Origin of the sequence: Streptomyces sp. NPDC002935 (assembly GCF_040611295.1) — a bacterium.
Classification (GTDB): Bacteria; Actinomycetota; Actinomycetes; order Streptomycetales; family Streptomycetaceae; genus Streptomyces.
In genome coordinates this window covers 54,672-170,014 of record NZ_JBEXNW010000002.1, presented here as the reverse complement: position 1 = coordinate 170,014, position 115,343 = coordinate 54,672, and the positions used below count along the sequence as shown (strand labels likewise).

Annotated in this window: 88 protein-coding genes (1 of these 88 only partly in view); 33 read left to right on the top strand and 55 right to left on the bottom strand. The window is 71.3% G+C overall.

The features are described from left to right. Positions 1 to 840: the 3' portion of an alpha/beta fold hydrolase gene (locus tag ABZX90_RS02915; protein WP_355201071.1), read on the top strand. 99 nt of this gene lie to the left of the window's left edge; only the last 840 of its 939 coding nucleotides appear in the window; its start codon lies beyond the left edge, outside the window; it ends in the stop codon at positions 838 to 840. Positions 841 to 900: 60 nt separating this feature from the next. Here ABZX90_RS02915 and fxsT read toward each other — a convergent pair whose 3' ends face one another. The 9 genes from fxsT to ABZX90_RS02870 form a co-directional block, all read right to left on the bottom strand. Further along, a complete protein-coding gene (gene fxsT, locus ABZX90_RS02910) occupies positions 901 to 4,836 on the bottom strand; it encodes an FxSxx-COOH system tetratricopeptide repeat protein (protein ID WP_355201069.1) in 3,936 nt (1,311 codons plus the stop codon). Beyond that, complete coding sequence (locus ABZX90_RS02905) at positions 4,833 to 6,146, bottom strand: TIR-like protein FxsC (RefSeq protein WP_355201067.1); 1,314 nt, start codon at positions 6,144 to 6,146, stop codon at positions 4,833 to 4,835. The genes fxsT and ABZX90_RS02905 overlap by 4 nt, the downstream gene beginning before the upstream one ends. A gap of 183 nt (positions 6,147 to 6,329) precedes the next feature. Further along, positions 6,330 to 8,483 (bottom strand): radical SAM/SPASM protein FxsB, inactivated metallohydrolase extension form, encoded by a 2,154-nt coding sequence (fxsB, locus tag ABZX90_RS02900; protein ID WP_351119428.1) that lies wholly within the window; start codon positions 8,481 to 8,483, stop codon positions 6,330 to 6,332. 605 nt (positions 8,484 to 9,088) lie between these two features. Next, entirely contained in the window at positions 9,089 to 10,669 is a 1,581-nt protein-coding gene (locus ABZX90_RS02895; RefSeq protein ID WP_355201065.1) for a GAF domain-containing protein, read from the bottom strand. A gap of 24 nt (positions 10,670 to 10,693) precedes the next feature. After that, the gene (locus tag ABZX90_RS02890) at positions 10,694 to 11,731 is read right to left on the bottom strand and encodes a rod shape-determining protein (RefSeq protein WP_351119424.1); all 1,038 of its coding nucleotides are present in this window, start codon (positions 11,729 to 11,731) and stop codon (positions 10,694 to 10,696) included. Between the two features lie 193 nt (positions 11,732 to 11,924). Continuing rightward, positions 11,925 to 14,936, bottom strand: a complete 3,012-nt coding sequence (locus ABZX90_RS02885; protein ID WP_355201062.1) for an SAV_2336 N-terminal domain-related protein — start codon at positions 14,934 to 14,936, stop codon at positions 11,925 to 11,927. Between the two features lie 37 nt (positions 14,937 to 14,973). Next, the gene (locus tag ABZX90_RS02880) at positions 14,974 to 16,005 is read right to left on the bottom strand and encodes a MoxR family ATPase (protein WP_355201060.1); all 1,032 of its coding nucleotides are present in this window, start codon (positions 16,003 to 16,005) and stop codon (positions 14,974 to 14,976) included. A gap of 75 nt (positions 16,006 to 16,080) precedes the next feature. Further along, the gene (locus tag ABZX90_RS02875) at positions 16,081 to 17,844 is read right to left on the bottom strand and encodes a trypsin-like peptidase domain-containing protein (protein ID WP_355201058.1); all 1,764 of its coding nucleotides are present in this window, start codon (positions 17,842 to 17,844) and stop codon (positions 16,081 to 16,083) included. After that, complete coding sequence (locus tag ABZX90_RS02870) at positions 17,841 to 18,296, bottom strand: CU044_2847 family protein (protein ID WP_351119418.1); 456 nt, start codon at positions 18,294 to 18,296, stop codon at positions 17,841 to 17,843. Before ABZX90_RS02870 ends, ABZX90_RS02875 begins: the two co-directional genes overlap by 4 nt. A 231-nt stretch (positions 18,297 to 18,527) precedes the next feature. Between ABZX90_RS02870 and ABZX90_RS02865 the strand changes: the two genes are divergently transcribed. Beyond that, positions 18,528 to 22,166, top strand: coding sequence for a S8 family serine peptidase (locus ABZX90_RS02865; protein ID WP_355201056.1), 3,639 nt, complete (start codon positions 18,528 to 18,530; stop codon positions 22,164 to 22,166). Between the two features lie 160 nt (positions 22,167 to 22,326). On the opposite strand, the gene ABZX90_RS02860 is transcribed toward ABZX90_RS02865, so the two are convergent. Further along, entirely contained in the window at positions 22,327 to 23,727 is a 1,401-nt protein-coding gene (locus ABZX90_RS02860) for a carboxyl transferase domain-containing protein (RefSeq protein ID WP_355201054.1), read from the bottom strand. Further along, positions 23,720 to 25,291: an acyl-CoA synthetase gene (locus tag ABZX90_RS02855; protein WP_355201052.1), complete on the bottom strand. Its 1,572-nt coding sequence runs from the start codon at positions 25,289 to 25,291 to the stop codon at positions 23,720 to 23,722. The genes ABZX90_RS02860 and ABZX90_RS02855 overlap by 8 nt, the downstream gene beginning before the upstream one ends. 239 nt (positions 25,292 to 25,530) lie before the next feature. On the opposite strand from ABZX90_RS02855, the gene ABZX90_RS02850 reads away from it, so the two are divergent. The 3 genes from ABZX90_RS02850 to ABZX90_RS02840 all read left to right on the top strand — a co-directional run bounded on the left by ABZX90_RS02850 (position 25,531) and on the right by ABZX90_RS02840 (position 27,497). Continuing rightward, positions 25,531 to 25,824, top strand: a complete 294-nt coding sequence (locus tag ABZX90_RS02850) for a hypothetical protein (protein WP_355201050.1) — start codon at positions 25,531 to 25,533, stop codon at positions 25,822 to 25,824. Then, positions 25,821 to 26,462 (top strand): toxin-antitoxin system, toxin component family protein, encoded by a 642-nt coding sequence (locus tag ABZX90_RS02845; protein WP_355201049.1) that lies wholly within the window; start codon positions 25,821 to 25,823, stop codon positions 26,460 to 26,462. Before ABZX90_RS02850 ends, ABZX90_RS02845 begins: the two co-directional genes overlap by 4 nt. Positions 26,463 to 26,618: 156 nt before the next feature. Then, complete coding sequence (locus ABZX90_RS02840) at positions 26,619 to 27,497, top strand: hypothetical protein (protein WP_355201047.1); 879 nt, start codon at positions 26,619 to 26,621, stop codon at positions 27,495 to 27,497. A 78-nt stretch (positions 27,498 to 27,575) separates the two neighbouring features. Here the strand turns inward: ABZX90_RS02840 and ABZX90_RS02835 are convergent, their stop codons facing one another. From ABZX90_RS02835 to ABZX90_RS02790, 10 genes are all read right to left on the bottom strand, one after another. Further along, positions 27,576 to 28,202, bottom strand: coding sequence for a hypothetical protein (locus ABZX90_RS02835; RefSeq protein WP_355201045.1), 627 nt, complete (start codon positions 28,200 to 28,202; stop codon positions 27,576 to 27,578). Beyond that, positions 28,108 to 29,043 carry an FkbM family methyltransferase gene (locus tag ABZX90_RS02830; protein WP_355201043.1) on the bottom strand — a complete coding sequence of 312 codons (936 nt, stop codon included), beginning with the start codon at positions 29,041 to 29,043 and terminating at the stop codon, positions 28,108 to 28,110. Before ABZX90_RS02830 ends, ABZX90_RS02835 begins: the two co-directional genes overlap by 95 nt. Further along, on the bottom strand, positions 29,040 to 29,267 hold the full coding sequence (locus ABZX90_RS02825) for a Trm112 family protein (protein WP_355201042.1): 228 nt from the start codon (positions 29,265 to 29,267) through the stop codon (positions 29,040 to 29,042). Before ABZX90_RS02825 ends, ABZX90_RS02830 begins: the two co-directional genes overlap by 4 nt. After that, on the bottom strand, positions 29,264 to 30,169 hold the full coding sequence (locus tag ABZX90_RS02820) for a hypothetical protein (RefSeq protein ID WP_351119777.1): 906 nt from the start codon (positions 30,167 to 30,169) through the stop codon (positions 29,264 to 29,266). The genes ABZX90_RS02825 and ABZX90_RS02820 overlap by 4 nt, the downstream gene beginning before the upstream one ends. A 15-nt stretch (positions 30,170 to 30,184) precedes the next feature. Further along, on the bottom strand, positions 30,185 to 31,018 hold the full coding sequence (locus tag ABZX90_RS02815) for a methyltransferase domain-containing protein (RefSeq protein WP_355201040.1): 834 nt from the start codon (positions 31,016 to 31,018) through the stop codon (positions 30,185 to 30,187). Beyond that, positions 31,015 to 32,595, bottom strand: a complete 1,581-nt coding sequence (locus ABZX90_RS02810) for a condensation protein (protein ID WP_355201038.1) — start codon at positions 32,593 to 32,595, stop codon at positions 31,015 to 31,017. The genes ABZX90_RS02815 and ABZX90_RS02810 overlap by 4 nt, the downstream gene beginning before the upstream one ends. Beyond that, entirely contained in the window at positions 32,592 to 37,418 is a 4,827-nt protein-coding gene (locus ABZX90_RS02805; protein WP_355201303.1) for an alpha-(1->3)-arabinofuranosyltransferase family protein, read from the bottom strand. Before ABZX90_RS02805 ends, ABZX90_RS02810 begins: the two co-directional genes overlap by 4 nt. Beyond that, positions 37,415 to 38,311, bottom strand: coding sequence for a class I SAM-dependent methyltransferase (locus ABZX90_RS02800; protein ID WP_355201036.1), 897 nt, complete (start codon positions 38,309 to 38,311; stop codon positions 37,415 to 37,417). Before ABZX90_RS02800 ends, ABZX90_RS02805 begins: the two co-directional genes overlap by 4 nt. Then, the gene (locus ABZX90_RS02795) at positions 38,308 to 39,459 is read right to left on the bottom strand and encodes a glycosyltransferase family 4 protein (protein WP_351119400.1); all 1,152 of its coding nucleotides are present in this window, start codon (positions 39,457 to 39,459) and stop codon (positions 38,308 to 38,310) included. Before ABZX90_RS02795 ends, ABZX90_RS02800 begins: the two co-directional genes overlap by 4 nt. 260 nt (positions 39,460 to 39,719) lie before the next feature. Then, positions 39,720 to 40,697 (bottom strand): DUF3068 domain-containing protein, encoded by a 978-nt coding sequence (locus tag ABZX90_RS02790; protein ID WP_351119399.1) that lies wholly within the window; start codon positions 40,695 to 40,697, stop codon positions 39,720 to 39,722. A 267-nt stretch (positions 40,698 to 40,964) separates the two neighbouring features. Between ABZX90_RS02790 and ABZX90_RS02785 the strand changes: the two genes are divergently transcribed. From ABZX90_RS02785 to ABZX90_RS02765, 5 genes are all read left to right on the top strand, one after another. Then, the gene (locus ABZX90_RS02785) at positions 40,965 to 41,117 is read left to right on the top strand and encodes a hypothetical protein (RefSeq protein ID WP_351119397.1); all 153 of its coding nucleotides are present in this window, start codon (positions 40,965 to 40,967) and stop codon (positions 41,115 to 41,117) included. A 281-nt stretch (positions 41,118 to 41,398) separates the two neighbouring features. Further along, positions 41,399 to 42,580 (top strand): helix-turn-helix domain-containing protein, encoded by a 1,182-nt coding sequence (locus tag ABZX90_RS02780; protein WP_351119772.1) that lies wholly within the window; start codon positions 41,399 to 41,401, stop codon positions 42,578 to 42,580. 253 nt (positions 42,581 to 42,833) lie between these two features. Next, a complete protein-coding gene (locus ABZX90_RS02775) occupies positions 42,834 to 43,607 on the top strand; it encodes an IclR family transcriptional regulator (RefSeq protein WP_351119396.1) in 774 nt (257 codons plus the stop codon). After that, a complete protein-coding gene (locus ABZX90_RS02770; protein WP_355201032.1) occupies positions 43,604 to 44,533 on the top strand; it encodes an SMP-30/gluconolactonase/LRE family protein in 930 nt (309 codons plus the stop codon). The genes ABZX90_RS02775 and ABZX90_RS02770 overlap by 4 nt, the downstream gene beginning before the upstream one ends. Positions 44,534 to 44,735: 202 nt before the next feature. Continuing rightward, the gene (locus ABZX90_RS02765; protein ID WP_355201030.1) at positions 44,736 to 46,238 is read left to right on the top strand and encodes an alpha-N-arabinofuranosidase; all 1,503 of its coding nucleotides are present in this window, start codon (positions 44,736 to 44,738) and stop codon (positions 46,236 to 46,238) included. On the opposite strand, the gene ABZX90_RS02760 is transcribed toward ABZX90_RS02765, so the two are convergent. From ABZX90_RS02760 to ABZX90_RS02710, 11 genes are all read right to left on the bottom strand, one after another. Beyond that, positions 46,235 to 49,228: a beta-galactosidase gene (locus tag ABZX90_RS02760; RefSeq protein ID WP_355201029.1), complete on the bottom strand. Its 2,994-nt coding sequence runs from the start codon at positions 49,226 to 49,228 to the stop codon at positions 46,235 to 46,237. The genes ABZX90_RS02765 and ABZX90_RS02760 overlap by 4 nt on opposite strands. A 270-nt stretch (positions 49,229 to 49,498) precedes the next feature. After that, on the bottom strand, positions 49,499 to 50,287 hold the full coding sequence (locus tag ABZX90_RS02755; protein WP_355201027.1) for an intradiol ring-cleavage dioxygenase: 789 nt from the start codon (positions 50,285 to 50,287) through the stop codon (positions 49,499 to 49,501). A gap of 103 nt (positions 50,288 to 50,390) precedes the next feature. After that, positions 50,391 to 51,659 (bottom strand): extracellular solute-binding protein, encoded by a 1,269-nt coding sequence (locus ABZX90_RS02750; RefSeq protein ID WP_355201300.1) that lies wholly within the window; start codon positions 51,657 to 51,659, stop codon positions 50,391 to 50,393. A 436-nt stretch (positions 51,660 to 52,095) separates the two neighbouring features. Continuing rightward, the gene (locus tag ABZX90_RS02745) at positions 52,096 to 53,790 is read right to left on the bottom strand and encodes a histidinol-phosphate transaminase (RefSeq protein WP_355201025.1); all 1,695 of its coding nucleotides are present in this window, start codon (positions 53,788 to 53,790) and stop codon (positions 52,096 to 52,098) included. Positions 53,791 to 53,950: 160 nt separating this feature from the next. Next, positions 53,951 to 55,096 carry an aldose epimerase family protein gene (locus tag ABZX90_RS02740; RefSeq protein WP_355201023.1) on the bottom strand — a complete coding sequence of 382 codons (1,146 nt, stop codon included), beginning with the start codon at positions 55,094 to 55,096 and terminating at the stop codon, positions 53,951 to 53,953. A gap of 54 nt (positions 55,097 to 55,150) precedes the next feature. After that, positions 55,151 to 56,395 carry a multiple monosaccharide ABC transporter permease gene (mmsB, locus tag ABZX90_RS02735; protein ID WP_351134518.1) on the bottom strand — a complete coding sequence of 415 codons (1,245 nt, stop codon included), beginning with the start codon at positions 56,393 to 56,395 and terminating at the stop codon, positions 55,151 to 55,153. After that, positions 56,392 to 57,942, bottom strand: a complete 1,551-nt coding sequence (gene mmsA / locus ABZX90_RS02730; protein ID WP_355201021.1) for a multiple monosaccharide ABC transporter ATP-binding protein — start codon at positions 57,940 to 57,942, stop codon at positions 56,392 to 56,394. Before mmsA ends, mmsB begins: the two co-directional genes overlap by 4 nt. A 32-nt stretch (positions 57,943 to 57,974) precedes the next feature. After that, a complete protein-coding gene (gene chvE, locus ABZX90_RS02725; protein WP_351134547.1) occupies positions 57,975 to 59,093 on the bottom strand; it encodes a multiple monosaccharide ABC transporter substrate-binding protein in 1,119 nt (372 codons plus the stop codon). A gap of 137 nt (positions 59,094 to 59,230) precedes the next feature. Next, positions 59,231 to 60,199, bottom strand: a complete 969-nt coding sequence (locus ABZX90_RS02720) for a hypothetical protein (RefSeq protein ID WP_351134521.1) — start codon at positions 60,197 to 60,199, stop codon at positions 59,231 to 59,233. 117 nt (positions 60,200 to 60,316) lie between these two features. Further along, a complete protein-coding gene (locus ABZX90_RS02715; RefSeq protein WP_351134523.1) occupies positions 60,317 to 61,321 on the bottom strand; it encodes an alcohol dehydrogenase catalytic domain-containing protein in 1,005 nt (334 codons plus the stop codon). Further along, entirely contained in the window at positions 61,318 to 62,475 is a 1,158-nt protein-coding gene (locus ABZX90_RS02710) for a mandelate racemase/muconate lactonizing enzyme family protein (RefSeq protein WP_351134525.1), read from the bottom strand. Before ABZX90_RS02710 ends, ABZX90_RS02715 begins: the two co-directional genes overlap by 4 nt. A 252-nt stretch (positions 62,476 to 62,727) precedes the next feature. Here ABZX90_RS02710 and ABZX90_RS02705 point away from each other — a divergent pair, with 252 nt between their 5' ends. Continuing rightward, a complete protein-coding gene (locus ABZX90_RS02705) occupies positions 62,728 to 63,483 on the top strand; it encodes a hypothetical protein (RefSeq protein ID WP_351134527.1) in 756 nt (251 codons plus the stop codon). A gap of 92 nt (positions 63,484 to 63,575) precedes the next feature. Here the strand turns inward: ABZX90_RS02705 and ABZX90_RS02700 are convergent, their stop codons facing one another. Then, complete coding sequence (locus tag ABZX90_RS02700) at positions 63,576 to 64,025, bottom strand: MarR family transcriptional regulator (protein WP_351134529.1); 450 nt, start codon at positions 64,023 to 64,025, stop codon at positions 63,576 to 63,578. A 110-nt stretch (positions 64,026 to 64,135) separates the two neighbouring features. Between ABZX90_RS02700 and ABZX90_RS02695 the strand changes: the two genes are divergently transcribed. After that, positions 64,136 to 65,158, top strand: a complete 1,023-nt coding sequence (locus ABZX90_RS02695; protein ID WP_351134531.1) for an NADP-dependent oxidoreductase — start codon at positions 64,136 to 64,138, stop codon at positions 65,156 to 65,158. A gap of 105 nt (positions 65,159 to 65,263) precedes the next feature. Here the strand turns inward: ABZX90_RS02695 and ABZX90_RS02690 are convergent, their stop codons facing one another. Beyond that, positions 65,264 to 67,810, bottom strand: a complete 2,547-nt coding sequence (locus ABZX90_RS02690; RefSeq protein WP_355201017.1) for a M14 family zinc carboxypeptidase — start codon at positions 67,808 to 67,810, stop codon at positions 65,264 to 65,266. Between the two features lie 309 nt (positions 67,811 to 68,119). Here ABZX90_RS02690 and ABZX90_RS02685 point away from each other — a divergent pair, with 309 nt between their 5' ends. After that, positions 68,120 to 68,983 carry a hypothetical protein gene (locus ABZX90_RS02685; RefSeq protein ID WP_351134534.1) on the top strand — a complete coding sequence of 288 codons (864 nt, stop codon included), beginning with the start codon at positions 68,120 to 68,122 and terminating at the stop codon, positions 68,981 to 68,983. Positions 68,984 to 69,149: 166 nt separating this feature from the next. Continuing rightward, positions 69,150 to 69,968 (top strand): EI24 domain-containing protein, encoded by an 819-nt coding sequence (locus ABZX90_RS02680; RefSeq protein WP_355201015.1) that lies wholly within the window; start codon positions 69,150 to 69,152, stop codon positions 69,966 to 69,968. Positions 69,969 to 70,019: 51 nt separating this feature from the next. On the opposite strand, the gene ABZX90_RS02675 is transcribed toward ABZX90_RS02680, so the two are convergent. Continuing rightward, on the bottom strand, positions 70,020 to 71,327 hold the full coding sequence (locus ABZX90_RS02675; RefSeq protein ID WP_355201013.1) for a pyroglutamyl peptidase: 1,308 nt from the start codon (positions 71,325 to 71,327) through the stop codon (positions 70,020 to 70,022). 207 nt (positions 71,328 to 71,534) lie between these two features. After that, positions 71,535 to 72,110, bottom strand: a complete 576-nt coding sequence (locus ABZX90_RS02670; RefSeq protein ID WP_351134540.1) for a TetR/AcrR family transcriptional regulator — start codon at positions 72,108 to 72,110, stop codon at positions 71,535 to 71,537. A 104-nt stretch (positions 72,111 to 72,214) separates the two neighbouring features. On the opposite strand from ABZX90_RS02670, the gene ABZX90_RS02665 reads away from it, so the two are divergent. Continuing rightward, positions 72,215 to 74,671, top strand: coding sequence for a glycoside hydrolase family 3 C-terminal domain-containing protein (locus ABZX90_RS02665; protein ID WP_355201011.1), 2,457 nt, complete (start codon positions 72,215 to 72,217; stop codon positions 74,669 to 74,671). Positions 74,672 to 74,788: 117 nt separating this feature from the next. Here the strand turns inward: ABZX90_RS02665 and ABZX90_RS02660 are convergent, their stop codons facing one another. Continuing rightward, a complete protein-coding gene (locus ABZX90_RS02660) occupies positions 74,789 to 75,763 on the bottom strand; it encodes an aldose epimerase family protein (RefSeq protein ID WP_351134543.1) in 975 nt (324 codons plus the stop codon). Positions 75,764 to 75,773: 10 nt separating this feature from the next. Next, positions 75,774 to 76,676, bottom strand: a complete 903-nt coding sequence (locus tag ABZX90_RS02655) for an SGNH/GDSL hydrolase family protein (RefSeq protein ID WP_355201009.1) — start codon at positions 76,674 to 76,676, stop codon at positions 75,774 to 75,776. Positions 76,677 to 76,985: 309 nt separating this feature from the next. Here ABZX90_RS02655 and ABZX90_RS02650 point away from each other — a divergent pair, with 309 nt between their 5' ends. Then, on the top strand, positions 76,986 to 77,480 hold the full coding sequence (locus ABZX90_RS02650; RefSeq protein ID WP_261702513.1) for a DUF3145 domain-containing protein: 495 nt from the start codon (positions 76,986 to 76,988) through the stop codon (positions 77,478 to 77,480). Positions 77,481 to 77,645: 165 nt separating this feature from the next. On the opposite strand, the gene fabF is transcribed toward ABZX90_RS02650, so the two are convergent. The 5 genes from fabF to ABZX90_RS02625 form a co-directional block, all read right to left on the bottom strand. Beyond that, entirely contained in the window at positions 77,646 to 78,917 is a 1,272-nt protein-coding gene (fabF, locus tag ABZX90_RS02645; RefSeq protein ID WP_351133053.1) for a beta-ketoacyl-ACP synthase II, read from the bottom strand. A 127-nt stretch (positions 78,918 to 79,044) separates the two neighbouring features. Next, positions 79,045 to 79,293 (bottom strand): acyl carrier protein, encoded by a 249-nt coding sequence (locus ABZX90_RS02640; protein ID WP_148013808.1) that lies wholly within the window; start codon positions 79,291 to 79,293, stop codon positions 79,045 to 79,047. A gap of 74 nt (positions 79,294 to 79,367) precedes the next feature. Beyond that, the gene (locus ABZX90_RS02635) at positions 79,368 to 80,399 is read right to left on the bottom strand and encodes a ketoacyl-ACP synthase III (RefSeq protein WP_351133055.1); all 1,032 of its coding nucleotides are present in this window, start codon (positions 80,397 to 80,399) and stop codon (positions 79,368 to 79,370) included. A gap of 13 nt (positions 80,400 to 80,412) precedes the next feature. Then, positions 80,413 to 81,330, bottom strand: a complete 918-nt coding sequence (locus ABZX90_RS02630; protein ID WP_351133057.1) for an ACP S-malonyltransferase — start codon at positions 81,328 to 81,330, stop codon at positions 80,413 to 80,415. Between the two features lie 89 nt (positions 81,331 to 81,419). Then, positions 81,420 to 82,625 carry a helix-turn-helix domain-containing protein gene (locus ABZX90_RS02625; protein ID WP_351133059.1) on the bottom strand — a complete coding sequence of 402 codons (1,206 nt, stop codon included), beginning with the start codon at positions 82,623 to 82,625 and terminating at the stop codon, positions 81,420 to 81,422. Positions 82,626 to 82,720: 95 nt separating this feature from the next. On the opposite strand from ABZX90_RS02625, the gene ABZX90_RS02620 reads away from it, so the two are divergent. Next, a complete protein-coding gene (locus ABZX90_RS02620) occupies positions 82,721 to 83,377 on the top strand; it encodes a pirin family protein (protein WP_351133140.1) in 657 nt (218 codons plus the stop codon). 185 nt (positions 83,378 to 83,562) lie between these two features. Here the strand turns inward: ABZX90_RS02620 and ABZX90_RS02615 are convergent, their stop codons facing one another. Continuing rightward, positions 83,563 to 84,156 carry a TetR/AcrR family transcriptional regulator gene (locus ABZX90_RS02615; RefSeq protein ID WP_355201005.1) on the bottom strand — a complete coding sequence of 198 codons (594 nt, stop codon included), beginning with the start codon at positions 84,154 to 84,156 and terminating at the stop codon, positions 83,563 to 83,565. A gap of 97 nt (positions 84,157 to 84,253) precedes the next feature. On the opposite strand from ABZX90_RS02615, the gene ABZX90_RS02610 reads away from it, so the two are divergent. Then, positions 84,254 to 85,075: an NAD(P)H-binding protein gene (locus ABZX90_RS02610; RefSeq protein WP_351133063.1), complete on the top strand. Its 822-nt coding sequence runs from the start codon at positions 84,254 to 84,256 to the stop codon at positions 85,073 to 85,075. 26 nt (positions 85,076 to 85,101) lie between these two features. Here the strand turns inward: ABZX90_RS02610 and ABZX90_RS02605 are convergent, their stop codons facing one another. Both ABZX90_RS02605 and ABZX90_RS02600 read right to left on the bottom strand, forming a co-directional pair. After that, on the bottom strand, positions 85,102 to 85,923 hold the full coding sequence (locus tag ABZX90_RS02605) for a serine hydrolase domain-containing protein (RefSeq protein WP_351133065.1): 822 nt from the start codon (positions 85,921 to 85,923) through the stop codon (positions 85,102 to 85,104). A 19-nt stretch (positions 85,924 to 85,942) separates the two neighbouring features. Continuing rightward, positions 85,943 to 86,413: a GNAT family N-acetyltransferase gene (locus ABZX90_RS02600; protein WP_351133067.1), complete on the bottom strand. Its 471-nt coding sequence runs from the start codon at positions 86,411 to 86,413 to the stop codon at positions 85,943 to 85,945. Between the two features lie 97 nt (positions 86,414 to 86,510). Here ABZX90_RS02600 and ABZX90_RS02595 point away from each other — a divergent pair, with 97 nt between their 5' ends. Both ABZX90_RS02595 and ABZX90_RS02590 read left to right on the top strand, forming a co-directional pair. Further along, on the top strand, positions 86,511 to 86,993 hold the full coding sequence (locus ABZX90_RS02595) for a MerR family transcriptional regulator (protein ID WP_355201002.1): 483 nt from the start codon (positions 86,511 to 86,513) through the stop codon (positions 86,991 to 86,993). After that, positions 86,990 to 88,006, top strand: a complete 1,017-nt coding sequence (locus ABZX90_RS02590; protein WP_355201001.1) for an aldo/keto reductase — start codon at positions 86,990 to 86,992, stop codon at positions 88,004 to 88,006. Before ABZX90_RS02595 ends, ABZX90_RS02590 begins: the two co-directional genes overlap by 4 nt. A 42-nt stretch (positions 88,007 to 88,048) precedes the next feature. Here the strand turns inward: ABZX90_RS02590 and ABZX90_RS02585 are convergent, their stop codons facing one another. The 3 genes from ABZX90_RS02585 to ABZX90_RS02575 form a co-directional block, all read right to left on the bottom strand. Continuing rightward, positions 88,049 to 88,912, bottom strand: a complete 864-nt coding sequence (locus ABZX90_RS02585; RefSeq protein ID WP_351133142.1) for a DUF4429 domain-containing protein — start codon at positions 88,910 to 88,912, stop codon at positions 88,049 to 88,051. A 66-nt stretch (positions 88,913 to 88,978) separates the two neighbouring features. After that, positions 88,979 to 90,187: an alpha/beta hydrolase gene (locus ABZX90_RS02580; protein ID WP_355201000.1), complete on the bottom strand. Its 1,209-nt coding sequence runs from the start codon at positions 90,185 to 90,187 to the stop codon at positions 88,979 to 88,981. Between the two features lie 316 nt (positions 90,188 to 90,503). Beyond that, complete coding sequence (locus ABZX90_RS02575) at positions 90,504 to 91,178, bottom strand: TetR family transcriptional regulator (protein WP_351133075.1); 675 nt, start codon at positions 91,176 to 91,178, stop codon at positions 90,504 to 90,506. 120 nt (positions 91,179 to 91,298) lie between these two features. On the opposite strand from ABZX90_RS02575, the gene ABZX90_RS02570 reads away from it, so the two are divergent. After that, positions 91,299 to 92,921, top strand: a complete 1,623-nt coding sequence (locus tag ABZX90_RS02570; RefSeq protein ID WP_355200998.1) for an MFS transporter — start codon at positions 91,299 to 91,301, stop codon at positions 92,919 to 92,921. A gap of 184 nt (positions 92,922 to 93,105) precedes the next feature. Here ABZX90_RS02570 and ABZX90_RS02565 read toward each other — a convergent pair whose 3' ends face one another. Then, positions 93,106 to 93,885, bottom strand: coding sequence for an ion channel (locus ABZX90_RS02565; protein ID WP_351133079.1), 780 nt, complete (start codon positions 93,883 to 93,885; stop codon positions 93,106 to 93,108). A 76-nt stretch (positions 93,886 to 93,961) separates the two neighbouring features. After that, positions 93,962 to 96,709 (bottom strand): pyruvate dehydrogenase (acetyl-transferring), homodimeric type, encoded by a 2,748-nt coding sequence (gene aceE, locus ABZX90_RS02560; RefSeq protein WP_355200996.1) that lies wholly within the window; start codon positions 96,707 to 96,709, stop codon positions 93,962 to 93,964. A gap of 466 nt (positions 96,710 to 97,175) precedes the next feature. Here aceE and ABZX90_RS02555 point away from each other — a divergent pair, with 466 nt between their 5' ends. The 6 genes from ABZX90_RS02555 (at position 97,176) to ABZX90_RS02530 (ending at position 101,723) form a co-directional block, all read left to right on the top strand. Further along, complete coding sequence (locus ABZX90_RS02555; protein ID WP_081217087.1) at positions 97,176 to 97,604, top strand: DUF3052 domain-containing protein; 429 nt, start codon at positions 97,176 to 97,178, stop codon at positions 97,602 to 97,604. 173 nt (positions 97,605 to 97,777) lie between these two features. Further along, complete coding sequence (locus ABZX90_RS02550; protein ID WP_261702496.1) at positions 97,778 to 98,236, top strand: peroxiredoxin; 459 nt, start codon at positions 97,778 to 97,780, stop codon at positions 98,234 to 98,236. A gap of 114 nt (positions 98,237 to 98,350) precedes the next feature. Continuing rightward, positions 98,351 to 98,926 carry a TerD family protein gene (locus ABZX90_RS02545; RefSeq protein ID WP_351133083.1) on the top strand — a complete coding sequence of 192 codons (576 nt, stop codon included), beginning with the start codon at positions 98,351 to 98,353 and terminating at the stop codon, positions 98,924 to 98,926. A 103-nt stretch (positions 98,927 to 99,029) separates the two neighbouring features. Beyond that, complete coding sequence (locus ABZX90_RS02540; RefSeq protein ID WP_351133085.1) at positions 99,030 to 99,605, top strand: TerD family protein; 576 nt, start codon at positions 99,030 to 99,032, stop codon at positions 99,603 to 99,605. 135 nt (positions 99,606 to 99,740) lie between these two features. Further along, positions 99,741 to 100,889, top strand: a complete 1,149-nt coding sequence (locus ABZX90_RS02535; RefSeq protein ID WP_351133087.1) for a DUF475 domain-containing protein — start codon at positions 99,741 to 99,743, stop codon at positions 100,887 to 100,889. A gap of 96 nt (positions 100,890 to 100,985) precedes the next feature. Beyond that, entirely contained in the window at positions 100,986 to 101,723 is a 738-nt protein-coding gene (locus tag ABZX90_RS02530; protein WP_351133089.1) for a Tellurium resistance, read from the top strand. A gap of 37 nt (positions 101,724 to 101,760) precedes the next feature. Here ABZX90_RS02530 and ABZX90_RS02525 read toward each other — a convergent pair whose 3' ends face one another. Beyond that, positions 101,761 to 102,645 carry a TerD family protein gene (locus ABZX90_RS02525; RefSeq protein WP_355200993.1) on the bottom strand — a complete coding sequence of 295 codons (885 nt, stop codon included), beginning with the start codon at positions 102,643 to 102,645 and terminating at the stop codon, positions 101,761 to 101,763. A 180-nt stretch (positions 102,646 to 102,825) separates the two neighbouring features. Here ABZX90_RS02525 and ABZX90_RS02520 point away from each other — a divergent pair, with 180 nt between their 5' ends. From ABZX90_RS02520 to ABZX90_RS02510, 3 genes are read left to right on the top strand one after another with little or no spacing between them, the layout of a single operon-like run. Beyond that, on the top strand, positions 102,826 to 103,995 hold the full coding sequence (locus tag ABZX90_RS02520) for an HpcH/HpaI aldolase/citrate lyase family protein (protein WP_351133093.1): 1,170 nt from the start codon (positions 102,826 to 102,828) through the stop codon (positions 103,993 to 103,995). A 44-nt stretch (positions 103,996 to 104,039) separates the two neighbouring features. After that, complete coding sequence (locus tag ABZX90_RS02515) at positions 104,040 to 106,541, top strand: phosphoribosyltransferase (RefSeq protein ID WP_355200991.1); 2,502 nt, start codon at positions 104,040 to 104,042, stop codon at positions 106,539 to 106,541. Continuing rightward, on the top strand, positions 106,541 to 107,368 hold the full coding sequence (locus ABZX90_RS02510; RefSeq protein ID WP_355200989.1) for an HAD family hydrolase: 828 nt from the start codon (positions 106,541 to 106,543) through the stop codon (positions 107,366 to 107,368). Before ABZX90_RS02515 ends, ABZX90_RS02510 begins: the two co-directional genes overlap by 1 nt. A 117-nt stretch (positions 107,369 to 107,485) precedes the next feature. On the opposite strand, the gene ABZX90_RS02505 is transcribed toward ABZX90_RS02510, so the two are convergent. After that, positions 107,486 to 107,713: a zinc ribbon domain-containing protein gene (locus tag ABZX90_RS02505; protein WP_351133099.1), complete on the bottom strand. Its 228-nt coding sequence runs from the start codon at positions 107,711 to 107,713 to the stop codon at positions 107,486 to 107,488. 435 nt (positions 107,714 to 108,148) lie between these two features. Here ABZX90_RS02505 and ABZX90_RS02500 point away from each other — a divergent pair, with 435 nt between their 5' ends. From ABZX90_RS02500 to ABZX90_RS02490, 3 genes are all read left to right on the top strand, one after another. After that, the gene (locus ABZX90_RS02500; protein WP_355201297.1) at positions 108,149 to 110,116 is read left to right on the top strand and encodes a transglycosylase domain-containing protein; all 1,968 of its coding nucleotides are present in this window, start codon (positions 108,149 to 108,151) and stop codon (positions 110,114 to 110,116) included. Between the two features lie 177 nt (positions 110,117 to 110,293). Further along, positions 110,294 to 111,508: a hypothetical protein gene (locus ABZX90_RS02495; RefSeq protein ID WP_355201295.1), complete on the top strand. Its 1,215-nt coding sequence runs from the start codon at positions 110,294 to 110,296 to the stop codon at positions 111,506 to 111,508. Between the two features lie 172 nt (positions 111,509 to 111,680). Further along, positions 111,681 to 112,814, top strand: coding sequence for an amidase domain-containing protein (locus ABZX90_RS02490; protein ID WP_355200987.1), 1,134 nt, complete (start codon positions 111,681 to 111,683; stop codon positions 112,812 to 112,814). 103 nt (positions 112,815 to 112,917) lie between these two features. Here the strand turns inward: ABZX90_RS02490 and ABZX90_RS02485 are convergent, their stop codons facing one another. Continuing rightward, positions 112,918 to 114,351: a hypothetical protein gene (locus tag ABZX90_RS02485; protein ID WP_355200985.1), complete on the bottom strand. Its 1,434-nt coding sequence runs from the start codon at positions 114,349 to 114,351 to the stop codon at positions 112,918 to 112,920. A gap of 75 nt (positions 114,352 to 114,426) precedes the next feature. Then, positions 114,427 to 115,281 carry a DUF4097 family beta strand repeat-containing protein gene (locus ABZX90_RS02480; protein ID WP_355200983.1) on the bottom strand — a complete coding sequence of 285 codons (855 nt, stop codon included), beginning with the start codon at positions 115,279 to 115,281 and terminating at the stop codon, positions 114,427 to 114,429. Positions 115,282 to 115,343: the final 62 nt, after the last annotated feature.

The window sequence follows — 115,343 nt, the reverse complement described above, 5'->3', positions numbered from 1 at the left end:
GGCAGCAGGGTGGGACCTCGGCCCCGTGCCATGTTCCTCTACCAGCGAGGCACCCGTCTCATCAGCTACGACAGGCCCGGTTACGGGGGGTCGGACCGGCACCCGGGGCGTCGGGTCGCCGATGTCGCGCGTGACGTGGCCGACGTCGCCGACGCACTGGGAATCGACCGGTTCGCGGTGGCCGGACGGTCCGGAGGCGCCCCGCACGCACTGGCCTGCGCCGCGCTGATGCCCGATCGGGTGAGCCGGGCCGCCGCGCTCGTCGGTCTCGCGCCGCGCGACGCGGAGGGGCTCGACTGGTTCAAGGGGATGACACCGTCGAACGTCGACGAGTTCCGGACGGCGTTCACCGATCAGGAGCGGTTCGAGGCACGGCTGATCCTGAGGGCCGCCGCGATCCGGAGCGACCCCGTGCGGCTGCTCAAGGAGCTGCTGCCGGAACTCAGCGACGACGACCGGCAGATTGTCTCCGACAACACGATTCGCTCGATGCTGCTCCGCAACTACCGCGAGGCGCTGCGGACGTCTCCGTACGGCTGGATCGACGACGCGCTGGCGCTGACCGGAGACTGGGGTTTCGATCCGGCGGACATCCAGGTGCCGGTGCTGCTGTGGCACGGAGCGGAGGACGCGTTCTCCCCCGCGTCGCACTCCTCGTGGCTCGCCGCGCGGATCTCCCGGGCGACGGCCGTGCTCGAACCGGGCGCCGGGCATTTCGCCGCGCTGCGGGCCCTGCCGCGTGTGCTGGGCTGGCTGCTCGCCGACAAGCCGTCCTGGCCGGGAGCCCGGCGGGGGCCCGCGTCCGGCGGTCCGCCCTCGCCGAGCTTGTCGGTGCGATAGATCGAGGCGCGGACGTTTCCCGCCTCCGCCGGCCGCCCCGGCCAGGGCATGGCGCGCTGGTCACACCGCCAGCGGTTCCAGGTCCCGGTATATGCGGCGGTCGTCCGCGGCGAGGCGGGTCATCTCGTTCTCGTCGCCGGGGAGCGAGCGCAGCTCAGAGAGGGCCTCGGTGCGCACGCGGCGGGCTTCGTCCTTGCGGCCCAGCGCGGACAGGGTCAGTCCGGTGTTCGCCACTATGGCGAGGGTTTCCGGATGATGGGGTCCGAGTACCCCGCGGAGGATCTGGACGGCGTTGTCCTCCAGTTCGCGGGCCTCGGTGAGACGGCCCTGGTCGGCGAGGACGTTGGCGTAGTTGATGCCGGTGAACAGAGTGTGGGGGTGCTTCTCGCCCAGTACCTCGCCCATCCGGCGCAACACCCTGCGGAACACCTTCTCCGCCTCCTCGGTGTCCCCGCAGCCCCAGTGGAAGATAGCCAGGTTGTTGAGCGCGGCCTGGGTGTACGGATGGGCCTCGCCCGGCACCTTCATGTACTCCACCAGGGTCTCCCGTGCGACCTCGCGCGCCGCCTCCCGCTCGTCCGCGGCGAACAGGTCGGCGGCCATGTTGAGGTCACAGGCGAGCGAGTCGGGCGTAGGTGCCGCGTACTGCTGCCGGTACTGGCCGCGCGTCGCCGTCGTGAGCCGCCGGGCGTCCTCGAACTGGCCCGCCCGCCGCAGTGACACCGCGAGGGACTTGGCGCAGCTCAGCGTGCCCGGGAAGCTCTTGCCGAGGATGCGTTTGTGGGCGTCGTAGGCGCGGGAGAGGAGGGCGACCGACTCGGCGTATCGGCCGACCTCGCGCAGATCGCGGCCGAGGCGGGCCGCCGAGGCGAGCGTGTACGGGTGGTCGGGACCGAGGACCTCGGTACGGCGATCGAACGTGTCCTGGTCGATCACCCGGGCCTCGCCGTAGCGGCCGACCATCCGAAGCGCCAGGGCGAGGTTGTTGGCGGCGCTGAGAGTGCGCCGGTGCGACTCGTGGAAAATCTGGCTGAATCCGTTGTGTGCCTCCCGCGCGAGATCCACCGCCGACTCGTACACACCGAGCGCGGCGAGATCGCTGGCCAGGCTGGACATGGTGACGTACGTGTGGGGGTGCGAGTCCCCGAGGACCCGCTTCTGGCGTTCCAGGAGCTCGGTGTTGATCTCGCGGGCGTGCACGTACAGCCCCTGGGAGCGCAGGACGTTGCCGAGCTGGGCCCGCAGGTACAGATACTGGACGTCGTCCTCGCCGAGGATCGGCTTCCAATGGTCGAGGAGATCCTCGGCGAACTCCTGGGCGCCGGGGAAGTCACCGCGCTTCCACAGATAGCGGACGCGGTCGATGAGCAGCCTGCGGGTGCCGGCCTCGGTGCAGTTGCGGGCGTCGCAGGCCGACAGGTGCGGCCAGATGACGTCGAAGCGCGGCCAGGTCTCCGGGTCGTCGATCGGCTCGTCGCCGTCGGGCCGGCAGCCCGCGAGGACCGTGTGCACCACGTGCCGGGCCTGCCGCTGCTCCTCCTCGCTGAGCTGCGCGCGGATCACGGCCTGCACCAGCCGGTGGACCTGGATGCTGTTGCTGACCTGGTCGACCTTGGCGAGCGCGAACCGGCCGATCTCGCGGATCACCCGGCCGAGCAGCAGACTCTCCTGGAGAGCGGGATCGTAGGGCCGCAGAGCGTCGATCATCTCCTTGCTGTAGAGCAGGTGCGAGGAGATCGGCTCGGCCGCCATGAACGCGCACAGTTGCAGCAGCCGTACAGAAGCCGGGGAGCGCTCGCGCAGCCGGGCTATGGAGATGTTCCAGGTCGCGGCCACCGTCTTCGGGTAGTCGACGGCCTGGTTCAGGTCCAGCACCTCGGTGGTCTGTTCGGCGAGCAGACGCAGATAGTCCTCGATCGGGGTGGCCGTCTCCGCGAGCCAGGCCGCCGCCTGTTCCACCGCGAGCGGCAGATCGCCGACCGCGGTCGCCACCCGCTCCGCCTCCGTCACACTCAGCCCCGAGGCCCGCCGGGTCAGGTGCTCGACGCTCTCCTCGCGCAGGAACACGTCGATGGGCAGCGAGGCGCCCTGCTGTGCCCAGGCCTGGTTGCGGGAGGTGACCAGGATGTGCCCGCCGCCCCCCTCCGGGAAGAAGCGTTTGAGCTGCGCCGGGTCGTCGGCGTTGTCGAAGACCAGGATCCAGCGCCTGGTCGGCGCCCCGCGGGCCAGCATCCGCACGGCTTCCTGGCTGGCCAGGTTGATGTCCTCCGCGCTGGACGCGCCGATGCGGGCGGCGAGTTCGGCGAGCGAGAAGACGACGTTGTCGAGGTCCTCGGCGGAGATCCACCACACCAGGTCGTAGTCGGCCATGAAGCGGTGCACGTACTCCAGTGCCACCTGGGTCTTGCCGACGCCCCCCAGTCCGTACAGCGCCTGCGGCTGCGGCAGGACGACCGAGATGCCGCTGCCGAGCTGGTCGCGGACATGGTCGAGGATGACATCGCGCCCGGTGAACATGCTGTTGCGCTGGGGCGCGCTCCAGATCGCCGGGGTGCTGCCGGGGAAGCGGGGCCCGGACGCGCTGCCCTCGACGGGCTGGCCCGGCAGCTCCAGGGCGCCCAGCAGGGAGCTGACGCACTGCCTCTCGTCGAGCCGGTGCAGATCGACCGGGTTGCGGTCGAGGTAGTACTGCGGCAGATGGACCTCGTCGACCCGCACCGGGACGACGGTGCCGTGCGCGGCCTCGCCGTCCGCGTCGGCCAGGGCGCGCCAGACGGGCTCCGCGTGCCGCGACTTGCGGAACGCCTTCGACAGCAGCACGAGGGTGCGGGTCGCCGGGTCGGGATGCTCGACGGGGCCGCTCGCGATGTCGTGCGGGGTGACGTTGCAGCCGGCCCGCGTGAGAAGTGACTCGATCCAGTCGGCCCAGACACGGTTCTCCGCCGCGTACGCGATCACCACGTCGACTGCGGTCGCCAGCGGCCGACGCCTCAGGAACGCGTCCCGGCACCGCAGCCGCACCGGCTCCGGTACCGGCGGCAGGGCGGTGACCTCGCCGTCCGAGACGACTGCGGTGAGCCGCTCGAACGCGGACAGCAGCGAGTTCGCGATGCCGCTCTCGTCGCCGACCGTGGCGAGCGTCTCCTCGTACGCGTAGTACGGGCGGTACGGGATCTCGACGGCGCCCCAGTACGCGCTCAGCTCCTCTCCGGCCAGTTCCTCCCCGCCCAGCCCCTTGGGCAGCCCTTGGAACTTCAGCCGGGCCAACGCCCGGCCGGCGTCCACCTTCTCCTTCTCGCCCTCGTCGATGCGCATCGGCACCGGCAGCACCCGGATCCGGCGCTTGCGGTAGCCGTCCTCGACGCTGCGGGCGACGGCCGCCGCGCCGTCCAGCGACTGATCGCTGAGCGTGAAGCAGTCCACGAGGACGTCGGGCATCTGGACGGTGCAGATGTCGGCGTTGTCGGCCAGGCCGGTCCGGCTGTCGATCAGGACGTAGTCGTAGGAGGCCTTCATGTCGTCGCGCAGCGCGTCGAGGAAGAGCCCGCCGCCGAGGCGTTCGTAGAAGTTGTCCCACTCGAAGGACGACACGGCCGCCGAGTACGAGCGGTCCTGGCGTCCTGCGGAGAGGAAGTCGAGTGAACCGCCCTCCTGGAAACGCAGCCCGAGCCGTTCGGGCGTCAGCGAGAGAGCGTGCTGCTCGACGCGCGCGTAGTCGAGGTGCCACTGACCGGAGCGCTGCCCTCCGGTGGTCGCCGCCCACGCGTACTCGTTGATGATGTCGATGATGCCGGTGGTGGCCCCGAGCGCGTTCGGGTCGAGGAAGGGATGGTAGAAGCGGTGCAGACCAGGGGCTTCCAGGTCCCAGTCGACGGCCAGGACCCGTTTGCCGTTGGCGGCGATGATCCACGCTGTGTTGGCCAGGGCCATGGTGCGGCCCGTTCCGCCCTTGTACGAGTAGAAGGTGATGATCCGTCCGTCCCGCGTCGCCGTCATGCCTCTTCTCCTCCGTGGTCGGATCCGCCTTCGGGGCGCGACGGTCGGGTGGGGCCCATCAGACGGGGCCTGGGGACAGGCGGGCCCGCGGGCGGATGTGCCTCGGCGTGCTTGAGGTACTGCCGGGTCGCGTGCGCGACGACGACGGGGAGTACGTCGGTGAACGCCTTCAGGGTGGGTACGCCGTTGACGGCGGACCGGCAGTCGGCGCGGCGCCCGCGGTCCAGGATCATCGGCAGCGTCCGCTCCAGATCCGCCGCCAGTTTGCGGCCCTCCTCGCCCTGGCACTGGATGTCGGCCCGGTTCCAGGGCACGATCGCGCTCACCCAGGGGCGGGCGTCGGCGTCGAACGCCTCGAGCCTGCGCGCCCGTTCCGCGTCGGTGAGCGCCCACCGGTCGATGAGCAGAATGCCAGGGTGACCCGGCCCCGCTTTCCCGGAGTCGTCCGTCACCGGGTCGCCATCGGTGGGGTCGTCGTCGAACGAGGACACCGTGATCCGGTAGTCCAGCGACCGGATCAGCTCCTCGGCGAGGGAGGGCAACGACCGGGTCGACTCCGAGTGGTAGGGGTTCCAGTCCCGCGCGTCCTCGCCGTACGGACGGACGTCACGGTGCTCGGGGATGGTGTGCCGCGTGGGCGCCGCCACCGTCAGATGGATCCGCCGGGGGCCCTCACCGCGTGGCTTGAACGCGCTCGGTGTGCTCTCGTACGGGCGAGGCATGCCGGCCGGCAGCGGTGCCTCGTGAGCGGCCTGCACGATCCGCTGCGCCAGCCCGAGAACCGCCTCCTCGTACTCGTCGCGCAGCCGGTTGAGCTTGATCAGTCCGTAGATCCCCTTGGTCGCGTACTGGTCTCCGAACTGTGCGAGATCGATATGAACATGCCGTACCGAATCAGGCAGTTGAGCGTAGTCGAGACGAGTCCACAGAGCGGGGACGATGGCGGGCGGGGCGCTGTAACCGACGGCTCGCGCCCGCAGGACCCGCTCGCTGAACGCGAACCATTCCCGGCCGCAGCTCTCACTGGTGAAGTACCGCGGCGAGAACAGTGGTACGAACACACGGCACGTCGCGAGATTCTCGCTGAGCCGTTCCGGCCAGCCGTCGCCCGAACGCATCTCCCGGTCCATGAACCCCACCGGCGCGCCCGGGGGGAGGCTCGTCACTGCCCTGATGTGGTCGCACAGGTCCGTGAACAGGACACGCACCCAGTGGTCGGGGTCAAGGCCATGGGCGCCCCAGGCCGGTGTATGGGCGTAACTCAAGAAGAAATACGGCCGGTTGTCGGATGCCCGTTCAGGAATGTCCATGCGTCCCCCTGTCCATGGAGAGCCTCTACGGGATGTCTGCCTGGCCGGAGCCCACAATCTTCCGGATCGCGGCCCGAACCAGTCACCTCTTTCACGTCATTCCCTGGCGATATCCGGACATCTGGACTCCGGCCCGGTCGACGGCTTCCCGCATCAAGAAGTCGGTCGGTTGCGCGCGGTCGGTCATCTCAGGCCCGCCCATTCGGTCCGCAGTTGGTCGGCGAACACCGCGCCGGTCTCGGTGAGTTCGCCCTCCGGGTGGCCGGCCAGCCGCTCGAGTGCGCGCCCGGCGCGCTCCAGGGCCCCGGCCCGCCGGGCCGCGTCGCCGGTGAAGTAGACGGCGTCGCCCAGTGCCAGAGCGGCCTCGTCGAGCAGTCGCCCGGCCGGGTTGCCGGGCACGTTCAGGTCGGTGGTGGCGCGCAGTGCGCCGAGCCGTGCCCGGCGCCCGGCGCGCGGCAGTTCCCGTACGAACTCCTCCGGATCGACATCGACGGCCACCCCGAGCGCGCCGAGGCCGTGGGCCCCGAGACGCAGGCCCGAGCCCGCCTGAAGCGGTGTGACCGTGGTGACGGGCGAGGCGTTCGGGCGGGTGTGCCGGTCCGGCGCCCGCTCGTCCATCAGGCGGAAGGCCGTGCGCAGTCGCCGCGTGAACGCGTCGAGGCCGGCGGGGTCGAGCGGCGGGGTGACGGGCGTGGAGTAGCAGTCGCGGAACGGGTCGGCGTCGTCGAGGAGCAGGGGGGTGCCGTCGGCGAGAACCACGGTGGTCAGCGGGCGCCACATGGCGGGACCGTCCATGGTGCGCTCCTCGCCGGTCTGTGTACGCACCCGGAGCCGCCCGGCGGTCACGGTGGCCTCCACGCGGCCCGGTTCGGGGAGGGCGAGAGTGCCCAGGGTCGGCAGATGGAGCTCGGGGGTGGGCTGGTCCCAGCTGAGCTTGAGATCGGCGCGGGCACGGACGGCGGCGGCGGTGACCGCGGAGGCGAGCCGCGCCGGGTCGGCCGAGCTGTCGTGCGGCTGTCTCCTCAGCAGGGTGAACAGATAGGGGTGGGCGAGGATCTCGTCGACGTGGCCCACGGTCTCCGGGCCGCCGTCCAGGTCCAGCAGGGCCCGCCACACTCCGTCCCAGTCGGCCTCCCCGAGGTGGCGAGACGCGGTGCCGGAAAGGAGGTGACGGGTCAACTCGACCTCGGCGAACAAGAGTTCGTCGGTAGTGTGGACGGCCGGGTTGAGCGCGAAATCGGTTGTCCGCTCCGCGATACCGTCGACGAGCGCGCGCAGGTCCGCGCAGAAGACGGACGGATTGTCGAAGCCGCGTGAGGTGCTGTAGCGGTGGGCGTACAGCCCGCCGCCGCACGACTCGACCACGTCACAGCTCCGGCAGGTCGAGCTGACCCCGTCGAGCCCCAGCTGACGTGCGACGACGCCGGGATGCCGGGCGAACTCCGCGAAGCTGTGTCCGGAGATGTCGTAGCCGGTTTCCGGGGCCCCGGCGTATGCCGTCTTGAGGGAGTCCGCCAGCTCGAAACTGCCGTCGGTCTCGATCACCGCCATGTCGGTCGGCGCGAGCCCCAGCGTCTCCTTCAGGCTGGGGCCGCCCCGCAGTGTGCTGAGGATCGACTCGAAGGTCCGCACCGGCACGACACGCCCCTGTGCCTCCCACCGGTCGAACACCGCCAGCAGCCATCGCGCGTACGCGGTGGGCGAGCCGGCCGGCCTCGGCGGTGGACTGTCCCAGGTCGAATGCGGCAGCAGGTAGTCGATGCGGGGCGGGTCCAGCGCGACGAGGGCGTCGTGCACCGCGACGGGATCGTTGGTCACGTCCACCGTGCACAGCAGTCCGCTGTAGAGGTGTCGGTACTCGGGCCCGCGCAAGAGATCGAGCGCCCGCAGGACCCGGTCGTACGTGCTCCGCCCCTGCCGGTCGAGCCGGTGCCGGTCGTTCGCCGCGCGATCTCCGTCGAGCGAGACACTGATCTGTACGCCGAATTCGTTGAACACGTCGAGATATCGGGTGTTCAGCCGGACGGCATTCGAATGGATGCGCAGATCGAGCCCGGTGACCGGCGTGATGGTGCGGGTGATCTCCGCGCAGATACCGCGCATACGGGCGGGTCCCACGAGTAGGGGTTCGCCGCCATGGAGAATGACGGAAACGGAAGAGAGCCGCTGTTCTTCGGCGTATTCCGCGAATTTCCGGGCGACCTTCCGGACCGTCTCGTCGGAGATGAAGGTCGGTCGGTTCTGCCAGCTCTGGTCCGCGTGCTCGTACACATAGCAGTGATCGCAGGAGAGATCGCATCGACTGTGGATCTTCAGGACGAGCTGCCCAAGCTTCACCCGGTGAAGGGTAGCGGCGGAAGCGTGTCGGCCGAAGCGCGAACTCCCTTATTTTTTGGGCATGGTCGACGAATTCGGCAGTCGTGTGGAGGTGGACCGGTCCGCCCTGGCGCAGCGCGGATCGGTCAGGGGGTTCCCGGCGGCCTCAGAGGGCCGAGTCGAAGGTGATCGGCTTCCCGGGGCGCTGTCCGGGAAGGTGGGCCACTCGCCCTACGGATCGTTCCGCCGCTCGCGTAGCGGCCGCCCCGTGCGGGTCGATGGCCGAAAGGGGAGTGTGCGGCCGACGGACGGCGAAGCGGCGCTTCTTCGGCATCACCGAATCATCCATTTGAGGAATGTCTATTCTGTCCGCGATGGTGACACCTGTGGGAAATGTCGAGTTTGACCTGTGCGGGGGTAGTGGACCTCGCGACGGACTGTACCGGAGATCGCGGGCCCGATAACGAGGACCTTCGGCACTTGTCCGGAACTGCAGCGGACTCGTCCTGAATCGACCTGGCTGTCGAGCGAGAGGTGAACCGCGGCGGCGACGAACTGCCCTGTTGGTGCGAGCGGGTGCCCGAGGTGACGGTGGTCCGAGGGCCGGCCCGGCGCGGGCGTGGACGCTACAACGGGGACTGCCAGTTGACGCTCGTGCCGCCGCCCGAGTCGGAGTCGGAGGCGGAGTCGCCGCTCGTGTCACCGTCGTCATGGACGGTCAGCCGGACGCCGGGGCGACCGTCCGGCAGTGTCACCGTCACGTCGACAGCGACCTCGATCCGCGACACCCGGGGACGTCGAGAGGCGGCGGCGAGCGCGCGCCGCAGCACGGCGAGCAGGTGACCGGCCACCGGCTCCGTGAGCCTGTTCTCCACCGGCCCCGCGAACCGCGTGGACGGCTGGACGCCGAGTGCCGCCGCCGCACCGGCTGTCTCGCGCAGCACCTTGCCGCGGAACGTCCTGGGGGCGTCGGCGGGCGGCTGTTGCAGCGCGAAGATCGCTGTGCGCACTTCCTGGACCGTGGACCGCAGCTCCTCCACCGCCCGGCCGAGGGTCGCGGACACCTCCTCGGCCTCGCTGTCACCGGCATCGCGCGCGGCGCTCCTGCGCTGTGTGGACTCCAGCATCATGCCGGTCGCGAACAGGCGCTGGATGACCAGATCGTGCAGGTCCCGGGCGATGCGGTCCCGGTCCTCGTACACCGCGAGGCGCTCACGGCTGTGCCGGGCGTCGGCGAGGACCAGGGCGAGCGCGGCATGCGAGGCGAACTGGGTCGCCAGCAGGCGTTCGACCCGCGTGTACGGGCGGTCGCCCCGCCCGCGCGGAAGGGCCAGCGTGCCGATGAGACGGCCCTCGGTCTGCAGGGGCAGCATCATGCTCGGCCCGAACCGGGACCGTACCTGGGTCGTCATCCGTGGGTCGGTCGCCGAGTCGTCGATGAACACCGGTTCCCCGCCGAGGAGTTGTTCGAGGACGGGGCTGCCGGGCGCGATGGTCGTGCCCACCATCCCGGCGGGGCCCTCGTGGGTGGAGGCGACCACGATCTCCATACCGCCCTCCTCGGTGGGCTGGAGGATGACGGCCGCAGAGGCGTCAGCGAGAATCCGGGCGCGTTCGGCGACCGTCAGCAGCGCGTCGGTGTCGCTCTCACCACTGAGCAGGGCGGTGGTGACGGCGGCGGCGCCCTCGATCCAGCGCTCCCGCTGCCGGGCCGTCTCGTACAGGCGGGCGTTGGCGATCGCGATACCGGCCTGGGCGGCGAGCAGGCGCACCAGTTGTTCGTCCTCGCCGGTGAAGGGTCCGGTGGACTTGTCCGCGAGGTAGAGGTTTCCGAACACCTCGTCGTTGATCCGGAGGGGGACGTCCAGACAGATGTCGGACTCTGAGGGTTCTGGGGGTTCGGGAGGTTCGGAGGGTTCGGGTTCGGGGGACTTGGGGGACTCAGGGGACTTGGGGGACTCAGGGGACTTGGAGGACCCGGGGGAGTCGGGTTGGAGGTCGGTCTCCGTCGCGCGCGGCGCCGCCGCGGAGATCCGTACCAGTCCGTCCCGTCCCGGGTCCGTCGTCCCCAGCGCCGCGTAGCGGGCTCCCGTCAGCTCGGCGGCGGCGTCCACGATCCGCTGGAGCGTGGCGCGCAGTTCGAGTTCGGTGCCGACGCTGAGGACCGCTTCGAGGAGGGGTGGGAGTCCGGGCACGGGTTCGGTCATGCGAGGCCCTCGGCCGCGGGGGCGTCAGCGCGCCAGCGGGTCCAGGATCAGCGGCTCGATCTTGCCCTCCAGCATGTAGCCGAGGCCCTGGACGGCACAGACGTCGGGCCGCTCGGCGATGTGGACGGGCATACCGGTCGCGTGCCGGAGCATCTGGTCGAGCCCGGGGAGCAGCGCGCTGCCGCCGACCATCATGATCCCGCGGTCGGCGAGGTCGGCCACCAGATCGGGCGGGCAGGAGCGCAGCACCTTGCCGATGCCGTCGAGCACGGCGGTCAGCGGCGTTTCGATGGCCATGCGCACGGCGGCGGTGTCCACCTGCACGGAGCGGGCCAGGCCGGTCGCCACGTCCCGCCCGTGGATCTCGGTCAGGGCCGGGCCGTGCGGGGTGAGCCCGTTCCCGGAGAGCGCGACCTGCAGGGGTCGTACGGCCTGACTCGGCAGCATCAGCTCGTGCTGGTGGCGCAGGTGCTGCACGATCGCGTGGTCGACGGCCTCACCGCCGACCGGGATGCGCTCGGCGGTGACGATCGAGCCCAGCGACAGCACGGCGAGCTGGGTCGCGGCGGCACCGCACACCATGACCATGGTGGCTTCGGGCCGCTCGACGGGCAGGCCGCAGCCGACCGCGGCCGCGATCAGCGTGTCGACGAGTTCGACCCGACGCGCCCCCAGCCCGACCAGCGTCTCGATCGTGGCGCGCTGCGCCAGCGGGTCCGCGTCGTGCGGCGTGCAGGCCGCCGCCCGCAGCCGGGGCTTGCGGCGCAGGGTGCGGCGGACCTTGTCACCGAGCAGTTGCCGCAGCATCCGCTGTGCCATGTCGATGTCGACGACGGTGCCTCCGGACACCGGACGTACCACCCGGATGTAGTCGGGCGTGCGGCCCGTCATCTTCTCCGCGAACTCCCCGACCGCGATCAGCGCGCCCGTCTTCGTGTTGATCGCGGCGACGCTCGGCTGGTCGACGACCAGACCCGCACCCCTCACCCACACACGGGTCCGCGCCGCCCCCAGGTCGACGGCGAAGTGACAGCGGCGCAGCTGCTCCAGACTGGCAGTCATGGCAGGTCCTCCCGAGAGCGCAGACCATGGGGCTCCGCCGGGCGGCGGTCCTCTCTCGTATCCTGCGGGCGCCCGGCGACCCGCGCCCTTTCTGGAGGGCCGGGCGGGGTGCCGCTGGACGGGTGGTTCTGCGGCGCTCGGAGGGCGGGGCACGGTGGCGGCCGGCGCGGCGAAGGCGCCCGGCCGGGCATCGTCACAGGGCGCGGCGCAGCTCGCGGTACAGCGCCAGCATCACCGGGTCGGACTCCTCGTGCCGCCCTTTCCTGAACTCCTCGTACAGCTGGTAAGCGGCGATGGCCTCGGTGATCTGTCCCTGGCCCTTGAGCGCGAGGATGTGCAGCCGCCGGAGGTCCTGGCTCCCGGGGTGGGAGCGGAGGAGTTCGGCCAGCTGGGCCGCGGCCGTCTCGAAGCCGCCGCGATCCAGTTCGAGTTCGGTCCGGGTGATGCTCAGCGCCAGGTGCTGAGCGCGCAGCCGGTCGCGGGCCGCCTCGGCCGCGGGACCGGGCACCCCGTCGAGGGGCCGGCCGTGCCACAGACCGAGCGCTTCCTGGACGGCGGCGCGCGCACCTGCCGTGTCTCCCTCGTCCCGGCGGGCCTTCGAGACGGCGATCAGATCCTCGAAGCGGTCCACGTCGACATCCCCATGGCCCGCGAGCAGCGCGTAGCCGTCCGTGGTGGTGGCCAGGACACCGGGGCCGAGCGCGGCCCGCAGACCTGCCGCGTAGCTGGACAGCAGCCGTCGGGGGTGCTGCGGGATCTCTGTCCCCCACAGGCCCCGGGCCAGTTCGTCGAAGGTCACCGCCTCGGCGCGGCGCAGGAGCAGCATGCAGAGCAGGGCCTGCTTCTCTCGGGCTCCGACGGCCCGCGGCCTGTCTCCCTGCCTGACCTGGACGCGGCCGAGCAACCGGTACCGGAACCGGGACGCCTGACCGGCTTCCAGGACCTCCGCGAAGGCGGGGGAGAGGAAGACGTCCCGGCCGCGGCGCTGGGCCTGCAGGTCCGCGGAGGTGAGCGCGACGAGGGCGTCGTCGAAGAGGCTCCTGAACGCGGCCGGGACGCGGCTCGGTCCGCCCTCGTCACCGCCCTCGTCACCCCCTCCGGAGAGTTCCCTCAGCAGGCGGCCGAATCGGTGCAGATCGTCCCCCTTGACCCGGCCCACCACGCGGTCCAGCGCGAAATGGGTGATCTTCACGGTGCCGTCCGGGAGAACGAGCAGGGCGTTCGGAGCGAGCCTGCCGTGCGCCACGCCCCGTTCGTGTGCGGCCTTCAGGCCCGCCGCGACCTGCTGGGCGAGGGGTGCGAGAAGGGAGAACGGCAGCCCGAAGCCGCCCACGGCCGTCAACTCCGAGACGGACACCGCCGCGACGAACTGGGTGACGAGGTAGGCCGTCCCGGTATCGACGCCGTAGTCGTGCACGGTGATCACATTGGCGTGGTCGACCGAGCGGAGAGCGTGCGCGCCGCTCAGGAAGACCTGGTGGGCCACGGGGCCGACGGGGAACTGCTGCACGGTCACCGTCCGGTCCGAGCGGCTGTCCTTCGCGAGCCACAGTGTGCGGTCCCGGCCCGACCCCAGTCGCCGTACGAGGCGATAGCGGCCGAGCACGACCTTGCCGGACCGTGGCGAGGGCGTGCCACCGAGGCGCCGCAGACTCTCCTCCCGTACCGTCGCGAACGGTGTGCCGCCGGCAGCCCTCTCGTCCCCGTACCCGGGGGCGACCACAGGGAACTCCCCCGCAACCATCCCGGCGCGCTCGTCGATCAACGCGCCCACCCGGGAGAGGAGTTGGGTCGTGCGCTTGTGTGAGGTGCGCGGCAGCGTGCCGAGCAGGAGGTCGCGGACGCCGGAACGGAAGGTGTACGACCCCGGTGCCCCCGGGCCGCTGCTGAGCAACCCGCTGAGAATCACCTCCGCGAGGTGCTGCGGCTGGGGGTTCGGGTCGATCGCGGCCTGGACCAGCCGCATGACCGGCAGTTCGGGGCGTCCGACGGCGAGATGCCCGGCGAGGCGGAAGGCTTCGGGGGAGGCGATGGAACGGAACCGCAGGACCAGTTCCTCGGCCGAGAGACGTTCGACGTCGCCGCGGCCCTGCTGGTCCAGCGGGGCTGGTGGGGGAGCGGGGCCCAGCAACGCCACCGAACCCGTGAGCGGGCCCTGGCTTCCGGCCACCAGGGACGACCAGTTCGCCAGCCAGCGTGCGGAGGGCTCCAGGACGGGCAGCGGGAGCAGGGCGGAACCCTGCGGTCCCCCGGCGGCGTAGGCGTCCACGATGTACGAGGGGTTGGGTGCGGCCGGACAGGGCGAGGCCAACCGAGCGGTCGTCGCCGGAAGGGCCGTGGTCCGCCACAGGCGTTCGGGGAGCGGCTGGAGCACGGCCACCGGCATCCGGGACGCCCGGCGGCGCAGGGCGTGGTACCAGCGGTCGCCGGGCGGGCCACCCCGCCACTGCGGGCCCATGCAGTCGCTCACGAGCAGGGTGATCGTGCGCCCGTCCGTGGCCAACTCCGGAGAACCGGACCGCTGTACCGCTCCGACGGCGGTGAGCCGGTGCAGTTCCACCGTCCGGAACACGCCCGACTGCGCGAGCGCGGTGTGCAGTTCACGGACCAGCGGGCGCCAGATGGGCATTGTCGGCCCGGTGTCGTGCACGAGATGCAGGGTCAGCCAGCGTTCCCTCGTCGGTCGGAGTACGGGCATCCACCAGCGCGGCGTCGCTCCGAGCCGGGCTATGCGGCGCGCGGTCGCCTCCTCGTCGAGTTCCTGGCCGACGGGCGCGGGCACGCGGCGCTTGAGGGGCCGCAGCGTCCGCTGAAGCGCGAGCGGGTGAGGCAGCATCGGGGGCGCCGGGGCCAGGAACGTGGTGTGGGGGTCGCGGCCATCTTCGTCGTCCGGACCACCGAGTCCGACGTCCCCTCGGCCGCCGCCGGGGAGCAGAAGAGGGACGCGGCCGTCGGCACGGTCCGGGGCCAGGGACGACGTGCCGTCGGCAGGCGGCACGGCCGGCGACGCGTCCGGCCGCGCGGGCTTGTCTGCCGCCGCCTCGGACGGGGCCTCTCCAGCGGACGGCGCCCCCGTCCCCACAGGCCGCGCGGCAGTTGCCGCATGCTTGGCGAGCCACAGCAGTTCGGCCAGCTCGACGGAGCTGGGCACGGCACCGCCGGATGCCCTTCCCAGCAGCCGGGCCAGCACGGCGGGTCCCGCCACGACCGGCCTCCTCCTCGGCGCGGCGCCGTCGGCCGCGTCAGAACTCATCGTCGTCCTGTGTGCGGCTCAGGTACGGCATCAGCTGATCCGCCAGGTCGTCCCGTGACGTCGCGTCCAGCCCCGCGGCTCCCGTCAGGTAGACGGCGTTCAGGAGCTGGTCCGTGGCGAGTTCGCCGCCGGTCCCGCGCGAGAGGAAACGGGCGATCAGTTCGCGGGCATAGGTGTCGGGTTCGCCGAGATGGGCGCTGACGATGGCCTCCAGATGCGCGTCGCGCGGTTGGTGGAGTTCGAGGCGGACGCAGCGCCGCAGGAAGGCGGGCGGGAACTCGCGTTCGCCGTTGCTGGTCAGCACGACGAACGGGAACGCCCGGCAGCGGACGCGTCCGCGGGTGACGGCGACGCGATCGTCCGTGCCCGCGATCATCACCTCTGCGTCCGGCGTGTGCCAGGCGGCACGGACCAGCTCGGGGATCTCGTACTCGCCCTCTTCCAGGATGTTCAGCAGGTCGTTCGGCAGGTCGAGGTCGCTCTTGTCGATCTCGTCGATGAGCAGGGCGCGGGGCCGGCCGTAGGGCAGCAGGGCGGTACCCAGGGGGCCGAGACGCAGATGGTCCTGGAGCTCGCTGTCCGCGACCGTCTCGCTGGCCGAGGAGGCTCCACGGTTCGCCGCCCGGCCGGCCGCGTACAGCCGGGACAGCGGGTCGTACTGGTAGAGACCGTCGTGCAGGGTGGTGCGGCTCGTGATGTTCCAGCGCAGTACCGGCCCGAGCCGCAGCTCGCGCGCCACCGCGTACGCCAGACTCGACTTGCCGCTGCCCGGCGGGCCCGTCACCAGCAGGGGCCGACGCAAGTACAGCGCCGCGTTGACCAGTTGGACGGCGCGATCGGTGGCCTGGTAGGTGCGAGCCCGGTGCCGGCGGTCCGGCGAGGCCGCCGAGGCGTCGTCGCCCTCGGCGGGAGTCGCCAGTTCGGGGCCGCCGTCGAAATCCCGCCAGGGCGGCGGGGCGGGCAGGTCCGCGATGCCGTCGTGGGGCTCGCTCTCACCTGTGTAGACGGGCCACAGCGGCATACTCACTCTCCTCATGAGGGGCGGGTGCGGCGGCTGACATCGGTGCTCGACCGGCCTCGGACCTGGCTCCTGTCATCAGCCGACCGGCGAGTGCGCATAGCCCGTGGGGTCGGGCAGGTATCTGGGGTCCTCCCACAGCAGTACCAGGTCGTACGCCCAGTGCGGGTCGGGATCCTCGGAGGCATAGGCCAACTCGCGCAACTCGTGGATATGGAAAGGCAGTTCCGACGGTGGCAGGTCGGCGAGGTGCCAGGCGAGGCGGTCCAGGAACGCCTCGCCCGCGCAGCCCTCGCGCACCCCGTCCCGGTGCTCGCCGCGGCAGCCGCTGCGCGGCCAGAGCATCACCGGGACCGCCGCGTTCAGGCTCGCCTGGAACAGCCTGCGGGTGCCCCGGGCGCGCGGCGGAGAGGCGAAGCCCACCATGTCGGCGCCGCGCCGCAGCCCGATGGTCAGCCGTACCGGATCCTGTCCGAGGGACCCGCAGCCGATCCGGTGCAGCCGCGCCGCGGACTGCCCGTCGAGCCGCAGCCACTTCTGCAGCAGCTTGTGCTGGAGGCCGCCGCTGCGCCGCCGCTCCAGGTCCATCACCACGAGCGGTGCGAAGGAGCCGAGCGGACTGTCGTCGTCGGCGCTGCGCTGCCAGTGCGCCACATCGGTGTTGAGCCAGCGGCGCGGCAACACGAAGGCGATCAACTCGCGGGCTCCGGGTTCCAGTTCGTGGTAGGCCTCGTCGATGCGCTCCAGTGCGTAGCCGCGCACCCGGTCGGCGGGCAGGGCGCGTGAGCCGACGACGCGGCGGTGCCGGCCGTTGTACGCGGAGACCTCGACCAGGAACTGGTGGTCGCCCGAGCCGCTGGGCTCGATCTCGACGAGGATCGGCGACCAGGGCTGTGTTCCCGCGGCGGCGGCCCGTCCCGGCGCCTTCAGCGGCGGCCGGGCGCGGTCGTCGGGCACACGGGAGGGCCACGCCCGCAGCGCGCTCCGCGTCGGCGCGTCCTCGGTGAAGTCGGCGAGCCGTGCCGCGAACCGGGCGACGGCCTCGGCGTCCGGCACCTCGGAGAGCAGATACCAGGTCGCGTTCCACAGCGACCCGAACCCCCCGGCGGGCAGGGGCGGCCCGAAGGCGCCCACGGCGTCGCTGTACAGCCGCTCAGGGCTGCACTCCGGCCGCCCGTCGAACTCCGGACCGCGGGCCAGCACCAGCTCCCGCAGCCGCTTCTTATCCGCCGGTCCGTACCCCGGCGTCGGTATCAGCTCGCCGAGCCGGGGCCAGTAGCGGGCGATGACCTGCGCGGGCAGCATCCGTCCGTTGCGGATCCCGGGGTCCCGTGCGGCGGAGGACACCATGCCCACCACCCGCCCGGAGTCGGCGAGGGTGACCGCCGCGCCGCTGAAGCCGGGTGCGAGCGGCTGCCCGTGTCCCGCCCACGCCTCCAGCTGGACCCACTCGCCGTCGATCAACTGGTCGGCGGTGGCCCGGTATTCGGCCAGGGTCCCCTCCTCGAAGCGCTTGGGGAAGCCGTACGCCACCAGCCTGCGCGGCGGATCACCGTAGGCGTCCGAGGGCGCCGCGAACTCCGCGGGCTCCAGCGCCACGGAACGGTCGAGTTCGAGGACGGCGACATCACCGGGGGCGGTGTCGTGCCCGTCCCAGCCGCCGTGTGCCACCACCTTCGCGGGCAGGGCGTCCTCCGCCCGCGCGAAAGAGACGCTCACCTCCTCGGTCCCGCTGCGCGCCACCACGTGCGCGCAGGTCAGTACATGTCGCTCGGTGACGAGGAAGCCCGCGCCGGTCTCCCGTCCACAGGTGATCCTGGCGTGCCAGGAGGCGCTGTTCATGACCGTGCGGCGGTCCCCGTTGCACCGGACGCGGGCTCCGGCCCGGGCTCCGGCCCGGACGTGGAGCGCGTCCCGGCTCCTGTCCCGGGGGTGTCGGCTCCAGGCGTGCCCCCGGCCCCGGAGGCGTTCCGCTCCGACTCTCCCGGTGACCAGGAGAGCTTGACCACCAGATGTCCCTCGACCGCGCTCTTGGCGATCAGCGCACCCGCCTCCGCGGTGAGTTTGACCCCGAACTCGATCTCGACGGAGTCGGGCCGCAGGCTCCCGTCGCGGAACACCCGCAGCGCCGACTGGGCGGCGGCCCGCACGCCCTCCAGCGCACCCTCGAACGTGCGCGTGGCCCGAACCGTACCGTCGTCGCGGGCGACGAGCCGGGAACCGGACTCGTCCTCCACGCCCTCCACGACGACCAACGCCCCGTCGTCGGTCGTGAACTCCACCAAACCGTCCATGGCCCGCCCCCGTTGTCCGTGACTCCCGGCCACCGACATTGTTACGGACGGTACTTGGGGTTGTCCCGGTTTCTGCGGCTCGTACCCGCCTGTCCTGGCGGGAAGCCGCCAGGGCGCCTTCCCGCCAGGTTCCGTCAACGCCCCCGCAACACAAGCCCCCCGACACTCTTCGCAAGCCCCGGGGCGCCACCCCTGCCCGGCGCGGGTACGGCCGACGAAGAGAGGGCACGAATGACCAGAGGACCAGTGAGACGTCCGGCGGCGCTGCTGTCGGCCGGGCTCGTGCTCGCCCTGTTGCCCATGGGCCGGGCGGGCGCGCTCGCCGCCGGGAGCGCCGGGGAGACCGGCGACACCGGCACCCCGGCGTCGACGCGAGCCGCCTCCGCGGCCCGGACCGTCACCCTCGTGACCGGCGACAAGGTGACCGTGACCGATGTCGGCGGCGGCAAGAAGACCGTCTCCGTCGTACGTCCCCGGGGGGCCACCGGAGCCGTGCGCACCCAGGTGGCAGGGGGCGCCGTCACCGTCGTACCGGACGAGGCGCTGCCGTATCTGCGGGCGGGCACCCTCGACCGGCGGCTGTTCGACGTGAGCGAGCTGATACGCCAGGGGCTCACCGACCAGAAGACCGGCGAGCTGCCGCTGATCGTGACGTACGACCCGAAGGCGCGCGCCACGGTCCCGGGCGGGGCCGAGCGGACGCGTTCGCTGACGAGCATCCGCGGCGCCGCCGTCGACGCGGACAAGGGCCGGACCTTCTGGCGGGCGATGACCCGTCAGGAGGGGGTCGCCAAGGTCTGGCTCGACGGTCGCGTCGAGGCGGACATGGCCGAGAGCAACGCGCAGATCGGCACGCCGAAGGCCTGGGAGGCCGGGCTCACCGGCAAGGGCGTGACCGTCGCCGTCCTCGACACCGGCGTCGACACCGGCCACCCCGATCTGGCCGGCCGGGTCGCGCAGACCAAGAGCTTCATCGACGGGCAGGAGGTCGCCGACCGCAACGGGCACGGCACGCACGTCACCTCCACCGTGGGCGGCAGCGGTGCCGCTTCCGACGGCGCGGAGAAGGGGGTCGCGCCCGAGGCCACGCTCGCCGTCGGCAAGGTGCTCAGCGACCAGGGTTCGGGCAGTGAGTCGCAGATCATCGCCGGCATGGAGTGGGCCGCGCGCGACGTGCACGCCAAGGTGATCTCCATGAGCCTCGGCTCGACCGAGGCCAGCGACGGCACCGACCCCATGGCCGCGGCCGTCGACACCCTCTCGAAGGAGACCGGCGCCCTCTTCGTCATCGCCGCCGGCAATACCGGCGCCCCCTCCTCCATCGGCTCGCCCGGCGCCGCCGACTCCGCCCTGACCATCGGCGCGGTGGACTCCGCCGACGAGGCCGCGTACTTCACCAGCGCCGGACCGCGCTACGGCGACAACGCGCTCAAGCCCGACCTCTCCGCCCCCGGCGTCGACATCCTCGCCGCCCGCTCCGGGCTCGTGGACGGCAGCGGCTACTACACCTCCATGAGCGGTACGTCGATGGCGACACCGCACGTCGCGGGCGTGGCCGCGCTGCTCGCCGAGGAACACCCCGACTGGACCGGCGCCCGGCTCAAGGACGCGCTGATGTCGACGTCCAAACAACTCGATGCCTCCGCCTATGAGTTGGGCTCCGGCCGGGTGAGTGTTCCGGACGCGATCGCGGCGAAGGTCACCGCCACCGGCAGTGCCGACCTCGGCTTCCACGACTGGCCGTACGACGACAACGAGCCCGTCACCAGGACAGTGACCTACACCAACTCCTCCGACGCGGCGGTGGAGTTGACGCTCGCCGCGGAGGGGGCCGGCGAGGGTGTCGCCACCCTCGCCGACACCACGCTGACGGTGCCCGCGCACGGCACCGCGTCCACCACGGTCACCGGCGACGGCTCGAAGGCGCCGGTGGGCAACACCTCCGGGCGGATCGTGGCGTCGGTGGGCGGAACGCCGGTCGCGCACACCGCGTTCGGGCTGGTCAAGGAGGCGGAGCGGTACACGCTCACGGTGCACGTCAAGGACCGGGACGGCGACCCGACCGCCGCCGACCTCGCCGTGCAGCAGCTCGCACGGGACGTCGACCCGTACTCCGCGTCCGTCGGCGACTCCGGCACCCTGAGACTGCGGCTCCGGCCCGGCACGTACAGCCTCACGTCCTTCCTCGACGTGCGCGGCAGCCACGGCGCCGACTCGCTCGGCCTCGGCTTCCTCGCCGCACCCCAGATCACGCTCGACCAGGACCGCGAAGTCACCCTGGACGGACGGATGTTGCGAGAGATCAGCGCGAAGGTCGCCCGGCGCACCGAGACCCGCCAACTGCTCATGGAGTACGACCGGAACGCGGGCGGCTCCGACCTGTTCGGCGCGGTCCAGGTGCCCGTCAAGTACGACAGCATCTTCGCCACGCCGACCCGGAAGGTCACCGAGGGCACCTTCGACTACCGGACCGTGTGGCGGCTCGGTAAGCCGCTCCTCGACGTCCAGGGCGTCCATGAGGCGCTCGCCCAGCCGGGCGGCACCCTGATCGAGGGCCGCAGCAGGCTGCCGCTGGTCGACGTCGGGGACGGGCCGTTCACCGGAGTGAGCGGCAAGGCCGTCCTCGCCCGGCTCACCGACGGCGCCGAACCGGCCGCACTCGCCCAGGCGGCCCAGGACGCGGGCGCCAAGGCGCTGTTCGTCACTGACGACACGGCAGGACGCCTCAACGCCTGGTTCGGGACGGACGACAACGAGAACCGGCCGCTGCAGATCGCCACCGTCGACGCGGCCGACGCGGCACGACTGCGCGCGACCCGGACCGTCGACATGACCGGGACGCGCAACACGCCCTACGTGTACGACCTTTCGCAGGGCCACAAGAACGCCGTCCCGGACCGGAACCTGACCTACCGGCCCACCGACCGTGAACTGGCCGTGCTCGACACCAGGTTCCACGCCGTGAAGCCCGTCCAGGGCAGCGAGTTCCGATACTCGATGACCGACCCCTTCCCCATCGGCCTCGGGTTCCAGGAGAGGATCGACTACCCGGCCGAGCGGACCGACTACGTCTCCACCGGCACCGGACAGACCTGGACGGAATCCGTGTACGTCGGTGAGGGCACGCTGGAGGAGCGCAGCGGACTGGTTCCCTACCGGGGCGGCACCCATGAAACCCTGAACTGGTTCAAGCCCGTCTGGCACCCCTGGCTCGGCACCGGACTCGGCTGGGGCCAGCAACGCGCGGGCAACCAGATCCAGTTCAACACCCCCGGCTGGGGCGACTCCGGCCCCGACCACACCGGCTTCGGCGATGTGTGGAGCGACGACACCGGGATGACCCAGTTCACCGAGGTCTACCAGGACGGTGTCCTCGTGGACCGGGGGGAGAGCTCCGCCGGATACGTGTGGGACGCGCCCGCCGACGAGCACACCTACAAGGTCGTCACGGACACCACCCTCGACCCCGAACGCTGGAAGCTCTCCACCAAGGGCCACACCGAGTGGACCGTCCGCTCGGCGGCCACCCCCGAGGACCACTACACCTTCCTCCCGCTCCTCAACCTCGGCTTCGACCTCGACACCGACCTCGCCGGCGATGTGCGCGGCGGCCGGGTGCAGGTGAGCCTCTACGCCGAGTACGTGAAGGGCGCGCCGGACACCGGCACCATCGCCGGCGGAAGGCTGGAGGTGTCCTACGACGACGGGAAGAGCTGGAAGACGGTCCCGCTCACGGGCGCGAAAGCGCACTGGAAGGGCACGCTGAGCGTGCCGCACGGCGCCGCCTTCGTGTCCCTGCGCGCCTCCGCCCGTGACGACCAGGGCGGCACGGTCGGCCAGGAGATCATCCGGGCGGTGGGCGTGCGGTGACCGGCCACCGGGCGGCGGCTCCCTCCACACGGAGGCCCGCCGCCCGGGGAGGCCGCCGTGCGGTCCGCCGCCCGGAACAGGCGGCCACCGCAGGGGCTGTCCCTGAAGTGGGCGGCCGTCGGTTCCTCTTGGGAGGGAGGAGCCGACGGCCGCCGTCCGTTCACGCTCCGCCGCGCTCCGAGATGCCCCGGATCACTCCCAGGTCCAGCAGGTCCTGCGGCCGGATCCGGAGCTGGGCGGCGGTCGCCCGGACCTCGTCGGCGGGCCGCTTGAGGATCGCGGCCGCCGACTCCGGCGCGATGACGGAGAAGTAACTGTCCGGTGTGGCCCAGGTGCTGCCGGGCGCGGCCAGCGCCAGCGCGCCGCCCGAGCCGCCCTCGCCGATCACCAGCGTGGTGACCGGCGTACGGGCGGTGGCCACCGCCGCGAACAGGTCGGCGATCGCCGCACCGGCCCCCTGCCGCTCGGCGTCGGCGTCGTTCGCGGCGCCCGGGGTGTCCACCAGCGTCAGGACCGGGATGCCGAGCCGGCCCGCCAGCCGGAGCAGCCGGGCGGCGGTGCGGTAACCGGCCGGGCGGGTCGGGGTGCCGCGCTGGGCGGCGTACGCGATGGTTCGCCCGTCGTGCGCGCGACCGAAGCCGCACAGCACGCCGTCGTCGGTGCCGCCCGAGCGGTCCCCGCCGATCGCCACCCGGCGGCTGAAACAGGCGTCCAAGTAGGCGTCCGCGCGAGGCCGTTCGGGAGCGCGGGCACGCTGCACCGCGTCCCAGCCGGTCGCGGGCAGGTCGGTCGCGCCCAGCGCGGGCGGAACGGGCGCGGGCAGGACCGGCGCGGCCCCGGCGGAGGGCTGGGTGAGCAGATCCAGCCACAGGGCGAGCGTCTCCCGCATCCCGTCCTGCGGCACGAGGGCATCGACCGACCCCGCCGCCACCTGCGCCTCGGCCGTGTACGCGGCCGGGTCCGCGTCGGGCGGGCGGACCCGGGAGCCCGCGAAGGCGACCTGGGCGCCGGGCAGCGCCAGGGTCACATCGGCGCCCGCGCCGAGCGTGGCCCAGCCGCCGCCGGTCGTCGGGTCCCGCAGGACGGCGATCTGGGCCAGCCCCGCCTCCCGGGTCAACGCCGACTGTCGTGCCACCCGCTGGAGTTGGGTCAGTGCGAGCATGCCCTCCTGCATCCGGCTGCCGCCCGTGGCGACGAGCGAGACGACGGGCAGCCGGTGTGTGCGGGCGTAGTCGTAGGCCGCCTCCAGATGGTCACCGGTGCGTTCACCGAGGGAACCGCCGAGGAAGCCGAACTCGAAGGCGATGAGGACGGCGGTGACCGGTCCGAGCGGAGCCCTGCCGTCGATCGTCGTGCCGAAACTCGCCGTCCCGAAGGTCGCGGTCCCGCAGACGACGGACTCCTGCTCGCCGGTGCGGGCGGCGGCTCGCGCCCGTGCGTCGTCGTAGCCCTTCCAGGAGAGCGGACCGTCAGGACCGGAATCCCCTTTTGTGGGAGGGAGTTCGGCGAAGCTGTCGGTGACCAGTGCGATGGCCTCGCGGGCCGAGATCCGTTCAGTCACGGGGCAGCGCCCGCTTCAGGATCTTGCCCATGTCGTTGCGGGGCAGCGTGTCCAGGAAACGCACGGTGCGTGGCCGCTTGTGCGGGGCGAGGCGGCGGGCCACGTGGTCGGCCAACTCGTCGGCGGGCGGCGGCGCCTGTGGATCGAGCGGGACGATCCAGGCCACGACGCGCTCTCCGAGGTCGGGGTCGGGCTCCGCGGCGACGGCCGCCTCGCGCACGCCGGGGTGTTCGAGGAGCGCGTTCTCGATCTCACCCGCGCCGATCTTGTAACCGCCGCTCTTGATCAGGTCGGTGGCCTTGCGGCCGACGATACGGACCGAGCCGTCGGGGTCGAGGACCGCCATGTCCCCCGTGCGGAACCAGCCGTCCGCGGTGTACGCGGCCGCGGTGGCGTCGGGCCGGTTCAGGTACTCGGTGAAGAGGTTCGGTCCCCGCACCTGGATCTCGCCGACGCTCTCGCCGTCGTGCGCCCCGGTCGGGGTGCCGTCGGCCTCGTACCCGGCGATCGTGGTCCCGTCCTCCTCGACGAGCCGCAGGCCGACGCCGGGCAGCGGCACGCCGACGGTGCCGGGCCGGCCCTCCGCGTCCGCCCGCACGCTCGTGTTCATCAGGGTCTCCGTCATGCCGTACCGCTCGACGACCCTGCGTCCGGTCGCGGCCGTGATCCGCTCGTGGTCGTGCAGGGGCAGCGCGGCGGAACCCGACACGAGCAGCCGCGCCCGGCCCAGCGCCTCGGCGAGCCCGGGGTCCTCGGTGAGTGCCTCGGCGAGCCGGTGGTACATCGTCGGCACCCCGAACAGCATCGTCGCCCCGTCGTTCAGCTCCCGCGCCACGCCCTCCGCGCTGAACCGGCCCAGGTGCCGTACGGACCCGCCGCGCCGCAGCGGGCCCAGGATGCCGAGGATCAGCCCGTGCACATGGAAGAGGGGCAGGCCGTGCACCAGCACGTCGTCGCCGGTCCACTGCCAGGCGTCGGCCAGCGCGTCCAGGGTCGAGGCGATCGCCCGGCGCGGGATGACCGCGCCCTTGGGCGGACCGGTCGTGCCGGAGGTGTAGACGACGAGGGCGGGGGCGGCGGGGTCGGTGACCCCGCCGGGGGAGCCGACCGGCCCCGAGGGCGTGGCGTCCGTTCCGGTGCCGGTTCCGGAGGACGTGGTGTCCGTTCCGGTGCCGGTTCCGGAGGGCGCGGTGTCAGCTCCGGTGCCGGACATCTCGACGTCGATACGGTCCAACGCGTCGAGCGGTGCGGGAAGGTGGTCCCCGCCGGCCGCGAGCACCAGGGACGGTGTGCTGTCGCCGAGGATGTGGCCGAGTTCCGCCTCCCCCGACTTCGGGTTCAGCGGCACGGCGGGCACCCCGGCGAGCAGGGCGGCGACGACGCCGACGGCCGTCTCCAGGGTCGGCGTCGCCCATACGGCGACTCTTCCGGCTCCGTCGAGGCGTGCGGCCAGCGCTCCCGCCGAGGCGGCCAGCTCCGCGTACGTCAGGGACCGATCACCGAAGCGCAGCGCGGACCGGTCCGCGACCGAACCGCTCACCAGGGCCGGGAAGAGGGAGAACACGGGGACTCCTTGCCGAGAGGACTTCATCGGGAGGGACAGGCTCTTCCTACACGATGAGACTCCTGGAGCGGGTGGTCGGCCGTTCGTCCGCGCCGAGCACGTGGAGGGGGAGCGCAGGCGTCGTAAGGATCGTTCCGAAAGCGGGAGCGATCGCTCGGGAACCGTGGCGTGGACGGACCCGGCCACGTAGTGTCGGCGACGCGCGACAACTTGATGAGTCAACTGCCGGGAGCCCTTTGGTGAGTGAGTCCCCGCCGTCCCTTTCCGAGACCCTCGAACGCCTCGACGCGCGGATCGCCGAGCAGGGCCTCGACCGGGGCGACGTCCTCGACCCCCGCGCCCTGCCGTACCGGACGGCCCTGCCCGAGCAGCGGGTCCGGGTACTGCCGGCGGGCGGGGCGTCGTGCGACGGCCGGGTCGACGAAGGCGTCCGGGGGCGTGGGCGGGCGCCGTACGAGGTGTACCTCGCGAAGAGCGGGAGGCGCCCCTCCCTCCAGCACGTCGTGCTGGGCGGCGAGGAGGGCGATCGATGACGACGAAGCCGGCCGCCGCCGTCGGAAGGCTCCTGGCGGCACTGCGTCCGCGCGGCGCCGGTTCCGAGATGCGGGCCTTCGCGGTGGAGCTCGGCAAGGTGCTCCGGCGAAGGATCGACACACCCGTCGACATACGGGAGTTGGCGCAGGCCCTCTGCGAGGAGATGAGCCGACGGCGGGCCGGCCGTCCCGTCCAGCTCCGTTTCGAGCGCTTCCCCGACGAGATCGAAGTCACCGGCCTGTGGATGGAGTTCCAGGACTTCGACCTCGTCATCGTCGAGGAGCGTGCCGAAACGGTGCAGCAACTCGTCATCCTGGGCCATGAGTTGTGGCACATGAGGGAAGGGCATCGCGACCACCACGTGGACGGCGCGACGGCCGTCGCACGTGCCGCCCTCTCGGACCGTTCCGACTGGCGCGATCCCGGAGCCCCGGTGCCGTTCCGGCGGGAGGTCGCCCTGACCGTCGCCGCCCGCAACGGATCACGCCAGGCGGACGAGGCCCAGGCCGAGGCCTTCGGCCTGCACCTGGCGAGCGTCTTCCGTTCCTGGATCACCGGCCCCGCCACCAACGGCCCCGTGGACCCGGTCAGCCGCGCCATCCAGACCTCCCTCGGCTACCGCGGCCCACGGGACTGACCACCGATGCTGGGCCCTGCCCTTTGGTGAAGGTCAATATTGGCTTGGCCCGGAGTCGTGGGTGGTTGTTAGCCTGCGGCGGGATTGTCCCGGGTGGCGTGCCGGTGGGGTGCGTCCGTGGTCGTACGCGGGTGTCGTACGAGGTTGGAGGCCGTCGTGGCCCGTATCGCGCTCGTCACGTACGACCCGGGCGAGGAGCCCGGCGCGGACCGGGATCTGCCCGTGCTGAAGGGGGCTCTGAAGGATGCCGGGGCGGTGGCGGAGATCGTGCACTGGGACGATCCCGGGGCGGACTGGGCGGGGTACGACCTGGCGCTGATCCGGTCGACCTGGGACTACAGCCGGCGGGTGGCGGAGTTCGTGGGGTGGGCCGAGCGGTGCGCGGGGCTCACGCGGCTCCTGAATCCGGCGCCGGTCGTGCGGTGGAACACGGACAAGCGGTACCTCGGGGACCTGGCGGACGCGGGGGTGCCGGTCATCCCGACCCGGTATCTCGCGCCGGGCGATCCCGTCGAGCTGCCCGGCGATCACGAGTTCGTCGTGAAGCCCACCGCGGGGGCGGGGGCGCGCTACGCCGCCCGGTACACGCCGGAGGAGCGGGAGACGGCCCGGCGGCAGCTCGCGCGGATGCACGCCGAGGGGCTGACCGCGATGGTCCAGCCGTACGTGAGGAGCATCGACGCCGGGGGTGAGCGGGCGCTCCAGTTCTTCGGAGGACGGCTTCTGCACGCCAGCCGCAAGGGTGCCGTACTGGAGCCCGGGACGCCCTACGACGGGGACAAGACACCCCACCCGCGACTGGAGGTCTGGGAACCCACCGTGGCGGAACAGGCCGTTGCCGAACGGGCGTTGGCCGTCGTGCCGGGAGGCGCGGACAGCGTGCTCTACGCCCGTGTCGACCTCGTCGACGGCGACGACGGCGAGCCCTGCGTGATGGAGCTGGAGCTCGTGGAGCCGAACCTCTTCCTGTGGCTGCACCCGGAGTCGCTGCCCGTCGTCGTGGACGAGATCCTCAAGGCCGCCGTCGGCCTCTGAGTGTCTCGTCGGCGGACTCCTCCGCGGGCTTTCGGTCGACTTTTCGGTGGACGCCTAGCCGGACTCGTACCCGGACTCCTACCCGGACTTCTCGGGGGGTGTCGGGACGGGTCCCTTGACGGCCACCCGTTGCAGCAGCCCCCAGGTGAACTCCGCCGCGCACGCGTGAGGCACGCCCGACGCGTCCGGCGCCGTGAACGCCAGCCCCCAGCGGGTCGGGGCCGTGCCCTCCAGGGGCCGGGCGGGGGCGAAGGCGCGGGCCGCCTCGTCGACCGTGCAGCACCAGGGCGCCAGGTCTTCCAGGGTCTCCAGCGTCGGGACGGGGGCGCCCGGGGCCCGTACCAGCCATTCGTTCCAGGCGACGCCGTTCGGGACGAGAAGGACCTCGAAACGCAGATCGGGCCAGAGGGGTACGGGCCATTGCAGGGCCTCGCAGGTCAGATCGCCGATCCGGCGCTCCCGCGCGGACTCGGGGGCACCGAGGACCGAGCGGTAGCGGGAGGCGGCCGACCGTGAACGCGGAGCGTGCAGCATCGCCTGCCAGCGCCGGTTGGCCTCGCGCATGTCGGCGATGGACACGCCCAGTTCGTGACGGGCGTCCTCGACCAGGTCAGGGTTGTGGTCGGCCATGCGGCGCAGCAGGACCATCTGGAAGTCGATCGGGGTGAAGGGGGTGGCGGGGCGTTTGGCCGGCATGGGGTCCATGGTCGCGCACCCGGCTCTCGTGCACCGGGTTCTCGCGCACCCGGCTCTCGCCCGGACGGCGGCCGTCCGGCAGGAACAGCACCGAGTTGACGTACCGGGGGCCGCGCGGCGGCAGCACCCGGCGCAACAGTCCCTGCGAGACGACGTACGACCTCTGCGCCTGGTGCGCCTCCAGGGGGAAGGAGGCGAGCGGCACCCAGCCGGAGTGGGGCAGTACCCAGCCCGTGTACCCCTGGTCGGCGAGTTGCGCGACGACCGGGGCGACCGGCTGGATCCGGGACTCCAGCTCGATGAAGAGGGCGGGGCGGTCGCGGGCCAGCAGGTCCCGGGCACCGCGCAGCACCGCCGGCTCGTTGCCGTCCACGTCGATCTTGATGAAGTCGACGTCACGCAGGCCCAGACTGTCCAGGGTGAGGCAAGGCACCTCCAGTGCGCGGGCGTGGATGTCCCGGCGGACGAGCGAGGACACACCCCGGTCGCCCGAGTCGTCCACGGGCAGCCACAGCCGGGCCGTGCCCCGGTGGTCGGAGGCGGCGGCCCTGATCACGCGCACGTTGCCCGGAGCGGCCGAGGACAGCAGACGGGCCAGATGCGGTACCGGTTCCACGGTCACCACCCGGCGGGCCCGCGGGGCGAGGCGGCATGTCCAGGGGCCGTACCAGCCGCCCACGTCCACCGCCGTGCCGCAGTCCGGCGGACAGAGGTCGGCGAGCCGGGCCAGCTCGGGCTCGAAGCGCGGATAGACGAACCGGGCGGCGGCCGCGACCACGCGGGTGGGGAGGAAGGGGGCGAGGCGGGCGGCGAAGGTCCTGGAGGCACGGCCTTCGGCGGATCCGGTCATGGGGCCATCCGCTTGAGGAGTTCCTGGTGTTCGTCCTCCGTCACCTGCTCCCCGGAGGACGGCAACAACTGCGGGATGCCGTCCACGACGGGGTATCGGCGGCGCAGGCGGGGGTTGTAGAGCGCTTCCCCGGAGGACAGTGCCTCGTCCGGGACCAGCAGATGCAGCGGACCCTTGTCGAGCGGGCAGGCCAGGATCTTCAGCAGGGGGTCGTCGGGATTCATGGTGGGGTCAACTCCTTGGCGCCGATGGGGGGTTGAGGCGCCTCGTCATGCTTGGGCATGGCGAGCAGCACGGCCACCGCGAGAACGGTGCCGGACAGCCGCAGCGCGAGCCGGACCGGTTCGTGCGGCAGCGCCTCGCCGAACGTGAGCGTGCCGAGCACCGCCGTGAACAGACAGGTCACGGTCGTACAGACCGGCACGATCAGCGAGGCCCGGCAGCGCTGCAACGCGGCCTGCGACATGACCAGACCGAACGCGCCGGTGAAGAGCAGGAGATAGGGGTACGGGGAGCGCAGCAGGCCGACGAGCGCGGCGCCCGGGTCACGGGTCGTCAGATGGCTCGACACCCCCTTGATGGCGAGTGAGCTCACCCCGTACAGCAGGCCCACCGCCACGCCGTACTCGACGCCGGTGGTGGGCATGCGGTGCCGGTGCCGGGAGCGGCGCTCGGCGGCCCCGTACAGCCATACGCCCAGCGAGAGCGAGGGCAGGCAGACCGTGAGGACCAGCGGCGCCGGAGCGCTGCGGCTGACCGTGTCGGAGCCCTCGCGCAGGGACAGCACGACCATCAGCAGGGCGAGGAGGATCGCGCCGAGCGCGTACCGTTCGCGGCCCGTCGTCTCCTCGCCGAGCAGCCGGGAGGACAGGAGCACAAGGAGGACGAGCCCGGACACGAAGATCCCCTGGGCGGCGGCGATCGGCAGGGTGCGGTACACGGCCAGTTGCGCGCCGAACCCGGAGGCCAGCGCGAGGGAGCCGCCGATCCACAGCGGGCTGCCGAGGACCAGGCGCAGCAGCCGGGCGGGACGGCGGATGTCCACCTCGGGCAGGGCCGCCAACGCGCGCTTCTCCAGGACGAATCCGGTGCTGTACAGGACATTCGCCAGCAGGGCCGCGGCCACTCCCCACCACATGGGCTACGTCCTTCGGGCGTGCAGGAGCAGGATCGAGGACAGGGACGGCACGGCGCAGGCCAGCCGGTCCAGCGGACGCAGTGGACGCGGTACGCCGTGGAAGGGCGCGCCCGCCAGCCGGACGACCTCGAAGCCCGAGGCGGCCACGAACTCCCTGAGGGCGCGGGCGGTGTAGAGCCGCAGATGGCCGACGACCTCCCGCCCCGGACGGCCGTGGACGGCGCGCAGGCTCACCTCGGAGAAGACGGGCTGGACGCCGGCGAGCAGCAGGCCACGGTTGTACCAGGCGGCGAGATTCGGGGTGGACAGCATCAAGTGGCCGCCGGGGCGCAGGACTCGGCGGATCTCGTCGAGGGCGCCGTCCGGGTCCACGAGGTGCTCGACGACCTCGCTGAAGAGCACCGCGTCCGCCGTGGCCGTCGCGAACGGCAGTCCCCCGTCGGCGAGTTCGCCGCGAATCGCGTACGGGAGCCGGGTGCGGGCACGGCTGAGGGCGTCCTGCGACCAGTCGACGCCGACCACGCGGTGCCCGGTCAGGAAGGGGGCGGCGGTCGCGGCGGCGGTGCCGTCGCCACAGCCGATGTCGAGGACGGTCCGGGCGCCCGCCGTGGCGGGGCCGAGCGCCGCGGCCAGCATCCGCGCCTGACGCAGGCTGCGCGGGGTGCCGGAGGCGACGGGGACGGCCGGGTCCTCGTAGAAGTCCCGAAGTCCCCGACGGACACCCGGTGTCGGGGTGGCCGACGTGATCGGGGTGGACGGGCTGGACGGGGTGGGCGGCGTGGACTGAGTGGGCTGGGATTGCCGAGTGGTTCTCGTCGATTTCGCGCCGGTCGTCATCCGCCGGTCGCCTCCCTCTCCTCGGTCGCGTGCAGGTAGTGCTCGAAGAGGTCGCGGAGGTGGGCTCCGTCGCCGTGCCCGAGCAGGCTGCGCGACCAGCGCAGGGCGACGTGCAGACGGCCCGCGGTGGACGCGGTCGTGACGGTCAGTCCGCGCGGCGTGCGGGCCGGGGCCGAGAACCAGACCGCGTGGGCGCGGCCCGCCTCCTCGCCGAAGTCGAGCGAGTACGGGATCCGGCCGATGTTGCTCAGCAGGACGGTCGACGTCCAGGATCCGGCCGCCCTGCGCAGGCCCCGGGTGACCGCGGCGCGCCAGGCCACCGGCACCACCGGTGCGGTCAACAGGGCGGCGCCGTGACCCAGTTGGGGTCGCTCGGCGGCCTTCAGGGCGCGGGTGCGGATGGCCGTACGGCGCAGCAGCTCGGCCATCCGGGACGCGTCCACCTCCTCGGGGGCGAACGTCACCTCGACCAGCCGCGTTCCGTTGCCGATCGGCATGTCCGCGCCGCGCGGCCGGTCGTCGACCGGCATCGTGATGCGCAGCGGCCGGGGGCGCGCGCCGTGCTCCCTGTTCCAGTGGGCGACCGTCAGCGCGGTGGCGGCCATGAGCTGGTCGTTCACCGTGTAGGGGGAGCCCTTGGGACGGCGGGGCACGCCGAGCTCGGTGACGATCAGGCCGTTGCCGGGGGAGGCCTCGGGACGGCCGGGGGCGACTCGGGCGGGCGGTATCCAGGTGGAAGGGGCGTTGCCGTGCCCCGGTTCCGGGGCGTCCGGGGTGCGCACGGGCGGGGCGGAGGGGGTGTTGTCCCGGCCCCCGTACAGCTCCGCCGCGGTGGCGAGGACACGGAGGCAGGCGGGGCCGTCCAGGGCGGTGTGGTTGATGGTGAGGAACAGGACGGTGCCAGTGCCCTCGCGGGCAGGCGCGCGGTCCCCTTCGGGGGCGACCGCACGGGCGGGCGCGCGCGTGCTCTCGGGGGTGACCGTGCGGGCCGGGCCGCCTGCCCTTTCGGCCGCCGCGCCTTCGGGAGTGGCCGTGCGGGCGGGCCCGAGTATGCCGTCCGGGGTGTGCTCGTGGCTGCCGTCAAGGGTGCCGCGGCTGTCGTCCCGGGTGCGTTCGGGGCCGGGTTCGCCGGCCGCGTCCGTCGCCTCGCTCCCCAGCGCTGGGCCCGCCCCCTCCACGACCTCCAGGCGGATCGGTGGGGACGCCGACAGGGGCGGGGCCTCCTGGAGGGCCCTGGTCCGCGCGGTCCGCAGGGCGTCCCGGCTCGGGGGCGGGAAGGACACCACCCGCACGTCCGGCTCCGGAGTCAGTTCCCACTCGTAGCGGCGGCGGTACCAGGGCCCGGGGGCCTCGCGCATCAGGATGCGCGGATGGCGGCGGAGGGCCTGCGTGAACGCGGCCGTCAGGCGGGCCGGGTCCAGCCGGCCCGGCAGGTGGACCTCGATGTGGACGGTCTCCGGTTCCTCCTCCTGGAGGCAGTGCCGGGCGACCTCGTCCACCACCGGGAACGGAACGCGTACCGGGGGTCCCGCGGGAGGGCCGGTGCCGTCCCGTGCCGGATGCTCCACCGTGGTCATGCCGTCGTGTCCTTCCCCGCGTCGTCCCGGGGCTCCTCGGGCGGCGTCGCCCGGAACCTCGGCTTGCGGAAAGCGATCCGCGCGGTCGGCGGATCGGGTTCGGTCCGGGCCGACCCCGGCCCGCGAGCGGAGATGGTGGGCCCGGAGGCGACCCCGGCACCGGGCACGGCATCCCGGGGCCCGTCCCCGGCCGCACCGGCACCCCGCTCCGTGGCACCCGCCCCGCCTCGCGCCGCACTACCCCCCGGCTCCTCGGCGCGGGCTTCACCCTCCGTCGGAAGGGCCCCGGGTTCCGTCGGCCGACCGCCACGTCCCGGCGCACCGGCCCCCTGCCCTTCCGGAGGGGCCTCGTGGTCCGCCGCCCCGGCCCCGGGATCGGCCGAGCGCGCCTTTTTCTCCGCCGTCCGGCCCCCGGGCTCGGCCGCCCCCGCTTCCCGCTCCGTCGGCCGGACACCAGGTTCCGGCGCACCGGCCCCCCGCCCGGCCGGAGGGACCTCGTGGCCCGCCGCACCGGCCTCCGGATCCGCCGAGCGTGCCGAGCGTGCCTCCCCCTTCGCCGGTCCGGCGCCCCGCCGTGCCCGGAAACCGGCCGGCAGGGTTCCCGGTCCGCGGGTCTCGCCGCGTACCCGGTGCGGCAGCGGTGCCGTGGGTGTCTGTGACGCGTCGGGCGGCGGCGACCAGCCCGGCGAGGCGGTCACCCCCGGACCGCCGGGTTCCCGCACACTCACCAGACCCGCGAACAGGCCGATCAGCGCGAGGAGTTGAGCGGCCGGGCCGAAGGCCCCCGTGTCCGCCGAGACCGGCGATGCGGCGCCCGTCGCGGCGGCGATCCCGGCCCCGGCGAGCGCCAGGAACGCGATCGGCACGAGCAGCGTGTGACGGCGCCGGGCGAGCAGGGCCAGGGCCGGGACGAGCAGGGCGAGGAAGCCGGCGACGAGGATGCCGACCAGGGTGAGGGCGACCAGACCCAGCCAGATCCCGGGTAGCGGCGGCACCGGCTGCGGCTCGTCGGGGTTGGGCGACCGGCGGCGCCACACGACGAGGCCCACGAGGACGGCGACGGCGACCCCGCCGCCGATCAGCCCGGCCTCGTACGTCGTCGAGGGCTCGTACGACAGCTTGACCGTGCCGCCCGCGCCGGACGGGATCCGCCAGCCCTGCTGCCAGCCGTCGAGCCGGACCGGCGTGAGTTCTCTGTCGCCCAGGGTGGCCTTCCAGCCGTCGTTGAAGTTCTCGTACGTCGTCAGGTACGAGGCCGCGCCCGCGCCGACCGTCACCTCGCGGCGGTCGCCCAGCCAGTCCCGTATCTTCAGGGCCCGGCCCGAGTCGGTGGCCTCGGCCGGTGTGCCGCGGGTCAGCGTCACGTCCGTGACGGCCAGCGGTCCGCCGTCGCCCGCCTCGACCCGGTGGGATCCCTCGGGAAGCTGCAAGTCGGGTGCTGAGCGCCCTTCCTGGCAGAGTGTCAGCTCGACGGCCCGGCGCTCCACCAGGTCCCGCACCGTGCCCTTCGCGCTCGTTTCGTACAGCTTCCCGTCGACCGCGACGACCGGACCCTTCCCGCAGGGGAGCGAGAAGGGGCGGGTGCCGGCCGGCTGCGGGGTGCGGTACTGGTCGAGGGCGGGGATGTACGCCTCCGTGAGGCCGACCGGCAGTTGCAGGTCGGCTCCGGCGACGGGGTTGTGGACGGTCAGCGGCGCTGTCTCGGTGACGGTGATGTCGAGGTGGTCGGTGGTGATGGGGTCGAAGCGGGCCCAGCCGAACTCGTCGACCCCGACGATCGCCGCGCCGTCCGGGGAACTGATGTCGATCTTCGTCGGGCGGGTCGACAGACCCCCCGCCGGGGCCAGCACGATGGACGAGACGGGCTGCTTGCCGGGCCAGCTCAGATGGATCGTCGGGTTGCCGCCCGCGATCCACGCCGTCGTCAGGTCGCCGTCGGTGAGGTTGCGCGCGGACAGGCCCGCGCCCAGCTTCGCCGTCGAGTCCGCGGTCGCCGTGATCCGGTTCTGCTGCTCGGGCGCGACCTCGTACAGCAGCTTGTCGAGTTCCTCGCCGGGCACGGGGACGGCGTTCGCCCTCACCGTGTACGTCCCCGACGTCGTGGTGGAGAAGATACGGTGCAGGCCCGCCTCGGTCCCGGTCGGGGAGAGGCCGGTCGGGTCGGTGGAGCGGTGCAGGGAGACGATCTCGGAGGAGGCGTCCGAACCCGAGGCGTCCGTGGGGAGCTTCAGCAGACGGGTCACGCGCACGTCGGGCAGGTCGATCTCGGAGAAGCCCGCGCCGGTCAGACCGGCGTGCCGCGCGGTGGAGCCGATGATCGTGATCTTCAGCCAACTCGTCGACCCGGGGCGGGCCTTGACGGACTGCTTCATGCCGTTCGGCCGGAGGTAGCTGGTGGCCGAACCCTTCTCCGTCTCGATCCGGACCCGGGTCGCGGCCGAGCGCACACCGTCCTGCGGCAGCGGGATCACGTCGAAGGAGGTGGGCATGTCCACGGAGCCGTCGAAGCGGATCCGCAGCCACTGGCCGTTCGCCGAGCCCGCCGCGCCCTCGGCCCACGCCGTGTCGGGGTTGCCGTCGAAGGCGTTCACCGGGTCGTACTGCGGGAGATGGAACAGCCAGTTGCCGGTGGACGACGCCGTGACGGAGCGGGCGCCGCGCAGCTCCGCGACGGTCTGGTGCGTGACCCCCTCGGCCGGAAGGATCTGGCGCGGCCTCCCGCCGGGGTCCTGCACACTGCCGCTGTCGTTGCGCTGGTCGCGCGTGTACGTGTACGACGTATTGGCGTCGACCAGGCCGAAGCGGGTGTCGGCGCGGCGCAGCCCGTCGCCCACCACCTGCACCGGCGGTGTTCCGAGACCGGGATGGTTGTCGCCGGTCAGCACGGCGGCGCGGCCCCGAATCGAGGGGTCGGAGGCCAGCGGCAGCAGCGATTCGGGCCCGCCGGAGACCACGGCGGTGTCGGCGATCGGCTTCAGTCCGGCCTGCCCCGGCCGTGCCACTCCCTGATCGGACGGCTCGTAGATCTCGACGGCGCGCCGGCGCGGATAGAGCCCCTCGACCTGCATCGGGGTGTCGTTCGCGATCCGCCCGCCGGTCATGACAGGCCCGAATCCGTCGACCCGCCGGTAGCCGGACTGTTCCAGGGTGCGCCGCACGGTCGTGGTCGGCACATAGCCGATCTGGTCGGGGTCGAGGTCGTTGCGGACGACGACGTAGTACAGGCCGGCGCGGCTCAGATAGTCCGCCAGGCCCGGCACGTCGCCGCCGGTGAGCAGGGCCTGTTCGACCGCGTCCATCGCGCGCCGGTTGCCCGGGGTGCCGAAGGGGACGTAGTCCCGCTCGGCCCAGCGGGAGTCGGCGAGCACGTCGAGGGGCTCGTCGATCGGGGAGCCCCAGGTGTAGATGCCGTGCGCGGTGGCGGGGACGACGAGGGCACGGGAGTCGGGCGAGTACTTCTGGAGCCAGTCGGCGGTGGTCTGCCAGTACCGGGGGAGTTCCTGGAACGAACCCGGTTGCAGGATCGACCCGTTGAGATAGGGCCAGGCGAGTCCGGGCAGGACGAGGACCGCCGCGATCAGCGGGGCGAAGCGCCGGCCGCGCACCGGACGGGCGCCGCGCGTCTGCGCCGCGACACCCACCAGATGCGCCAGACCGAGGGTGAGGGCGAGCGCGAGGCCCGTCTGGAACTTGTAGATGTTGCGGAAGGGGACGAGCGGGCCGTTCAGCCAGTCCTGGACCACGCCGTGGAAGGGCGCTCCGAACGAACCGCCGTACCCGGCAAGGGTGATGAGTGCCACCGACAGGACGGTCAGCACGAGCCAGCGCCGCTCGGGCATGTCACGTCTCGCCAGGCCCGCGAGGCCCAGTCCCGCCGCGAGCGCCGAGCAGACGATCACGATCACCGAGGACGCGACGGACCAGCCGGCCGGCAGCCAGGCCTCTCCGAAGTGCAGATACGCCACCCAGTTGCCGGCGCCGCGCAGCGACTCGGTGGCCGACATGGTCGCGGTCGTGGTCTGCGAAGTCTCTATGTAAGGAAGGAAGTTCTCGCCGTATGCGCCGAGCAGCAGCAGTGCGATCCACCACCAGGCCGTCGCGAGGATCACGCCGGGCACCCACCACGCGATCAGCTTGCGCTGCCGGGGCCCGCGCGGGCGGGACAGCAGATAGAGCCCGACCGGGAGGAGCGACGCCAGGGTCGCGGCCGCGTTCACCCCTCCCATGAACGGGACGACCAGCGCCGAGCGCAGGGCCGCGATCCGGGCGCTGTGGCGCTCGTCGGTGAGCTGCAGCAGGACCCAGGGCAGGAGAGCGCCCGGGAGCGCGGCCGCCGAGGTCGACCCGACCACGATCGTGAAGACCGGCCACAGCGCGTACGCGACGGCGGCGAGCAGACGGGACGCGCCGCTGCCGGTCCGCAGCCGCTCGGCCAGCCTGAGCGCGCCCCAGAACGCGACGGACACGATGACCGACAGCCACAGTCGTTCCGCCAGCCACACCGGGAGGTGGACCAGCCGGCACAGGCCGTAGTACGGCAGCATCGGCCAGGCGTAGCCGACGTACTGGTCCTGGAGGCCGCCGAAGCCGCCCCGGTCGTGCCACAACTGGCCCAGATCGGAGAGGAACTGCCAGGGGTCGAGCGCGACACCGAGCTTCGTGTCGAACGTCGTGCGCCCGGGGTGCACGGCCAGGAACAGCACGAACACCACGGCCCAGAAACCCAGCAGCCAGCGCCGGGAGCGCGGCCCCTCCGGGGGGCCGGACGTGCCGGTGGCGGGGCGGACGGCTGCCGGGGGAGGGGCCTGGACCGTGCTCGTCATGGTGGACACCGCCGGAGGATGAGGAGAAGGTTCCAGGTGGCGAACTCGCGCAGCCCCGGCGCCTTGGCGACGGCTTCCGCGAGGAAGGGCCAGTAGCGGGAACGGGCCGAGACGACCGTGATGTCGTCGCGGGCGCGGACCTGCCGCAGAGTGGTGCCGATGTGCACGGCGAAGAGGTTCTCGCCGAGGGTGTGCTTCGCGGGCTTTCCGGTACGGCGCCGGTAGCGGGCGCGAGCCCGTTCGGCGCCGAAGTAGTGCCAGGGCGCCCACTCGTGACCGCCCCACGGGGACAGCCAGTTGGTGAAGGACACGTAGATGAGTCCGTCCGGGCGGGTGACCCGGACCATTTCGCTGAGGAACGTCTGCGGATCGGCCACGTGCTCAAGGACGTTGGAGGAGAAGCAGACGTCCGCGACCCCGTCCGCGAGCGGCAGCAGATAGCCGTCCGCGACGACGGCCGACTCGGGCGGCTTCGGGCCCAGTTCCCGCATGTCCGGCTCGAAGAGATAGGCGTGGGCGCCGCGCCGCCGGAACTCCTGGGTGAAGTAGCCGCCGCCGCCCCCGATGTCCACGACGGTCCGGCCTTCGACGGCGCCGTACGCCGCCTCGACCTGGTCGGCGGCGTCCCGGGCGAGCAGCGCGTAACAGGACTCCGGGTCGTCCTGCTCGTGCAGGAAGGCCCGGAAGAGAGCGAGAGACCGGCGTATGGAGGGATCCTTGAGGCCGGTGCCGGTGCCGGTGCCGGTGCCAGGACCGGTGTCGGCACCAGGACCGGTACCAGTCCCGGCACCTGTGCCCGTGCCGGCGTCAGTACCGGAACGTTTCCGCTTGCCGTTCGCCGACCGTCCGTCACCGGCGGACCCGTTGGCTCCAGCGCGCCCGGCGCCCGTCATGGCGCCCAGCCCCTCACCGCCTCCGCGGCCACCGCTTCGAACCGGCGGACCGTGTGGTGCCAGCGGTAGCGGGCCGCGCGGTCGCGGGCGGCCCGGCCCAGCAGGGCGCGGCGGTGGGCGGACAGAGCAAGGGTGCACCAGGCCGCCGCGAAGGAGGACTCGCCACGGGCCAGCACCCCCGTCTCGCCGTCCACGACGGAGTCCCGCAGTCCGGGTACGTCGAAGGCGATCGCCGGGGTCTCGCGCGCGGCCGCCTCGGTGACCACCAGCCCCCAGCCCTCGACCGCCGACGGGTGCAGCAGCAGCCAGGCGGCGCAGAGCAGCCGGTGCTTCTCGGCCTCGGAGACATGGCCGGTGAACTCGACTCCAGGGCCCGCGAGTTGTTCGAGACGCGCCCGCTCGGGGCCGTCCCCGATGACGACCAGACGGCCACCGGTGACCGGGCGGACCCGTTCCCACAGCCGCAGCAGCAGATCGATCCGCTTGTACTCCACGAGCCGCCCCACCGCCACGAACAGCGGCTCGGGCGAGCGCGCGGCGCGCGGCCCCGGCTCCTCGACCCCGTTGTGCACGACCCGGATGCGGTCCCGCTCGACCCCGATCGTGTGCAGGGCGTGCGCCGTCGACGGAGAGACGGCGACCAGCAGATTGCCGCGCTGCGCACCGGCCAGCGCCCAGTGTTCGAGTCTTCGGCCGAGCCGGGCGGCGGGCGCCAGCGGTCCGCCGAACCGCATGGTCCACAGATCCGTGTGCACATGGTTGACCAGGCACAGCGTGGGGCCGTGGTGCCACAGGGGTGTCAGATACGGCAGCCCGTTGCACACCTCGACGAGCAGGTCGCAGTCACCGACCTGACGGTGGAAGGCGGGGCGGGCGCGCAGGAAGTGGCCCAGGTCGCCGCCCGCCGAGACGACCCGGTAGTCGCGGTAGGACGCGGGGCCACCGCACAGCAGGGTGACCTGGTGGCCGAGCCGGGTCAGTCCTTCGGCCAGCCGGTCGACGAGGAGTTCGGAGCCGCCCGCCGCGGGATTGCCGAGATCACGGCGGGCGAGGAAGACGATGCGGCGCGGGTGTGGGGGAAGCGCCGGAGGGTACTGCGCGGAGCGCGGGGACGCGGTGCGCAGCGGGGACGGCACGTGCTGGGGCATGGGTGCTCCAACTCGTCTCGGGGTGCGGAACTCAGTGTGGGGGGTGGGACGCGGTGCGGATCATCGGTGATCGTGCGGGCTTGAGTGCTTTCTGTGAGTGACGCCGGGGGGTCCGCCCGGTCGTGGGGGACGCGGGCGCTTGTTGTAACGGGGCTGTGGACGGGCTGTGTTCGGGTGGGGTTGGACAGTTTTCGCCGAGCCGTTCGCGTCGGCTACTCACCGGAGTGACAATTTCGGGGCTTTGTGGAGCTGACGGCACATCACATCGTGAGAGAAGTGGGGGACGACTCCGGCAAATCGGGACCACGCCGCCCTCGTACCATCAAAACGCCACCCACCAGGGCCAGTACGCATCCCAACGCACCGGCACCGATCGGCAACGTCTCCCCCAGAAGACGCAGTTGACCGCTCTCGGTCCTCGCCTGCTCGACCTGGTCACGCTGGGTCGCGGCCGTGAAGGCCAGTTTCCGGCTGTCCAGGAGTACCGCCGCGTCCTTCTCGCCGCCCGGGGCGCGCAGTGTCTTGCGCGGGCCGACCTGCGCGTAGATCACCCGTCCGGTGCGCTGGTCCGCGACGAGTTCGATGAGGTGGTTGGCGTACCACTCCTCGGCGAGCACCTGGCTGCGCTGCGGCTCGCCGACGATCGCGCCCGGCACCAGTCGCGTCCCGGTCCGGGTGGCGGGGACGGTTCCGGTGAACCGGTACCCCTCGTACCCGCGGATCTTCCTGGTGCCCTTGTAGTGCAGGGTGACGGGCGCGCCGAGGGAGTTGTCCCACCAGCGGTAGGCGCGTTTGCGCAGGTCGAAGGGGAATTTCAGATAGGCCTCGCCCTCGTAGTACGGGCTCTCCTGGCAGCAGTGCGCCGGCTCGTTGGACCTCCGGTCGGTGACCCAGCGGCCCGGTGTGAACTCCAGGGCGTCGTGCGGGTCGGCCGCGGGCAGCGACCGGTCCGTGTCGACCGTCGTCGTCACGTCCCAGACGGCCTTCCCGCTGCGCTCGCTGTCGGCGACGTCGCCGCGCACCACCTGGGTGACGGTGATGTTCTGGCCGGGCACGGTCTCGACCTTGTCGACGTCGAAGACGCTGCCGGTGCCGGTGTAGACGGCGGTGGTGTCGATGTCGATCGGGTTCACGGCGGCACGTGGCTCCACGTACCAGACGAGCATCGGGGCCAGCACGAGGAGGAAGGTGCCGAGGCCGACGAGGATCAGGGAGACGGGTGAGAACTTCCGGCGCATCCGGGCACTCCAGGGGCGTGAGGAGGCTCGACGCACAGGTGATATCTGGTGGTACGAGGTGATACGGATGCGTCGACACCGAGGGAGAAAGTGCACGTGCGGTATGGGCCGGGAACCGTAGGCGCACCCTTGACGGAGTGTCAATGCATTGTCGAGACTGGCTCCTGCCGGGCGGGGCCGGCGTGGGCGGTGTCCGTGGGACCACTCGACCGGTGGCCGCGCGGTCCCGGGGTGGGGACGACCTCCGACAGAGAGGCTGACCCTGCGATGTCCAGACTGCTCGCCGCCGCACTCACCGTGGCCGTCGCCGCCGCACTCGCCGTGGGTGCCGCCCTCGGCATCGTGGCGCTGCTCGACGCGACCCCCGATCAGCCGAACACGCCGCTGATCACCTACCAGAATGCCGGCCAGGAGCGCTGACCGTGCCGAGCCGCAGAGGCGCACGGCCGGCGCTGTCGCGTGAGGACGAAGGTCCCTCCTGGCCGAGCGGGGCCGAGAAACCGGGGGCGCGCGGAGACCCCGACGAAGCGGAGTCCGGGCAAGGCCGCCCTTCCGGCACCGGCCGCGCCGGCCCGCCGGGCACCGGCCGCGCCGGCCCGCCCGGCACGGTCAGCGCTGCCCCCGAGGCGGACCGGGCGGCGCAGGGCCGCCCGGGGCCCGGCACCGCGCGCTCGGCCTGGCACGACGTTCCCCGTCTCCAGGTGCGGCAGTTCGCGACGATCGCCATGGCAGAGGCGCCGGTGCTCGCCGAGGAGATCCTGCGCGAGATCCGTCGCGAGTACCCGCAGCTGCCCCTCGTCCTCGACGACTCCGGCGAGCCCATGGCCCTGGTCGGCATCCGCCGCGCCATCGAGGTCTTCGTGCAGCACCTGGAGACGGCGGAGGGCCGCCCGCGCGTCCACCCCGAGGTCTTCCAGGAATTCGGCCGGGGCGAGGGCATGCACGGCCGCAGCCTCGACTCGCTCCAGGCGATCTACCGGCTGGGGGTCAGACTCGCCTGGCGGCGGTTCGCGGAGATCGGGCAGCGTGTCGACATCCCGCCCCCGGCGATGTACGAGCTCGTCGACGCGGGATACGAGTACCTGGACGGTCTCGTCGACCAGTCCGTACGCGGCTACGCGGAGGCGGCGGCCCGGCAGGCCGGGGAGCGGCTGCGTCTCCAGCGGCGCCTGATGGAGCTCCTGCTCTCCGAGGACCACACCCGCGGCGATCTCGCCGAGGCGCTAGTCGAACGGGCCGCCCGGATCGGCTGGCCGCTGCCCGACCGGCTGGCCGTCGGAGTGCTGCTGCGGCCCGCCCGGGAAGCGGTCGCGCCCGCCGTCGGACCGAGTGTGCTGCTCGACATGGAGTACGAGCAGCCGCGCATGGTCGTGCCCGAGCCGGACGCCGCGGGCCGCCCCGAGCTGCTGCACCGGGCGCTGACCGGCTGGGCCGGGGCGATCGGGCCGCCGGTGCCGCTCGCCGACGCCGCGAAGTCGCTGCGCTGGGCGGAGGCCGCCGTACGGCTCATGGAGCGGGGGCTGCTCCCGCCCGGTGAGGTCCTGCACTGCACGGAACACACCGAGGCGCTGGTGCTGCTCCAGCCCGAGGAGCTGATCGACGATCTCGCCCTGCGCTGCCTGGAACCGCTCGCCCACTGCGGGCCCACGCACGGCCGGAGACTCGCGGCGACCCTGCTGGCGTGGCTGGAGACCCGGGGCGGCGCCCCCGAGGTCGCGGCCCGTCTCGGTGTCCACCCGCAGACCGTCCGTTACCGCCTCCGGCAGATCAGAGAACTGTGGGGCGACGAGATCGACGACCCCGACCGGCGGTTCGAGCTGGAGCTCGTGCTGCGCGCGCAACGTCTCCGCGGCGAGCTCGGAGACCCCCGCCCCCGCCGCTGACCGGGCCCGGCGCCGACTCCCGTCCACCGGGCCGTCGTGCCAGGTACGGGCCCGTCGCGGGGCTCCTCGTGGGGCCTGTCGTGGGGCCCGTCGCGGGGCTCGCCGTAGGGCTGTCATGGGCTGTCGTTGGGTGTCGTGGGGCTCTCCGGGCCGGGGACACTCCCCAAACCATTGCCCGGCCAAGGTCAGTATGACTAGCCTGTGTTCGTCATGCCGATCGTCTGTTGAAATTTCGAACATAAGGGAGCCGGTTGTGGGACGCCTCGTACCTGCCGTGACCCGAGCTCTGGACATACTGGAGCTCTTCCTCGACGGGGACGGGACTCTCTCCGCCCCCGACATCGTGCGCAGGCTCCAGCTGCCCCGCACGACCGTGCACGAACTGGTCACCACGCTCGCCGCCCGCTCGTACATCGTGCAGGTGCCCGGCCAGCCGGGACGCTACAGGCTCGGAGTACGCCCGTACCAGCTCGGCAGCCGCTACGCCGAGCAGCTCGACCTCGCGGCCGAGGGCCAGCAGGTCGCCCGCTCCGTCGCCGAGACCTGCGACGAGACCGTGCACGTGGCGATCCTCGAAGGCACCGACGTCATCTACATCGCGAAGGTCGACTCGACGCACGCCGTCCGGATGGTCTCGGCGGCCGGCCGCCGCCTTCCCGCGCACTGCACCTCCGTCGGCAAGATGCTGCTCGCCTCCCTCTCCGAGCCGGAGCTGAGCTCACGCGTCCCCGACGGCGCCGACCTCGTCGCGATGACCCCCAACAGCATCACCGAGCCGGGCGCGCTGCGCGAGGCCCTCGCCGAGATCCGCCGTCGGGGGATCGCCGTGGAGAGCCGCGAGTCCAACCCGGACGTCAGCTGTGTCGCCGCCCCGGTCCGCGACCGTGCCGGGCAGGTCGTCGCGGCGCTCTCGATCTCCGTACCGATGATCCGCTGGAGCGACGAGCGCCGTGTCGAGCTGGAGCAGCTCGCGGCGAAGGGTGCCGCGGAACTGTCCGAGCGGCTCGGCCACCGGAACGTGCGATGACCGCCCTCGAGGTCGCGGTCCCGGCGCAGGCGGCCCTCGGCGAGGGTCCGACCTGGGACGTCCGGGCGCGCCGGCTCATCTGGGTCGATGTCCTCGGCTCGCGGGTCCACACCTACGACCCCGCCTCCGGGCGCCGCACGGTGATGACCACCGAGCAGCACGTGGGTGCCGCCAAGCCCCGCGCGGGCGGCGGCCTGGTCGTCAACCTCCGTGACGGAGTGGGCCTCTACGGGCCGACGGCGTCCGGCGGGTCCACCGGCGCCGGAAAGGTGGAGAGGACTGAGGGAGACGAGGAGGGCGAGGGGTCCGACAGGACCGGCGGCACGTTCCGCTGGCTGCATCGTGAGCCCGTGCCCGGTCGCCGGGCCAACGACGCCGCCGTGGCCCCCGACGGCTCGCTGTGGTGCGGCACCATGCGCTACGACGAGGCACCGGGCGGGGGCACGCTGTCGCGGATCGCCCCCGACGGCACGGTCCACGCGATCCTCGACGATGTCGCCGTCAGCAACGGCACGGGCTGGAGCCCCGACGGCCGCCGTGTCTACTACGTCGACTCACCGACCAGGCGCATCGACGTCTTCGGCATCGCCGACGACGGGCTCCCGGTCGACAGACGCCCGTTCGCGACGGTGGAGGACGGTTCCGGCTTCCCCGACGGTCTGGCCGTGGACGCCGACGGCTGCGTCTGGGTGGCCCTCTGGGACGGCGGAGCGGTCCGCCGCTACACGCCGGACGGCGCGCTGGACCGGGTCATCGACCTGCCGGTGAGCCGCCCCACCTCCTGCGCGTTCGGCGGCGCCGACCTCACCGACCTGTACATCACCACCGCCCGTACGGGCCTCACGGCACCGCACCCGATGTCCGGCTCCCTGCTCGTCGTCCCGGGCGCGGGCAAGGGCCTGCCGCAGCCGGAGTTCGCCGGATAGCCGGCGCACCCAGCCCCGCCGCGAGTCCCCGCCCAGGTGCCGGTCACCGGGCGGGGACTTGGCGTTTTCGCGCCAACGTTTTTGCGTAAACCATTGACTGGTAAGCGCTTCCTGTCTACGGTCCCGTTCGAATTTGCGATCATCTGTCGAAATCTCGAACAGTGGGAGCCGCTCCCACCCCAGGCGCCCCCGAAAGGACACCATGCGCACCGCCCGCTTCGCTCTCGACCCCGCCTTCACCGTCGGCGAGGTCAACCCCCGTCTCTTCGGTTCCTTCGTCGAGCACCTCGGCCGCTGCGTCTACACCGGCATCTTCGAGCCCGGCCACCCGGCCGCGGACGCCGAAGGCCTGCGCACGGACGTGCTGGAGCTGGTCCGCGAGCTCGGTGTCACAGCCGTCCGCTACCCCGGCGGCAACTTCGTCTCCGGCTACAACTGGGAGGACTCGGTGGGCCCCGCCGAGGAGCGGCCCCGCCGACTGGACCTCGCCTGGCGCTCCACCGAGTCCAACCGCTTCGGGCTCAGGGAGTACATCGGCTTCCTCAGGAAGATCGGCCCGCAGGCCGAGCCGATGATGGCCGTCAACCTCGGCACACGGGGTGTCGCCGAGGCCCTGGAACTCCAGGAGTACGCCAACCACCCCTCCGGGACGGCCCGTTCCGACCTGCGGATCGCGCACGGCGACAAGGACCCGTTCGGCATCAGGCTGTGGTGCCTCGGCAACGAGATGGACGGCCCCTGGCAGACCGGCCACAAGACCGCCGAGGAGTACGGCCGGCTCGCCGCCGAGACCGCCCGCGCGATGCGGCAGATGGACCCGGACCTCGAACTCGTCGCGTGCGGATCCTCCGGGCAGGGGATGCCGACCTTCGCCGAGTGGGAGTCGACGGTCCTGGCCGAGACGTACGAGCTCGTCGACCACATCTCCCTGCACGCCTACTACGAGGAGACCGACGGCGACCGGGACTCCTTCCTCGCCTCCGCCGTCGACACCGAGTCGTTCATCGAGAACGTCGTGGCCACCTGCGACCACGTGGGCGCCCGCCTGAAGTCCGCGAAGAAGATCGACCTCTCCTTCGACGAGTGGAACGTCTGGTACCAGAGCCGGCCCAACCCGCACCCGGTCGAGGACTGGCAGGAGGCCCCGCGTCTGCTGGAGGACGCCTACTCCGTCACGGACGCGGTCGTCTTCGGTTCGCTGCTCATCGCGCTGCTGCGGCACGCGGACCGGGTGACCGTCGCCTGCCTCGCCCAGCTCGTCAACGTCATCGCGCCGATCATGACCGAACCGGGCGGACCGGCCTGGCGGCAGACGACGTTCTATCCGTTCGCGCAGGCCTCGGCGCACGGACGCGGGAGGGTCCTCGACGTCCGGGTCGACTCGCCGACGTACCCGACCCGCAAGTACGGCGAGGCGGACCTGCTGCACGCCACCGCGGTACGCGCCGAGGACGGTTCGGTCACCGTCTTCGCCGTCAACCGCGGTCAGACCGAGCCGCTGCCGCTCGAAGTCGCCCTGAACCGGATGGGGTTGACGACGGTGGTCGAGCACAGCGCGATCGCCGACGCCGACCCGGACGCCACCAACACCCTGCACGACCAGGAGCGCGTCACCCCGCACCCGGTGGAGGGGACCACGCTCCGGGACGGCACGCTGAGCGCCGTCCTGGAGCCGCTGTCCTGGAACGTGATCCGGCTCGCCTAGGACCGGCCCTGGGCGGTCGTGGGGCCGGGGGAGTCCACCGGGGTCACCCGTACTCCTCCGGCCGCGCTGCCCAGCAGCGTCAGTTCCACCCGGCCGGGTCCGGCGGCGGTGGTCCCGTCGGACAGCACGGCGAGGGCCAGTGTGTTGAGCCCCCGTGTGCGCAGAACCCCGTTGGGGAGGACGAACGTGTGCTGGGGCCCTACGTCGTTGATGTACTGGCCCATGTTCCAGCCGTTCAGGAAGAGCTGGACGCGATAGGCGCGAGCCGGGTCGTCGGTGAGGGTGAGCCCGATCGAGGCGTCCACCCCGGAGTCGACGGCGAGCCGGAAGCCGGTGCGGTACCAGGTGACCCCCTGGCGCCGCTCGGCGCGCGGGAAGCCGACCACCTTCCAGTGGCCGTCCGCGAACCCCGGCAGATGCCAGCCGTGCCGCTCCCCGTGCAGACCTCCGGTGTTGAGCGGTCCACGTACGGGATCGGGGGCCGCCGTGCCCTGGATACGCCAGCCGACCGCGGGAGCCGCCCCGGTGAAGGTGACGGCCGTCAGACCCCGGGCCACCTTGTGGGAGTCGTCGGCCTTGCCGTCCTGGTCGTGCTGCATACGCCGGACCAGGACGGACAGCACACGGGGGTGCCCGGCCCGCGGCCGGACGGGGAAGGTGGCGGTGGCCGCCCAGGTCCCCTGCCGCACGGTCTTCTTGTCCGGCACCGGCATCCGGTGCGTGCCCAGCGGCTCGCCGTCCAGCCAGGCCATCAACAGCCCCTGAGTGCCCGCGACATAGGAGAGGGACACCGACTCGGCGTTGGCCGCGTCGGCGAAGTGCCCCCGGTACCAGACGTCGCCGTAGTGGAAGCCGTAGTCGTCGGCGAACAGCACCGGCTGCCCGGCGGGTACGGGCGTGACGCTGTACGAGGTTTTCTTGTCCGCGACCCGCCACGCCGTGTCGTCGTGATCGGTGGCCGACTCGGGATTCCCGTCGGCCCGGCGCCAGTCGGTCAGCGCGGGCAGCCGCACCGGAGGCACCCCGGCCAGCGGCTGCTCGGCCCGCAGACTCCCGGAGGCGGTGGCACAGGCCCTCAACGTGCGCTGGTTCCAGACGAGTTCACTCATCCCGCGCGGCCCCCACACCTCCAGGTCCGCCGCCCGTACGGTGTCCCCGGTGAGATGGATGGCCGTGCCGCGCAGGGCGGCCGTGCGCAGCAGCGCCGGGCCGCGCACCAGCACCGGACCCGACGGGGTGTCGTACCGCCACAGCAGGCGGGAGCTCTCGTCGTCGGCGAGCAGCAGCAGGAGGGGGGCGGCGATGCCACCGCCCTTCACCAGGACCCGGGTGATGCCGCCGAGCCGGGCGTCGATCCGCAGGACTCCGTCCCGGTACGTGTGGCCGGCTTCCCCCTCCAGCACGGTGACGGTCGGCTCGCTCGCGGACTCCAGGCAGGTGCGCGTCGACTCGCCCGCCCGGCCGGTGAACACCGCGATGTCCTGCCGCCCGGCGGTCAGCCACAGCATCGGCTGGGCGGTGGAGTAGCTCAACTTCCACCGCCCCAGGGAGATTCCGGCGGCGACCAGGCGGGCGTCGAGGCCGGGCACCGGCACCGCGACGGTCGTCCCCGCGAGCGGGACGGAGGCGACGGCCTCGGTGGACGAGTCGTTGCGCAGCACGTGGAAGTGCGCCTTCGTGTCCGGATTGACCAGGTGGTACGCCTTGATGCCGAGGTCGGCACCCGTGTCGTCGTCGGGGATCTCCTCGCCGCGGTCCAGCTTCGCCAAGTCGGGCACGGAACGCAGCAGTTGGCCGAGCTGGTGCATCGGGACGAGCTTCTCGGTCGGCTGCCGGGCCTCGTCGAGGGCGGCTCCGTAGTCGTACGACGTGTAGACGACCGGCGCGGGCAGCCAGCCCCAGGACGTACCGCCGAAGGTCATGTAGACGTTGTGGATCGTGATGCCGTTGGCGAGGTTGGTGAGGTAGAAGCGCCGCTCGTAGGCCGCGTTCCGGGTGATGCGCGACCCCGCGTACCCCAGGCCGTCGAACTCCGCCCCGCCCCACGGATCGAACCAGCCGCCCCCGAACTCGGGGATGAACCCCGGGGTGTCCGGACTGGCGGTCGAGCCGCCCTTCGCGCCGCCGATGCCGAAGTGGCCCCAGTCCGGTGGCGTCTTGGAGGGAGAGGGATAGCCGTCGAAGCCGTAGAGGTAACGCCCCCGCTCGCCGCCCATGTCGAAGGTGCCGGGGGCCCAGTGGCCGTTCCTGCCCTTGTCGTTGTGGAAGAGCGGTACGTCGATGCCGTCGGCCCGCACCTTGGCGTAGAGGTGCGCCATGTAATCGCGGCCCGCGGGCTCGGTCACATGGTTGTCGTACTCGTTCTCCAGCTGGTAGAGGACGATCGTGCCGCCGCCGTCGGTGTAGAGGTGGCGGGCGGCGATGCGGTCGACGGCGGTCAGCCAGGCGTCGACGTGCTGGAGATAGGTGGGGTCGGAGGTGCGGGCGACGCCGGGGGTGGCCGTCAGCCAGCCGGGGAAGCCGCCCGCGTCGACCTCGGCGTTGATGTACGGGCCGGGGCGCAGGATGACATACAGCCCGGTCTCGGCGGCGGTGCGCAGGAACAGGTCGAGGTCGCGGACCCCGGTGAAGTCGAACTGCCCAGGTGCGGGGGAGTGGTAGTTCCACGCGACGTAGATGCTGATCGCGTTGTAGCCGTGGGCGCGCAGCTTCTGCAGGACGTCCCGCCACAGGGACGGGCTCGGCAGCCGGAACGGGTGGACCTCCCCGGACCAGATCACCAGGCGCTGCCCGTCGATCAGCATCGAGTACCGGTCGAAGCCGACCGTGTGCGACCGGCCGTCGGCGCTGGGCGGTGCGGGCGCGGGCCCGGTGGGTGCGAGGGGCGCCCTTCCGGCCGCGCACGCCTCGATGCCCCCGCTGCCGCTCAGCGAGAAGCCGAGCGCGGCGGTGCCGGCGAGTGCGCTGAAGGTACGTCTGCTCAACACCATGCGGGTCCTCCCGGGGACGGCGATGGGGGTTCCCCCGGTCGGGCCGAGCCCGAGGATCCGGGGGAAGGTGCGGCCATTGTCCACAGGAGCGGGTCATCCGATCGTCATATGACGATCACGGCGCGGGCGGATTACGCGGGATGGGCGCCCGCCGAGGGGTGCGGAACGCCGGAACGACGGCCCCTGGCCCCGGGCCGCCCGTCCGTCGTGGCCGGGGGCGGCCCGCACGATCACGGGCCGCCCCCGGCCTCCGTGGGGGGAAGGGGCGGGTCAGCTCGTCTCGACGCCGAGCGTCAGGGTGCCGGTGTATCCGGCGGAGGTGGTGCTGCCGAGGGCCGTCAGCGTGAGGAGGCCGGAGGAGGCGCCTCCGTCGTCGTAGATGGAGTCCTGGGCGAGGGTGGTGCGGGTGACCGTGTTGGTGGAGTACGGGGACACCTTGGCCATGGCCGCGGTGATCGTCTCGCTGCAGAAGAGCTGGCCGGTGTGGAGTTCCCTGCCGCCGGTGAAGGAGCCGTCGGAGGTGAGGGTGACGCCGGTGTGCACCTTGACGTGGATGTGCACGCAGCGGCCCCGGTACCAGCCTGGGTAGATCGTGGTGATGTTCGCGACGCCGGACGTGTTCGTCAGGACGCCGCCGCGCAGGAACGTGCCGTCGTCCGGTTCGCTGTGGCCGTTGTTGCCGACGAAGCCGGAGTACTCGCCGAGCGCGTCGCAGTGCCAGATCTCGACCAGGGCGTTGCTGATCGGCACGCAGGTGTCGTCGTCGACGACGGTGAGCACCAGCTTGAGCGGGGCGCCCGCCTTGCCTTCGGTGACATTGGCGCGGACGAGCTGTCCGTCGAGGTAGTAGGGGCCTTCGGTCATCTCCTTGGTGAGGGTGCAGACGGCCGCGGCGGCGACCGGGGTCGCGTCGGCCGTGTCGGTGTCGGTGTCGGTGCCGGGGGCGGCGGGTGCCGCGGCGCCCACGGCCAGGGCCGCGGCCGTGGCGCCCGTGGCGATCAGTACGGTGCGGCGCCCGACCGGGGCCTCTGACATGTCTTTCGCGGGGGTGTTTGTCATGAACACGGCACCGTAGGAGGGGAGGCTGTCCGTGAGCTGTCAGTTCCGCAAAGTGACAGCACGTCAAGCTCCTTGTTGGACAGGTTGCGCGGTCGGCCTCGGCTCAGCGTGCCGTCTTCGCGATCGACGTCAGGACCGCCCTCGGGTCGCCGCCCGGAGCGACGGACGCGCCGATCTTCGACCGGATCGCGGCCGACACCCGCGACCAGCTCGTCTCGGAGAGCGGATACAGGCTCACGTTGCCCAGGGCGTCGAGGCCGTTCCAGAGGCGCTTGTAACGGCCGTCGGCGCGCATGCGGGCGCTCACCGACGCGGTGACCGGGAGCAGCTGGTACTCGGCGGCCTGTTCGCGTACGTACTTGTCGCCGTACAGGAAGTCGAGGAACGCGCCCGTCAGTTCGCGGTGGCCGCCCTGCTTGAAGGCGGTGATCCAGTCGGCGGTGCCCATGGTCGGCACGGTCTTGCCGGTCCTGCTCGGCAGCGCGACGGTGCCGTAGGACACGTGCGTCGACGAGTCCTCGATCTGCCGCATCAGGGAGAGCGGGGCGTTGACCATCGCGGCCTCGCCGTCCACGAAGGCGGTGAGCGCCGCGCCGCGGTTCAGGCGGCCGGGCGCGACCGGGCCCGTGAGGCCCGCCTCGACGAGGTTCGACCTGAGCCAGGTGAGGGTCGAGACGTTGGCGTCGGAGGCGAGGTCGTAGCTTCCGGCGTTGTTGGTGTAGCCGCCCTCTCCGGCCAGCAGCCACCCCAGGGTCTCCGCCTCCGCCTCCTCGGGCCCGAACGGGAGCGCGATCGGGTACTTGACGCCCCGGGCCTTCAGCACGCGCGCGTCGACCAGGAGTTCCTGCCAGGTGGCCGGGGCTTTGAGGCCCGCCTGCCGGAACAGGTCCTTGTTGTAGTAGAGCAGCCGGGTGCTCGCGGTGAACGGCAGCCCGTACTGGGTACCCGCGACCTTGCCCGCATCGGCGAGGCTCCGCACGAACCCGGCCTGGACGGGGATCGAGAGCAGCTCGTCGGCGGAGTACAGCTTCCCCGCGGCCGCGTACTCGGCGAAACTGCCGGTCTGTACGACGTCGGGTGCCTTGCCCCGCTTCACCAGCGCGGCGACCTTCGCGTCCACGGTGTCGGCCGGGTAGACCGTCGTCACCACCCGCACGCCGGGGTGAGTGGCCTGGAAGGCGAGCCCGACCCGGTCCCAGTAGCCCTGGGAGTTCTTGTGGACGCTGTCGCCGTAGTTGGTCGCGACGACGGTCAGGGTGGTGGCCTTCGCGTCCTTTGTCCCCGACCCCGCGCCGCAGCCGCCCGCGCCCGCCACGAGCGCGAGCGCGGCGACCATCGTCCCTATGATCCGGGCACTGCGACGCACGGCCATCACCCCTGTTCCAGCCATTCTCGACGCGCGTAGATGAAGAGCGTCGATCGTAGGCCGGGAGGCGGGCGGCGCACAGGGCCGCGACGGTTGCGTTTTGGTTCCGGCGGTGTGTCACCGGCGGCACACCAGCACCTTCGCCCCGTCCGCGCCGCCGGACACGGGCGGTTCCCGGCGGTCGGCCCGTGGCCGGTCGTCGGGTGTCCGCCCTGATGTGAGTGGCCTAGGGCCTGTCCGGCGGATCAGGTCGGAGGAAACCTGCGGCGCCTGATCAGCGCACGTGAGCGGGGTCTGGTGCGTCCAGCTGCAAGGCGGAGGAGGGCGTCGATGCGGAGCATCGGCAACCGACGACAACGCAGCTGGGGGTCCCCCCTGCTCGAAGAGCTTGGGGGAGGGGGTGCCAGGCCCCGCGTCTCCGGCATGATCCGCCGGACAGGCCCTAGCCGGCCTGGTTGTACAGCATCGCGCCCACGGCTCCCCAGCCGCCGTCCGACTGCGGTGGCGGCGGCTCCGGCTGGGTCCTGCCGCGGACCTGGGCCGCCGTCAGGCCTCCCTGCGCGCCCATGGAGGCGGCGTTGGCCATCCCGGGCATACCCGTCTGGGCGGCCGGCTGGAGACCCGCCGGCTGGGCCGGGGCGGGCATGGCCGCGGGGGGCATCTGAGCCGGCATCGCACCCGGGCCCTGGGCCGCGGCCGGCCAGGCGGTGGGCTGCGGAGCGGGGTAGTTCGAGGCCGCCATGGGCTGCTGCGGGGCGGGATAGGGCGAGACGGGCTGCTGGGCGGGGTAGGCGGCCGCGGCGGGGCGCGCGGGCTGGGCGGCGGGCTGCGCGGGCGGCAGGATCGGCTGCGGGACGGGCGCCGGCGCGGGCTGCACCTGAGCGGGCTGCCCGGGCCAGGCGTTCGCCTGGGCGGCCAGCCCCTGCATGCCCGCTCCGTTGGTCGCGCCGACGAGCCGGTCCACCGCCGCCGTACCCGAGCTGTAGCCGGTCCCTTGGCTCAGCTCGGGTACGGCGGTTCCCCTCCTGGACCCGTAGAGCACCTGCTCCAGGCCGGACACCAGGCGACGCACATCCGTCTGGGGGCGCACCACGAGTCTCAGGAAGCGGCTGGACGAACCGACTTTGTTGCCGCACTCGCGGACCAGGATGCGATGCTCGGTGAGCAGCCGGTCCCGGACCACGGTGCCTTCGGCGCCGACGGGGAGGCGTACGAACAGGAAGTTGCCCTGCGAGGGGTAGATCGTCAGACCGGGCAGCGCGGAGAGCTGGCGGGCCATGTCGAGCCGGTCGCGGCGGACCATGTGCAGGCTCTCCATGTATTCGGCGCCGTGGTTCTTGAGCATGAACACCACGGTCTCCGCGAAGGAGTTGAGGTTCCACTTCGGCAGCATCGAGCGGACCTTGCCCGCGAGCGCGGGGTTGGCGACGAGATAGCCGAAGCGGATGCCGTGCAGACCGAAGTTCTTGCCGAGGCTGCGCAGCACGATGACGTTGGGCCGCATCACCGCGTCCTCGACCACGCTGGGCTCGGACTCGGCGTCGGCGAACTCCAGGAACGACTCGTCGATGATGACGAGGTCCAGGTCGGCCATCGCGTCCATGAACTGGATGACGGACTGGCGGGGCAGGAAGCCGCCGTCGGGGTTGTTCGGGTTGCAGATGACGGCGACCTTGGTGCCGCGGGCGCGGATGAACTTGGCGTACGCGGCGAGGTCGAGTGCGAAGCCGGTGGACTCCTGGAGCGGGAACATGTCGACCCGCTTGCCGGTCTCCATCGGCTGGTCGGTCCAGCGGCCGAACGTGGGGACGGGGATCGCGAGGGACTCACGGACCAGCAAGTGATCGATCCATGTGATGAGTTCGGTCGACCCGTTGCCCATCGCGACGCACTGCGGCGGAAGTTGGAGCAGCGAGCACAGTTCACTGGTGATCGTGTCGGCGCTGCTCGGGTAATAGGTGATGATCTCGCGCAACCGGCTCGCGAGTTCGTCGAACATCGCGGGGGTGGGGAAGTACGGGTTGCACGGAATACAGAAATCCACGGGCCCGGCTCCGTCGCCCTCCCGCGTCAGTGCGGCCATCGACGGGCTGTGCGCCGCGGTGCCGCGAAAGAGCGAGGTGACATTGCCGGCCATGGAACCTCCGTATGGGCGAGCCCGCTGGGGAGGACGGGCCCTCCGTCTTTGGGTGGCCCGCGCGGGGGAGCACGGGCCGCCCTTTCATACGGATACGGATGTGGCGCTGTTCAATCGCTGCGCAATCGTGTGGACTTTGTGAACCGGCTGTGAAGCCGGGTCACGAACCGAACGAGTGCACCGTGCTGGTCCGGTACGTCTGTCCGGGCCGCAGCACCGTCGACGGGAACGACGGATGGTTCGGGGAGTCCGGGAAGTGCTGGGTCTCCAGGCACAGGGCGTCGCCCTGGCGGTAGATGTGGCCGCCGGTGCCGACCAGGGTGCCGTCCAGGAAGTTGCCCGAGTAGAACTGCAGGCCGGGCTCGGTCGTCGCGATCTTCAGGGTGCGCCCGGAGGAGGGGTCGCGGAGCGTCGCGACATGCTGGGGCTTCGCCGTGATGCCCTTGTCGAGGGCCCAGTTGTGGTCGATGCCCTTGCCGTACAGGAGCTGCTGGTGGGCGAGGCGGATGTCCTCGCCGACGGTCTTCGTCCGGCGGAAGTCGAAGGGGGTGCCGGCGACCCTGGCCAGTTCACCGGTCGGGATCAGACCCGAGTCGACGGGGGTGTAGCGGGCGGCCGAGATCTCCAGCTCGTGGTCGTAGATCGAGCCGCTGCCCTCGCCGGTGAGGTTCCAGTAGACGTGGCTGGTGAGGTTGACGACGGTGGCCTTGTCGGTGGTGGCCTCGTAGTCGACGCGCCAGTCGCCGTGCCTGGTCAGGGTGTAGGTGACCTTCGTCCTGAGCGTGCCCGGGTAACCCATCTCGCCGTCGACGCTCGTGTAGTGCAGGACGAGTCCGACGTCGGAACCGGAGGTGAAACCCTCCACGTCCCAGACGCGCTTGTCGAAGCCCTTCGCGCCGCCGTGCAGGCTGTTGACGCCGTCGTTGACGGAGAGCTGGTGGCTCTTGCCGTCCAGGGTGAACTGCCCCTTGGCGATGCGGTTGCCGTACCGGCCGATCAGCGCGCCGAAGTACGGGCTGCCGGCGACGTAGGAGTCGATGTTGTCGAAGCCCAGCGAGACGTTCTTGTATCTGCCGTGCCGGTCGGGGATCTCCAGGGACTGGACGATTCCGCCGTACGACAGGACCTTGAGCCGTGTCCCGCCGTTCTGCAGCGACCACCGGTGGACCTTCGTCCCGTCGGCGAGCCTGCCGAAGAGCTCCTTCTCGGGCTTCCTGCCGCCCGAGGCGTGCGCCGTGCCGACGGTGGCCGCGGTGATTCCCGCTGCCGCCGCCGCTGCTATGACCGTACGTCTGCTCGTTTCCATGTGCGGCTCCTGCCCAATGGAGGGGCCCCGTCTCTCGGCGGGGCCCCGGCTGACTTACGAACCGACCTTGCGCTTGTTCCACACGTCGAAGCCGACCGCTGCCAGCAGGACGAGACCCTTGATGACCTGCTGGTAGTCGCTGCCGATGCCGACGAGGTTCATACCGTTGTTCAGCACGCCCAGGACGAGACCACCGATGATCGCGCCGAGGACCGTGCCCACGCCGCCACTCATCGACGCACCGCCGATGAACGAGGCCGCGATGGCTTCGAGTTCGAAGTTCAGGCCCGCCTTCGGCGAGGCCGCGTTGAAGCGGGCCGCGAAGACCAGGCCCGCGAGTGCGGCGAGCATGCCCATGTTGAGGAAGACCAGGAAGGTGACCTTCTTGTCCTTCACACCCGACAGCTTGGCCGCCGGAAGGTTGCCGCCGATCGCGTAGATGTGCCGGCCGATGACCGCGTTGCGCATCAGGTAGCCGAAGCCGGCGACCAGGACCCCGAGGATCAGCAGGACCACCGGAGCACCCTTGTAGCTGGCGAGCAGCATGGTGACGGTGAGCACGGCGGCGATCAGCGCGACGAGCTTGAGCAGGAAGAGGTTCTTCGGCAGGACGTCGAGCGAGAACTCCTGCTGCCGCTTGCGGTCGCGGACCTCCTGGAACACCACGAACGCGATCAGGCCGATGCCGAGCAGCAGCGTGAGGTTGTGGTAGTTCGTGGTGGGTCCGACCTCGGGCAGGAAGCTGTTGGCGACCTTCTGCAGGCCCTCGGGGAACGGGCCGATCGTCTGGCCCTTGAGGAAGATCTCGGTCAGACCGCGGAAGATCAGCATGCCCGACAGCGTCACGATGAACGACGGCATGCCGAGATAGGCGATGAAGAAGCCCTGTGCGGCGCCCGCCGCCGCGCCGATGGCCAGGCACATCACCAGGGCTATGGGCCAGGGGATGTCGTGGTTGACCATCAGCACGGCTCCCACCGCGCCGACGAACGCCGTCAGCGAGCCGACCGACAGGTCGATGTGGCCCGCGATGATGACGAGCATCATGCCGATCGCGAGGATCAGGATGTAGCTGTTCTGCAGCACCAGGTTGGAGACGTTGCGCGGCAGCAGCAGGTCGCCGCCGGTCCACACGGTGAACAGCACCACGATCAGGCCGAGGGCGAACAGCATGCCGTACTGCCGCATGTTGCGGCGCATGCCGTCCAGCATCAGCTGGAACAGGTTCTCTCCCGTGTCCGAGCCGCTCTTGTCGGCCGGCGCCGGGGCCGGCGTCTTGGCGGTCACATCCGTGCTCATCGGGTTACCTCTTTGTCCTTCGTCATCTGGCGCATCAGCGTTTCCTGCGAGGCCTCCGCCCGCGAGAACTCACCCGTCAGCCGTCCCGCGGCCATCGTGTAGATGCGGTCGCACATACCGAGCAGCTCCGGCAGCTCGGAGGAGATGAAGACGACCGCCTTGCCCTCGGCCGCCAGCTTGTCGATGACCGTGTAGATCTCGAACTTGGCGCCCACGTCGATCCCGCGGGTCGGCTCGTCGAGGATCAGCACCTCGGGCCCCGCGAAGATCCACTTGCTGAGGACGACCTTCTGCTGGTTGCCGCCGGACAGCTTGCCCACCGGCTCGAAGACGGTCGGCGCCTTGATGTTCATGGAGGTGCGGAAGCCCTCGGAGACCTGCCGCTCCTCGTGCTCGTCGACCACACCACGCTTGGAGACCTTGTCCAGGGCGCTGAGTGTGATGTTGCGGTTGATGGTGTCGATGAGGTTGAGCCCGTAGTGCTTGCGGTCCTCGGTGACGTACGCGATCCCGTGCCCGACCGCTTCGGACACGGTCTTCGTACGGATCTCGTCGCCGTCCCTGAGCACCGTGCCGCCCGCGTACCGGCCGTAGGAGCGCCCGAAGACACTCATCGCCAGTTCGGTGCGTCCGGCGCCCATGAGGCCCGCGATGCCGACTATCTCGCCGCGCCGCACGGAGATCGACACATCGTCGACCACCTTGCGCTGCTGGTCGATCGGGTGGAACACGGTCCAGTCGCGGATCTCCAGTGCGGGCGCCGCGCCCGCCTCCGGCTCGTGCGGTGTCCGCTCCGGGAAGCGGTGTTCGAGGTCACGGCCGACCATGCCGCTGATGATCCGGTCCTCGGTGGTCTCCGGCGCCTTCACGTCGAGCGTCTCGATCGTCCGCCCGTCGCGCAGGATGGTCACCGAGTCCGCGACCCGCTCGATCTCGTTCAGCTTGTGGGAGATGATGATCGAGGTGATGCCCTGGGTCTTCAACTCCAGGATGAGATCGAGGAGTTTGCCGCTGTCCTCGTCGTTCAGCGCGGCCGTCGGCTCATCGAGGATGAGCAGCTTCACCTTCTTCGACAGCGCCTTCGCGATCTCCACGAGCTGCTGCTTGCCCACGCCGATGTCGGCGACGCGGGTCTGCGGGTTCTCGTCGAGCCCGACCCGCCGCAGCAGCTCGGAGGCGTGCCGCAGCGTGTCGGTCCAGCTGATGATGCCGCGCGTGGCGTGCTCGTTGCCGAGGAAGATGTTCTCCGCGATGGAGAGGTAGGGCACCAGGGCCAGTTCCTGGTGGATGATCACGATGCCGTGGTTCTCACTGGCCCTGATGTCCCTGAAGGAGCAGACCTCCCCCTCGAAGAGGATGTCCCCTTCGTAACTGCCGCTCGGGTGAACGCCTGAGAGGACCTTCATGAGGGTCGACTTGCCGGCGCCGTTCTCCCCGCAGATGGCGTGGACCTCGCCCTGCCGGACGGTCAGAGTGACGTCCGAGAGCGCCTTGACGCCGGGAAAGGTCTTGACGATCGAGCGCATTTCCAGGACGGGTCCCGCCATGGTCGTGCCTTCCAATCACTAGGGGGTGGCGGTTACTTGAGGTCGCTGTCCTTGTAGTAGCCCGTGGTGACGAGCTCCTTCTCGTAGTTGCTCTTGTCGACGCTGACCGGCTGCAGCAGGTAGGCGGGGATCACCTTGGTGCCGTTGTCGTACGTCTTGTCGTCGTTGATCTCGGGCTTCTTGCCCTTGAGCGCGGCGTCGACCATGTTCCCGGCGACCTTCGCGAGCTGGCGGGTGTCCTTGTAGACGGTCATCGTCTGCTCGTCCGCGATGATCGACTTCACCGACGCGAGCTCGGCGTCCTGGCCGGTGACGACCGGCAGCGGCTTGCTCTTGGAGCCGTAGTCGTCCGACTTCAGCGCGGAGAGGATGCCGATGGAGATGCCGTCGTAGGGCGAGAGCACGGCGTCGACCCGGGCGCTCTTGTACGAGGAGGTCAGGATGTCGTCCATGCGCTTCTGGGCGGTGCCGCCGTCCCAGCGCAGGGTGGTGACCTGGTTCAGCGCGGTCTGGCCGGACTTGACGACGAGCTGCTTCTTGTCGATGTACGGCTGCAGGACCTTCATCGCGCCGCCGAAGAAGTACTTCGTGTTGTTGTCGTCGTTCGAGCCGGCGAAGAGCTCGATGTTGAACGGGCCCTTCTTGGAGCCGTCCGCGAGACCGAGCTTCTGCAGGATGTAGTTGCCCTGGAGCTCGCCGACCTTCGAGTTGTCGAAGGACGCGTAGTAGTCGACGTTCTTGGTGCCGAGGATCAGGCGGTCGTAGGAGATGACCGGGATCTTGGCGTCGGCGGCCTGCTGGAGCACGTTGTTCATCGACTTGTTGTCGATGGCCGCGATGATCAGGGCCTTCACACCCTGCGTGATCATGTTCTCGATCTGCGAGACCTGCTGGTCCGGGTCGTCCTCACCGAAGGCCAGCTTGGTCTTGTAGCCCTTGGACTCAAGGTCCTTGACCACGTTGTTGCCGTCGCCGATCCAGCGCTCGGAGGACTTCGTCGGCATCGAGATGCCGATAGTGGCGCCCTTGGTGTCTCCCGACTTGTCCTTGCTGCCGCCGTCGCCGTTCTGGCCGCAGGCGGTCAGGGCGAGGGCGAGGGATGCTGCTCCGGCTATGGCGGTGAGAGCGGCTCTGCGGTTACGCATGATCATCATCCTTGATGTCTTGGACCGGGCTCGGTCTCGCGGAACTCGAATGCTCCGGGAGCTTTGAGAGAGGAAGGCCGAGAAGGGGTGTGTTGGATTGTGCGCGACTGTGTCGGCTTGTGTGAAGGGGGTTTGTGCGAACGTTATGAGGGAGTGTCGAACCGCGTGAGCTTGCCGGGCAGACGGGTGCCGAGCGGCGCCATGTCGCCGTCCGCTCCGTGCCGCGCGAGCAGGTCGAGGGCGAGCCGGCCGCGCCGCACTCTCTCCCGGGCCGTGCTCAGGGTCAGGTCCCGCAGATGGTGTCCGTACGGGTAGATGCCGGGCGTCTTGGACAGCCCGAACTTCAGATACAGCGGTGCGCCGCGCCGGATCAGCTCGGCGACCTCGTACATCCGGATGTACCCGCCGAGATCGTCGGGGGCCTCGATGTACAGGTCCATGGGGGCGGCGGAGACCCGCCGGATCTCGGTGAGGTGATCGAGCGTCAGATCGCTCGGCACGTTCACCGAGTCGGCGCCGAGGTTCTCGTACACGGCGTACGAGGCCGGGTTGACCGGACCGATCAGCGCCGAGACCTTGAACGTGGTGTCGGGCGGGATGATCCCGGCGACCCGCGCCCGGTGCAGCGTCCACAGCACGCCCTCGTCGGCGACGAGCAGGCACTTGACGCCCAGTTCCGTCGCCCGGACGGCGTCCTCGACACAGCCCGCCACGGCGTCGTGGCCGCGGGCACGCAGCCCGGCGCCGCGCGAGTCGGTGCGGACCGAGGCGCCGATGTCCCAGATGCCGCGCGGACCGGTGAACAGGCAGAGCTCGATGTCGCGTTCACCGGTGGCCTCGACCATCTCGGTTATCTCGGCATCGGTCAGCATCCAGATACCGCTGCCCTGGCTGATCCGGTGGATCGGCACATCGAGCCGCGAGGCCTCCTTGAGGACCACGGCGAGCGCCTCGGGCCCCTCCACGGAGGGAACCTCGGTCCGCCAGCGACCGCCCTCCGGAAAGGTGTGCGGCGAGGCGTCGGCGGGGGAGAGGGCGGGCGCGCCCAGACCGAGCGCGGAGAGCACCTGCTCACCGGGTCGACGGGCTGCCGTAGGGGAGGCGTCGGTCACAAGGTGTCCTTCATGTTCGAAATTTCGGGCAAGGTTCGCGGCGATGGGTGTGCGGGGGCCGGGTGTACGCCGGTACGGAACCGTCAGGAACTCCGCACCGGCGTACGGCTCAGGCGGTCACGGCTTCAGCAGGACCTTTCCGACCTTGGGATCACCGGAGCCCACCAACTCGATGGCCTCGGGGAACGCGGCGAGCGGCAGCTCGTGCGTCACCAGCGGCGACGGGTTCAGCAGGCCGGCGCCGAACACCCGCACCGTGTGCGCCCAGGCCTCCGGCGGCGCCCCGAACACGGTGTGCACCTCCAGCTGCCGTACGACGAGATCGGTCGGGTCGAGTCCCTCGGCACCCGGCGCCGGGATCCCCGTGAGGACCAGGCGTCCGCCGCGCCGCAGCAGGGAGGCGGCGGTGCGCGCGGCGGACGCGGACCCGGCGGTCTCGATGACGACGTCGAAGTCGTCGGGGAGCTGCTGGTCCCTGGTGCGGAAGTCGGTGGCGCCGAAGTCCTTCGACAGCGCGGCCCGGTCCGGGCGGGTGCCCACGACGAGCAGCTCGGCCGGGGAACCCGCCTTCAGGAACTGCACGGCGAACATGCCGAGCGTTCCGGTGCCCACCACCGCCACGCGCTCACCGGGCCGCGCGTTCGCCTTGAGCGCGGCGGCCGCGATGCAGGCGGCCGGTTCGAGCAGGGCGGCGGCGGTCAGATCGGCGTCGTCGGGCAGGACGTGGAGCAGCCGCGCCGGCAGCGTCAGCGTGCTCGCCATCGCGCCCGGCTGGGTGAACCCGGTCTCCTCGTACCCGGCCGTGCACAACGTTGTCTCGCCCGCGTGGCAACGGTCGCAGACCTGGCAGTTGCGGAAGCCCTCACCGACGACCTTGCGGCCGACCAGCGCCCCGGGGACACCGGCGCCGACCTCCTCGACGGTGCCGGACCACTCGTGACCCGGGGTCAGGGGGTAGCGGACGTACCCCTCGGGCCGGTTGCCCTGGTAGACCTCGCGGTCGCTGCCGCAGATGCCGACCGCGTGCACCCGTACGAGCGCCTCGCCCGCAGACGGCCGAACCGGCTCGTGCGGGGTCAGCCGGTGCTCGCCCGGCCCCTCGATGACGACCGCGGTGCTCACTGCGCCCCCTTGGGTTTGCGCTGCTCCCAGCCGTCGGCCCACAGGTCGAACCGCGCCTGCTGCTGCGGGAACTCGGCCGCCGCGTCGACGTCCAGCTCGACGCCGAGACCGGGCTCGTGCGACAGCTCGAAGTAGCCGTCGACGACCTGCGGAGCGCCCTTCACGACCTTCTTGATCTCCGCGTCCGCGAAGTCGTTGAAGTGCTCCAGGATCTTGAAGTTCGGGGAGGTGAACCCGACCTGGAGGGAGGCGGCGGTCAGGACCGGGCCGCCGACGTTGTGCGGTGCGACCAGGACGTAGTGGGCCTCCGCGGTGGCGGCGAGCTTCCGGGTCTCCCAGATGCCGCCGATGTGACCGACGTCGGGCTGGATGATGTCGACGGCCTGGCTCTCGAACAGCTCGCGGAACTCGATGCGGTCGTGGATCCGTTCACCCGTGGCGACCGGGATGTCGACCTTGGCGGCGACCTTCTCCAGCGCCTTGAGGTTCTCCGGCGGCACCGGCTCCTCCAGCCACGCGGGCTTGAAGGGCGCGAGCTCGTGGGCCAGCCGGACGGCGGTCGACGGCGAGAAGCGGCCGTGCATCTCCAGCATCAGCTCGGTCTCGGGCCCGATCGCGTCGCGCACCGCCTCGATGAGCGACACCGAGTAGAGGGTGGCCTCGTGGTCGAGCTCGAAGTGGCCGGTGCCGAAGGGGTCGATCTTGAGGGCCTTGTAGCCCCGGGCGACGACCTCCTGCGCGGCCTTGTGATAGGCCTCCGGGGTCCGTTCGGTGGTGTACCACCCGTTGGCGTACGCCTTGACCCTGTCGGTCACCTTGCCGCCGAGAAGCTGCCAGACGGGCACCCCGAGGGCCTTGCCCTTGATGTCCCAGCAGGCCATCTCGATGACCGCGATGCCGGACATCACGATCTCGCCGGCGCGCCCGTAGTCGCCGTACTTCATCCGGCGGACCAGGTCCTCGACCGCGAACGGGTCGGAACCGAGAATATGGTTGGCCTGCGCCTCGTGCAGATAGCCGATCAGCGCGTCGGTGTGGCCCAGCATGCGGGTCTCGCCGACTCCGGTGATGCCCTCGTCGGTGTGCACCTGGACGTAGGTCAGGTTCCGCCAGGGTGTCCCGACCACGTGTGTGGTGATTCCCGTGATGCGCACGGCAGATGCCCCCTGTGCTTCAGCTCTGTTCGAAATTTCGTCACACGTTCGAAATGCTGGCGTGACAGTAAGGACGCGGCCCCCGGAGTGTCAATGGGTCGGACGCATAACGGTTTCGCCGCGATGGGCGCAGGATGGCGGGGAATGTTCGGAGGTGTCGGGGTACGACGGACCGGAACGAAGGATTCCGTACAGAACATTCACAACTGCGCCTAGGAACGTTACCGGCGGCGAACTTAGTCTTCCCGCGTCATGGACTACTGCCACGTGTGCCGAAGGCACCTCAACGGCGCCCTCGCCTGTCCTGGGTGCGGTACCCCGGTCGACGAACTCGGCGCGGACGCGGAAGACGCCGACGCGCGCCCGGAATCGGGCGCCGACGCCGACGCGTACTACGACGAGGGCGACGCCGATGAGCGCTCCGGGAAGGCTGCCCGGCGACGCGGCCGTGGCCGGGATGCCGGGAGTCCGAGCGGTCCGCAGGGCCCGGACGCCCCGAGTGGCACCAGCCGGCGCGACCGCAAGGCCGCCGCGCACCGTCGGCGGCGACGCCGCACCCTGTTCGTCGCGGTGGGCTTCGTTCTCGCGGGCGGCGGTCTGAGCCTCGCCGAACTCGGCGTCGACGCACCGGGGTTGGGCCCCAGCCCCGCGGCGGCGGGAGGCGAGTCGGCGGACGGTTCCGCCTCGGCGGCGACCTCGCACGCGAAGCGCGCCCCGTCCGAGTCCGCCAGTGCCTCGGCCAGTGACACGCCCGACGCCTCGGCGTCGTCCTCCGGTTCCGCCTCCGCGTCGCCCTCCATATCTCCCTCGGCGACGAGCGGGAAGGGTTCCGGGAGTGCGGGGTCGGCGAGCGCGGGCACGCTCCCGGGCCGGTTCACTCCGGCCCCGTCCGTCTCCTCGTCCCCCCGGCCGTCGGGATCCGCCACGGCGGCACCGGCGACCTCGGGCCCCGCACCGGCCCCCTCGTCCTCGGAGACCTGCGACCGCTTCCTGTGGTGGTGCACCTAGGACCTGCCTGGCGGTTCACCGGGTCGGCGACTGCCCCCGTTCCGTGAGGTGTTGCGGTCCGCCGGGCGCCCACCGTGCCCCGGCCGACGCCCTCAGTCGTTGCCGTCGTCCGCGCCCAGCATGCGGCGCAGCAGGTCGCGCAGTGCCAGCCGCTCCTGGTCCGACAGCTCCGCGAGGGGCTCGCGGGCGAAGTCCAGTGAGTCGCGCAGCCCCCCGGCGATCCGGCGTCCCTCGGCCGTCGCCGCGGCCAGTTTCACCCGGCGGTCCGCCGGGTCCGGGCGGCGCTCCACCAGACCCCGCGTCTCCAGCCGGTCCACGATCCCCGTGACGTTCGACGGCTCGCACTTCAGCTGCTGCGCCAGGCGGCGCATCGGCAGCGGCTCCAGCGAGAGCAGGCTCAGCAGCCGCGCCTGCGCGCCGGTGAGGGCGTGCTCGGCGGCGGCGTCCTCGTACTCCTCGTGATAGCGGGCCACGACCGTGCCGATCAGCTCGACGACCTCCATGGTCAAGGGGTCGATCCGAGGTCTCTTATGGGTGGCCATGCCTCCGAGCGTACCGCGTTACTTGACATCATGAAATATTCAGGAGCATGGTTGTTTCAGGTACTGAAGTATTAGAGCCGCTCGCCGGTCACCCTGAAAGGCGCACCCTCATGTCCGAGACCCCCCAGCTCCCCTCCGTCGGCCGCGCATGGCACCTGGTCAGCCGTCCGGTCGGCTGGCCCGAGCCCGCGGACTTCGCCCTGGTCGAGGCCGACGTCCGGCAGCCGGGTCCGGGCGAGGTCCTGGTGCGGAACGCCTACGTGTCCGTCGACCCGTACATGCGGGGCCGCATGAGCGCCGCCAAGTCCTACGTCGCCCCCTTCGAGCTCGGCAAGACGATGCAGGGCGGCGCGGTCGGCGAGGTCATCGCCTCGAACGCCGAGGGCATCGACGTCGGCGACCACGTGCTGCACTTCCTCGGCTGGCGCGAGTACGCCGTCGTGGACGCCAAGCAGGCCGTCAAGGTGGACCCGGAGGCCGCGCCGCTGTCGACGTACCTCGGCGTCCTCGGCATGACCGGCCTCACCGCCTACGCCGGGCTCCTGCGCACGGCCTCCTTCAAGGAGGGCGACTCCGTCTTCGTGTCCGGCGCCGCCGGTGCCGTCGGCAGCCAGGTGGGCCAGATCGCCCGGCTCAAGGGCGCCTCGCGCGTCATCGGCTCCGCCGGGTCCGACGAGAAGGTCAAGCTGCTCGTCGAGGAGTACGGCTTCGACGCCGCCTTCAACTACAAGAACGGCCCGGTCTCCCAGCAGCTGCGCGAGGCCGCCCCCGACGGTGTCGACGTCTACTTCGACAACGTGGGCGGTGACCACCTGGAGGCCGCCATCGGCTCGCTGAACCGGGACGGACGCATCGCCGTCTGCGGCATGATCTCCGTCTACAACAGCACCGAGCCCGTCCCCGGCCCCAGGAACCTGGCGCGGCTGATCCAGACCCGCGGCCGTATCCAGGGCTTCCTCGTCGGCGACCACTACGACCTCCAGCAGGAGTTCGTGCGGGAGGTCGGCGCCTGGGTCCGCTCCGGAGAGCTGAAGTACAACGAGACGGTCGTCGAGGGCATCGAGAACAACCTGGAGGCCTTCCTCGGCGTCCTGCGCGGCGACAACATCGGAAAGATGATCGTCAAGCTCTGACCCACGGCGACATCACCGTGACGCCTGCCTGACGGCGCTCGTTGCACACGGCGGAGGCCGCACCCCGGGACGTGGGGTGCGGCCTCCGCCGTTTCGCCCCGCCTCTCAGGACACCGTCAGCAACGCCCTCGCCACCTGCGGGAACTCTCCCTTCGGGTGATCACGGAAGAGCGGTTCGGTGCCGAACAGCACGGCGTGCGGTCCGGAGACCACCGAGGCCCGGCCGCCGGCCGCCGTCGGCCCTCCCGAACCGTCGTCCGACGGCCGCCAGTGCCCGGAGACCAGCGGATCGCCGGTCGCGTACGACTGCTCGACGCGGACCCCGGGACCCGGATCGGTGAACCAGACGGGCGCGTAGACGAAGGTGTGATCGGGGGCGCCCGCCGTCACGGAGCCGCCCGAATTCACCACGCGCACCACACCGTTGGCTTCCTGGTTGCCCTCCACCGCCCGCACCGGGAGCAGCCCGGCGGCCGTGTTGAGCGCCGCGCCAGTGGCACCGCGCCCGACGAGGCCGTGCGTGCCCACGAACGTGTCGAGCGCCGCCCGAGCGGCCGGAGCGAGGGCCGCGTGATCCAGCCCCGACGACACGAACAGCACGTCCACCGTCGACCAGTCGAAGCCCGCGTCGAGGATCGCCGTCGACACCGGGACCACGTCGAAGTTCATCTCGCGGAGGGCGAAGAGCTCGCCGGGCGTGACGGCGGCGGCGACGCGGACCCGCCGCAGAGGGGCACCCCGCGGAGCCTTCGCCGTGTCGAAGCCGACGTCGTAGACGCGGGCCGCCTCGGTGGCCTTCGCGCGGGCCGACGCCGGCACGACCATCCCGCCATCGCCGTCCTGCCGTACCGGAACACCCTGTTTCAGAAGGGAGTTGAGGGCGGCGACCTCCTGCGGTGTACCGAGCCGGAGCCGCAGGTCGCCGTGCGCGGCGACCCACCCGGCGCGCGGCGCGGCGTCGACCGCGCTCAGTGGGAGGGCCGAGAGACCGCCGCTCCGCACCCGCTCGACCGTCGCGCCCCACAGACGGCCGAGGCTCCAGCCCGAGATGTCGTACATCGTCGACACCTTGTCGCTGATGTCCCGCCCGTCCGCGAGCATGACATTGGCCAGACCGCGCTTGGGCTGACGCAGATCGACGACGTAGGAGCCCTTCGGGTACGAGCGTCCCGCGAGCCGGAAACCGCGTGTAGCGCGGGTGACGCGCACGTCGTTGGCGATCAGGTGGTCCACCAGACGCGCGGCGGCGGCACCGGAACGCTGGGCCGCGCCCGCCGGAATGACGTACGCGCTCGGGAAGTCGGTCGTGTAGACGTCCTCGGGGCCGATGCCCGGGACACCGGGGACCGTCCCGGCGGAGACCGGTACCTGCGCGGCGCCCGCCGCGCCCCGCCGGAAGACCTCGATCTGGTCGGCGACGAGCGACGTCCGGTGCGACCGGGCGAAGTCGAGCGTGGCGCGCAGGGCGGCACCCGCGACATCGACGTTGATCGCCGAGCGGCGCCTCAGCTCCGCCACCGGCAGGGTGTCGTACGCCGTGCCGTTCACCGTCATCGGGATCTCGACGGTGTGCGCGGCCACCGCGCCGTGGAAGGCCGCGTACTGCGGAGTGAATATCGGCGGCCAGTCGTCCCAGCCCTCCTGCTGGTCGCGGAAGGGGATCTGGGCGGGCTCCACACCGTCCGCCGCGGGGGTGTATCCGAGGCCGTTGACGGCGGCCTCCATGACGAGGGCGTTGGCGTAGGTGTTCTTGAGGAAGAGGTCGTACTCGTAGTTCTCGCCGTGCGGCGGGGTCGTCGGCTCGATGAGCGTGCCGTTGACGTAACCGTGCAGATCGAGCATGACGGCCGGCTGCTTGTCGATCGCGATCTGCCGCATCGCGCGCGCCTCGGGCTGCGAGGCGGTGATCAGGTCCCGGTTCAGGTCGAAACCGTTGGCGTTGGCGCGGGTGCCCGCGATCCGGCCGTCCGGGTTCGCGGTGATGTTGAAGTAGAGCCGGCTGTGGGCGAGGAGGTCCCTGGTCTTCGCGTCCTCGGCCGTCGCGAGCTGCCCGATGAGCGAGAGGGCGGCGTCCGTCCCCTCCCACTCGTTGCCGTGGATGTTGCTGTTGAAGAAGACCGGCGTCTTGTAGTCGCTCTTGATCGCGGGGTCCTCGGCGGCGGCGCCGGGCGCGTTCTCGATGAGCTCGCGCATCCGCTCCTGGGCGCGGGTCCGCGCGGCGGACTCCGGGGCGGTGACGGTGACGAGGAAGAGCCGGTGGCCGCCCGCGGACCGCCCCGCGACCTCGACACTCACCCGGTCGCCCAGACGCTGCAGGGCGTTCAGCTTCGGTGCGATGGCGTGGTACGGGGTGAGGCCGAGCTTGATGGACGTGTCGGCGGGGTTCTCCGGGTCGGGGGTGAGGACCTGTTCGCGGGGATAACCGCGGGTGCTCGCCGAGAGGTCGGTGACGGGGGCGGTGAGCGCGGCGCGGGCGGCGCCCGCGGGCGACCGGGCGGCACCGCCGCCGGCGGCGGTGCCTTCGCGGACCGGTGGTCTGCGGTCCGCGGTGGCGCTGGTCGGGGCGGTCACCAGGGAGCCGGCCGCGACCGCGGCGAGGGCCGCGAACAGGGCGGGTCTCGGCAGGGGCCGGCGAGGCTTCGGTAAGCGCATGCGTCGTACCTCCGGGGCAGGGGGATCCTGAAGGGCGTGCGGGCGGCTTCCCGAGACCGGCACGGACCGGCCAGGACGGGCTCGGGCCGGCACGGACCGGCTCGGGCCGGTACGGCGAGGTGTACCTGTTCGACTCTCGCGCAACAAGAGCGCGTTCCCGTCACACCAGCCCTCGCGTCCGTCCCGACGGCCGCCATGGATGCCCCGGACGGCGCATCACCGGGGGGCCGGTGCGGGCATGCTGAGTGCGGCACCCGGCCCGATCCGCCGGACAGGTCCCGGCGGCGACGCGTGTGGCGAGGAGAGCCCATGTCCCCGATTCCGTCGCTCCCCAGCAGGGAGGACGTGCTCCGCATGGTGCGTAGCACGACCGACATCACCGGCCAACTCCTCGACACGGCGGGGAACATCACCAGAATCGCCGTCAACACCCTCGACCCCCGGGACGGCTCCGGAACGGAGGCGCTGCGCGTCCTGCGCGAGACGACGGCCGAACTGGCCGAGGCGAGCGCCTCCCCGCAGGCACAGGAGGCGTTCTACAGGATCGTCGACACCCTGACCCGGCTCGGCACCAGCGGGGCTCCCCTCGCCGTGCACCCCGTGAGCGAACCCGCCCAGGCGCTGCTCGCCGCGATCGGCGACAGTCTGCTGCCCGTCCTCGACGCGGTGGAACCCGCCGTTCAGGAGGCCGTCGTCGCGCTCGGCGAGCTCGTCGAGGCCACCTCGCCGCTGCTGCCCGCCGCGGCCGGCGTCGCGGCGGGAGCACTGCTCGCGCTCACCCCGGTGATCCGGGCCGCGGCGGGCGTGCTGCGTGACTCCTCGCCCGAACTCCGCCGCGTCGCCGACGCGTTGACGGCCGCGCTGGCTCCGCTGCTGCCCCTCCAGGTGGCCCTCGCCGAGCGCGCGGCCGACGCCGGGGCCGGCGTCGTCCGGGCCGGCCTTCCGCCGCTCGCCGACCTCATCGAGGCGGCGGCCGCCGCCGTGACGGCGGCGCGCCCCCTTCTCGTCGCGAGCGAGGAACTCCTCGTCGCCGGCCTCGAACAGCTCCAGCCCGTGATGCTCGGCTCCGCCCGGCGCGCCGGCCGTGTCGCCCGCGCCGCCGCGGTCCGCGTCACCGCCGCGATGGCGCCCGCGGCGGATCAGGGGGTGGTGGTCGCCGTGACGATCGCCTAGCCCGGTCACCGTCGCAATGCCCGGTCACCGTCGCAAAGCCCGATCACCGTCGCTCATTGCCGTCACCGTCGCTCGGCGCCGTCACCGTCGCTCATTGCCGTCCCACGGTGCGGGCCGATCCCACCGTGCGGTGAGGTCCGTCGCGGCGCCCCGATAAAGTTTCCCCATGCGCGATCTTGGGGTGGGCTTCGGTTACTTGCTGCGAGGCCAGCGATGGGTGGCTCGGCACGGGAAGAGCTATGGGTTCGGGCTGCTGCCGGGGCTCATCACGCTCGTGCTCTACGCGGCGGCGCTGGTCGCCCTCGGCGTCTACGGGGAGGGCTTCGTCACCTGGGCGACCCCGTTCGCGGACGACTGGACCAGTCCCTGGTCGGGCCTGTTCCGCGGCTTCCTCACCGCCGTGCTCTTCGCGCTCGCCCTTCTCCTCGCGGTCCTCACGTTCACCGCGGTCACCCTGCTCATAGGACAGCCCTTCTACGAGAGCCTCTCGGAGAGGGTCGACCGCGACGTCTCCCCGGAAGGCACGGCCCCCGAGTCGGGGCTGCCGCTCTGGCGTGAACTGTGGATCTCCGGACGCGACAGCCTGCGCATCCTCGTGCGGGCCCTTGTCTGGGCCGTCCTCCTCTTCGCGCTCGGCTTCGTCCCGTTCATCGGCCAGACCGTCGTCCCGGTGCTCGGCTTCGTCGTCACCGGCTTCTTCCTCACCGAGGAACTCGTCGCCGTCGCCCTGCAGCGCCGCCGCGTCGACCTCCGGGCACGCCTCACCCTGCTCCGCTCCCGCAAGACTCTGGTCTGGGGCTTCGGCACCCCGCTGGGCCTGGCCTTCCTCGTTCCGTTCGTCGCGGTCTTCCTGATGCCGGGAGCCGTCGCGGGCGCCACCCTGATGGCCCGCGACCTGCTCGGCGAGGAGATCGGCGAGGGCACCGCCGACGAGGACCCCGAGGACCCCGAGGCGGCCGCCGAGGAGGAGACGGCCACCTCGTGACCGAGACGCTCGCCGTCGCCAGCGCCGTCGCCGTCCTGCCCGGCCCCGGCGTCACCCGCGCGTTCGCGCCGTCCCGCTGACGGCCTGAGCGGACGCGTCCACGGCCACCGTCAGGATCGCCCGCACCTGCGCGATGATGTCGAGGCGGTTGCGCACGAACTCGGGGTCCGTCACCGCCCCGGTCGCCGGGTCCGTGTTGCCCGCGCCGAACTGCAGGACGGGCGTGTGGACATGGCCGCCGGGCAGGCTCGCGCCCAGGCCGAGACGGTCGCGCAGCAGCGTCGCCCGGTAGGCGATCTCGTTCGACAGATAGTCCCCGCCGCCGCCCGCGCGGGCCCGCGATCCCGGGGTCGGTCCGTCGGGGCGCACGACGGGATCGGTCGCTCCCGCCGGGATCTCGGTCACCGACGTGTGGTCGTAGACCGGGAAGCGGCCCGTGCGCGCCGCGACGATCTCCGCGTACGGGAGGGTCGTCGACGTCCACTCGGGCCGTGAGGCCGGGTCGGTGACCGGGACGGGCCCGGTCCTGGAGACGTTCTCGTTGTCCGGAAAGCCGCCCCGCCAGGCCCCGTTGGTCCGCTCCACGTCGAACCGGCCGACGCGGCCCTGGCTGACCGTCGTGAACAGGTCCACGTGCGGGAGGTACGGCCGCAGGGTCCGCTCCACCGTGCCTTCCCCGGAGCCGAATGCCTGGGAGGCGCCCCCGGCGAAGTCCTGCCAGCGGACCGGGAACACGACGGTCTCCACGCGCGCCGGACCGTCCGCCGTCCGGATCGTCGTGCCGTCGAGGGCCAGCGCGGTCGCCCCGGACGGGTTGGAGATCCGGATGTCGCGGTCCAGCGTGAACGGGTCGAACCCGGTGACCAGGACGCGCTTCACCCCCGTGCGCGACGGGAAGCGTATGGCCTCCTGACCGCGCGAGCTCCGCTCCAGACCGGCCAGCAGACGGGCACGTCGTGCGGAGCTCAGCCCGAACCCGGGCGCCCACCCGCGCACTTCGCGCGTCATCCCGAGCCGCGCCCAGTACAGCGGCCGGTCGTCGTCCCGGCTCAGGTCCCCGCCCGCCGGGCGCCGGCCCTGCGCCCGGTCGACCGCCCGCCTCCACAGCCGGGCGCCCTGCCGTGTCACGATCCGCTCGGCCTGCGCGTACGACTCGGCCCGGTCCAGCGCCCGGACCAACTCCGGTGCCACCGTGTCGAATCCGGAGCGCCGCAGGATCTCCTGGGGCGCCGCCCCGTCGAGGCGCAGCTCCTCTGCCGTGGGGTTCTCGGCGGCCGTCGCCGACGCGGTGGGCGTCGCGGCGAGTCCCGTCAGCAGCGCCAGCCCGAGCATGCCGATCCGAACACGTAACCAGGTCAAGGGAGTTCGGGCCTTCCGTCGAAGAGGGGTGCTGCCGGACGGCGGCAGTATCCCGTGACGACGGGGGCGGACACCATGGCGCGAGGCGGAAGTGGCCGAAGGGCGTGCCCTGTTGCGTGGGCCGCTCCGCCACCGACTAGGCCGGACGCCTTCGTGGAGGTGGAGGCCGTCGCGGCGGTCGGCGCCGGTCCGGCGGCCCGAGGGCGGTCAGTCCTCGCCCAGCAGCGTGAGGAAGTCCCGGAACGCGGCCGGCATGTCGACCGACTCCGGGTCCAGGAGCCACTGGTACTGGAGCCCGTCCATCACGGCGACGAGCAGGGGCGCGGCGCGCTCCGGCGTGAGGCCGCTCGGCAGCCGCTCCCCGTACTCGGCGCGCAGCACCGAGGCCATGTTCGCGCGCACGGCGGTGTACCGCTGGGTGAAGAACTCGCGTGCCGGGTGCCCCTCCGTGACGCTCTCGCCGAGCAGCGCCGAGAAGGTCTGGATGATCCCGGGCCGCATGGCGTTGTACTCGACCAGCGAGACGAGCAGATCGGCGCGCCAGGTGGTGTTCGGCACGGCGTCCCACTGGTCCCGCTCCTTGAGCACGGCGACGAGCAGCGCCTCCTTGGTCGGGAAGTGGTGCAGCAGGCCCTGCTGGGTGAGCCCCACGCGCTCGGCCACCGCGGCGAGGCTCGCGCCCCGGTAGCCGCGCTCGGCGATCACCTCCAGCGCCGCGCGCACGATCTCCGCGCGTCGCTCCTCACTCCTGGTCCTGGTCGCCATGGCGTCACCGTACGGCATCCGATCACCCCCATAGTAACGGCAAGATAACGAAACCTACCGCTCTACAGGTGACCGATGCAGGATGAGTGGAGACCGACGGCTTTCAACGAGGAGGTGCCGACATGGCGGAGACAGCGGTGGAGACGGCGACGGGCCGGCAGGAGGCGGACGCGGCCCGCGAGGCCGTCGTCGAGGCGGCCCTCGGCAGGCTCGGCCTGGACGCTAAGGCCCGGCTGCTGTCCGGCCAGGGCATGTGGTCGCTGCCCGCGCTCCCCGAGATCGGGCTGAGGTCCCTCGTCATGTCCGACGGCCCGATCGGCGTCCGAGGCGTCCACTGGACCGCCGACGACCCGTCCGTCGCCCTCCCGTCGCCCACCGCGCTCGCCGCCACCTGGGACCCGGTGCTGGCCCGCCGCGCCGGCACGCTCCTCGCCCAGGAGGCCCGCCGCAAGGGCGTGCACGTCCTGCTCGCCCCCACCGTCAACCTGCACCGCTCGCCGCTCGGCGGCCGCCACTTCGAGGCCTACAGCGAGGACCCCCTGTTGACCGGCGCGATCGGCAGCGGCTACGTCCGGGGCGTCCAGTCCGGCGGCGTCGGCACCACCGTCAAGCACTTCGTCGCCAACGACGCCGAGACCGAGCGCTTCACCGTGAACAACCTCGTCTCCGAACGCGCCCTGCGCGAGCTGTACCTGGCCCCCTTCCAGGCCATCGTCGAGAACGCCCACCCCTGGGGCATCATGACGGCCTACAACTCGGTCAACGGCACGACGATGAGTGAGCACCGCTACCTGGTGAACGAGATCCTTCGCGGCGAATGGGGCTTCGACGGCTTCAACGTCTCCGACTGGATGGCCGCCCGCTCCACCGAGGCCGCGATCGAGGGCGGCCTCGACGTCGCCATGCCCGGTCCCGGGACCGTCTACGGTCCGCCGCTCGCCGCGGCCGTGCGCTCCGGCGAGGTGGCGGAGGCCACGGTCGACGCGGCCGTCCGCAATGTGCTCCGCCTCGCCGCCCGCGTCGGCGTCCTGGAGGGCGCCGAGCCCGTCGTGACCGAACCGCCCCAGGCCGTGGACGGGGAGGCGCTGGCCCGCGAGATCGCCCGCCGCTCCTTCGTCCTCGTCCGCAACGAGGGCGCCCTGCCGCTGGCCGACGGGCACCGCGTGGCCCTCATCGGCGCCGCCGCCCGCGACGCCCGCGTCCTCGGCGGCGGTTCCGCCACCGTCTTCCCCGCCCGGATCGTCTCGCCCCTCGACGGCCTCACCGCCGCCCTTCCCGAAGGCAGCCTCACCTACGCCGTCGGTGCCGACCTCACCGTCGAACTCCCCGTCGCCGACAAGGGGTTCGAACTGCGCGCGATCTGCCGTGACGCCGCCGGCGACATCATCGGCGGCGGCTCGGCCCCGAACGGCCAGATCCAGTGGATGGGCGACGACCTGCCCGAGGGCGTCACGCACGACTCCCTCCACACCGTCGAACTCACCGGCACCTTCACCCCGCGCGACAGCGGCCCGCACACCTTCGGCATCAAGGGTCTCGGCGCGTTCACCCTCACCGTCGACGGCACGACGTACTTCGACGACGTCCAGGGCGCCGGCAAGGACGACCCCTTCGTGACGTTCTTCGGCGCCCCGGTATCCCGCGGCCAGGCCGAACTCACCGCGGGCGAACCGGTTGACGTCTCCCTCACGCACGTCGTCGCGCTCCCCGAGGGCATCCCCATGAAGGTCGTCGGCTTCTGCCTCGCCCACCAGGAGCCCGTGCGCGACGCGGACGAACTGATAGCCGAGGCCGTCGAGGCGGCCCGCGCCGCCGACACCGCCGTCGTCGTGGTCGCCACCACCGACCGCGTCGAGTCCGAGGGCTTCGACCGGGCGGACCTGCGGCTCCCGGGCCGCCAGGACGAGCTGGTGCACGCGGTCGCCGCCGCCAACCCGAACACCGTCGTGGTCGTCAACTCCGGCTCCCCGGTGGAACTCCCGTGGCGCGACGAGGTCGCCGCGGTGCTCCTCAGCTGGTTCCCGGGCCAGGAGGGCGGCGCGGCCCTCGCCGACGTCCTCACCGGCGCCCACGAGCCGGGCGGCCGCCTCCCCACCACCTGGGGCTCCCTCGCAGACGCCCCGGTCACCCGAGTGCTCCCGGCCGACGGCGAACTGCCGTACACCGAGGACGTCTTCATCGGCTACCGCGCCTGGGAGAAGGAGGGGAGGACCCCCTCGTACGCCTTCGGCCACGGCCTCGGCTACACCGAGTGGACGTACGAGTCGATCGAGGTCGAGGGCACGACCGCCACCGTCCGGATCCGCAACTCCGGTGAGCGCGCCGGGCGCGAGGTCGTCCAGGTGTACCTGGCCCCCGTGGAGCACGACGCCGAGCGGCCAGCCCGTGTGCTCGCCGGGTTCGCGGGCGTCGAGGCCGGACCCGGCGAGAGCGTCGAGGCGGTCGTGGAGCTTCCGCGCCGCGCCTTCGAGATCTGGGACACCGCCGCGCACGCCTGGGCGTTTGTGAAGGGTTCGTACGAGATTCAGGCAGGCCGTTCCCTCACGGACCGTCGTCTGAGCACGATCATCGAGGCGTGACCGGCGTACGCCCCCGTTGAGCAGCCCCGGTCCGGAACCTGACCTCCGGACCGGGGCTCGCCGTCTCACCAGTCACCAGTCACCCGTCACGCGGCACCGAGGCCGCCCGCCCAGGCCCTAGGGCCGTACGGAGAACCCGTACACCGTCTCCGACCGGTACACGTCGCCCGGCCGCAGCTCCGTGCTCGGGAACTCGGGCCGGTTCGGGGAGTCGGGGAAGTGCTGCGTCTCCAGCGCGACGGCGTCGTTGGGGGCGAAGGGGTCGCTCAGGTGATCGGCGGTGTAGAACTGGAGACCGGGTTCGGTGGTCGCCACGGTGAGCACGCGTCCGGACGAGGGATCGTGCAGCTCGGCGACCTCCACGGGAGCGCCGGTGACCCCCTTGTCGAGGACGTAGTTGTGGTCGTATCCCGTGCCCGTCTTGCGGGACTCCCGGAAGTCGAAACGCGTGCCCTCGACCGGGTCGAGTTCCCCGGTCGGGATGAGCTCTGCGTCCACCCGCGTCAACCGCGAGGCGTCGAGGCGCAGTTCGTGCCCGACCGCACTGCCGGAGCCGCTCAGGTTCCAGTACGTGTGGTTCGTCAGGTTCACCACGGTCGGGGCGTCGGTGACCGCCTCGTAGGCGATCCGCAGCGCGCCCCGCTCGTCGAGCGTGTACGTCGCCGAGACCTCCAGGCGGCCCGGGAAGCCCTCCTCGCCGCCCGGGCTGACCCGGGAGAGCCGCACCCCGTGTTCGACCGGCTCCGCGTCCCACACGCGCTTGTCGAAGCCGCGGTCGCCGCCGTGCAGCGTGTTGGGCCCGTCGTTCGGCTCCAGGTGGTACGTCGCTCCGTCCAGCGGGAAGCGGGCGCCGCTGATCCGGTTCGCGTACCGCCCGACCAGCGCCCCGAGATGCGGCTCGGGGTGCGCCAGGTAACCCGCCAGCTCGGGGAAGCCCAGGGTCACGTCCACGGTCCGTCCGTCCCCGTCCGGCGCCTCGGCCGACTGCACGATCCCGCCGTACGTGAGCACACGCACCCGGACCCCGGAACGCTCCAGCGTCCAGCGGTGGACCGGGGTGCCGTCGGAAAGTGTGCCGAAAAGTTCGCTCATGAGGGAAACCCTAGGTCACCGGTTCGCGCGCGGTGATGGTCCGGTAGGCGATCTCCGCGAGTCGCGCCTGTCCGTCCTTGCTCGGGTGGAACCAGTCCCAGTGGCTCAACTGGTTCGTGCCGAAGCGGTAGTCGAACACCGCGTTCCCGTCGAAGCGGCAGCGCCGGTCCTTGGCGCACACCTCACGCAGCACTGTGTTGTACGCCTCCACCCGGTCCTGCACCTGTCCGCGCCGCAGGGTCGCCGCCGAGTCCAGCGAGTCCGCGTCGCCCAGCATCGAGGGGCAGATGCCCAGCTTCCAGACCTGTTTGCCCAGCGGATTGCCGCGCCCCTCGGACCACAGCCGCTTCAGATCCGGCACGCTCGACACGTACACCTGGGTCTTGGGCAGCGCGCCGCGCAGGGTGTCCATCGCGTCCTGGAACCCGGTACGGAAGTCGGCGACGGACGTCATCGCCGACGTGGAGGAGCGGCAGGCGTCGTTGGCGCCCGCCATCACCGTCACCAGCTCCGGCTTCCGGGTCGCCGCCTGCGCCATCTGGCCCGACAGGTCGGCCATCCGCGCGCCGGTCACCGCGTAGTTCCAGCTGCGCTCGGCCGCTCCGGTCGTGCCGAGCAGGCGTACGGCGAGACTGTCGACCTGCGGATCGCTGCCGGTCGCCCACGACACCTCGGGGCAGTCGGACAGCACGCTGCACGCGTCGAACCCGCGGGTGATGGAGTCGCCGACCGCGGCCATGGACTGCGGGCTGCGGTCCCAGACCGGCGTGGGCTTCGGGGACGGCCACGCTCCGTTCGTCCCTCTGGGCGCGGAGGAGTTGCCACCGGTGGCGTCGCAAGCGGCGACGCCCAGAAGAGCCGTCGCGGCCGCGAAGGCGAGGACGGCCCGTGAACGGTGGCTGCGATTCCGCATCCCCTGGTCCCCTCGTTCGTTGTACAGGGTTGGTCGGCACCCGCCTCGCGCGGTCGGTCGCACCACGTCGTACACGGCCGGTCGCACCGCGTTCCCATGGGGCGGCCGGCTCTGCCCGGGGAACAACCCCGGACCCCCGGCAGGGGAGTCCGGACGCGTCCCGCCGGGTGAAACCTCGGAGGTTCACGGCGCTTGGACCGACGGTACGTCACACTCCTTGCGCCGCCGCACGGTAGCCTCGCCCCGTGGCCGCCCTGCCACTGCGTTTCCGCTAAGTTACAAGATGTCTCGCTCTGTCCGGAGGCCCCAGTGACGACACGTGGAGTTCTCTACGTGCACTCCGCGCCCCGCGCGTTGTGCCCGCACGTCGAGTGGGCGGTCGCGGGGGTGCTCGGCACGCGCGTCAACCTCGACTGGATCCGGCAGCCCGCCGCCCCGGGCACCTGGAGATCCGAGTTCTCCTGGAAGGGCGAGGTCGGCACCGCCTCCAAGCTCGCCTCCGCGCTGCGCGGCTGGCACCTGCTGCGCTTCGAGGTCACCGCCGAGCCCTGCCCCACCGCCGAGGGCGAGCGCTACAGCTGCACCCCCGAACTCGGAATCTTCCACGCGGTCACCGGCATCCACGGCGACATCCTCATCCCCGAGGACCGCCTGCGCGCCGCGCTCCTGCGCTCCCAGCGCGGCGAGAGCGACCTGGAGGCCGACCTTGCCAAGCTCCTCGGCAAGCCCTGGGACGACGAACTGGAGCCCTTCCGCTACGCGGGCGAGGGCGCCCCGGTCCGCTGGCTGCACCAGGTCGTGTGACGCCCCGTCAGCGGCGCGGTGCCGTATCGATACGCGGCTCCGCCGCGTGGCCGCGACCGGCCCCCACCCGCCCGCGGAGGGCGCACCGGAGACGACGAACGGCGTGTGGCCCGTACCCCTGAACCAGGGGTACGGGCCACACGCCGTTCAGAACGGAACCGGGCGTCAGACGCTACGGAACGCCAGCACCACGTTGTGTCCACCGAAGCCGAACGAGTCGTTCAGCGCCGCGATCCGGCCCTCGACGGGCAGCTTGCGCGCCTCGCCCCGGACGATGTCGGCGGCGGCCTCGGCCTCGGGGTCGAGGTTCTCCACGTTGATGGTCGGCGGCGCGACCCGGTGGTACAGGGCGAGCACGGTCGCGACCGACTCGACGCCACCGGCGCCACCGAGGAGGTGACCGGTCATCGACTTGGTCGCGGAGACCGCGAAGTGGTCGGCCTCGTCGCCGAACACCTTGCGCAGCGCCTTCAGCTCGGCCACGTCACCGGCCGGCGTCGAGGTGGCGTGCGCGTTCACGTGCACGATCTCGGCCGGGTCCAGGTCGGTGTTGTCGAGTAGGTTCTGCAGGGCGTGCGAGATGCCACGGCCCTCGGGCTCCGGCTGCACGATGTCGTGCGCGTCGGCCGAGATGCCCTGGCCGACCGCCTCGGCGTACACGCGGGCGCCGCGCTTGGCGGCGTGCTCGGCGGACTCCAGGACGAGGACGCCGGCGCCCTCGCCGAGGACGAAGCCGTCACGGGCGACGTCGTAGGGGCGCGAGGCACCCTGCGGGTCGTCGTTGTTCTTGGACATCGCCATCATGTTGCCGAACGCGGCGATGGGAAGCGGGTGGATGGCCGCCTCGGTGCCACCGGCGACGACGACGTCGGCGCGGCCCGTGCGGATCATCTCGATGGCGTAGCCGATGGCCTCGGCGCCGGAGGCGCAGGCGGAGACCGGGGTGTGCACGCCGGCGCGGGCGCCCACGGCGAGCCCCACGTTGGCGGACGGACCGTTCGGCATCAGCATCGGAACGGTGTGCGGGGAGACGCGGCGTACGCCCTTCTCCTTCAGCACGTCGTACTGGTCGAGCAGGGTCGTCACGCCACCGATGCCGGAGGCGATGACCGTGCCCAGCCGGTCGGGGTCGACGCTCGGGTCCTCGCCCGCCTTGTCGGTGAAACCGGCGTTCGCCCAGGCCTCCTTGGCCGCGATCAGCGCGAACTGCGCCGAGCGGTCCAGGCGGCGGGCCTGCGGGCGGGGGATGACCTCGCCCGGCTCCACGGCGATCTGAGCCGCGATACGGACAGCCTGGTCGGCGGCCCACTCCTGCTCGAGGGGGCGGACGCCGGAACGTCCGGCGATCAGGCCCTCCCAGGTAGAGGCTGCGTCGCCACCCAGCGGTGTGGTTGCGCCGATACCGGTGACGACCACGGTGCGATTGGTCGGGCTCACGGGAATTCTTTCTCCAACGGATACGAGGATTCAGCGGCGCCACCGCCGGGTGGCGGGGCATCAGCCCGGGCGAACCAGGGCACACGGCCCCGGTGAACCCGGACGGTCGGCCCAGGTGATCGGAAGATCAGGCCTGGTTCTTCAGGATGTAGTCGGTCGCGTCGCCGACGGTCTTGAGGTTCTTGACGTCGTCGTCCGGGATCTTGACGTCGAAGCGCTCTTCGGCGGCGACGACGACCTCGACCATGGACAGCGAGTCGACGTCCAGGTCGTCGGTGAAGGACTTGTCCAGCTGGACGTCCTCGGTGGGGATCCCGGCGATCTCGTTGACGATCTCGGCGAGACCTTCGACGATCTCTTCCTGAGTGGCGGCCATGTCAGGCGCTCCTTCGGTGTGTTTCCAGAGGGGGGCGGTATTCCGTACGGACCGGATGATCCGGCACGGAGTGCCTAGGGGAGGGTAACGACCGTCGCGGCGTACACGAGACCCGCCCCGAAGCCGATGACGAGCGCGGTGTCGCCGCTCTTCGCCGCACCGGTCGCCAGGAGCCGCTCCATTGCGAGCGGGATCGAGGCGGCCGAGGTGTTGCCGGTGGTGCGCACGTCACGCGCGACCGTGACGTGTCCCGGCAGTTTCAGCGTCTTCACCATCGAGTCGATGATCCGCTCGTTGGCCTGGTGGGGAATGAAGACATCCAGGTCGTCCGAGCTGATCCCGGCCGCGTCCAGCGCCTGCTGGGCGACCTTCGCCATCTCGAACACGGCCCAGCGGAAGACCGCCTGGCCCTCCTGCGTGATGGCAGGGAACTTGATCTCGCCCTTGGAGTCGAGCGGCAGCTCGGAGACGTCGCCGATCCTGAAGCGGTCCCACGGCACGGTCTGCTTGATCGTGCCGGCCTTGTCGCCCTCGCTGCCCCAGACGGTGGGGCCGATGTGCGGCTCGTCGGAGGGACCCACGACGACCGCGCCCGCGCCGTCGCCGAACAGGAAGGCCGTCGCGCGGTCCTCCAGGTCGGTGAGGTCGGACAGCCGCTCCACGCCGATGACGAGGACGTACTCGGCCGAGCCCTCGACGATCATGCCCTTGGCGAGGGTCAGGCCGTAGCCGAAGCCCGCGCAGCCGGCCGAGATGTCGAAGGCCGCGGCCTTGTTGGTGCCGAGCTTGTCGGCGATCTCGGTGGCGATGGCCGGGGTCTGGCTGAAGTGCGACACGGTGGAGACCACCACGGCACCGATCTGGTCGGCGCTGATCCCGGCGTCGGCGATGGCCTTGCCGGACGCCTCGATCGACATCGCGGCGACCGTCTCCTCGTCGGAGGCCCAGTGCCGGGTCTCGATGCCGGAGCGGGAGCGGATCCACTCGTCGGACGAGTCGATCGTCTCCAGGATCACCTCGTTGGGCACCACCCGGACGGGGCGGTAGCCGCCGACGCCGAGGATGCGCGCGAAGGGAGCACCTTTGGGTGCCTTGATCTTCGACATGGTCTCGGGCTCCTTAGGCCGCGCTGTGCTCGGCGATGAGCTCGCGAGCCGCGTCGAGGTCGTCGGGTGTCTTCAGCGCCAGCGTCGTGACGCCGGGCAGCGCGCGCTTGGCCAGACCGGTCAGCGTGCCGCCGGGGCACACCTCGATCAGCGCGGTCGCGCCGAGTTCCTTGAAGGTCTCCATGCACAGGTCCCAGCGGACCGGGTTGGCGACCTGGCCGACCAGGCGCGAGACGACCTCGGCACCGGAGGTGACGGCCTGGCCGTCCCGGTTAGAGACGTACGTGATCCGCGGGTCCGCGGGGCTCAGGTCCTCGGCGGCCTTCGCCAGCGCCTCGACCGCGGGGGCCATGTGGTGGGTGTGGAACGCGCCCGCCACCTTCAGGGCCACGACACGCCGGACGCCCTCGGGCTTGTCCGCCTCCAGGGCGGCCAGCTGCTCCAGCGTGCCGGCGGCCACGATCTGGCCCGCGCCGTTCACGTTCGCCGGGGTCAGCCCGAGCTTCTCCAGATGCGCGACCGTCGTGTCGGGGTCCCCGCCGAGGAGCGCCGACATACCGGTCTGCGTGATGGCGGCGGCCTCGGCCATCGCCAGGCCGCGCTTGCGTACGAGGGTCAGCGCGGCGGTGTCGTCGAGCACTCCCGCGAACGCGGCGGCGGTGATCTCGCCGACGCTGTGGCCGGCGACGGCACCCGGGTTCACGTCACCGAGTGCCGCGGCGGACAGGAGGCCGGCGGCGACCAGGAGCGGCTGTGCGACAGCCGTGTCCCGGATCGCGTCCGCGTCTGCCTGCGTGCCGTAGTGGGCAAGGTCGAGCCCGATGACGTCCGACCACGCTGCGAGGCGTTCGGCGGCACCGGGGAGGTCGAGCCAAGGAGTCAGGAAGCCGGGCGTCTGAGCGCCCTGGCCGGGAGCGACGAGTACGAGCACTCTCACACTCTCTCTTGTGGACGGCCACCGCCGCCCGTGGGGACAGGGACGAAGAACACGAGGGGGAATTGTAGGTCCCCGACAAAAGCCTAGGTCTGGGGATCTCCATCGGCCAGACGCCCCAGGATCAGCGCGATTCGCAGGGTGAACGCGGATCGTACATCCGAGGGTGACCAGCCGGTGACGTCAGTCACACGTCGGAGCCGGTAGCGCACGGTGTTGGGATGGACGAAGAGCATCCGGGCGGCGCCTTCGAGGCTGCTCGCCTGCTCCAGATAGACGCTGAGCGTCTCCAGGAGCGCGGAGCCCGCTTCCTCCAGCGGTCTGTAGATCTCCTCCACCAGCTGCTCGCGGGCGGACGGGTCTCCGGCGATCGCGCGCTCCGGCAGCAGATCGTCCGCCAGAACCGGACGCGGGGCGTCCTGCCAGGCAAAACACGCCTTCAGCCCCGCCGCCGCGGCCTGCGCGGACCGGGTCGCGGCGAGCAGATCGGGCACGATCGGCCCGGCGACGACGGAGCCGGCGGCGTACGGACCGATCAGTGACTTGGCGACGGCGAGCGGGTTGTCGCTGCCGCCCGCGATGACGACCAGCCGGTCCCCGAGCACCCCGGTCAGCACCTGCAGCTTGGCGTGCCGGGCGGCCCGCCGGATCGCCTCGACCGTCAGCTCACTGTCACCGTCGGGTGCCGTGCCCAGCACCACGCAGACGTGTTCGGGCGAGTTCCAGCCGAGCGCGGCGGCCCGGGAGACGGCGCCCTCGTCGGCCTCGCCGGAGAGCACCGCGTTCACGACGAGGGATTCGAGCCGGGCGTCCCAGGCACCGCGTGCCTCCGCCGCCTGCGCGTAGACCTGGGCGGTGGCGAAGGCGATCTCGCGGGCGTACACGAGCAGCGCCTCGCGCAGCACGCCCTCGTCGCCCGGGGCGGCGACCTCGTCGATCGCGCTCTCCATGACCTCGATCGTCGTCCGCACCATCTCCACCGTCTGGCGCAGGGTGATGGCCCTGGTCAGCTCGCGTGGCGCGGTGCCGAAGACATCGGTGGAGATGGCCTGCGGCGCGTCCGGGTGCCGGAACCACTCGGTGAAGGCGGCGATACCGGCCTGGGCGACCAGTCCGATCCAGGACCGGTTCTCCGGCGGCATGGCCCGGTACCACGGCAGCGTCTCGTCCATCCGCGTGATGGCCTGGGCGGCGAGACTGCCGGCCGACTTCTCCAGCCGCTTGAGGGTCGCGGTGTGCGTCTGGACGTCGTGCGCAGAGCGCTCGGTGTTGCTGGCTTCGGGTTCGGGCACGGGACAAGACTGCCTTATCAGGACGGAGCTGTGCGGCGGCGGGGCGCAAGTAAGAGCGGGGCGGTCGCCGGGCCGGGGCTACCGTGGTGGATGTGATGGACGTCCGCCGCGCCGACGAGCGCTACCGCGGAGGGGATCCGGCGGCCGGGATCTCCTCGCTCCACGCCTTTTCCTTCGGCCCGCACTACGACCCCGACAACCTCCGCTTCGGCGCGGTGATCGCCTGCAACGAGGAGCGGCTCGCCCCCGGCGCCGGCTTCGACGAGCACCCGCACAGTCACACCGAGATCGTCACCTGGGTGGCGGAGGGAGAGCTGACCCATCGCGACTCGGCCGGACACGAGTCGGTGCTGCGCCGCGGCGACGTCCAGCGGCTGAGTTCCGCGGGCGGCGTCCGCCACGCCGAGCGCAACGACGGCGAGCTGCCGCTGGTCTTCGTCCAGATGTGGCTGGCCCCGCTGGAACCGGGCGGCGACCCCGCGTACGAGACCGTCCACGGCATCGCCGACTCCACCCCGTACGCCGTTCCCGAGGCGGGCGCCATGCTCCATGTGCGCCGGCTGACGGCGGGCGAGCGCACGGCCGTCCCCGACGCGCCCTTCGTCTATGTCCACGTCGTGCGCGGCGAAGTCCGCCTGGACGGCGAGGAGCTGGGGGAGGGCGACGCGGCCCGCATCACGGACGCGAAGGACCTGGAGCTGGTCGCGGGCGTCCCCGCCGAGCTGCTGGTATGGGAGATGGCGGTCGGCTGACGGCGGGTGCCGCCCGGATCGCCTCCGACGCCGATGCGCCGCCTCCGACGCCGATGCGCCGCCTCCGACGCCGATGCGCCGCCTCCGACGCCGATGCGCCGCCTCCGACGCCGACGCGCCGCTCCAGACGCTGGCGCGTACATCCCAGCACCGGCCATCCCAGCCCCAGGCCGGCGCGTCCAGCCCTAGGCCGGCGCGTCCAGCTCGCGGATCAGCCGGTCTCCCTCGCGGGTCATGATCTCCGGGTCGCGCAGGGCGTTGGAGAGCAGGGACATGCCCTGGTAGGCGCCGACGAGTGTCAGCGCGCCGCCCCCGGGGTCGGCGGCGCCGATCTCCCGGTACTGCTGTTCGACCCAGTCCAGCAATTGGCGGAGGACCTGCCCCGCCATCAGGTCGAGGCCGCCCTCCTCTCGCTTGTCGAGCTCCGCGGCGAGGGTGCCGGTGGGGCAGCCGTAGCGTGCCGCGGTGTCCCGCCCGGAGACCCAGGCCTCGATGAGCCCCTTGAGGCGGGTCCGCGGTTCGGGGAGCCGGTCGAGCGCGTCGGTGAGTTCCCTGAGATGACCGGCGTGCTCGGCGAGGGCGGCCTCGACCAGCTCGTCCTTGGTCTTGAAGTAGTAGTACACGTTGCCCGCCGGTACCTCGGCGGCTCGGGCGATGTCGGCGATCGTCGTGCGCTCGACGCCCTGTTCGTGCAGCACCCGGGCCGCGGCCGCCGTCAGCTGCCGCCGCTTGCCGGCCGCCTTGGCCCGCGGCCTCCGGGACATCTCTGAGTCAGTCACCCGACTGACTATAGACAGCCGGCGTCCGGCCTTGCTAGCGTCCGGCTCATCGGAGTTAGTCAGTCGACTAACTAACTTACGGGTCGAGGAGATCGACATGTACGTGGTGACGGGTGCGACCGGGAACGTAGGACGCGCGCTGGTGCGGACGCTCACCGGGGCCGGACTGCCGGTGACGGCGGTGGCCCGGCGGATCACCGGGGCCGATGTGCCCGAAGGTGTCCGGGCGGTAGCCGCCGACCTGGCCGAACCGGCCGGGCTCGGGCCCGCGTTCGAGGGCGCCGAGGCGCTGTTCCTGCTGGTGGCGGGAGAGGACCCGCACGGTGTCCTGGACGCGGCGAAGACCGCCGGAATCCGGCGGGTGGTGCTCCTTTCCTCACAGGGCGCGGGAACCCGCCCCGAGGCCTACGGGCACCCGGTCCGCTTCGAGACGGCTGTCCGGGAGTCCGGGCTGGAGTGGACGGTTCTGAGGTCGGGCGGGATGGCCACCAACGCCTTCGCGTGGGCCGAGCCGATCCGCGCCCGGCGGGAGGCCGCCGCGCCGTTCGGCGACGTCGGCCTGCCCTTCGTCGACCCGGACGACGTCGCGGCCGTGGCGGCGACCGCCCTGCGCGGGGACGCGCACGCCGGGGCCGTCTACACCCTGACCGGCCCCGCGCCGACCACCCCGCGCGAACGGGCCGCCGCGATCGGTGCCGCACTGGGCGAGCCGGTGCGCTTCACCGAACAGACCCGCGAGGAGGCGCACGCCCTGATGGCGGGCTTCATGCCACTGCCCGTCGTCGAGGGCACCCTCGCGATCCTGGGCGAACCGACCGAGGAGGAGCGGCGCGTCAGCCCCGACCTGGAACGCGTCCTCGGCCGTCCCGCGAGCACCTTCGCGGCTTGGGCGCGGCGCAACGCGGCGGCGTTCCGCTGACCGTGCGGGGCTGCCGCCGCCCCGCGTCAGGAGGTGAGGTCGGCGAGGACCGCGTCCGTGAACGGGGTCCACGCCTCGACCGCCCAGGGACCGAAGGCCCGGTCGGTCAGCGCGACGCAGGCGGCGCCCGCGACCGGGTCGACCCACAGGAACGTACCGGACTGCCCGAAGTGGCCGAAGGTCCGCGGCGAGGACGAACTCCCCGTCCAGTGAGGTGACTTGGAGTCGCGGATCTCGAAGCCGAGCCCCCAGTCGTTGGGGTTCTGGTGGCCGTACCCCGGCAGGACGCCCTTGGTCCCGGGGTACTGGACGGTCATCGCCTCCGCGACGGTACGCGCGTCCAGCAGCCGGGGCGCCTGGAGCTCGGCGGCGAACCGGACGAGATCGTCCACCGTCGAGACGCCGGCCCTCGCGGGCGAGCCGTCCAGCGTCGTCGAGGTCATACCGAGCGGTTCGAGGACCGCCTGGCGCAGATATTCCGCGAAGGGCATGTCCGCCGCCTTGGCGATGTGGTCCCCGAGCACCTCGAACCCGGCGTTGGAGTACAGCCGCCGCTCCCCGGGCGCGAAGGTCACCCGGTGCTCGTCGAAGGCCAGACCGGAGGTGTGCGCGAGCAGATGACGGACCGTCGAACCGGCGGGCCCGGCCGGTTCGTCGAGCTCGATCGCCCCCTCCTCGTACGCGACGAGCGCGGCGTACGCGGCGAGCGGCTTGGTGACGGATGCGAGCGGGAAACGGTGCTGCCCCGGCCCGTACGAGCCGGCCACCGTGCCGTCCGCGCGGACGACCGCGGCGGCGGCGGTGGGAACGGGCCAGTTCGAGATCAGCGCCAGGCTCTGCAAGGACATGTCCACGAGCCTAAGCGGCTCACAGGCTCAGCCGCATCGAGGGGTCCGGCTTGCGGACGAATCCGAGGGCCGCGTAGAGCGGCTCGGCCTCGGCGGACGCGTTGAGGTCGATGTGCGCGACACCCCGCTCGCGGAACCAGTCGAGCAGTGTCTCCATACAGGCGCGGGCGTAACCGCGGCGCCGGGCGTCCGGATCGGTGGCGACGCTGAAGACGTACCCGACCGCGCCGCGCGGATTGTCCGCTCGCCCGATCCGGTAATCGATCGTCCCGGCGACGAGGGCCGCGAGGGCCTCCGGGCGGTCCGGATGGTCGACCACGAAGGCCGCGAAGGACCCCTCGGGATCGGCGAGCTTCCCGCGTACGGTGGGCAGCGACGCGGCGTGCCACTCGGTGGACGTGCCGACGTCGAACACCGCATCGAGCATCACCTGGCGCAGGCGCAGCACTTCCCGGGCGTCCTCGGGCGTGGCGCGGCGTACGAGACTCATGATCCGCACGGTAGCCACCGCGTCCCGGCCGCGTCCCCCGCTTTTCCGACGGATTCCGCTTGCCTGGAGTGCACTCCAAGGTTTTAGCGTGGGGGCCATGACGGTGATGGAGACCACAGCCGAGGCCACCGGGACCGGCACCGGGACCGACGCCTGCGCCGGCCTTCCCGAGAGGGAGCGGCGCCCGGACGGCCACGACAACTACACGATCAGCGAGGTCGTCGCCTTCACCGGCCTCAGCGCACACACCCTGCGCTGGTACGAGCGCATCGGGCTGATGCCGCACATCGACCGCTCGCACACCGGCCAGCGCCGCTACAGCAACCGCGACCTGGACTGGCTGGGCCTCGTGGGCAAGCTCCGGCTCACCGGGATGCCGGTCGCCGACATGGTCCGCTACGCGGAGATGGTGCGCGCGGGCGACCACACCTACGGGGAGCGCTACGAACTCCTGGAGGCGACCCGCCGGGACGTCAAGGCCCGGATCGCGGAGCTCCAGGACACCCTCGCGGTGCTCGACCGGAAGATCAGCTTCTATGGGGACGCGGGGCACGCCCTCGCGTCGGAGAGGTCTCGATGACCGACAGCAGGATCAAGGCGGTACGGCTCGGCAGCGAGGGGCCCGAGGTCGGTGTGCAGGGTCTCGGCTGCATGGGCATGAGCTGGGCGTACGGGCCGCCGGACGCCGACGCGTCACGGGCCGCCCTGGGCCGGGCGCTGGAACTCGGCGTCACCCTCTACGACACCGCCGAGGTTTACGGCGGCGGCGAGAACGAGAGGTTCCTGGCGCCGTTCCTCAAGGCGCACCGGGACGAGATCGTCATCGCGACCAAGTACGGGCTCACGATCCCGCCGGACAACCCCCGCAGGCGGATCATCCGCAACGACCCGCCGTACATCCGCCGGGCCGTCGAGGGCAGCTTCCAGCGCCTCGGCGTCGACGTGATCGACCTCTATTACATGCACCGACGTGATGTGAACGTGCCGATCGAGGAGAGCGTCGGCGCCATGGCCGACCTGGTCCGCGAGGGCAAGGTCAAGCATCTGGGCCTGAGCGAGGTCACCGCGGGGGAGCTGCGCGCCGCCCACGCCGTGCATCCCATCGCGGCCGTCCAGTCGGAGTGGTCGCTGTTCAGCCGCGACATCGAGACGAACGTGGTGCCCGCCGCCCGCGAGCTGGGCGTGGCGCTCGTCCCGTACTCACCGCTGGGCCGCGGCTTCCTCACCGGCTCCTTCGGCAACGCCGACCAGGACCTCTCGCAGGACGACTTCCGCCGCACCCAGCCCCGCTTCACCGGCGAGAACGCGGCGGCGAACGTGTCGCTCCTCGACCCGATCCTTACCGTCGCCGACGCCCGGGGCGCCTCGCTCGGCCAGATCGCGCTGGCCTGGGTCCAGCAGCGGGCGCGGGTCCACGGCCTGAACGTCGTACCGATCCCGGGCACCACCCGGCGCGAGCGGGTGGAGGAGAACACGGCGGCCACGGGCATCACCCTGACCGAGGACGAGCTGGCTCTCCTGGAACCCATCGCGGCCAAGGTGGCGGGCGACCGCTACCCGGACATGTCGTTCTCGTCGGCGGGCCGCGAGTGAGCGGCGGCGACCGGGGCGTGTTCTCCGGCCGCCGGACAGGCCCTAGAGCTGCGCCAGCAGCTCCGCCTTCTTGGTGGAGAACTCCTCGTCCGTGAGGAGCCCCGCCTCGTGCAGTTCCCCGAGATGCCGGATCCGGTCGGCGATGTCGGCCGGGTCCCGGCGCGGAGCCGAGGACGCGGTCACCGGCGCGGGACTCGCGGAGCGCGTGGCGGCGAGCACGGCCGCCGCGAACGGCAGCGACTCGTGGACGGGCCCGTACCCGAGCCCGAAGACGACCGCCGCCGGATCCTGGTCCGCCTGGGCGGGCTGCGCCGGCGCGGGGTCCCGCCGCAGCAGTCGCAGATGGCCCTCGAACACCTCAGGGGAGCGCCATTCGACCCCGCAGAGCCCGGAGACCGGGAAGGTCTGGTCGCCGGCCTTCCACTTCGCCGAGGAGGCACCCGTCCAGAACCACCGGAAGGACACCGCCTTCCCGTCGAAGGAGGCCTTCCCGTCGTACGCCTTGAAGTGCAGGGGTCCCTCGGGCGGCCGTACGAGATAGCGCTCGGCGGGCTCGTCGTCCGCGGTGAGCTGTCCGCGCAGCTCGTCCGCGTAGTACTCGGCGAGCGTCTCGCGCTCGGCGGGCAGCACCAGGCGGTACGGGTCGCACCCCTCCTTGAGCTGTCCCGCGGCCGCCTCCATCAGCGGATCGGCGCCGGGCCTCGGCACCGCACGCAGAACGACCGTGCCTCGCTTCCCGGGCGTCAGCGTCACCGCCGCGATCGCCTCCAGGGGGATACGGCGTTCGCCGAGCGCCTGGAACAGCTTCGGTGTACGGATCCCCCGTTCGAAGCGGATGAGCACGGAGTCGGACTCGAACTCCCAGGCGGCATGAAATCCGGCCAGTACGTCACCCATGCGGGCCATCGTATGCGGCACGCAAGCCTCCGTCGCCTCTCTGGGCAGACCGCAGTTTTTCGTCCTCTACGCGCGTCAGGCCGACGCGCCGGCGGACAAACCCGTCCGGCACACGTCATCATCGTGCGCGCACTGGACCGCGCGGTACGCGCCAATGCCGATCTCCGCGAAGTTGCGGAGACTCTCCGTGCCCGGCTCGAAGTAGCCGGTGTGCCCCTTCGCCCCGGCGGCGGACAGCACGCGCGCCCCGAACCCCTTCGACACCGGGTCCGCGCCGTGTCCGAGGCCGCCGACCTCCATGTAGGGCACGTCCTGGATCCAGTCGTCCGCGTCGCGCATCGCCCAGACCCGGGCGGTGGTGTGCAGGTTCGCTGCGTTCGCCGACCGCATGCCGGGGCTGCCCGCCACCGCTATGTCGGAGACCCGGGAGGGCAGCGCGTGGGCGGCCACCCCGCACAGGACCGAGCCGTAGCTGTGGCAGTACAGCGCCACGTCCGTGGTTCCCGGCAGCGCCCGCACCAGCGCGTTCAGCCGCACCGCGCCGTCCTCGGCGCGCATGGCGGTGGCCGCGTCGATGCCCAGCCCGTTGGGCGCCGTGTAGTCGGCCCACGCGATCACGGCCGTACGCGTGGCCGGATCGGCCGCGCGCTCCGCCGCGTACAGCGACTTCGCCATGCCGACGGGCGCCGAGTACCGCTTGTACGTGCGCTGGAAGGTGAGCAGGTCGGTGTCGACGCCGGGCACCACGACCGAGACACGGCGCGCCTTGTCGAGGTCGCCGAAGACCTCGGCGACCCGCCCCGAGCCGTTGGGGTCGAAGGCGAGGATCTTGCGGCCCTTGTGGAGCAGAGCCTCGTAGCGGTGCATCCGGCGGCCCGCGTCGTGCTGGCCGAGCGACGACAGCCGGGTGTCGCGCATGCGCTTGTGCTCGACCTTGCGCTCGTGCTTCAGCGCGAGGCGGTTCGCCTCGTAGCGCAGGGTCACCGGCGCCCCGTTCATGTTGCCGACCGCGAGCGGGTAGCGGTGGGCGAGACGGGAACGCTGCTGGGAGTCGAGCGTGCTGAAGAAGTGGGACAGCCGGCCCGGAGCGGCATCCGGGTCCGGAAGCCGGTGTCCGGCGATGCTGCCGTGCTCCCACGCGGAGCGGGACGACTGGAGGGGCGAAGCCGCCCGATGACTGTGGAGTGCGGTCCAGCCACTGGTGGCCAGCATCACGAACACCACGGCCAGCGCGAGCAGTGCGCGCCAGACGTTGAGTTGGGGGGGTGTGTCGAAGGAAGTCACTGAGAGGACACCCTAGGAGAAGTGAGGTGCCTCCCGTTAAACGAGTGACTGGTATCACGTTTCCGATGGGGTGATTGGGGCAAACCGGGTTCAGTTTGAGATAAATAGTGACGCTCTGTACGCGGACACCTGCGACGCGTGTGCGATATGTGACGCTCCGCGTGGGGGTGTTGTGCGGTTGCGGGGATTCCGCGGAGATCCCGTGCGCACGTCATCCGTGCAACGTGCGCGAGTACGTGCCGGGTTCCGCACGCGGACGCCGCGGGGTGTCGCGCGATGGTGTCGAAGGGTGACGGCGACGGAGCGTCACCGGCCGTCACCGCGGCCCGGGGCCCCACTTCTCCGCCAACGCGGGCCCCACCTGGTCGAGATAGGTGGCGGTCAGCTCGCGGATCGCCTCGACGCTGGTGTCCTCGCCCGCGCCCCACAGGCGGCCCGTCACCCGCATCACCCCGCCGAACACGGCGACCGCGATGCGCGGGCGCGGGTCCGCGTCGACGTCGAGGCCCTCACGCTCGGCGATCAGTCGCGCGATCTCCTCCTCGATCTCCTCCGAGCGGCGCAGATGGACGGCGAGCAGCGCGGGTGTCGACTCGATCAACTGGTAGGTGCGCATGTGCAGTTCGATCGGCACGACGGCCTCGATCGCCTCGCCGATGGTGTCCCAGCTCTCCAGGACCGCCCGGCGCAGCGCCTCCAACGGGGCCTCGTGGGGCGGCCGTTCGCGCACTGCGGCGATGAAGTGCGACTCCGCGAGCCGCTGCAGGAAGAGGGCCGCGTCCTCCTTGCCCGCGAAGTAGCGGAAGAAGGTGCGCTGGGAGACGTCGACGGCCTCGGCGATCTCGTCGACGGTGGTGTGCTCGTACCCCTGGGTGGTGAACAGTTCGAGGGCGGCCCGCAGCAGTGCGTCGCGGGTGCGCTGTTTCTTGCGCTCGCGCAGTCCGGGGCGGGGCGCCACCGTCTCCGCCGCCGTGCCGACCGTGTCCGTCATGGTGTCGCGACCCTCTTCTCCGAACTGTTCGCGCAGTTCAGCCTATCTGTGAGTAACGTGACAGTTACCGACTTGTGAATTGGTTTGTCAATTGTCAGTGGCTGTCACTAGCCTCGAAAAATGACTAGTCAGACCACCATCGACAAGACGGGCCCGGGGGACAAGATTCCGGTCTCCCCGTTGGACCGGGCCCCGTCCACGGGCCTGCGCGGCCACCCGTGGTTCACCCTCATCACCGTGGCCGTCGGGGTCATGATGGTGGCCCTGGACGGCACCATCGTGGCCATCGCCAACCCCGCCATCCAGAAGGACCTCGGCGCCAGTTTCGCCGACGTCCAGTGGATCACCAACGGCTACTTCCTCGCCCTCGCGGTCACCCTGATCACCGCGGGCAAGCTCGGCGACCGGTTCGGCCACCGGCAGACCTTCCTCATCGGTGTGGTCGGCTTCGCCGCCGCCTCGGGCGCCATCGGGCTCTCCCACAGCATCGCCTTCGTCGTCACCTTCCGCGTCTTCCAGGGCCTGTTCGGCGCGCTGCTGATGCCGGCCGCGCTCGGCCTGCTCCGCGCCACCTTCCCGGCCGAGAAGCTGAACATGGCGATCGGCATCTGGGGCATGGTCATCGGCGCCTCCACCGCGGGCGGCCCGATCCTCGGCGGTCTGCTCGTCCAGCACGTCAGCTGGCAGTCGGTGTTCTTCATCAACGTGCCCGTCGGCGTCATCGCGCTGGTCCTCGGCGTGCTGATCCTCACCGACCACCGTTCCGCGAACGCCCCGCGTTCCTTCGACCTCCTCGGCATCGCGCTGCTCTCCGGCGCCATGTTCTGCCTGGTCTGGGCGCTCATCAAGGCCCCGGCCTGGGGCTGGGGCTCCGCCACGACCTGGTCCTTCCTGGGCGCCTCGATCCTCGGTTTCGTGGTCTTCGCCCTCTGGGAGAAGCGCGTCAAGGAGCCCCTGATCCCGCTCGCGCTGTTCCGCTCCGTGCCGCTGTCGGCCGGTGTGGTCCTGATGGTCCTGATGGCCATCGCCTTCCTCGGCGGGCTGTTCTTCGTCACCTTCTACCTGCAGCGGGTCCACGGGATGAGCCCGGTCGACGCCGGTCTGCACCTGCTGCCGCTCACCGGAATGATGATCGTGGGCTCGCCGCTGGCCGGCGTCCTGATCACCAAGGCGGGTCCGCGCATCCCGCTGGCGGGCGGCATGGCGCTCACCGCGATCTCCATGTACGGCATGTCGACGCTGGACACGGACACGAGCAGCCTGGTCATGTCGATCTGGTTCGCGGGCCTCGGCCTCGGACTCGCGCCGGTCATGGTCGGAGCCACCGAGGTCATCGTGGGCAACGCGCCGATGGAGCTCTCCGGTGTCGCCGGCGGTCTCCAGCAGGCCGCCATGCAGATCGGCGGCAGCCTCGGTACGGCCGTGCTGGGCGCCGTCATGGCCTCCAAGGTCGACAACGACCTCGCGGGCAACTGGGCCGACGCCAAGCTGCCGCCGCTCACCCCGGCCCAGCTGGACCAGGCGTCCGAGGCCGTCCGGGGCGGCGTCGCGCCGGTCACCCCGGGCACTCCGGCCGCGATCGCCGCGCGGATCACCGACGTCGCCCACGAGACCTTCATCTCCGGCATGAGCCTCGCCTGCCTCGTCGCCGCCGGTGTCGCCGTCGTGGCCGTCTTCGTCGCGCTGCTCACCAAGCGGGGCGAGAACGCCGACGCCGCGGGAGCGGGCGCCGGACACATCTGACGGACGGACCCGCGCACCGGCAGGCCTGGCGGCGCGGGCAGCGGCCTGCTCTGACACCGGCCGGGCAGCGGATATCGACGCAGCGGATATCGACAGTGGGCCCGCGTGCCGCCCCGAGCGGCGCGCGGGCCACCGGTCCGTACGGGGGAGTTCCACCGTCCCCAGGTCCACGCGTCCCCCGGATCTACGTGGGGGAGTGTTCCTCCGACCCCGCCGACAGGGGATGCGGCAGCATTCCCGGGCCGCCCGTCAGGGCTGCGACCTCCGCCCGCAGCGCCCGCACCTCCGCCGCGAGCGACTCGATCGCCGCGGTCTGCCGCCGTTCCTCCACGTCGTCCTTCTCGAACCGCGAGATGAACCAGGCGGCGATGTTCGCGGTGACGACACCGAGGAGGGCGATCCCGGAGAGCATCAGGCCGACCGCGAGGACGCGGCCCATCCCCGTGGTCGGGGCGTGATCGCCGTACCCCACGGTCGTCATCGTCGTGAACGACCACCACACCGCGTCACCCAGCGTCTTGATGTTCCCGTTCGGCGAGTCCCGCTCCACGGACAGCACGGCGAGCGAGCCGAACATCAGCAGGCCGATGACCGCGCCCCCGACGTACGTCGTCAGCCGGATCTGCGAGGCCATCCGCGCGCGCCGCCCCACCAGCATCAGCGTGGAGACGAGCCGCAGCAGCCGCAGCGGCTGAAGGATCGGCAGGATCACCGCGCACAGGTCCAGCCAGTGGGTGCGGACGAAGTCCCGCCGACGTCGGGCGAGGACGAGCCGGACGAGATAGTCGGCGGCGAAGGCCCCCCACACCACCCACTCCACCACCGTGCACGTGAACGTCACCGAACGGCCGGCGTCGCTGTCCACGATCGGCACGGCGTACCCGAGGGCGAACGCCACCGCGAGGACGAGCAGGGGCCGCTGGGTGCGCACTTCCCAACGGGCCTGTGCCGATTCTTGCTTCATGCCCGCATCGTAGAAAGAAAAAGAGGGAGGGGCGGCGGGTCCACGGCCCACCGCCCCCACTCCGTCGTACGAACGGCTACGCGTCGCCGCCCGCCGCGCCCGGGTCGGCCGCCGTCACGTCGAGCAGCTGATAGCGGTCGACCGCCTGCTTCAGCACCGACCGGTCCACCTTGCCCTCACGGGCCAGCTCGGTCAGCACGGCGACCACGATCGACTGCGCGTCGATGTGGAAGAAGCGCCGGGCCGCGCCGCGCGTGTCCGCGAAGCCGAAGCCGTCCGCGCCGAGGGACTGGTAGGTGCCGGGCACCCACCGCGCGATCTGGTCGGGAACCGATCGCATCCAGTCGGAGACGGCCACGAACGGACCCTGGACGGCGGACAGCTTCCGCGTCACATACGGGACGCGCTGCTCCTCCTCGGGGTGCAGCAGATTGTGCCGCTCCACGTCGACGGCCTCGCGCCGCAGCTCGTTCCAGGACGTCGCCGACCAGACGTCGGCCCTGACGTTCCACTCCTCGGAGAGGATCCGCTGCGCCTCCAGGGCCCACGGAACGGCGACACCCGAGGCCATGATCTGTGCGGGGATGGTGCCCGAGGTGCCCTCGCTGAAGCGGTAGAGGCCCTTCAGGATGCCCTCGGCGTCCACGTTCTCCGGCTCGGCCGGGTGCTGGAGCGGCTCGTTGTAGACGGTGAGGTAGTAGAAGACGTCCTCGCCGTGCGGGTGCTCCTCGGACGAGCCGTACATGCGGCGCAGACCGTCCTGGACGATGTGCGCGATCTCGAAGCCGAACGCCGGGTCGTAGGCGACACAGCCCGGGTTCGTCGAGGCGAGCAGCTGCGAGTGGCCGTCCGCGTGCTGCAGACCCTCACCGGTCAGCGTCGTACGTCCGGCAGTGGCGCCCAGCACGAAACCGCGCGCCAGCTGGTCGGCCATCTGCCAGAACTGGTCACCCGTTCGCTGGAAACCGAACATCGAGTAGAAGACGTAGACCGGGATGAGCGGCTCGCCGTGCGTGGCGTACGCCGAACCCGCCGCGATCAGCGAGGCCGTACAGCCCGCCTCCGAGATGCCGTCGTGCAGCATCTGGCCGGTCGGCGACTCCTTGTAGGCGAGGAGCAGTTCGCGGTCCACCGACTCGTACTGCTGGCCGAGCGGGTTGTAGATCTTCGCACTCGGGAAGAACGAGTCCATGCCGAAGGTGCGGTACTCGTCGGGCGCGATCAGCACGAACCGCTTGCCGATCTCCTTGTCCCGCATGAGGTCCTTGAGCAGTCGAACGAACGCCATGGTCGTGGCGATGGACTGCTGACCCGAGCCCTTCTTCACGCTCGCGTACGTCTTGTCCTCGGGCAGGACCAGCGGTTTCGACCGCACGATTCGCGTCGGGACGTACCCGCCGAGCCCCTTGCGGCGGTCGTGCATGTACTGGATCTCCTCCGAGTCCCGGCCCGGGTGGTAGTACGGCGGCGCGCCGTCCTCCAGCTCCTTGTCGGAGATCGGCAGGTGCAGCCGGTCGCGGAAACCCTTGAGGTCGGCGACCGTCAGCTTCTTCATCTGGTGCGTGGCGTTGCGGCCCTCGAAGTTCGGGCCGAGCGTCCAGCCCTTGACCGTCTGCGCCAGGATCACCGTCGGCTGGCCCTTGTGCTCCTTGGCCGCCGAGAACGCCGCGTAGATCTTCTTGTGGTCGTGACCGCCGCGCCCCAGGTGCAGGATCTGGTCGTCGGTCATGCCCTCGACCATCGCCCGCAGCCGGTGGTCGTCGCCGAAGAAGTGCTGGCGGATGTACGAGCCCGTCTCCGTGGCGTACGTCTGGAACTGGCCGTCCGGCGTGGTGTTCAGCCGGTTGACCAGCACGCCGTCGCGGTCCTGTGCGAGCAGCGGGTCCCAGGTGCGGTCCCAGACCAGCTTGATGACGTTCCAGCCGGCGCCCCGGAACTGGGACTCCAGCTCCTGGATGATCTTGCCGTTGCCGCGTACCGGGCCGTCGAGGCGCTGGAGGTTGCAGTTCACGACGAAGGTCAGGTTGTCCAGGCCCTCGCGCGCGGCGATCGACAGCTGGCCGAGCGACTCGGGCTCGTCCATCTCGCCGTCGCCGAGGAACGCCCAGACGTGTGACTTGGAGGTGTCGGCGATGCCGCGCGCCTCCATGTAGCGGTTCATCCGGGCCTGGAAGATCGCGCCGAGCGGGCCGAGGCCCATCGACACGGTCGGGAACTCCCAGAAGCCCGGCATCAGCCGCGGGTGCGGGTACGAGGAAAGGCCGTAGGGCGCCTTCGACTTCTCCTGGCGGAACGCGTCGAGCTGCTGCTCGGAGAGCCGGTCCAGAAGGAACGCGCGGGCGTAGATGCCCGGCGAGGCGTGCCCCTGGAAGAAGATCTGGTCGCCGCCGTCGCCCTCGTCCTTGCCGCGGAAGAAGTGGTTGAAGCCGACGTCGTAGAGCGAGGCGGAGGAGGCGAAGGTCGCGATGTGGCCGCCGACGCCGATGCCGGGGCGCTGCGCCCTGGAGACCATCACGGCCGCGTTCCAGCGGGTCGCGTTGAGGACCTTGCGCTCGATCTCCTCGTTGCCCGGGAAGAACGGCTCGTCCTTGGTGGCGATCGTGTTGACGTAGTCCGTGCTGCGCATCTCGGGCACGGCCACGCGCTTCTCACGGGCCCGCTCGATCAGCCGCAGCATCAGATAGCGGGCCCGCTCACGGCCGCGCTGGTCGACGGCTGCGTCGAGGGAGTCGAGCCACTCCTGAGTCTCCTCAGGGTCGAAGTCCGGGACCTGGCTGGGAAGGCCGCCAATGATGATCGGGTTGCGATCGGATCCGGAAGCCACGCTGTTCCTTCGCTGTCAGAGGGCTGTCTACGGTGGGTTTTCCCTGTATCTGCACCGTTCCCCATCGTGTACCTCGGGAACGCATACGTCATCTCTACTAAGGGGTAACCGAGACGTTCGTGCAGACCGTTGGGACGGCCCCGACCAAAACGTAACGATACGCTCAGTGCGTGACGCGTTCCGCAAAGTCGTTCGGCCTTCGCACGCCCCAAGGGTTCCGAAGTGGATAAATGGGGCAGAAGGGTGTGGTGCCCGTCACGTGGCGTCATGATGGCCCGCCGGGAGTTGCGTCGGCACTGCCAGGATCGTCACCGTTTCGGCGGTCTCGACGGCCGGGTACTTGCGCGATCCGCTCCGCCCGTGTGGACTACGGCCAACGCTTCGCGCACGCGCGTGGCTGAGACCCCCCTGACTCTGGACGAGCAGGGGGAGACCCCAATTCCGAAACATGATCAGGAGGCAAGCCGTGAGCGCGACCGCGGACCACGCGGAGGAGCGGACCAACCCGGCCGCCAGGCTGGGGTTCGAGCCCGGACAGGTGGTCCAGGAGATCGGCTTCGACGACGACGTTGACCACGAGCTCCGTGAAGGCATCGAATCGCTGATCGGCCAGGATCTGGTCGACGAGGACTACGACGACGTCGCTGACGTGGTGTTGTTGTGGTTCCGGGACGAGGACGGCGATCTCACGGACGCACTGGTGGACGTCATCGGTCTCCTTGAGGACGGCGGCATGATCTGGCTGCTGACTCCGAAGACCGGCAGGGACGGTTACGTCGAGCCCAGCGACATCAGCGATGCCGCACAGACAGCCGGCCTCTCCCAGACGAAGAGCATCTCCGTCGGCAAGGAATGGTCGGGTACCCGCCTGGCCACTCCCAAGTCGAAGCGCTGAGCTGCAGCCCCGTCTGCAAGCAGAGCATCCGTGAGGCCCCCGCCGAGCCACCTCGGCGGGGGCCTCACGCATACGCCCGGGCCGACCCGGCGGGGTCGCGCCGGAGCCGGGAGTCGATCACTGCGTACGCTGGTCGTCACCCGAACAGACCTGTGGAAGGGAAGCGAGTGACTATGGCCATCGAGGTCGGCACCAAGGCCCCGGACTTCGAGCTGAAGGACAACCATGGCGCCACCGTGAAACTGTCCGACTTCCGTGGCGAGAAGAACGTGGTGCTGCTCTTCTACCCGTTCGCCTTCACCGGTGTGTGCACCGGCGAGCTGTGCTCCCTGCGCGACAACCTGCCGCAGTTCACCGACCGCGACACCCAGCTCCTCGCGGTCTCCAACGACTCCATCCACACCCTGCGCGTCTTCGCCGAGCAGGAGGGCCTGGAGTACCCGCTTCTGTCCGACTTCTGGCCGCACGGCAACATTTCGCGCGCGTACGGCGTCTTCGACGAGGACAAGGGCTGCGCGGTGCGCGGCACGTTCATCATCGACAAGGAGGGTGTCGTCCGGTGGACCGTCGTCAACGCCCTGCCGGACGCGCGTGACCTGAACGAGTACGTCAAGGCGCTCGACACCCTGTGATTCTTCGGTTCCAAGCCCTGCAAGGCACGGGAACCCGTCACTAGGATCGAACCGTTGATCCGATACCAACGCACCTACGGGGCTCCCCGCCCCTGAACACCATTGGGAGGACTCGTGGGAGTCAGCCTCAGCAAAGGCGGCAACGTATCGCTGTCGAAGGAGGCCCCGGGACTGACCGCGGTCATCGTCGGTCTGGGATGGGATGCCCGGACCACCACCGGTGTGGACTTCGACCTCGATGCCAGTGCCATCCTCACGAACGCGGACGGCAAGGTCAGCTCCGACCAGAACTTCGTGTTCTTCAACAACCTGAAGAGCCCGGACGGTTCGGTGGAGCACACCGGCGACAACATCACCGGTGAGGGCGAGGGCGACGACGAGCAGATCAAGGTCAATCTCGCCGCCGTTCCCGCCGACGTCACGAAGATCGTGTTCCCGGTCTCCATCTACGAGGCCGAGAACCGCCAGCAGTCCTTCGGCCAGGTCCGCAACGCGTTCATCCGCGTGGTGAACCAGGCCGGCGAGGCGGAGATCGCGCGCTACGACCTCTCCGAGGACGCCTCGACGGAGACCGCGATGGTCTTCGGCGAGCTCTACCGCAACGGCGCCGAGTGGAAGTTCCGTGCCATCGGCCAGGGCTACGCCTCGGGCCTGCGCGGCATCGCGCAGGACTTCGGCGTCAACGTCTGAGCCTCAGGGCTTCAGGCACCTCGGTCCGGTGCCGCACCCCTTTTCGGTGCGGCACCGGACCTGCCGTACCAAGTGAAGATCGACCTCGGGGAGGACCAGCATCATGGGCGTCACGCTCGCCAAGGGGGGCAATGTCTCCCTCTCGAAGGCCGCACCGAACCTCACACAGGTGATGATCGGGCTCGGCTGGGACGCACGTTCCACCACCGGAGCCGACTTCGACCTCGACGCCAGCGCCCTGCTGTGCAACGGCGGCCGTGTGCTCGGGGACGAGTGGTTCATCTTCTACAACCAGCTCAAGAGCCCGGACGGCTCCGTGGAGCACACCGGTGACAACCTCACGGGCGAGGGCGAGGGCGACGACGAGTCGATCCTGATCGACCTCTCCAAGGTTCCGGCCAACGTCGACAAGATCGTCTTCCCGGTCTCCATCCACGACGCGGACAATCGTGGCCAGACCTTCGGCCAGGTCAGCAACGCCTTCATCCGTGTGGTCAACCAGGCCGACGGCCAGGAGCTCGCCCGCTACGACCTCTCCGAGGACGCCTCCACCGAAACGGCGATGATCTTCGGCGAGGTCTACCGCTACAACAGCGAGTGGAAGTTCCGGGCGGTCGGCCAGGGGTACGCGTCCGGGCTGCGGGGCATCGCGCTCGACTTCGGGGTCAATGTTTCCTAGGCCCACCTGCACCGGCCGGAGGCGGCCCCTTAGACTTCGTGGTCAACAGTAGGTAAAGCCGAGTACGGCGCGGGGGCGACCCTCCCCCAAGCTACCGCTTGGGGGTGCCCCCACCACACGATGATTGGGTAGCCAGTGCTTCTGAAAACCTTCGGCTGGTCGTTCGCGATTACCGCGCTCGGTCTGGTCGCAGCGGCCTTCTACGGGGGGTGGACCGCCTTCGGCATCGTGGCGATCCTGGCCGTCCTGGAGATCTCGCTGTCCTTCGACAACGCGGTGGTCAACGCCGGAATCCTGAAGAAGATGAACGCCTTCTGGCAGAAGATCTTCCTCACGGTCGGCGTACTGATCGCCGTCTTCGGTATGCGCCTGGTCTTCCCCGTCGTGATCGTCGCCATGAGCGCCAAGATCGGCCCGATCGACGCGGTCGATCTCGCGCTGAACGACAAGGACCAGTACCAGCAGCTGGTGACCGACGCCCACCCGTCGATCGCCGCCTTCGGTGGCATGTTCCTGTTGATGATCTTCCTCGACTTCATCTTCGAGGACCGGGACATCCAGTGGCTGCGCTGGATCGAGCGCCCGCTCGCCAAGCTCGGCAAGGTCGACATGCTGTCGGTCTGCATCGCTCTGATCATCCTGCTGATCACCTCCATGACCTTCGCGGTCCACGCCCACCAGCACGGCGGCGGACACGTCGACAAGGCGCAGACGGTGCTGATCTCCGGCATCGCGGGCCTGATCACGTACATGGTCGTCGGCGGACTCTCCGGCTACTTCGAGGACAAGCTCGAAGAGGAGGAGGAGCGCGAACACGAGGCAGAGGAGGAGGCCGAGCGGAGCGGCAAGAAGAAGCCGGCCGTCGTCCTCGCCGGCCAGGCCGCGTTCTTCATGTTCCTCTACCTGGAAGTGCTGGACGCCTCGTTCTCCTTCGACGGCGTCATCGGCGCCTTCGCCATCACCAACGACATCGTGCTGATGGCCCTCGGCCTCGGCATCGGCGCCATGTACGTCCGCTCGCTCACGGTCTACCTGGTCCGCCAGGGCACCCTCGACGACTACGTCTACCTGGAGCACGGCGCGCACTACGCGATCGGCGCCCTCGCCATGATCCTCCTCGTGACCATCCAGTACGAGATCAACGAGGTCATCACCGGCCTCGTCGGCGTCGTCCTGATCGGCTGGTCCTTCTGGTCCTCGGTGCGCCGCAACAAGGCGCTCGCCGAGGCCGAGGGAAAAGGCCCGACCTCGGACGAGAAGGCTGAGGTCTCGTCCGGGGTGTGACACCCCTCCCGCTGAGGAACGCTCTGAGCGGGGCGGTCGTCGAGGACGAGTCCTCCGCGGCCGCCCCGCCGCATACCGAGAAACGTGGGGGGCGGAATGGGCATCTGGCAGGACCTGTGGCGCGGGCGCTCGGCGGACTTCGACTCCGGCAGCGCGGCGTCCAACTCCATTGAAATGACCAAGCGCAACCACACGGTCTCGCTCACCAAACAGGGCGCGGCCACCGGCAACCTCCGCATCAACCTGTCCTGGCGGATGCGTACCTCCGACTTCGGCGGACCACAGCGCGGCAGCCTGCTGCGCCACCCCTTCCGCACCTTCAAGCCGGAAGTGGTCCAGGGGCACACCCAGAGCATGGTCAACGTCGACCTCGACCTCGGCGTCATGTACGAGCTGACGGACGGCACCAAGGGCGTCGTCCAGCCGCTCGGCAGCTTCCTCGGCGAACTCAACGCCCCGCCGTTCGTCAAACTCAGCGGCGATGACCGCTTCGGTTCCGCCTCGGGCGAGACGGCCTACGTCAACCTCGACCACCGCGACGACATCAAACGGCTGCTGGTCTTCGTCTACATCTACGACCAGACCCCGGCCTTCGACCGCACGCACGCCATCATCACGCTCTATCCGAGCAACGGCCCGCGCATCGAGATCGGCCTCGACGAACGCCATCCGCAGGCCCGCTCCTGCGCCGTCGTCATGATCGAGTGCAACAAGGGCGAGGTGACCGTACGCCGTGAGGTGAAGTTCGTGTACGGCTTCCAGGCCGAACTCGACCGGCTCTACGGCTGGGGGCTCCAGTGGGGCCGCGGATACAAGTCGAAGGCCGACCGTTAGAGGCCGGCCGCGCTCGGCGGCCGGACCGCGGCCATGCTCAGCGGCCGAGGAACTGCGGCCCCTGCGGCGGCAGCCTGAAGTCCGGGTCGGGCCCCGCGCCCACCGCCTGCGGGAAGCCGTACGCGGGCTGTGTGGCCGGCGCGGTCTGCGGCTGCGGGTAGCCGTAGGCGGACGGGCCGGCCGGCTGACTGGCCGGCTGGGGGTAGCCGTACGCCGGCTCGGTCACGGCCGGCGCGGCAGGCTGCGGATAGCCGTACGCGGGCTGCTGAGGGACCGGGGCGGACTGCTCCGGCGGCAGCGGCACCGAGGCCTCGGGCGCCGTGGCGGGCGAGGCCCAGGCGGTGACCTCCGGAGCGGATCCGGCCGCCGCGGCGGCCTCGGACTCGTCCACCGAGATCCCGAAGTCGGTCGCGAGCCCCACCAGACCGTTGGAGTAGCCCTCGCCGAGCGCCCGGAACTTCCACCCCTCGCCGCGCCGGTACAGCTCGCCGCAGATCAGCGCGGTCTCCGCACCGGTCTCCGGCTTGATGTCGAAGTACGCCAGCGGTTCACCGTCCGTGACGGCAGCGTCGTACAGCAGAATGCGCAGATCACGTACGCGATCGAAGGTGACGTCATCCGCCGATGCGACCAGGAGAATCTGTCCGACACCGGACTCGACACCCGTCAGATCTGTCTGGATCGTGTCGGTGAGGCCCTCGGTGACGCGCTTCTTGCCGAGCCGCCACACCTTGCCGGACGGATGGCGGGGCTGGTTGTAGAAGACGAAGTCCTCGTCGGATCGCACACGACCGTCGGGGCCGAGGAGCAGCGCCGAGGCATCGACATCGGGGACACCCTGTCCGGGCGCCCAGCGCAGGACGGCGCGCACCGCTGTGGCGTCCAGCGGGACGTTCGACCCTTTCAGCATCGCGTGCGTCATGCGGTCATCCTGCCCTGTCGGTCCTGGTCACGACAATGCGGGGTCGTCCCGGAACCGGTGAGTGTTGGACATGGCGGAGTTACCTGAACTTCATGCCCGGTGGGAACCCCTGACATGGATCCATACGTACTATTACCGGCCACATCACATCCGGCCACCTAGCCGCCACGGGGGAGTCCCATGCGTCATTTTGGTCACATCACCCCGGAAGAGCGGCAGCGCCTCTTCCACCGGGAACCCGGCGTCTTCACGTCCGACTCCCCGGCCAGAGTCCTCGCCGCCGCCCTCGGGGCGACGCTGTACAGCCCGGCGACCCGGCCCCGGCTGGCCGACGACATCGTCAAGCAGACACTGCGTGGCGTGGTCTCGATGGTGCTGTGCCTGGAGGACTCGATCGACGACTCCGAGGTCGTGGGCGCCGAGGAGAACCTGGTCCGCCAGTTCACCGACCTCGCGGCCAGGCCGGACATGGGCGAGCTGCCGCTGCTGTTCGTCCGGGTCCGCTCTCCCGAGCAGATCCCCGACCTCGTGCGGCGCCTCGGCCCCGCCGTCCGGCTGCTGTCCGGATTCGTGATGCCGAAGTTCACCGAGGAACGCGGCACGCCCTTCCTGGAGGCCCTCGCCTCCGCCGAGGCGGCGAGCGGCCGACGGCTCTTCGCCATGCCCGTCCTGGAGTCGCCCGAGCTGCTCTACCGCGAATCGCGCGTGGAGACCCTGGAGGGCATCTCCCGCGCCGTCGACAAGTACCGCGACCGGGTGCTCGCGCTGCGCCTCGGCGTGACGGACTTCTGCTCCTCGTACGCGCTGCGCCGGGCCCCCGACATGACGGCGTACGACGTCCAGGTGGTCGCCTCCGTGATCGCCGACGTGGTGAACATGCTGGGACGGGCCGACGGCACCGGCTTCACCGTCACCGGGCCGGTGTGGGAGTACTTCCGCGTCCAGGAGCGCATGTTCAAGCCGCAGCTGCGCCGCAGCCCCTTCCTGGAGGGGCAGGCGGAGGAACTGCGCGCGAGGCTGATCGAGCACGCCATGGACGGGCTGCTGCGCGAGATCACCCTCGACCAGGCCAACGGCCTCATGGGCAAGACCTGCATCCACCCCTCGCACGTGCTGCCCGTGCACGCACTGTCCGTGGTCAGCCATGAGGAGTTCAGTGACGCCCAGGACATCCTCAGGCCGGAGCGCGGCGGTGGGGGTGTACTGAGGTCGGCGTACACGAACAAAATGAACGAGGTGAAGCCGCATCGCGCCTGGGCCGAGCGCACCCTGCTGCGCGCCGAGGTCTTCGGGGTCGCCCACGAGGACATCGGCTTCGTCGAGCTGCTCACCGCCGGACTGACGGCGTGAGCCGGCCCGGCCGAGCGAAGCGCAACCCCGACATCAAGGAACCGATGAACACCCCCGTGCACGACCCGAACGACCCCGACGACGTGAACGCCCCGGACGCCCCGGACGACGCGGTGTGGACCGGGAGCTGGGTCGCCGAGCGGCTCGGTGTCGAGCTCGTCGGCGACGAGGGGCTGAGCGGCCTGCTGGGGCTCGCGCTGCGGCGCAACCCCAGGCGCGCCCACCTGCTCGTCTCGAACATCCTGGGCAAGCACGTGCCCCAGTCGCCGTCCGTCGTCCACGGGCACGGACTCGCGCTCGGCCGGCGGGTGCGCGAGCTGCTGGGCACCGACGAAGCCCGCGCGGCCGTGGTCCTCGGGTACGCCGAGACGGCCACCGGGCTCGGCCACTCGGTGGCGGACGGCGTGGGCGTCGCGCCCTACCTCCACTCCACCCGCCGCCCGGTCCGCGGCGTCCCGCGGGCGGGCGGCTTCGAGGAGTCCCACTCGCACGCCACCTCGCATCTCCTCCTCCCAGAGGACCCGGATCTGCTTTCGGGCCCCGGCCCGCTGATCCTCGTCGACGACGAGTTCTCCACCGGCAACACCGTCCTCAACACGATCCGCGACCTGCACGAGCGCTACCCGCGTGAGCGGTACGTGGTCGTCGCGCTGGTCGACATGCGGTCGGAGTCCGACCTGGCGCGCTTCGAGAAGTTCGCCGGGGAGATCGGCGCCCGCGTGGACCTGGTCTCGGCCGCGTCGGGCACGGTGCGCCTCCCCGAAGGCGTCCTGGAGAAGGGGACGGCACTGGTCGCCGAGCACGAACCGGCGGCGTCCGACGCCCCCGCCCTCACCCCCGAGAGCTCCGGCCCGGCCGTCCGCGTCGAGCTCGGCTGGCCCCGCGGCCTCCCCGACGGCGGGCGGCACGGGTTCACACCCGGACACCGAATACGTTTGGACGCCGCCCTGCCCGCCATGGCGGCGCGGCTCGCCGACGCCCTGCCCGACGGCGCCCGCCGCGTGCTGGTGCTCGGCTTCGAGGAACTGATGTACGCGCCGCTCCGACTGGCGGACGAGCTGGAGCAGGCGGTGCCCGCCGAGGTGCGCTTCTCCACGACGACCCGGTCCCCGGTGCTCGCCCTCGACGACCCCGGCTACGCGATCCGCAGCCGCATCGTTTTCCCGGCCCACGACAACCCGGACGACGGACCGGGCGAGCGCTACGCCTACAACGTCGCGGGCGCCGGGTTCGACGCCGTCGTGGCAGTCGTCGACTCCACCGCCGACACCCCCGAACTGCACGCGCCCGACGGCCTGTTGGCCCAGCTGGCGGCGCACACCCCGCGTGTCCTGCTCGCCGTCGTCCCGTCGTACGTCCCCGCACGGCCGCCCACCGAAAGGCCCTCCATGCTGCCCGAGCCCCTCCGCGGCCCCGCCTTCTCCTCGTACGCCCCCGACGAGGTCGGCTGGCTGCTGCAGGACCTGTCGGACGTGACGCTGGAGGCGCCGACCGAGGAGCGCGAGGAGGCGATCCAGAGCGGCGGCGCCCACTACGCGGAGTCGCTCCCGGTCGAGTACCAGCCGAGCCCCGAGTACCAGGAGCTCTTCCACGCGGCCCTGACCACCTCGGCCGCCCGGATCGCCGAGGCCGTCGGCGCCGTCACCGAGCTGGTGCTCGCCGCCCGGTCTCCCCGCCCCGTCCTGGTGTCCCTGGCCCGGGCCGGCACCCCCGTCGGCGTCCTGATGCGCCGCTGGGCCCAGCACCAGCACGGCCTCGACCTGCCGCACTACGCCGTCTCCATCGTCCGCGGCCGTGGCATCGACGCCAACGCGCTGCGCTGGCTCGCCGCCCACCACGACCCGGCCGACGTCGTCTTCGTCGACGGCTGGACCGGCAAGGGCGCCATCACCCGCGAACTCGCCGACGCGATCCAGGAGTTCGAGGAGGCCGAGGGCGTCACCGGCTTCGACCCGGAGATCGCCGTGCTCGCCGACCCGGGCTCGTGCGTGCGGACGTACGGCACCCGCGAGGACTTCCTCATCCCCTCCGCCTGCCTCAACTCCACCGTATCCGGGCTGATTTCGCGCACGGTGCTGCGCTCCGACCTGGTCGGCGAACACGACTTCCACGGCGCGAAGTTCTACCGCGAGCTCGCCGGCTCCGACGTCTCCGTCGAATTCCTGGACGCCGTGGCCGCCCACTTCCCCGAGGTCGCCGAATCGGCCCGCGACCGGGCGAAGGAGCTGCTCGCCGCCGACCGCGAACCCACCTGGGAGGGCTGGGCGGCGGTCGAGCGGATCAGCGAGGAGTACGGGATACACGACGTGAACCTCGTCAAGCCGGGCGTCGGTGAGACCACCCGGGTGCTCTTGCGCCGGGTCCCCTGGAAGATCCTCGCGCGCGCCGGAGCGGGCGCCGACCTCGACCATGTCAGGCTGCTCGCCGAGCAGCGCGGGGTGCCTGTCGAGGAGGTCGAGGAACTCCCGTACACCTGCGTGGGGTTGATCCACCCGAAGTACACGCGCGGCGCGACCGGTGCCGACGGCAAGGCGGTGACGCTCTGATGTCCGCGCCCAAGGTGCTCGTCGCCAGCGACCTCGACCGCACGCTCATCTACTCCTCGGCCGCGCTCGCGCTGACCATGCCGGACGCGCGGGCGCCCCGGCTGCTCTGCGTCGAGGTGCACGAGAGCAGGCCGCTGTCCTACATGACGGAGACGGCCGCCGGGCTGCTCACCGAACTCGGCGACCTCGCGCACTTCGTGCCCACCACGACCCGCACCCGCAAGCAGTACCAGCGCATCAACCTGCCCGGCCCGGCGCCGGAGTACGCGATCTGCGCCAACGGCGGACATCTGCTGGTCGACGGCGTCTCCGACCCCGACTGGCACACCGCTGTGCTGGAGCGGCTCGCCTCGCAGTGCGCGCCGCTGGACGAGGTGCGAGAGCACCTGGCGGCGACCGCGGACCCGGTCTGGGTGCGCAAGCACCGGGTCGCCGAGGATCTGTTCGCCTATCTGGTGGTGGAGCGGGAACTGCTCCCCGAGCAGTGGGTGAAGGACCTGGCCGTGTGGGCGGAGAACCGCGGCTGGACGGTCTCGTTGCAGGGCCGCAAGATCTACGCCGTGCCGAAGCCGCTCACCAAGAGCGCGGCCGTGCGTGAGGTCGCCCGCCGTACCGGAGCCGTTCTCACGCTCGGCGCGGGGGACTCGCTGCTCGACGCCGACCTGCTGCTCGCCGCCGACCGCGGCTGGCGCCCGGGGCACGGCGAGCTCGCCGAAGCGGACTGGACGGCACCGGCGATCACCGCGCTCCCGGAGCGGGGTGTCGCGGCGGGGGAGCGGATCCTGCGCGAGTTCGTGAGCGCCTGCACCGGCTCCGGTCCCGCCTGAGGGATATGCGGAATTTGGTCCCGGTCTCGTCCGTTTGGGGTGACCGGGGCCGTTCCGCCGCGACACGCCGGAGGGGCTTCGGGCACGGCTGAAGAGTTGGTAAGAAATCCCCCGGGATCAGCCGCAGCAGCCGCCGCCGCAGCACCCGCCTCCGCCGCCGCCCGAGCGTGGTGCCGACGCCGGCGCGGACGCCGAACCGCCCTTGGCGACGGCGACCGCCGACAGGAGTTTGACGGTGTCGTCGTGTCCGGCGGGGCAGGCCGCGGGAGCGGCGGATTCGGCCATCGGGCGGCTCAGTTCGAAGGTGTCGCCGCAGGTCCGGCAGCGGTACTCATAGCGAGGCATGCGCACAGGTTAGCCGGAACGAGCCAACGTCCGTAGGGCTCCGGTGTCTTCCTCCGGCGTGGCGGGTCGAGGGCCCCGCGCGCGGTCCAAGGCCGGTCGAAGGGGGGCGAACTGGTTGACCCCGTTGACCTCTGAGTTTTTTTGTCTCGTTGCTGATCGAAGAGATCCCATTGGTCGCTGATAATTTAATAGGGCCGCGACGAGCCGCAAGGTCGGGGAGGGGGGCTCGCAGCCGCGAAAGTGGCCGCTGCAACTACCCGCGCGCGCAATTCCGAAGTGCGGAGGGAGACGCAGTCGTGACCAAGACGTGGCATCGCAACGATGCTCCGAATCCCCTGTCTTTGGGCCGCCCACGCGCAGGAGCGTGCCGTGGCTAGCACATCCGGACCGCAGCGCGGTCGCGGCTCTCGTCGCAAGCCCTCGCAGCCCACCCGACTGTCCGGCCTGGCCGCGCGCCTCGTGCCGCTCGCCCGCCGTCTCAGACCCGCCTATCCACGCCCCGGCCGGGCCGGTTGGCGACGCTGGGTGCCCTCCTGGCGGCAGTGGCTGGGCGCCTTCGCGCTGTCCATCGGTCTGAGCGGATCGTTTCTGGTCATCGCCTATGCCGCAACGGACATACCCCAGAACCTGAACACATACGCGACCCAGCAGGACAATGTCTACTTCTGGTCGGACGGCACGCCGATGGCCCGTACCGGCTGGGTGCGGCGCCAGGCCATGCCGCTGAAGGACATACCCGAGGACGTGCGCTCGGCGGTCCTCGCGGCGGAGAACGAGAGTTTCTACTCCGACCCCGGAATCTCCGTCAAAGGTCTGACCCGTGCCCTCGTGCGCACGGTCGGCCAGGGAGATACCCAGGGTGGCTCCACCATCACCCAGCAGTACGTGAAGAACGTCTATCTGACCCAGAACCGTTCGGTGACCCGCAAATTCACCGAGGCCATGATCGCCCTCAAGCTCGACAACAAGATGAGCAAGGACAAGATCCTCGAGGGCTACCTCAACACCAGCTGGTTCGGGCGCGGTACCTACGGCCTCCAGCGGGCCTCCCAGGCCTACTACGGCAAGGACGTGAGCAAACTCGACGCCAGCGAGGGCGCGCTCCTCGCCTCGCTCCTCAAGGGCGCGGGTCTCTACGACCCCACCCTGAGCAAGGCCAACCACCAGCGGGCCGAGGAGCGTTGGTCCTGGATCCTCGACCGCATGGTCAAGTCGGGCACCCTGTCGAAGGCCGAGCGGGCCACGTACACGAAGTTCCCCGAGCCGGTCGAGCAGACCGGGGCGTACGACACCGGAAAGCAGAGCGACTACCTGGTCGAGCTGGCGACCCAGTACGCCAGGAAGGCCGGTCACATCTCGGCCCGTGACTTCGACCTCGGCGGCTACCAGATCTACACGACCTTCGACCGCAAGCGCGAGACCGCGCTCACCGACGCGGTGACCAAGGCCCGCGACAAGGCGAAGAAGGACGACCCGGACGGCGCGAAGACCGCCCACTACGGCGCCGCCTCGATCGCCGCCGACGGACGGATCCTCGCCGTTTACGGCGGTCCCGACCACCGTAAACAGGGCTACAACGAGTCCAACGCGACCACCGTCCCGGCCGGTTCGGCCTTCCTGCCCTTCGTCTACGCCGCCGCCCTGGAGCACGGCGTCCACAAGACCCGCGACAGCGCGGCCACACCGGTCACGCCCGACTCCCTCTACGACGGCAACGACGGTGTCCCGGTCAGTACGCCCGAAGGCCCCTACTGGGACCGCAGCGGCAAGAAGGTCGCCGCCCACAACGAGGGCAACAAGAACTACGGGCAGATCACCCTGCGTTCGGCGCTCGCCGCGAACGTGAACACGGCGTTCATGCAACTCGGTATGGACACGGGCCTGGACCAGGTGCGCAGGACCGCCGAGGCGTCGGGCCTGCTTTCCTCCAGCATCGGGCCGCAGGTGCCCGGACTGACCCTGGGCACCTCCACGCCGAGCGCGATCCGTATGGCCAGCTCCTACGCCACCTTCGCCGCCGGCGGGACGCACAGCGAGCCGTACTCGGTGCGCCGCATCACCCGCAACGGCTCCCGCGTCGGGCTGGACACGCCCGCACCCCATCGCGCGATGCGCGCGGAGGTGGCCCGCCAGGTCACCGAGGCGCTCTCGGACTCCTTCAGCACCGGGCATCCCGGCGCGGCCCCCGTGGGGGCGGAGGTGGCCGGCAAGAGGGGTTCCACGCTGGACGACAAGGCCGCCTGGTACGTGGGCACGAACCGATCCGTGTCGACGGCGGTGGTCCTGTACCGCATCGATCTGTCCAAGAGCCTCGAACCGCTGGCGCTCAAGGGGATCGCCGGCGCGCCCGTCGCCGACGTGCCGTACGGCATCTGGTCCGGTGCCATGAGTCCGCTTCGCTGAGCCCGTCGGCCGGCCGCTCGGCTCGGCCCCCTCCGACGGCCACCCGGTGGCCGCGCCACGCTCCTCCCACCCCCCTCGCAGAATGTGCCCCGTATGAACTCGAAGCACAGCCGGCGCCGTCGCCGTGAGCCCGATCCCGGTTCTGCCGCCGCCTCCGCACGCCAGGGCTTCGCGGCCATGACCGCCTTCCTCGTCGTCACGTCCATGGCCGCCACCTACCTGGCCCTGAACACGGACAGGGCCACACCGGCCGCGTCCGCCAGGGCGCACGCCTCCGGCGGCGGCAAGGCGAAGAAGGAGCCGGTGTGGGACGGGAAGACCAAGGTGCTGGGCGACGGCTCCACGTCCTACACCGGTCCGCAGAAGGGCGAGTTGAAGGCCGTACCGCTCAAACCCGGTGAGAAGCCGCCCCAGTTCGTCGTCTTCTCCTGGGACGGCGCGCTCCAGGGCGACGACCAGCTCTTCTCGCACTACCGGGAGCTGGCCGAGGAGTACAACGCCCACATGACGTTCTTCCTGACCGGCATCTATCTGCTGCCCAAGGACAAGAAGACGCTCTACGAGCCCCCCATGCACGATCCGGGCTCGGCGGCGATCAGCTACGCCACCGACGAGCACATCCGCACCACGCTGGAGGAGCTCGGCAAGGCGTGGAAGGACGGCAACGAGATCGGCACCCACTTCAACGGCCACTTCTGCGGCGACAAGGGCGGCGGGGACTGGAGCGTCGCGCAGTGGGAGAGCGAGATCGACCAGTTCTTCTCCTTCGTGGAGAAGTGGAAGACCAACACCGGCGACAGCGATATTCCGGCGCTGCCCTTCGACCCCGCGCGTGCCATCAGCGGCGGGCGCGCACCCTGCCTCGAAGGCCAGAAGAACCTGCTCAAGGCCATGAAGGCCACGGCCAAGAAGTACGACTGGCGCTACGACGCCAGCTCCGCGGGCGACTTCCAGATATGGCCCGCCAAGAAGGCGGGCATCTGGGACTTCCCGCTCCAGATGCTCCCCTACGAGAACGGCAAGTACCAAGGCCTGTCCATGGACTTCAACTTCCTCTACAACCAGTCGGACGGTGAGACCGAGGGAGATCCGGCCAAGTACCCGCAGTGGGAGCAGGAGACCGTCAAGTCCTACATGGCCGGTTTCGACCGCGTCTACTACGGCAGCAGGGCACCGCTGTTCATCGGCAACCACTTCGAGGACTGGAACGGCGGCATCTACATGAAGTCCATCGACCAGGTCATCAAGAACGTGTGCACGAAGAAGGGCGTTCGCTGTGTGTCCTTCCGTGAGCTGACCGACTGGCTCGACGTGCAGAAGCCCGAGACCCTGGAGCGCCTGCGCAGCCTCGACCCCGCCCAGTCGCCGGACTGGTCGACCGTGGTGAAGTAGGGGACGCGGTGGGGCCGTCAGGGCCCCGGCAACGCCTTGAGCGTCAACTTACCCCGGACATAAGGGACTTGGTTGTACCGGACGCGAACTCCCCCCGGATTCAGCACAGTTGAGTGGGACATGTAAAGATTCCCTTCCCTGGAGTCCGACCGGGGATCAAGGAGAATCATCAGTGATATCGAAGAAGTTGAGCCGCAGTTGCTCGACCGTGGGGGCGGTCACCCTCTCCGCCCTCCTGCTGCCCCTGTCCGCCGCCCACGCGGCTGCCCCCACTCCCCGGGTGACCGCGTCGACGGCCGACGCCTTCGGCCGCGTGGCCGACGCCGTGTTCACCGACCGCACGGCCGCCCTGCTGGACGGCGCCCCGACGGCCCGTACCGCCCTGAAGGCGACCACGGCGGGCATACGGGTGTCCGACACCCTCGCGCACACCGAGAAGACCGCGGTCTCCTCGCTGCACGGCACCCGGTCCCGCCTCGCGGCCCTCGGTGAGGCCTACAGCGCCGCCGACACCAGCGTCGCCGTGAACCGGACCCGGGTGACGGGACAGCGGGCCACCGCCTGGGTCACCGAGACCACCACCCTCACCTACCGGAAGATCCGCGGAGACGAGCCCGCCACCACGGGCTTTCGCGCACACCACGTACTGACCTTCGGCGCCCGGGCGGACGGCACCTGGAAGCTGACGGGCGAACGCTCGACGGACAAAGGTCCCCGCCAGGTCAACGAGCCCGTCGCCATGACGCCCCGCAGGACCACGATGGCCGCTGTCGACGCCCCCCGGGCAGCGACCACGTACCCCGCGCCCGCCAACGTCAAGAAGCTCACCGGTACCCCGTACGACTACGCGGCCATGGCGAGGTACGCCGAGACGTACTGGAAGAACTACAACCCCGCCTACCGCAGCTTCAACGCCGTCGGCGGCGACTGCACCAACTACCTGAGCCAGTCCCTGAAGGCCGGCGGCTGGACGCCGGTCACCAGCTCGGACGAGGAGTACGGCACCTGGAACTACGGCACGTCCACGCAGACCGACACCTGGGTCGGCGTCAACGAGTGGTCCTGGTTCACCCAGACCGCCCAGCGCTCCACCCCCCTGGCGAACGTCTACCAGATGGACATCGGTGACGTGATGCAGATGGACTTCGACAAGGACGGGTCCAAGGACCACTCCATGATCACGTCGTACCGGAGCTCCGGCGGCGTGCCGTATCTGACCTACCACGACACCGACACCTACCGGCGGTCCGTGTCCAGCCTCATCGCGTCGTACCCGAACTCGGCGTTCTACGCGTACCGCACCTGATCAACACCCCCGCAGGGCCCCGTCCCCCTGGGAACGAACGCCCTGCGGCAAGGCTTCGGGGGGAGCCTCCGCGCTTCCTCCGCGCTTCCCCCCGAAGCCTTCCTCAGGCGCCGCCGCGCTCCTCGCGGATCTGCGCGACCACCCGCGCCACCGTCTGCCGCACCGCCTCCGTCTCGGTCAGGAAGTGCCAGTAGTCCGGATGCCTGCCCTCCAGCGTGGTGACAGCCCGGTCGAGCCGGGCGACGGAGTCGTCGAGCGGGCGGGCCTGCCGGGGGTCGGGGGTGCTGCGACCCGCCATGGCCAGCCGCTGCGCGTCCCGGATCGCGAACCGGGTGCGGTCGATCTCCTGCTGGGGGTCCTTCTGCACGGCGTTCAGCCGCCGCAGCCGGTCACCGGCCGCCGACACGGCCTCGTCGGTGTTGTTCAGCAGCGCGCGCACCGTCGCCAGCAGCGAGGTCGCGTCCGGCCAGTGCTGCGCCTCGCGCGCCGCCCGCGCCTCCTTCAGCTTCACCTCGGCCTGCCGTACGTTCTCGACGGCCTGCTCCGGCACATGCTGCAGGTCCTGCCAGCACTCCGCCGTGAACCGCCGCCGCAACTCGCTCAGCACCGGCTCCACCTGCCCCGACCGGGTCGTCAGCGCCTGCGCGCGGGTACGCAGCGAAACGAGCCGGTGGTCGATCTCGGCCGCCCGCTCCGGCAGACGCTCCGCCTCCGCGCGCACCGCCCCGGCCTCCCGCGAGACCCGCTCGGCGCGCTCCAGCGTCTCCGGCACGCCATGCTGCCCGGCACCCTGGTTGAGCTTGGTCAGTTCGGGCCCGAGAGCGGCGAGCCGGGCGGCGAGATCGTCGGCCCTGAGCCCCGACTGCCGTACGGAATCCAGGGCGTTCGAGGCGCCGAGCAGAGCCTGCCGGGCGCGCTCGACGGCCGGGGCCAGCCGGGCGAGCTGGGTCTCGGCCTTGCCGAGCAGGGGACCGAGACTCTGCTCGAACCGGTCCAGGTCGGCCTTCACACGGCCCAGCTCGTCCTTCGCGGCGGAGAGTTCGCCGCGGGCCCGCGCCGCGACCGACGCCTCCAGCTCGTCCCGGTCCAGATCGTGGGCGTCGACGGCGGTGATGTACTTCTGGCTGGCCTCGTCGATCCGCCGGCCCAGCGCCTCGAAGTCCGAGACCACACGCCGGGCGGCCGGGGAGTCGTCCACGGCCGTGATCGTCTCGATCGAGATCCGCAGGTCGCGCTGGGCGGTGTCGAGTTCGTAGAACGCCGCCGCGGCGGCGTCCTTGGCGGCCTGCGCCTCGGCCCGCTGGCCCTCGGCCCGGCCGCCGAACCAGCGCCGGGTGCCGCCTCCCGCGAAGGCCGCGGGCAGCACGAGGGCGGCGAGCAGGGGCAGGGCGACGAGAGTGAGCACGTCACGGGCGACGGACGAACGAGGACGGCGCACCGGCCGCCCCGGCGAGAGACCTCGCCGAGGGGGAAGAGGGTGTGCCGGCCGCGCGCGTCGCGCGAACGGCGAGTACGGCTGCGAAGGTGTCGCCGTCACATCCCTCTCCCGTGCTGTCATCCGCCTTGCCCGGCTGTCATTCTCCCACCGGTTAAGGACGAACACACGGGCCGGTCAGTTCGCGGTTCGTACCGTGATCTTTCCATCACCGGTGTGCGCGGAGACGCGGTGCGAGCTGGCGTCGTCGCGGGGCACGTCCACGTGGACCGAACCGTCACCGCTCCCGGTCCTCACCCGGTAGGTGGCCCGGGGCAGCACGATCGAGACGGAGCCGTCCTGGCTGCGGGAGTCCACCATGTCGGGCACGGTGCCGAGTTCGAGCCGCACCGAGCCGTCCTCGGTACGGGCGCGCACGCTCCGGGCGTCCACGCCGACCGCCCGGATCGAGCCGTCGCCGCTGCGCAGGTCCAGCGGTCCCGAGGAGTCGCTGACCCGCACCGAACCGTCCGCCGTACGAATGCTCAGCGCTTCCTCGAAGCCCCGCGCGCTCACTCGTCCGTCCCCGTCCTCCACCGTGACGGCCACCCCGCGCGGCACCACGATCCGGTGCCGGGCCGAGCAGTCGGCGATGACACCCGAGCATTTCATCCGGAGCACCAGCCGGTCGTCGTCCTTCATCGCCCAGGTGACCCGGGGGTCCCCGCCGAGGGTCACATGCCCCTGGAACCACCGGGTGACCTGGACCTCGCCGGCCTTCGCGGAGTCCGACACCACCAGATCGAGCGCGGAGTCGTCCGAGTCGACGGTCAGGGTCCGGCCGTGCAGCCCGAAGGACCGCTGCTCGGGCTCCGTGTCGTCCCCGGCGGACGCGCCGCACGCGGTGGCGGCCACGACGAGCGCGACCACGACCCCGCCGACGGCGACGGCACGGGCGCGCACGGTGCGCGGGGCACCGGGGACGCCGGTGCGGCCGCCGGCCCGGCTTCGGCTGCCGCTGCGGGTGCGGGTGCCTGTGGGTGTGCGGGCCATGGTGATCTCCCCCTGGGACGGTCTGCGAGGCGCTTCGAGACTTCGAGACTTCGACACTTCGA

Bases quoted from the DNA above. Each gene is read 5' to 3' on its own strand.
- ABZX90_RS02760 (WP_355201029.1), bottom strand. From the start codon at position 49,228: ATGGTGTTGAGCAGACGTACCTTCAGCGCACTCGCCGGCACCGCCGCG.
- ABZX90_RS02540 (WP_351133085.1), top strand. From the start codon at position 99,030: ATGGGCGTCACGCTCGCCAAGGGGGGCAATGTCTCCCTCTCGAAGGCC.
- ABZX90_RS02515 (WP_355200991.1), top strand. From the start codon at position 104,040: ATGAACACCCCCGTGCACGACCCGAACGACCCCGACGACGTGAACGCC.
- ABZX90_RS02700 (WP_351134529.1), bottom strand. From the start codon at position 64,025: ATGGCCACCCATAAGAGACCTCGGATCGACCCCTTGACCATGGAGGTC.
- mmsA (WP_355201021.1), bottom strand. From the start codon at position 57,942: ATGGCGGGACCCGTCCTGGAAATGCGCTCGATCGTCAAGACCTTTCCC.
- ABZX90_RS02595 (WP_355201002.1), top strand. From the start codon at position 86,511: ATGACGGTGATGGAGACCACAGCCGAGGCCACCGGGACCGGCACCGGG.
- ABZX90_RS02600 (WP_351133067.1), bottom strand. From the start codon at position 86,413: ATGAGTCTCGTACGCCGCGCCACGCCCGAGGACGCCCGGGAAGTGCTG.
- ABZX90_RS02585 (WP_351133142.1), bottom strand. From the start codon at position 88,912: ATGGCCCGCATGGGTGACGTACTGGCCGGATTTCATGCCGCCTGGGAG.
- ABZX90_RS02865 (WP_355201056.1), top strand. From the start codon at position 18,528: ATGACCAGAGGACCAGTGAGACGTCCGGCGGCGCTGCTGTCGGCCGGG.
- ABZX90_RS02765 (WP_355201030.1), top strand. From the start codon at position 44,736: ATGCGCACCGCCCGCTTCGCTCTCGACCCCGCCTTCACCGTCGGCGAG.
- ABZX90_RS02890 (WP_351119424.1), bottom strand. From the start codon at position 11,731: ATGACTGCCAGTCTGGAGCAGCTGCGCCGCTGTCACTTCGCCGTCGAC.
- ABZX90_RS02690 (WP_355201017.1), bottom strand. From the start codon at position 67,810: ATGCGCTTACCGAAGCCTCGCCGGCCCCTGCCGAGACCCGCCCTGTTC.
- ABZX90_RS02830 (WP_355201043.1), bottom strand. From the start codon at position 29,043: ATGACCGGATCCGCCGAAGGCCGTGCCTCCAGGACCTTCGCCGCCCGC.
- ABZX90_RS02505 (WP_351133099.1), bottom strand. From the start codon at position 107,713: ATGCCTCGCTATGAGTACCGCTGCCGGACCTGCGGCGACACCTTCGAA.
- fxsT (WP_355201069.1), bottom strand. From the start codon at position 4,836: ATGACGGCGACGCGGGACGGACGGATCATCACCTTCTACTCGTACAAG.
- ABZX90_RS02810 (WP_355201038.1), bottom strand. From the start codon at position 32,595: ATGACCACGGTGGAGCATCCGGCACGGGACGGCACCGGCCCTCCCGCG.
- ABZX90_RS02800 (WP_355201036.1), bottom strand. From the start codon at position 38,311: ATGACGGGCGCCGGGCGCGCTGGAGCCAACGGGTCCGCCGGTGACGGA.
- ABZX90_RS02795 (WP_351119400.1), bottom strand. From the start codon at position 39,459: ATGCCCCAGCACGTGCCGTCCCCGCTGCGCACCGCGTCCCCGCGCTCC.
- ABZX90_RS02550 (WP_261702496.1), top strand. From the start codon at position 97,778: ATGGCCATCGAGGTCGGCACCAAGGCCCCGGACTTCGAGCTGAAGGAC.
- ABZX90_RS02785 (WP_351119397.1), top strand. From the start codon at position 40,965: ATGTCCAGACTGCTCGCCGCCGCACTCACCGTGGCCGTCGCCGCCGCA.
- ABZX90_RS02740 (WP_355201023.1), bottom strand. From the start codon at position 55,096: ATGGAAACGAGCAGACGTACGGTCATAGCAGCGGCGGCGGCAGCGGGA.
- ABZX90_RS02530 (WP_351133089.1), top strand. From the start codon at position 100,986: ATGGGCATCTGGCAGGACCTGTGGCGCGGGCGCTCGGCGGACTTCGAC.
- ABZX90_RS02825 (WP_355201042.1), bottom strand. From the start codon at position 29,267: ATGAATCCCGACGACCCCCTGCTGAAGATCCTGGCCTGCCCGCTCGAC.
- ABZX90_RS02770 (WP_355201032.1), top strand. From the start codon at position 43,604: ATGACCGCCCTCGAGGTCGCGGTCCCGGCGCAGGCGGCCCTCGGCGAG.
- ABZX90_RS02565 (WP_351133079.1), bottom strand. From the start codon at position 93,885: ATGAAGCAAGAATCGGCACAGGCCCGTTGGGAAGTGCGCACCCAGCGG.
- ABZX90_RS02880 (WP_355201060.1), bottom strand. From the start codon at position 16,005: ATGCCGCTGTGGCCCGTCTACACAGGTGAGAGCGAGCCCCACGACGGC.
- ABZX90_RS02680 (WP_355201015.1), top strand. From the start codon at position 69,150: ATGCGCGATCTTGGGGTGGGCTTCGGTTACTTGCTGCGAGGCCAGCGA.
- ABZX90_RS02635 (WP_351133055.1), bottom strand. From the start codon at position 80,399: ATGTCGAAGATCAAGGCACCCAAAGGTGCTCCCTTCGCGCGCATCCTC.
- ABZX90_RS02745 (WP_355201025.1), bottom strand. From the start codon at position 53,790: ATGGCCGGCAATGTCACCTCGCTCTTTCGCGGCACCGCGGCGCACAGC.
- ABZX90_RS02845 (WP_355201049.1), top strand. From the start codon at position 25,821: ATGACGACGAAGCCGGCCGCCGCCGTCGGAAGGCTCCTGGCGGCACTG.
- ABZX90_RS02790 (WP_351119399.1), bottom strand. From the start codon at position 40,697: ATGCGCCGGAAGTTCTCACCCGTCTCCCTGATCCTCGTCGGCCTCGGC.
- ABZX90_RS02705 (WP_351134527.1), top strand. From the start codon at position 62,728: ATGGACTACTGCCACGTGTGCCGAAGGCACCTCAACGGCGCCCTCGCC.
- ABZX90_RS02640 (WP_148013808.1), bottom strand. From the start codon at position 79,293: ATGGCCGCCACTCAGGAAGAGATCGTCGAAGGTCTCGCCGAGATCGTC.
- ABZX90_RS02695 (WP_351134531.1), top strand. From the start codon at position 64,136: ATGTCCGAGACCCCCCAGCTCCCCTCCGTCGGCCGCGCATGGCACCTG.
- ABZX90_RS02570 (WP_355200998.1), top strand. From the start codon at position 91,299: ATGACTAGTCAGACCACCATCGACAAGACGGGCCCGGGGGACAAGATT.
- ABZX90_RS02620 (WP_351133140.1), top strand. From the start codon at position 82,721: ATGGACGTCCGCCGCGCCGACGAGCGCTACCGCGGAGGGGATCCGGCG.
- ABZX90_RS02750 (WP_355201300.1), bottom strand. From the start codon at position 51,659: ATGGCCGTGCGTCGCAGTGCCCGGATCATAGGGACGATGGTCGCCGCG.
- ABZX90_RS02685 (WP_351134534.1), top strand. From the start codon at position 68,120: ATGTCCCCGATTCCGTCGCTCCCCAGCAGGGAGGACGTGCTCCGCATG.
- ABZX90_RS02665 (WP_355201011.1), top strand. From the start codon at position 72,215: ATGGCGGAGACAGCGGTGGAGACGGCGACGGGCCGGCAGGAGGCGGAC.
- ABZX90_RS02495 (WP_355201295.1), top strand. From the start codon at position 110,294: ATGACCGCCTTCCTCGTCGTCACGTCCATGGCCGCCACCTACCTGGCC.
- ABZX90_RS02480 (WP_355200983.1), bottom strand. From the start codon at position 115,281: ATGGCCCGCACACCCACAGGCACCCGCACCCGCAGCGGCAGCCGAAGC.
- ABZX90_RS02610 (WP_351133063.1), top strand. From the start codon at position 84,254: ATGTACGTGGTGACGGGTGCGACCGGGAACGTAGGACGCGCGCTGGTG.
- ABZX90_RS02590 (WP_355201001.1), top strand. From the start codon at position 86,990: ATGACCGACAGCAGGATCAAGGCGGTACGGCTCGGCAGCGAGGGGCCC.
- ABZX90_RS02525 (WP_355200993.1), bottom strand. From the start codon at position 102,645: ATGACGCACGCGATGCTGAAAGGGTCGAACGTCCCGCTGGACGCCACA.
- chvE (WP_351134547.1), bottom strand. From the start codon at position 59,093: ATGATCATGCGTAACCGCAGAGCCGCTCTCACCGCCATAGCCGGAGCA.
- ABZX90_RS02655 (WP_355201009.1), bottom strand. From the start codon at position 76,676: ATGCGGAATCGCAGCCACCGTTCACGGGCCGTCCTCGCCTTCGCGGCC.
- ABZX90_RS02670 (WP_351134540.1), bottom strand. From the start codon at position 72,110: ATGCCGTACGGTGACGCCATGGCGACCAGGACCAGGAGTGAGGAGCGA.
- ABZX90_RS02805 (WP_355201303.1), bottom strand. From the start codon at position 37,418: ATGACGAGCACGGTCCAGGCCCCTCCCCCGGCAGCCGTCCGCCCCGCC.
- ABZX90_RS02605 (WP_351133065.1), bottom strand. From the start codon at position 85,923: ATGTCCTTGCAGAGCCTGGCGCTGATCTCGAACTGGCCCGTTCCCACC.
- ABZX90_RS02575 (WP_351133075.1), bottom strand. From the start codon at position 91,178: ATGACGGACACGGTCGGCACGGCGGCGGAGACGGTGGCGCCCCGCCCC.
- ABZX90_RS02660 (WP_351134543.1), bottom strand. From the start codon at position 75,763: ATGAGCGAACTTTTCGGCACACTTTCCGACGGCACCCCGGTCCACCGC.
- ABZX90_RS02835 (WP_355201045.1), bottom strand. From the start codon at position 28,202: ATGGACCCCATGCCGGCCAAACGCCCCGCCACCCCCTTCACCCCGATC.
- mmsB (WP_351134518.1), bottom strand. From the start codon at position 56,395: ATGAGCACGGATGTGACCGCCAAGACGCCGGCCCCGGCGCCGGCCGAC.
- ABZX90_RS02870 (WP_351119418.1), bottom strand. From the start codon at position 18,296: ATGGACGGTTTGGTGGAGTTCACGACCGACGACGGGGCGTTGGTCGTC.
- ABZX90_RS02905 (WP_355201067.1), bottom strand. From the start codon at position 6,146: ATGGACATTCCTGAACGGGCATCCGACAACCGGCCGTATTTCTTCTTG.
- ABZX90_RS02815 (WP_355201040.1), bottom strand. From the start codon at position 31,018: ATGACGACCGGCGCGAAATCGACGAGAACCACTCGGCAATCCCAGCCC.
- ABZX90_RS02875 (WP_355201058.1), bottom strand. From the start codon at position 17,844: ATGAACAGCGCCTCCTGGCACGCCAGGATCACCTGTGGACGGGAGACC.
- ABZX90_RS02755 (WP_355201027.1), bottom strand. From the start codon at position 50,287: ATGACAAACACCCCCGCGAAAGACATGTCAGAGGCCCCGGTCGGGCGC.
- ABZX90_RS02895 (WP_355201065.1), bottom strand. From the start codon at position 10,669: ATGACCGAACCCGTGCCCGGACTCCCACCCCTCCTCGAAGCGGTCCTC.
- ABZX90_RS02510 (WP_355200989.1), top strand. From the start codon at position 106,541: ATGTCCGCGCCCAAGGTGCTCGTCGCCAGCGACCTCGACCGCACGCTC.
- ABZX90_RS02520 (WP_351133093.1), top strand. From the start codon at position 102,826: ATGCGTCATTTTGGTCACATCACCCCGGAAGAGCGGCAGCGCCTCTTC.